The following is a 115343-nucleotide window of genomic DNA, read 5'->3' as shown; positions in this document are numbered from 1 at the left end:
ATTTCCGCCGCCCTGCTGGGCACCAGCCTGCCCGCCCTGGGCGACGGCCTGGCGCCGGCGCCCGGCCCCACCGGCTACGCCGTGCTCAGCGAGCACAATGGCGTGCCCGCACTGGATATCGTGCGCCCAGACGGCCAGGGCCTGTCCGACAACCACATGCACCAGTTCAACGTCGGCCAACAGGGCCTGGTGCTGAACAACTCGCTGGTGGCTGGCCAGGCGCAACTGGGCCCGCAGCTGGACGCCAACCCGCACCTGCAGGGCCAGGCAGCCAGCACCATCCTGATGCGCGTCGTCGGCCAGGGCGATTCGCGCATCGACGGCCCGCAGGAAATCTTCGGCCAGCGCGCCGACTACCTGCTGTCCAACCCCAACGGCATCAGCCTCAACGGCGCCAGCTTCATTAACGCCAACCGCGCCACCTTCCTGGTGGGCATTCCCGAGCTTGAAGACGGGCGCATCGTGCGCCTGGACGCCAGCCATGAACGCGGCGTGCTGCAGGTGGGCGAGCGCGGCGCCAGCAACGCCGAGGGCGCCCTGGACCTGATCACCCCACGCCTGGACACCGAGGGCCGGCTGACGGCCCGCGATGACCTCAACGTGCTGATCGGCCACAACAGCGTCGCCTACGCCGACCGCAGCGTGCTCGGCACCACCCAGCCGACAGCGGGCGCGGTGGATGCGCAGTTGCTGGGCGCGATGCACGCCGGGCGCATTCGCATCATCAGCACCACCGAGGGCGCCGGCGTGCGCATGCCAAAGGCGCAACTGGTGGGCCGCGATGGCGTCGAGGTCGACAGCCGAGGGGGCCTGCACATCAGTGGCACACCGTCACGCAACGGCGTCATCACCTCTGTCGACGGTGACGTGCGCCTGCACAGTGGCGGCGACCTGCAACTCACGGCGGTGGACGTCGAGGGGGGCAGCATCACCGCCAAGGCCGGCAAGGCCCTGCGCATGGACACCCTGACCCGCGAGCAGGTCACCAAGGCCCACGACCAGTGGAGCCGCAAGGCCTGGTTCATCCCTACCGAGGAATACTCCAAGCGCACCACCGACACCACCCGCCAGCACCTGGCCACGCGTTTCGAGGCGCGCCAGGACATCCAACTGGAGTCCGGCGCCGACATGCACCTGACCGCCGCCCAGTTAAAAGCGCCTGGCGACCTGAGCGTGCACAGCGGTGGCAACCTGACCGTCGACGCGGCCCTGGACAGCACGTCCAGCTTCCAGACTGTTCGCCACCGCAAGCACTTGTGGCGCGGCGACAGCAACACCACCGACGTGCGCGAGACTGCCCGGGGCAGCAACCTGGAAGGCGGCACCGTGCAGCTCACCAGCGCCGGTGACACCCACGTGCGCGGCAGCCGCCTGCACAGCCAGGGCCCCGGCACCCTGCGCAGCGCTGGCAACGTCACCCTCGACGGCGTCAGCGTGAAGACCAGCCACGACAAGGACGACTACCGCGGCGACCTGGTAGGCGGCGCCTTCTTCAGCAAGACCGTCAACGACGAACGCCGCAGCAGCGCACCGCACCGCACCGAGGTGCGCTCGGAGAACAACCTGCAGATCATCGCCAACGCAAAAGTAGCGCTGGTCGGCCCCAAGGTCAGCGCCGCCGGCACCACGCAGATCAAGGGCGAACAGGGCGTGGAGCTGCTGCCCGCCGTGGCCGAGCGCACCGACACCTCCACCACCCGCACCCAGGGCTTCACCGTCAAGGCCGGGGAAACCAAGGCCGCCGCCGACGACAAGGCCGGCAGCAAGCAGTACTTCGGCGAACTCGGGTACGCACGGTTAGACACTCGCAAGGCCAGCTCGGCCAAGACCCACGTCGCCGCCGAGGTGTCAGGCAACAACGTGGCCATCAGCGACAGCACCGCCATCAAGATGGTCGGCGCCAAGGTCGACAGCCAGCAGGGCACGCGGGTGCAGGCACCGGACATCGCCCTGCTGGCCGCCCTCGACGCACAGCACGACAGCGAGCAGGCCACCACCAAGGACGGCGCCCTGCGCCTGACCGGTGGCATGGACCGGGTCGGCAGCGCCTTCAGCGGCGGCGTGGCAAGCCAGGAAAAAACCACCGAGGCCCAGACCCACCAGGCCACCACCGTGCGCAGCAAAGGCACCACCGAGGTGCTGGCTAAAACACTGCACACCGAGGCCGCGAGCATCATCGGCGAAGGCGAGACCCGCATCCAGGCAGTGAACGCAACCCTGGGCGATGCCCACGACCTGCACAAGGTCACGGAGTCGAGCACCAGCACCCGCGGCCACCTGGGCGCCAGCATCGAATACACCGACCTCACCCGCCCCATCGAGAAAGTGGTCAACGGCGAAGACCAGAGCCGCTTCCAGCACCAGGCGCTGGAAGACAACCTGTTCGCCCCCAGCGTTGGCGCCGACCTGGAGGTCAACCACCAGCAGCGCAAGACCACGGCAACCAAGGAAACCGCGCGAGTCACCGAGGTCAGTGGTGCCAACGTGACAGTGAATGTCGAGCAGCAGCTGACCGACATCGGCACACGCTATGAGGCGACCGCCGGCACGCTGGCCATGAACCTGGGCAGCCACGCGCAGCGCGCCAGCCACGACCGCGAGGCCACCACCCTCGACCGCCTGGACGTGGACGTCCGCGCGCGCGTGGACACCAACACCGGCAGCGACATCAACGCCAAGGTGGTCGGCAGCGGCGGTTCGGTGAACAGCAGCAGTGGCAACACCAAGGCCGTGCCCAGCCTGAACCAGGGCCACGCCGGGGTGCAGATCCAGCTGGGCACCGATGGCCGCTATGAAGGCTCGCGCTTCGCCAGCACCGAAGGCCCTGTTGCCATGAAGGCCGGCGGCACAGTAGCCCTTGAACAGGCCAAGGATGAACAGCAGCAGGCCAGCACCAGCATTGACGGCTCCGCCTGGGCCAAGGGCGGCACCAGCCCCACCGCCGGCAAGAGCATGGGCGGCAGCGCCATCGGCAAATACGCCACTACCAGCAGCGCCGACAGCCAGGGCCGCGCCGTCGCGTTCGACACCCAGGGTGCGGTGAGCATCCACGCCGGCAAGCAGGTGAGCATGGATGGCCCACGGGTGGGCGCCATCGACCGTCCGGTCGCCAGCATCGAGGTCATTGCCGGCGACACCGCCAGCATCGGCAGCGTCACCGACACCCACCAGGCCGACGGCCGGGTATACGGCGGCGGCCTGCAGTTGAGCCTGTCGCGCAATGCACCCCAGGGTGGCAAGGGCGGCGGCATTGGCGCCAGCCTGGAACTGGGGCAGACGGACGAGCGCAGCACCGCCGCCCAGCCGGGCGAGTGGCACGTCAAGGGTAGCGCCAGCGTCGAGGCCGGCAGCAGCGCCGACACCGCCATCAACGTCGAAGGCCTGAACGTCAACGCCCAGCGCCTGGCCCTGAAAGCCGACAAAGGCGGCATCGCCGTCGGCAGCGGGCAGACCGACGAGCAGCGCAATAACAAAAGCGTGGGCATCGGCCTGGGCGTCAATGGCGCCAACAGCACCGAGGGCAGCAAGGGTTACAACGCCGTCCACGGTCGCGCCACCCTGGGCCTGGACAAGCTGGCCAGCCAGACCCACCGCAACAGCGAGATCCGCGTCGAGCAGTTGCAGATCGACAGCCGCCGCGACACCCGCCTGAGCGGCGTGCGCGTGGAGGCCGACCAGGTCAGCGGCAACGTCGGCGGTGATCTCGTCGTCGCAAGCCGCCAGGATCAGGTCAACGGCCACGCGGTGACCCTGGACGCGCGCCTCAACGCCGAGAAAAACCCCCAGGGCCTGGTGAACGGTGCCACGGCCCTGGCAGGCCCGGCAGGCAGCAAGGTCAAGGAGCAAATCGGCACTGGCCTGCAGAAGGTCGACCTGGGCTTCGCCCCTACCCTGCACCTGGACGTGAACAAGACCCAGCGCGACACCGCCAGCGCAGCCAGCGTGGTCACCGGCCGCAACGGCATTGCCCTGAACGTGGACGGCGACACCCACCTCAACGGCGCGCAGCTGAAAAGCCCGCGCGGCCAGGTGGACCTGGGTGGCAGCAACGTCAACACCACCACCTTGAGCGGCAGCGACCATTCGTTCGGGTTGGAAGGCAAGCTGTCACTGGTGCCCGAGGAGATGACCCAGAACCTGATCAACGCCTTCACCGGCACGGCGGACGGCAAGGACCGCACGTCGGACCTGGGGCTGTTGCGCACCAAGGGGCATGATCAGCAGCAAACGTTGGAGGGGGGGATCAAGCACAAGGAGGGATGATGGGGGTGGAGCGCTGACGCGGCCTTTGGCCGCTGCTACGAAAACCGTAGCAGCGGCCGCAGGCCGCGCCAGGGACGATCAGAAATCAGCCAGGCGCCACACTTCATAAGCGGGCGTCTCGTAGGGGTGGCTGGCCTTGAGGGCCGCCACCACCGGCTGGATCAGTTCATCCGCCACCACAAGCTCCACCTTCCATTCTTCCACCCGCTCAAGCAGCCCAGCCTGGCCCAGGAACGGCGTTGCGCCGTCCATGGGCCGGAACTGGCCTTGCCCCAGCACCTGCCAGGCGCAGCTGTCGTAGGCGCCGATGCGACCGCCGCCGGCGGCGAACACGGCGCTTTTCACAGCGTCCACATGGCTGGGCGGCACGAAGAAGGCGAGCTTGTACACCGCCTTAGTTCACCCAGACGCGGGCATTGCGGAACATGCGCATCCACGCCGCGTCTTCGTTCCAGTCGTCCGGGCGCCACGAGTTCTGCACGGCGCGGAACACACGCTCAGGGTGCGGCATCATGATGGTGACGCGACCGTCGCGGCTGGTCAGGCCGGTGATCCCGCGCGGCGAACCGTTCGGGTTGGCCGGGTAGGCTTCGGTGACCTTGCCGTGGTTGTCGACGAAGCGCAGTGCCACGCAACCCGACACGTCGGCTTCGATCAGCGCCTGCTCGTTGGCGAACTCCGCATGGCCTTCGCCGTGGGCGATGGCGATCGGCATGCGCGAACCGGCCATGCCCTGCAGGAACACCGAGTTCGACTTCTGCACTTCGACCATGGCCACGCGCGCCTCGAACTGCTCCGAGCGGTTGCGCACGAAGTGCGGCCAGAACTCGGTGCCCGGGATCAACTCGTGCAGGTTGGACATCATCTGGCAACCGTTGCACACGCCCAGGGTGAAGGTGTCGCTGCGCTCGAAGTACTGCTGGAACGCATCGCGGGCACGGGCGTTGAACAGCGCCGACTTGGCCCAGCCTTCACCGGCACCCAGCACGTCGCCGTAGCTGAAGCCGCCGCAGGCCACCAGGCCCTTGAACTCGTTCAGGTCGACACGGCCGGCGAGGATATCGCTCATGTGCACGTCGATGGCGTTGAAGCCGGCGCGGTCGAAGGCAGCAGCCATTTCAACCTGGCCGTTGACGCCCTGCTCGCGCAGTACGGCAACCTGAGGGCGAACACCCGTCTTGATGTAGGGCGCGCTGACGTTGTCGTTGACATCGAAGCCCAGCTTGACGCTCAGGCCCGGGTTGTCTTCTTCCAGCAGGGCGTCGAACTCCTGATCGGCACACTCGGCGTTGTCGCGCAGGCGCTGGATCTGGTAGCTGGTCTCGGCCCACTGGCGTTGCAGCAGGCGACGGTCGCCTTCGAACAGCTGCTCGCCGTTGAGGCTGATGTACACGTGGCCGTTGTTGACCGGCTGGCCGATCACGGCCACGCAGTCACCCAGGCCGGCAGCGCTGAACTGGGCAAGGATGTCGGCGGTGGCGTCCTGGCGAACCTGGATGACCGCGCCCAGCTCTTCGTTGAAGAGGATGGCGTTGATCTCTTCCTTGGCGTGGGTCAGGGTGTCCAGTTGCAGGTCCAGGCCGCAGTGGCCGGCGAAGGCCATTTCCATCACGGTGGCCAGCAGGCCGCCGTCGGAACGGTCGTGGTAGGCCAGCAGGTGGCCGTCGGCGTTCAGGCCCTGGATCACGGCGAAGAAGGCTTTCAGGTCTTCGGCGTCGTCGACGTCCGGCGCGGCCTTGGCCAGCTTGGCGTGGGCCTGGGCCAGGATCGAGGCGCCCATACGGTTCTGGCCACGGCCCAGGTCGATCAGGATCAGATCGGTCAGGCCCTTGTCCATGCGCAGTTGCGGGGTCAGGGTCTTGCGGATGTCCACTACCGGGGCGAAGCCGGTAATGATCAGCGACATCGGCGAGGTCACGGTCTTCTCGGTGCCCTCGTCGCTCCAGCGGGTCTTCATGGACATGGAGTCCTTGCCCACCGGAATGGTGATGCCCAGCTCAGGGCACAGTTCCATGCCCACGGCCTTGACCGCGTCGTACAGGCGCGCGTCTTCACCCGGGTGGCCGGCAGCGGACATCCAGTTGGCCGACAGCTTGATGTCGGACATTTTCGCGATCGACGAAGCAGCGATGTTGGTCAGGGTTTCACCCACCGCCATGCGCGCCGATGCCGGGGCATCCAGCAGCGCCAGCGGCGTGCGTTCGCCCATGGCCATGGCTTCGCCAGTGTAGACGTCGAAGCTGGTGGCGGTGACGGCAACGTCAGCCACCGGCACCTGCCACGGGCCCACCATCTGGTCACGGTTGACCAGGCCGGTGATGGTGCGGTCGCCGATGGTGATCAGGAAGCTCTTGCTGGCCACGGCCGGGTGGTGCAGTACGCGCTCGATCGAATCGGCCAAGTCCAGCTGGGCCGGGTCGAAGTCGTCGCCCAGTTCGGTTTCACGCACGGCCGAACGGTGCATGCGCGGGGCCTTGCCCAGCAGCACTTCCAGCGGCATGTCGACGGCGTTGTTGCCGAAGTGGCTGTCGGTCACGGTCAGTTGCGGCTCGGCAGTCGCCTCGCCCACTACCGCGAACGGGCAGCGCTCGCGCTCGCAGATGGCCTGGAAGCGCTCGAAGTCGGCGGCGTCGACGGCCAGCACGTAGCGTTCCTGGGACTCGTTGCTCCAGATTTCCAGCGGTGCCATGCCCGGCTCGTCGTTGGGCACGTTGCGCAGTTCGAAGCGGCCGCCGCGGCCGCCGTCGTTCACCAGCTCCGGGAAGGCGTTGGACAGGCCGCCCGCGCCCACGTCGTGGATGAAGCTGATCGGGTTCTTGTCGCCCAGCTGCCAGCAGCGGTCGATGACCTCCTGGCAGCGACGTTCCATTTCCGGGTTCTCGCGCTGTACCGAGGCGAAGTCCAGGTCAGCCGAGCTGGTGCCGGTGGCCATGGAGGAAGCGGCGCCGCCGCCCAGGCCGATGAGCATGGCCGGGCCGCCGAGCACGATCAGCTTGGAGCCGACGGTGATTTCGCCTTTCTGCACGTGCTCGGCGCGGATGTTGCCCATGCCGCCGGCCAGCATGATCGGCTTGTGGTAGCCGCGCACTTCTTCACCGTGCGGGGTGTCGATGGCCTGCTCGAAGGTACGGAAGTAGCCGGTCAGGGCCGGACGGCCGAATTCGTTGTTGAACGCGGCGCCACCCAGCGGGCCGTCGATCATGATGTCCAGCGGGGTGACGATGCGCTCGGGCTTGCCGTAGGCCTTTTCCCATGGCTGTTCGAAGCCAGGGATGTTCAGGTTCGATACGGTGAAGCCGGTCAGGCCAGCCTTGGGCTTGGCGCCGCGGCCGGTGGCGCCTTCGTCGCGGATCTCGCCGCCGGAACCTGTAGAAGCACCCGGGAACGGCGCGATGGCGGTCGGGTGGTTGTGGGTTTCCACCTTCATCAGGATGTGCACCGGCTCCTGCACCGCGCCGTACTGGCGGGTTTCAGGGTTCGGGAAGAAACGCCCGGCCACGCTGCCGACGATCACCGAGGCGTTGTCCTTGTAAGCGGACAGCACGCCTTCGTTGTGCATCTGGTAGGTGTTCTTGATCATGCCGAACAGGCTTTTTTCCTGGCTCTGGCCGTCAATGTCCCAACTGGCGTTGAAGATCTTGTGGCGGCAGTGCTCGGAGTTCGCCTGGGCGAACATCATCAGCTCGATGTCGTGGGGGTTGCGCCCCAGGCCTTCGAAGCTCTTGACCAGGTAGTCGATCTCGTCTTCGGCCAGGGCCAGGCCCAGCTCGACGTTGGCTTTTTCCAGCGCGGCGCGGCCGCCGCCCAGCACGTCGATGGCGGTCAGCGGTTTGGGCTCGGCATGGCTGAACAGGCCGGCGGCCTCTTCCAGCTTGCTCAGCACCACCTGGGTCATGCGGTCGTGCAGCAGGCCGGCGACGACTTGCGCCTCGGCTTCACTGAACTCACCGCTGACATAGAAGGCAATGCCGCGTTCCAGGCGCTGGACGTTGCCCAGGCCACAGTTGTGGGCGATATCGCTGGCCTTGCTCGACCATGGCGAAATGGTGCCGAAGCGCGGCATGACCAGGAACAGGCGGCCGTTTGGCTCCTGCACTGGCACGCTCGGGCCGTACTTGAGAAGACGAGCAAGCACTTGCTGCTCATCGGCGGTCAGCTCGCCGGTTACTTCGGCGAAGTGGGCAAATTCAGCGTACAAGCCACTTACAGCGGGGACCTTCTGGCTCAGTTGCTCGAGTAATTTACCGTGGCGAAAGGCAGAAAGGGCAGGAGCGCCGCGCAGGATCAACATCTTCGGGACAGCCTCAGAAAGGGGTGTGCTTAGAGGCCGTGCATTCTAGCGTAAACCGCCGCCGCAGGCACCCAAAACGGTAATCCTGGCGCCAGCCGGGCATCTGGCGGCATATCCTGTCTCAAGAGTCAAATAAATTTCCCCGTAGCAGTTGCCGCAGGCGGCGTCCCCGGGCGCCATCGTGGTGCGGCCGGACGCAGCCTGCGGCAGCTGCTACGGGGATTGCGCAACGCCTAGCAGAACGGCGTGATGCTGTCGAGATATGGCGCCCCTCGCGCTTTGCGTATACTGCTAGGATGCATTCAAAGACTGCCTCACGCCCGCGCTTCGCCAAATGGCTGATCGCAACCGGTCTACTCCTACTGCTCAACGGCTGCGTCGACAAACCCAGCACGCTCGAGCGAGTCAAGGAGGACGGCGTATTGCGCGTGATTACCCGCAACAGCCCCGCCACCTACTTCCAGGATCGCAACGGCGAAACCGGTTTCGAGTACGAACTGGTCAAGCGTTTCGCCGATGACCTGGGGGTGGAACTGAAGATCGAGACCGCCGACAACCTCGACGACCTGTTCAACCAGGTGGGCAAGCCCAATGGCCCGGTGCTGGCCGCCGCAGGCCTGGTGGCCGACGACCAGCGCAAGACCCAGGTGCGTTTCTCCCACCCGTACCTGGAAGTGACCCCGCAGGTCATCTACCGCAACGGCCAATCGCGCCCCACCGACGCCAGCGACCTGGTGGGCAAGAAGATCATGGTGCTCAAGGGCAGCAGCCATGCCGCGCAATTGGCCGAGCTGAAAAAGCGTTATCCCGGCATTCAATACGAAGAATCCGACGCGGTGGAGGTCGTGGACCTACTGCGGATGGTGGACGAAGGTCAGATCGATCTGACACTGGTGGACTCCAACGAGCTGGCGATGAACCAGGTCTACTTTCCCAACGTACGCGTCGCCTTCGACCTCGGCGATGCCCAGCAGCAGCGCTGGGCCGTGGCCGCCGGCGAAGACAACAGCCTGCTCAACGAGATCAACAGCTACCTGGACAAGGTGCAGAAGAACGGCACCCTGCAGCGCCTGAAAGACCGTTACTACGGCCACGTGGACGTGCTCGGCTACGTGGGCGCCTACACCTTCGCCCAGCACCTGCAGCAGCGCCTGCCGCATTTCGAGAAACACTTCCACGCCGCCGCCAAGGACGAACAGGTGGACTGGCGCCTGCTGGCTGCCATCGGCTACCAGGAGTCCATGTGGCAGGCCGACGTGACGTCCAAGACCGGCGTGCGCGGGCTGATGATGCTGACCCAGAACACCGCCCAGGCCATGGGCGTGGCCAACCGCCTGGACCCCAAGCAGAGCATCGAGGGCGGCGCCAAGTATTTCGCCCTGGTGCGTGACCAACTCGACGACAAGATCGCCGAACCGGACCGCACCTGGTTCGCCCTGGCCGCCTACAACGTGGGCAGCGGCCACCTGGACGACGCCCGCCAACTGGCCAAGAACGAAGGCCTGGACCCCAACAAGTGGCTGGACGTGAAGAAGATGCTGCCGCGCCTGTCGCAGAAGCAGTGGTACCGCAAGACCCGCTACGGCTATGCCCGCGGCGGCGAACCGGTGCACTTCGTGGCCAACATCCGCCGCTATTACGACATCCTCACCTGGGTGACCCAGCCGCAGCTCGAAGGCGGCCAGGTGGCCGACAGCAACCTGCACACGCCGGGGGTCAACAAGGCCAAGCCGGCGCAGGACAACCCCTCCCTATAACCCGTAGCAGCGGCCGCAGGCCGCGTCCCCCACACCGCGGTTATGCAGGCCAATCGCGGGACGCGGCCTGGCGGCCGCTGCTACGGGGGCATTGGTGTCAGGGTTTGGCGCGGCGGGCCTTGAAGAATTCGCTCAAGATGGCCCCGCACTCCTCCGCCAGCACCCCACCCTCGATCATCACCCGGTGGTTCAAGAAGCCCTGGCTGAAGAACTGCCCCTGGCTTTGCGCCACGCCGGCCTTGGGCTCCAGCGCGCCATAGACCACGCGGCTGACCCGCGAATGCACGATCAGCCCGGCGCACATGCTGCACGGCTCCAGGGTCACGTAGAGCGTGCTGCCGGGTAGCCGGTAGTTGCTCGCTGCCTGGGCGGCGTTGCGGATGGCGACCATCTCGGCGTGGGCGCTGGGGTCGCTGCCACTGATGGGGCAGTTGAAGCCGCGGCCGACGATTTCCCCGTTGTGCACCAGCACGGCGCCGACCGGCACTTCGCCCATGGCCGCGCCCTGGGCGGCCAGGGCCAGGGCCTCGCGCATGAAGTGCTGGTCGCGGCTGCGGTCGACGATCAGAGACTGGCGCATCTCACGCCACCTCGATCGCGGCCATCAGGCCGGTTTCCATGTGGTCCACCACATGGCAGTGGAACATCCAGGTACCCGGGTTATCCGCCACCAGTGCCACCTGGGCGCGCTCGTGCTTGCCCAGCAGGTAGGTGTCGGTGAAGTACGGCACGATGGTGCGGCGATTGGATGCGATCACCTTGAAGGTCATGCCATGCAAATGGATGGGGTGCTGGTACTGGGTCATGTTCTTCAGTTCGAAAATATAGCTGTTGCCCCGTGTCAGCCGGGCAATGGGCCGGTCGGCGCAGGTCTTGTCGGTGATGTCCCAGGCCTGGCCGTTGAACTGCCAGAAGCTGGGCGGGCGGCCATTATCCCCTTGCACGGCCGCCGAGCCTACCCATTCCACGTTGAAAACCAGCTTTTCGGCACGGGCCAGATCGGGCTCGGCCACCGGGTTGGCCGGTAGCGGTGGTGGCCACACCCCCGGCGGCATGGCGGTGGCCACCGACCGCAGGGTGCCCAGCCGCACTGGGCCGTCACGCACCGCCACTTCTTCCCCCGCCGGTGGCATGCGCACCGCCACGCAGGCGCGCATGCCCGGCCCCAGCCAGTAATCCTCGCCGAACGCGCGAGGCTCGATGGGGTTGCCGTCCAAGGCGTACAGGCGCACCTGGTCAGTGCCACGGAAATTGAGCCGGTAGGTGGCCGTGTTGTCGACGTTCAACAGGCGCAGGCGCACGACCTGCCCTGCTGGCAGGTCAATCGTCGCCTGCGGCACGCCATTGATACTCGACAGCCGCCCCAGCGTACCCACTCGCGCCGCCTCGCGGGCCACGCTGAACGGCACGAAGGCGCCCTGCTCGTCTACGTGCCAGCTTTTCAGGCTCAGGGTGGCCTCGTGGGCAAAGCCGGTGGGCGCGCGCTCCTCGACAATCAGCGGCCCCACCAGGCCGCGGCCCAGCTGCTCGGTGCTGGCCACGTGGGGGTGGTACCAGAAGGTGCCGGCATCTGGGACGCGGAAGCGGTAGTCGAAATATTCCCCCGGCAGCACCGGCAGCTGCGACACGTAGGGCACACCGTCCATTTCCAGCGGCAGGCGAATGCCGTGCCAGTGGATGGTGGTGGGTACCGGCAGGTGGTTGATGAAACGCACCCGCAGCCAGTCGCCCTGGCGTACCCGCAGCTCGGCGCCAGGGGCCGAGCCGCCAAAGGCCCAGGCTGGCGTCAAATGGCCAGGTACCAGCTGCACGTCCAGGGGCGCGGCAATCAGCTCGTAGTCATGCCCTGCCCGCCCTCCAGGGCGGCCCAGCCAATAGCGCACCGCCCCGCCGCCGCCAACCCCTACCACCGCCAGGCCAGCCAGCCCGGCGAGCATTTGTCGACGCGTGAATACCATGGGCAAGGTCACCTCAGTGCTTGAAAACCGGCACGATACACCTTGGCCGGACGCCGGTTAGGCGCTGAAACATCTTGCCAATCAATATCCTCCAGGGTTACCGCACCCACACCCCACTAGCCCAGCACACTCGCGGCTTTCCCACGCAAGGAGGCACGCCATGACCCACATCCCCACCGCCGCCGACCGCCAGGCGCTGGTCGACATTGCCAAGCGCATCGCCGACACGATGCCCGACATGCGCCAGAAGGCCCGGGACACCGCCAACCAAGTGCTGCACCGACACACTGGCAAGTATGGCGAGCCGGACCATATCTGGTGGCACCGCTGGAAAAGCGGCAACACCAGCCACCTCACGTTCACCGGCTGGGAGCACTGGGGCAAACCCGTGCAGTCCCTGACGCTGCCGCAGCTGGTGATGCACCGCTATGAAAACTGGGACCAGGACAATGCCGACCTGCTGCACCAGTGGGGCGGTTTCTACAGCCAGGGCCCCAACGAGCGTGTCTACGACGAGAAGAACGAGATCCGCCTGGAACCCCAGGATGTGCTCAATGACTTCTGGGGCCTGGACTTCGCCGGCCATTACCGCGCCGACGTCGATCGTTTCTGGGCCAGCCATGAACAGGATTTTCGAGTCATGGCCAAGGCCAACTTCCTCGCCAAGGCGCTGGAGGAGCGCGAAGCGCGACGGATCTCGGACCCGCAGTTCCAGACCCTGGTCAAGGCCGTGGCCGGCGACTTTAGCTGGCCTGTGAGCCTGGCCGCCCTGCAAACCGAGGTGCCGCCAGCGCGGGAGCTCAAGGTCTACGCCTTCGACATTGGCGGGCGCATTGCCACCGATATCCTGCGCATCGTCGACCAGGACGGCTGGCAGTACCTGTACACCCCAGGCGAGGTGAACTGCTTCCATGCCTTCGAGACCGACCAGGACCTGTACTGGTGGGTATTGTCGCAAACCAACATGGCGCAGAACCGCGCCCGCTTCATGAGCCATTGGCCGTTGTCCGACAACGACGGAGACAACGCCCTGCACCACAGCCTCGACCTGCTGTTCTATGGCTGGGGTAAGGACCACGCAAAACCCATCAACCGCTTTCGCGTTGCCCTGCAGGAAGACCCCTTTACCTTCCTCACCGACACCAGCCGCCAGCGCATGTACGACGACATGGGCATGCTGCTGCATTCCAATGGCGACCTGCGCAAGCAAATGTGGATCGGCTACCTCAAGGCGTTCGGCCAGGCCTTCGGGGGCCTGGCCGCCCTGCACTGGCCTATTGCCCTGGCCGTGGTGGGCGCGGGCATTGCCGAAATGGGCCTGCACATCGACGAGGCCGTCAACGGCCACGACACTGCGCACCGCAAGGCAGCGGTGATCGAGGCCATCACCAGTGCCGTGGACGTGCTATTCAACGCAACCTACCTGTGGTCACCCGCCGAGGAGGTGATCACCGGCGAGCTTCACCCAGCGCAAACCCACATCGGCATGCAGGACATCCACCCCCAGCTACCGGCGCCGTATGCCGCCGAGACCGCCGAGCTGCTCAAGCCGCTGGAAACCAACGAGATACTGGGCGGCGGCGTGGGCACCGAAGGCAAGCGCCGTGGCATCTACCGCCACGCCGATGGCAAGGACTACATTGAGCTGGACGGCATCGGCTACCAGGTGCGCTGGGCCAATGACTTGGACCGCTGGGCGATCGTCGATCCCGCCAACCCCTACTCGTTCTATACCAGCGTGCCGGTTCAACTGAACGCGCAGGGGGAATGGCAGGCGTTGCAGCGGCTCAACCTCAAGGGGGGTGGCAAGTTCCTTGGCAACCTGCCTTGGGGTAATCCTGTCTCACGCCCCACTGCGCCCATCACCCCGACGTTTCGCTACGACATGCCCGAAGCGTTGCGCAGCCTGTTGCAAGAAGGCGCCGAAGGCTTGGGAGACAAGAAAATCAGAGGCTACGGCGACCTCAACAACCCAACCGAGCTACAAGCCTACGGGAAATTCGTCGCTGTGCGCGACGGCCTGAACACCGATGCCATCGCCTTCTTCCAGGAATTCACTCTACCCGCACGCCCGACCATTCCCGAACTGGACACCGTGGCCACGCAACCCACTATTATCAAGGGCATCTTGGCCAACACCGATGGCCTGGTGATCGGCGAGTCCCACAGCAGCGTAGCCAGCAAGAAATTCCTGATCGACAACCTGCCCCTGCTGGCCAAGCAGGGGGTGCGCACGCTGTACATGGAGCACCTGCTCACCGATTTCCACCAGGCGCACCTCGATACCTACGCCCGCACCGGCACCATGCCCGAACCGTTAAAACACTACCTGGTGGACATGGACAAAGGCTTCTACACCGACCCCTCCGGGCGCTACACCTTCCGGGAGCTGGTCAAGGCTGCCCGGCGCAATCACATCCGCATACAAGCCATCGACTGCATGGCCAGCTACCGCCTGGCCGGCCTGGATGATCCCACTCACACGCTGCGCCAGCAAACCATGAACTACTTCGCCCACACGGTGATGGAGGCCGATCGCAACACCCTTGGCGCAGGCAAATGGGTAGCACTGATGGGCAACACCCACGCCAGCACGTTCAAGGGGGTGCCTGGCGTTGCGCAGCTGGAAGGGGCCATGGGCCTGCGCATCGAAGACGTGCCCAGCAACGCCGCCCGCGGGATTCGCGTAGACACGGGCATGCACGCCTCCAGCTCCGGCTTTGACGGCCCGGGCGGGCTGGTCAAGGCCGACCTGTATTACCCGATGGGCACCTTGCGCCCTGGCCGCGACCTGGAGCTGGAACTGTCTGCGCCCGGCATGTTCACCATCGACACGCCACAGGTGTTCAAGGAACTGATCCACCGCAGTGGCGATGGCACGCTGGTGTATACCGAACTGCAGAAGGACGGCCAGCTGATCTACATCGAACGCCCCCGCTGGCCAACGGTGCACAACCGGCGCTTCGACAACACCCGTGAACTGATCACGGCGCTGACGATGATTGGGTTGAAGTACGTGGGGTAAGGCCTGTACTCGCTGGCCGCGATCTGGATGCGCAGCCAGCGAGAAGAACGAACGCGCCGCGTCAGAAGATCAGAAGAAAATCGCCGGGCTCACCGAGAATCGCTTGCTCAGCGCATCGATGTGATCCTTCGTGAGGTTGCGACCGCGACCATTGAGAATCTTCGACACCAGCGATTTGCTGCCGATCTCAGGCAAATCAGCCACGCCGAGGTGGTGTTGTTCCATGAGCAGCTTCAAGACGTCGACACCATTCATTTGAGCGACCTTGGCATCAAAGCTTTCAAAGGCCGGCGACTCACGCTCCCAGCGCTCGATGGAATTGGACAGAATCTCGATCAAGATCCGATTGGCATCGTAGTCATCTACCAACTGGTCCATCAGCGCCAACGCCTGGCTGTAGTCAGCGTCGTCACTTATATGGCCGATGAACGATGCACCTTCAAGCAGGGCACGGGCCCGCTCCTTGATTACCGAAATATCCATTTTATTCGCGCTCCTGCCGGTAGCGATTGCACAGCTTGTCGTATTCGCCATGGGGGACGATGTGCTTTACGTACATTCGATTATCCCGAAAGGCTATGAATGAGATCATTCGAAGGGTGTTGCCGCCAATATCGATAACCCACCATTTGTCCCGGTAACGAAAATTATCCAGGGACGGGAAAGCGCATCGAAGCTGGGTGGGCGTATCGAAATCGCCAGCGCGCAGCGCTTTGTAGGTTCGCGCAATGGCATCCGCCTGATTGGGGAATGCCTTGCAGGCGTCATCGAACGGCTTCTTGGAAATCACATGCATAGTCGAGCGAGTGTCCTTACTAGGATGGCGAATAGTTGACATTTTGTCAACCGCAATGGATCACCCTCTGCCTCCCTGCAAAGCGCGTCCACCGCCAAGGATACGTTCCCCCCATCCTCGAACATCGCGTAATCGTCACGAAATATGGCGGACGCTCCGGGACATTCGGGCATTACCTGCTTCCGTAAAAAAACCGCCCGGGGCCAAAGCCCCGGGCGGTTTTCATTTACTGCCATCGGCCCTCAGGCCAACCGCATCATTCCCACTCGATCGTCGCAGGCGGCTTGCTCGACACGTCGTAAGTGACGCGCGAAATGCCTTCGATTTCGTTGATGATGCGGCCGCTGACGGTTTCCAGCAGCTCGTAAGGCAGGTGCGCCCAACGTGCGGTCATGAAGTCGATGGTTTCCACGGCGCGCAGCGCCACGACCCAGGCGTAACGACGGCCGTCGCCGACCACGCCTACCGATTTCACCGGCTGGAACACCACGAAGGCCTGGCTGACCTTGTGGTACCAGTCGGCCTTGCGCAGTTCTTCGATGAAGATGTGGTCGGCGCGACGCAGCAGGTCGGCGTATTCCTTCTTCACCTCACCCAGGATGCGCACGCCCAGGCCCGGGCCCGGGAACGGGTGACGGTAGACCATGTCGTACGGCAGGCCCAGTTCCAGGCCCAGACGGCGGACTTCGTCCTTGAACAGCTCACGCAGCGGCTCGACCAGTTTGAGGTTCATTTCCTCAGGCAGGCCACCCACGTTGTGGTGCGACTTGATCACGTGGGCCTTGCCGCTCTTGGCGCCAGCCGACTCGATCACGTCGGGGTAGATGGTGCCCTGGGCCAGGTACTTGATGTTTTCCAGCTTGCAGGACTCGGCATCGAACACGTCGATGAAGGTGCGGCCGATGATCTTGCGCTTCTTCTCCGGGTCGGCTTCGCCGGCCAGGTTGTTCAGGAACTGGTCTTCGGCGTTGGCGCGGATCACCTTGACGCCCATGTTCTCGGCGAACATGGCCATCACTTGCTCGCCTTCGTGCAGGCGCAGCAGGCCGTTGTCGACGAACACGCAAGTCAGCTGGTCGCCGATGGCCTTGTGCAGCAGGGCCGCAACCACGGACGAGTCAACACCGCCGGACAGGCCCAGCAGGACGTTGTCGGTGCCGACCTGGGCGCGGATGTTGGCGATGGCGTCTTCGGCGATCTTCGACGGGGTCCACAGGGCTTCACATTCGCAGATGTCGAGGATGAAGCGCGACAGGATGCGACCGCCTTGCTTGGTGTGGGTCACTTCCGGGTGGAACTGCACGCCGTAGTAGCCGCGGGCGTCGTCGACCATGCCGGCGATCGGGCAGCTAGGGGTGCTGGCCAGCACGTGGAAGCCTTCCGGGATCTTGGTGACCTTGTCACCGTGGCTCATCCACACGTCCAGGCCGAACACGCCGTCGGCGTCGACGTGGTCTTCGATACCGTCGAGGATACGGCTCTTGCCGACCACGTCGACACGGGCGTAGCCGAATTCACGCAGGTCGGAACCTTCGACCTTGCCGCCCAGTTGCTCGGCCATGGTCTGCATGCCGTAGCAGATGCCGAACACCGGCACACCCAGGTCCCACACCGCTTGCGGTGCACGCGGGCTGTTGGCTTCGTGCACGGATTCCGGGCCGCCGGCCAGGATGATGCCGCGCGGGGCGAATTCGCGAATCGCTTCGTCGTCCATGTCGAAGGGGTGCAGCTCGCAGTACACGCCGATTTCGCGCACGCGACGGGCGATCAGCTGGGTGTACTGGGAACCGAAGTCCAGAATCAGGATTCGGTGGGCGTGAATGTCGAGGGCCATGACTAGTTCTCGTCAGTGGTAATCGGAAACAACACGGGGCTGCAATGAACAGCCCCGCCTAAAAATTCAGCAAGCGCCCGGGGCGGTGGCCGCGGGCGCTTGAGGTCAACCTACGCGATAGTTCGGCGCTTCCTTGGTGATCTGCACGTCGTGGACGTGAGATTCGGCCATGCCGGCACCGGTGATGCGCACGAATTCAGGCTTGGTGCGCATTTCTTCGATGTTGGCGCTGCCGGTGTAACCCATGGAGGAACGCAGGCCACCCATCAGCTGGTGGATGATGGCGGTCAGGGTGCCTTTGTACGGCACGCGGCCTTCGATGCCTTCGGGTACCAGCTTCTCGGCGCCAGCGGCCGAATCCTGGAAGTAACGGTCGCTCGAGCCCTGGGCCTGGGACATGGCGCCCAGCGAACCCATGCCGCGGTAAGCCTTGTACGAACGGCCCTGGAACAGCTCGATCTCGCCCGGGGCTTCTTCGGTACCGGCGAACATCGAACCCATCATCACGCACGAGGCGCCCGCGACGATGGCCTTGGACAGGTCACCGGAGAAGCGGATGCCGCCGTCGGCGATCAGCGGCACGCCCGAACCTTCCAGGGCGGCGGCGACGTTGGCGATGGCGCTGATTTGCGGCACGCCTACACCGGCGACGATACGGGTGGTGCAGATGGAGCCAGGGCCGATACCGACCTTGACGGCGTCTGCGCCGGCTTCAACCAGGGCCTTGGCGGCAGCGCCAGTGGCGATGTTGCCACCGATGACCTGCACCTGCGGGTAGTTGTCCTTGACCCAGCGCACGCGGTCGATCACACCCTTGGAGTGACCGTGGGCGGTGTCGACCACCACCACGTCAACGCCGGCGGCTACCAGGGCAGCAACGCGCTCGCCGGTGTCCTTGCCAGTGCCGACGGCCGCGCCGACGCGCAGGCGGGCCTGGTCGTCCTTGCTGGCCAGCGGGTAGGCCTTGGCCTTCTCGATGTCCTTGACGGTCATCATGCCCTTGAGCTGGAACTTGTCGTCCACGATCAGGACTTTTTCCAGGCGATGCTTGTGCAGCAGCTCGCGCACTTCGTTCTTGTCGGCGCCTTCGCGCACGGTGACCAGGCGCTCTTTAGGCGTCATCACTTCGCGAACGGTGGCTTCCAGGCGAGTTTCGAAACGCACGTCACGGGAAGTGACGATGCCGACCAGGTCGCCGTCGTGCAGCACCGGTACGCCGGAGATGTTGTGCTGACGGGTCAGCTCGAACAGGTCACGGACGGTGGCGTCAGCCTCGATGGTGATCGGGTCCTTGACCACGCCGGCCTCGAACTTCTTGACCTTGCGCACTTCGGCAGCTTGCTGCTCGATGGTCATGTTCTTGTGGATGATGCCGATACCGCCTTCCTGGGCCATGGCAATGGCCAGACGGGCTTCGGTAACGGTGTCCATGGCGGCGGAGACCAGGGGAATATTCAGCTCGATGCCACGGGTCAAACGGGTCTTCAGGCTGACTTCATTGGGCAGTACTTCGGAATAACCGGGTACGAGGAGAATGTCGTCGAAGGTCAGTGCTTCTTGGCTGATACGCAGCATCGCGGGGGCTCCCGAGCGGGAAAAATGGAAGCGCGCCATTATACTCATACATGCCCCGATGCTCAATGTAAACATCAGGGCAATTGCGTCGCACCCTAAAGATCGACGCGTACCACGCGCACCTTGCGTTCCAGGCGCTCGCCGAACTCGAAGAGAAATTCGGGCTTGAACCGCGCGTCGGCCCAGCCGTTGAAGATGAAGCCCAGGTTGGAAAACGCGCAGGGGTCGAGGAACAGGAAGCCGTTGATGTCGTCTTCATGGCGGCATTCGGGGCACATGAAGTTGTCGGTGTGGCCGGGCATCCATTCTTCCAGGCTGTCGAACAGCGCCTCGCCGATTTCCTGGCGGCACTCGGGGCAGCCGGCCTCTTCCTTGAAATTTTTAGTGGGGGTGAAGATGCAGCGCTTGGTCACCAGCTCCAGGCCGTTGACCTGCTGGCCGTAGGGCAGCAGCTCGGGGCGCTCGACCACGTTGCGGGCGCCCGGGCCGATGGCGTAGCCCATGCCGTTGCCGGTGCGGCCGCAGGTGGTCAGCTGTTCTTCGATGATGTTTTTCTGCCACAACCAGCGCAGCACCCGCCGGGCCTTGCCTTCGCGCCCGGGAAAACTGGAAATCAACGGGACGATAATACTTTGCGAACTCATGGAGGCAGACCTGCGTGTGGCGTGAATCCGCGCAGCATAAAGCCATGGGGGCGCAGGTCAAGCGCCCAGGTAGCGACCGATCAGCGCGACGCCGCTGGCCAGCACCAGCCAGTTCACCAGGCGCACGAAGGCTTCGCGGGACAGGCCCATGGTTACCCGCCGGCCGATCCACAGCCCCAGGGCCATGGCCGGCAACAAGGCTGCGCCCAGCACCAGCAGGGCGCCGTCGGTGTAGACGCCAGCGATCACGAACAGGCTCAGGCGCACCACCGTGCTGCAACTGATCAGCGCGCTCTGGGTGGCGCGGGCCGGTTCCTTTTCAAGGCGCGCGTTCAGATAAATGGCGTATAGAAAGCCGCCGCTGCCGAACAGTGCACCGAACAGCCCACCCACCAACCCCATGGGCAACGCCCAGATGGCCCGCAAGCTGGCGGGCCGCCGCTTCACCAGCAACCCGTACAGGGCGTAGGCCGTGATGAACACGCCCATCAACAGCAGCAACAAGCGCGATTGCAGGTTGAGCAGGAACACCACGCCAACGGTACAGCCCACCGCCATACACGGCAGCAGGCGCTTCAACTCGGCGCCGGCCACCGCCTTGCGCGACGGCAGCAGGTTGCCGAACGCGGCGATGAAATCCAGCAGCACCAGCAACGGGATGATCCGCGCCAGGGGCATGAAGCAGATCAACACCGGCCCGGCCACCAGCGCGGTGCCGAAGCCGGCGATGCCGAACACGACATAGGCAACCGCGACGCCCAGCAACATGCAACCCCAGTCCAGCCCGGTAAACGGCAAGGCGCTCAGCAACTCCATCAGCTATCCCCTCTCCTTGGTGGTGCATCATCGTAGCAGCGGCCCCCAGGCCGCGTCACAGGCACCGCCGTATGCCAGGGGTATCGCGTGGGCCGGGGACGCAGCCTGCGGCAGCTGCTACGGGGGCATGGCTCCGGCGGCGTATTGGCCTTATGATGCCCGCCATGAACAAAGACCCCTTTGCCGTACTCGGCCTGGACCGCGAGGTCCTCACTGTCAGCCAGCTCAACGGCCGCGCGCGCGTGCTGCTTGAAGACGTGTTCAGCAGCATCTGGGTGGAAGGCGAGATCTCCAACCTCGCCCGCCCGGCGTCCGGCCACGTCTACTTCACCCTCAAGGACAGCGGCGCCCAGGTGCGCTGCGCGCTGTTCCGCCAGAACGCCCAGCGCGTGCGCCAGGCGCTGAAGGACGGGCTGGCGGTGAAGGTGCGCGGCAAGGTCTCGCTGTTCGAGGGCCGTGGTGACTACCAGCTGATCCTCGACACGGTGGAGCCGGCCGGCGACGGCGCCCTGCGCCTGGCGTTCGACGCGCTGAAGGAAAAACTCAGCGGCGAAGGCCTGTTCAGCAGCGAACGCAAGGTCGCCCTGCCCGCCCACCCGCAGCGCATCGGCATCGTCAGCTCGCCCACCGGCGCGGTGATCCGCGACATCATCAGCGTGTTCCGCCGCCGCGCGCCGCAGGTCGAACTGACGCTGGTCCCCACCGCCGTGCAAGGCCGCGAGGCCATCAACCAGATCGTGCGCGGTATCCGCCTGGCCGATGCCGGCGGCTTCGACGCCATTATCCTGGCCCGTGGCGGTGGCTCGCTGGAAGACCTCTGGTGCTTCAACGAAGAGGCGGTGGCCCGTGCCATCGCCGCCTGCGTCACGCCGATCGTCAGCGCCGTAGGCCATGAAACCGACGTCTCCATCAGTGACTTCGTCGCCGACGTGCGCGCGCCCACGCCGTCGGCCGCTGCCGAGCTGCTGGCACCCGACAGCAGCGACCTGCAACGCCGTCTGGAAAGCCTGCAACGCCGCCTGCTGATGCGCATCCAGAACCGCCTGGCCCACGACCGCCTGCGCCTGGACGGCCTGACCAAGCGCCTGCGCCACCCCGGCGAACGGCTGCGCCAGCAGGCCCAGCGCCTGGACGACCTGGACATGCGCCTGCGCCGCGCCTTCGAGCAGCGCCTGAACCTGCGCCGGCATCGCCTGGCGCAGCTGGAAACGCGCCTGGCCGGGCAACACCCGGGGCGCACCCTGGCCATGCTGCGCCAGCGCATCGAAGGCCTGGCCGAACGCCTGCCGCGAGCCATGCGCGACGGCCTCAAGGCCCGCCGCGTGCAGCTCAACAACCAGATGCAGACCCTGCACATCGTCAGCCCGCTGGCTACCCTCAGCCGCGGCTACAGCATTCTGCTGGACGAACGCGGCCAGGCCGTGCGCCGCGCCGACCAGACCCGTACCGGCCAGCGCCTGACCGCCAAGCTGGGCGAAGGCGAGCTGCAGGTGCGGGTCGAAGACAACCACCTGACCCCGGTCACCCTCTCGCTCCTGGACTGAACCATGCCGCGCCTGCTGACCGCCCTGCTGTTGCTGTGCCTGACCTTCACCGCCCAGGCCGACAGCTACCTGACCCGCCTGCTGAACAAGCCGGTGCCCGGCGGCGTGGCCGTGATCGACCTGGGCAGCGGCGCCCAGGCGCCCAAGGCGTTCTTCGACGGCAAGCCGGTGCTGGTGGTGCGCGAGCAGCAGAACTGGCGCGCCATCGTCGGCCTGCCGCTGACCCAGAAGCCGGGCCCGGCGCGCATCACCACCGCCGACCAGCGCAGCCTGGGCTTCGTGGTGGGCAGCAAGCACTACCCCGAGCAGCACATCACCTTGAAGAACAACCGCCAGGTCAACCCCAACCCGGCCGACCTGAAACGCTTCGAGGTGGAACTGGCCGAACAGCTCAAGGCCTACCGCAGCTTCAGCCCCGGCACGCCCAGCAACCTGCTGCTGGACAAGCCGGTGAACGGGCCGCTGTCGAGCCGCTTCGGCGTGCGCCGGTTCTTCAATGGCGAAGAGCGCAACCCCCATGCCGGGCTGGACTTCGCGGTGCCCGCCGGCACACCGATCAAGACCCCGGCCGCAGGCAAGGTCATCCTGGTGGGCAACTACTTCTTCAACGGCAACACCGTGTTCGTCGACCACGGGCAAGGGTTTATCAGCATGTTCTGCCACATGTCGAAGATCGACGTGAAGGTGGGCCAGGACCTGGCGCGCGGCGCTGTGGTCGGCCGCGTGGGCATGACCGGGCGGGCGACGGGGCCGCACATGCACTGGAACGTCAGCCTCAACGATGCCCGCGTGGACCCCGCCATCTTCATCGGCGCGTTCCAACCCTGATAGCTGTAGCGCGCTGTCGAGCCTGCCCCCCTTTGCTCCCACCGTAGCAGCTGCCGAAGGCTGCGCCCCAGGCGGCGCGGTGCGTCAGAAGCCATGCGTTGCCTGCGACGCCGCCTTCGGCAGCTGCTACAGGAGCGAGTTAGCCCGCCCTGTTGAAATACTTCGACGCTTCCCTCAACTTCGCCTGCGTTTCTTCGCTGAATGATGCCACCTCCTCCTCGGTAACCAGCCCCCTCACATAAGCCGCCTGGAGACCAATAGAGGCATGTCCTCGCGAATGGGGAAAGTTATCGAACACCCGCACCACCTCCTCGTTACCCTGATTGCAAAGGTTTCGAACAGTCTGAAAATGCTCCCGCGCCGGCACCGAGTCATCCTTGGCCGCCGCCATCATCTGGCGCCGTAGCCGCTCATACAGGCGCTCAACGGCCAATGGGCGATATCGACTCCACAGTTTCCACTCAGCTTCCGTCATGACTCAGCTCCGCATTGCTTGACCAAGCCAATATACGAGATTGCGCGCGCCGAATCACAGCAACAATTTTCAATCAAAAAAAACCGATTATCGAGCACAAAAAACCACAAAAAAGCCAGCAGAGATAAGTTATCTCAAAGTTTTACAGATGCTTGCCATCCCCTGCCGCAATGGTTAGGGTTGAAGGCATGAAAACTCTTCACACCCTCATTCTCCTTCGTCAACACCGCTGCCTAAGCCTGGTCAGTGCACGACTGCCACGCTGAATCGCGTCGCCTCGCCCTTCTCTTTCAGTTTTAGCCGGCAGGCCCTTTTCAAGGCCGCACAACAAGGATTGCCCATCATGACCATGCTCAAAGACCCGTCTTCGAAATACCGCGCCTTCGCCCAGGTCAACCTGCCTGACCGCACCTGGCCGAACCAGACCATCACCACCGCGCCTATCTGGTGCAGCTCGGACCTGCGCGACGGCAACCAGTCGCTGATCGAGCCGATGGACTCGGCGAAGAAGCTGCGCTTCTGGAAGACCCTGGTTAGCGTGGGCGTGAAAGAGATCGAGGCGTCGTTCCCCTCGGCCTCGCAAACCGATTTCGACTTCGTTCGCACCCTGATCGAAGACAATCACATCCCGGAAGACACCACCATCCAGGTGCTGACCCAGGCCCGCGAAGACCTGATCGCACGTACGTTCGAGTCGCTGAAAGGCGCCAGGAAGGCCATCGTCCACCTGTACAACGCCACCTCGCCGTCCTTCCGCAAGATCGTCTTCAACCAGGACAAGCAGGGCGTGAAGGACATCGCGGTAAACGCGGCCAAGCTGTTCGTCAAATACGCGGCCCAGCAGCCGGAAACCCAGTGGACCTTCCAGTACTCGCCGGAAACCTTCAGCGCCACCGAACTGGAATTCGCCAAGGAAGTCTGTGACGCGGTGATCGAGGTGTGGAACCCGACGCCCGAGCACAAGATCATCCTCAACCTGCCAGCCACCGTTGAAGTCAGCACCCCGAACATCTACGCCGACCAGATCGAATGGTTCGGCCGCAACGTGTCGCGCCGTGATAGCGTGATCATCAGCCTGCACACCCACAACGACCGTGGCACTGGCGTGGCCGCCACCGAGCTGGGCCTGATGGCCGGCGCCGACCGCGTCGAAGGCTGCCTGTTCGGCAACGGCGAGCGCACCGGCAACGTCGACCTGGTGACCCTGGCCCTGAACCTCTACACCCAGGGCGTGGACCCGGAATTGGACTTCTCCGACATCGACGGCGTGCGCAAGGTGGTCGAAGAGTGCAACCAGATCCCGGTGCACCCACGTCACCCGTACGTCGGCGACCTGGTTCACACCGCGTTCTCCGGCTCGCACCAGGACGCCATCCGCAAGGGGTTCGCCCAGCAGAAGGACGACGCCGTGTGGGAAGTGCCTTACCTGCCGATCGACCCGGCCGACATCGGCCGCAGCTACGAGGCGGTCATCCGCGTCAACAGCCAGTCGGGCAAGGGCGGCATCACCTACCTGCTGGAACAGGAATACGGCATCAGCCTGCCGCGCCGCATGCAGATCGAGTTCAGCCAGGTGGTACAGGGTGAAACCGACCGCCTGGGCCTGGAAATGACGGCCCAGCAGATCTACGCGCTGCTGCACAAGGAATACCTGCAAGCCAACGCCCCGTACGCGCTGGTCAGCCACCGCCTGCAGGAAGAGAACGGCAACAGCAAGGTCGACGTCGAAGTGCACAGCGACGGCGAGACCGTGCACTGGCGCGGCAAGGGCAACGGCGCCCTGGAAGCCCTGGCCTCGGCCATGCCGGTACCGGTCGAGATCATGGACTACAACGAACACGCCATCGGCGCCGGCACCAACGCCAAGGCAGCCGCCTACATCGAGCTGCGCGTGGCCGGTGGCCGTGCGGTGCACGGGGTGGGCGTGGATGAGAACATCACCACGGCCAGCTTCAAGGCCCTGTTCAGCGCGCTGAACCGCTCGTTGAGCCAGCAGGAAGCGAAGGCGGCGTAAGCCTTCCACCCATAAAAAAACCGGCCCAGGTGGCCGGTTTTTTTATGGGCGAAATCAGGACAACGTGAAGGTGTCGGCATCCAGGTGCGCCGGGAAGCGCGTGCGGTAGGCGGCCAGCTCGGCGGCGCTCAAGGACACGTGGAACACGCCATCGGCCTCCCCCGCGCTCAGCAGGCTCTCGCCCTGGAAGTCCAACACCTGGCTGTCGCCGGTGTAGGCGAAGCCCTTGCCATCGGTGCCCACGCGGTTCACCGCCGCCACGTAGCACAGGTTCTCGATGGCACGCGCCGGCAGCAGCCGGTTCCAGTGCAGGCGGCGCGCGCCAGGCCAGTTCGCGGTGTACAGCAGCAGGTCGGTGTCCTGGGCGTCGCGGCTCCACACCGGGAAACGCAGGTCGTAGCAGATCAGCGGGCGAATGCGCCAGCCGTTCAGCTCGAACTGCACCTGGCGCTCGCCGGGGGTGTAGTGCTTGTGCTCGCCGGCCATGCGGAACAGGTGGCGCTTATCGTAATGCAGCAGCTCGCCATCGGGCCGCGCCCACAGCAGGCGGTTGCGATGGCTGCCGTCAGCCGCCTGGATGATCACGCTGCCCGTCACCACCGCGTTCAAGCGCACGGCCTGGGCACGCAGCCACTTGCTGGTGGGGCCGTGCTCAGGCTCGCACAAGCTGGCCGAGTCCATGGAAAAGCCGGTGGTGAACATCTCCGGCAGAATGATCAGGTGCGCACCGCGGGCCTGCTCCAGCAGGGCCTCGAAGTGCTCGAAATTGGCTGTGCGGTCGTGCCAGGCCAGGGTGGTCTGCACCAGGGCCAGGTTCAGGTTCGCCAGCGTACTCAAATCACGCATAGTTTCTTCGCCGCTTCCCGCAGCGTCTCCTCGCGTTTGGCGAAACACAGGCGTACCAGGCGCTGTTCCGGGATGGGTGTCTGGTAGAACACCGACACCGGAATAGTCGCCACGCCGTGCTCGCGGGTCATCCACAGAGCCATGTCGACATCGTTCAAGTCGGGGCGGATCTGCGAGTAATCCACCAGCTGGAAATACGTGCCTGCCACCCGGGTGAAGCTGAACCGCGACCCTGCCAGCAGGTCGCAGAACAGGTCACGCTTGGCCTGGTAGAACCCGGGCAGTTCTTCAACATGCTCGGGGCAGGCCGCCATGTAGTCCGCCAGCGCCCATTGCAACGGGGTGACCCCGCAGAAGTTGACGTACTGGTGGACCTTGCGCAGTTCCGCGCTCAAGGCCGGCGGGGCAATCACGTAACCGGTCTTCCAGCCGGTGACGTGGTAGGTCTTGCCGAACGAGCTGACCACGAAAGCCCTGGAATAGAGCGCTTCGTTGGCCAGCACGCTGGCATGTCTGACCCCATCGTAGACCAGGTGTTCATACACTTCATCACTGATCAGGTAGATATCGCGACCTTCGATCAGTTGCGCCAGCTGGTCCAGCTCGGCGGCGCTGATCAGCGCGCCGCTGGGGTTGTGCGGGCTGTTGAGGATGATCATCCGCGTGCGCGGGCTCAGGGCATCGCTGAGCTGCTGCCAGTCGATGGAAAAATCCCTGGGGTCGAGCTGCACATGCACGCAGTGGCCGCCAGCCAACTCCACGGAGGGCTCGTAGCTGTCGTAGCAGGGGTCGAAGACGATGACCTCGTCACCGGCACGCACCACGGCCTGCACCGCGCAGAAGATCGCCTCGGTGGCACCTGGGGTGATGGTGACTTCAGTGTCGGCGCTCACGCGCGCGCCGTACTGGCGCAGCACCTTGGCCGCCACCTGCTCGCGCAGGGCCGGCAGCCCGGTCATGGGCGCGTACTGGTTGTGGCCAGCGTTGATATGCCGCACCACGGCATCACGCAGGCCCTGGGGGCCGTCGTAGTCGGGGAAACCTTGGGACAGGTTGAGCGCGCCGGTTTCGGCGGCGAGCTGGGACATGGTGGTGAAGATGGTCGTGCCGACATTCGGCAGCTTGCTGGTGATCATCGGGCCTATCCCTGACAGCTGGGGAGCCCAGCAGGATAGCCCAACGAACAGCGGGAAAACCAGTACAGATCAAAACGCCGTAGCCGCTGCCGCCAGGCTCCGCTGGCCCTTGAGTTCCCTGGAGATCTCCAGTGCAGAACAGGGCCAGCGCAGCCTGGCGGCAGCGGCTACAGGTATCGCGAAAACCGGGGAATCAGCGCTTGTCGCGGCGTTTCTTGTCGGCTTTCTTGTGGTGCGACATCAAGCGGCGCTTCTTGTTGACCTGGCGGTCGGTCAGCGTGTTCTTGTTGCCTTCGTACGGGTTGTCGCTGCCCTTGAACTCGATGCGGATCGGCGTGCCGACCAGCTTCAGGACGCGGCGGTAGGTGTTTTCCAGGTAGCGAACGTAGCTGTTCGGCACCTTCTCCACCTGGTTGCCGTGGATCACGATCAGCGGCGGGTTGGCACCACCCAGGTGGGCATAGCGCAGCTTGATGCGGCGGCTGTTGACCATTGGCGGCTGGTGCTCCTGCACCGCGTCCTCGAGGATCTGGGTCAGGCGGCTGGTCGGCCAGCGAGTGATCGCCGACTTGAACGAGGCCTGCACCGAACCGTACAGGTTGCCCACGCCAGTGCCGTGCAGCGCCGAGATGAAGTGGATGTCGGCGAAGTCGACGAAGAACAGCCGGCGCTCCAGCTCGGTCTTCACGTAGTCGCGCTCGCTCGGCTGCATGCCGTCCCACTTGTTCAGGGCGATGACGATGGCGCGGCCCGACTCCAGGGCGAAGCCCAACAGGTTCAGGTCATGGTCCACCACGCCTTCACGGGCGTCCATGACGAAGATCACGACGTTGGCATCCTTGATGGCCTGCAGCGTCTTGACCACCGAGAACTTCTCGACTTCTTCATGGATCTTGCCGCGCTTGCGCACACCGGCAGTGTCGATGAAGGTGTACTTCTCGTCGTTGCGCTCGAACGGGATGTAGATGCTGTCACGGGTGGTGCCGGGCTGATCGTAGACGATTACCCGCTCTTCGCCGAGCATGCGGTTGACCAGGGTCGACTTGCCCACGTTTGGCCGGCCGATGATGGCGATCTTGATGCCATCCTTCTCGCTCGGGCCAGGAATGCGCACCTGTTCTTCGCCTTCGGCGACGCCTTCGGCCAGGTCTTCCTCTTCCACATCACGCGGGAATTCGCCCAGGGCGGCTTCCAGCAGGGTGTTCACGCCGCGGCCCTGGGCACCGGCGACGCCGATGGCGTGGCCCATGCCCAGCGGGGCGAATTCGGCGCGGGCCATTTCCGGATCGATGTTGTCGATCTTGTTGGCCACCAGGATGGAGCGCTTGTTACGCTTGCGCAGGTGCTCGGCAATCATCTGGTCGGCGGCGGTGAAACCGGCACGGGCATCGACCAGAAACAGCACCACATCGGCTTCTTCGATGGCCAGCAGCGACTGCTCGGCCATCTTTTCGTCCATGCCGTGCTCGTCACCGGAAATACCGCCGGTGTCGATCAGGATATAGGAACGCCCTTGCCAGTGCGCCTCTCCGTATTGGCGATCACGGGTAAGACCAGACAGGTCGCCGACGATGGCGTCGCGGCTTTTGGTCAGGCGGTTGAACATGGTGGACTTGCCGACGTTCGGTCGGCCCACCAGGGCGATTACGGGAACCATTAGGCTCTCCACTGCGTTATTTCAGAAAATACAAAGGCCGCTGCAGGCAGCGGCCGGAGTTCGTGGCGGCATGCGAACATGCCGTGGCCCCTGCCTGGGGCGGGGCCGCTGGAGGCCATGACTGACCTCCAGCATAGTCAAAGCCTTACTTGATGGTGAGGGCTTCGAGCTTGCCGCTGTTGCCGAACACGTAAATCATGTTCCCGGCCACCAGCGGACGGGCGCGCAGGCCGTCACTGTCAATTTTCTCACGACCAACGAAGCGACCGTCGACCTGGCTCAGCAGGTGCAGGTAGCCTTCGAAGTCGCCTACCGCCACGTAGCTGGAGAACACCTCGGGTGCCGACAGCTGGCGGCGGGCCAGTTTGTCGTTGCTCCACAGGGCGGTGGTGGTTCGCTCGTCGACGCCTTCCACGGTGCCGGAAGCCAGCGCCACGTAGACGCTGCCGAAGCCCTGGGCCACGCCGGCGTAGCTGGAAGCGTCACGCTGCCACAGCACACGGCCGCTTTCCAGGTCCAGGCCCGCCATGCGGCCCTGGTAGCTGGCGACGTACAGGGTACCACCGGACAGCAGCAGGCCGCCGTCGATATCGACGACACGCTCAAGTTCCGAGCGGCCCTGCGGCACGGCGATGCGTTGTTCCCACACCGGCACACCGTTGCTGATGTCCAGGGCAACGACCTTGCCGGTGGACAGGCCAGCCACCGCCAGGTGGTTGGTGACCAGCGGGGCACTGGTGCCACGCAGGGTCAGTACCGCAGGCGTGCTGTCGTAGATCCAGCGCTGGGTGCCGGTGCTGGCGTCCAGGCCGACCAGGCGGTCGTCCTGGGTCTGCACCACTACCACGTCGCCGTTGTTGGCAGGCGGTGCGAGCACTTCGCTGCCGACCTTGGCGCGCCATTTGACTTCACCGTTGGTGGCGTCAAGGGCGATGACTTCACCGCTGATGGTGCCCAGCATGACCAGGCCGTAACCGACGCCGACCGCGCCCGACACCGAGGTGTTGAGGTCTTTCTTCCAGATCACGTCGCCGTTCAGGCGGTTCAGGTCCATGACCGCGCCGGTCACGTCAGCGGCGTAGATGCTGTCGTTCTCGATCGCTGGAACCAGCATGTTGTAGGTTTCGCCCTGACCGTCACCGATCGAACGACTCCACTCCTTGTGCAGGACCACTTCTTCCTTGAACTTGGTCAGCTCGGCAGGAGGCAGTTCCTTCTTGCTGTTGCTGCTGCAACCCGCGGCCAGAATGGCCAGAGCCAGCAATGCTGCATGTTTCCAACGGATCACGTCACGCATCTTTTTTCGCCAGGTCGTCGAGTTTGATTTGCAAGCCACCCACCGCTGCCTCATCGGACAGGGCTGCCTTGGCCTTCTGGTACGCCGCATACGCGTCGTCAGTACGGCCCAGCTGCACCAGCAGGTCACCCTTGAGTTCCTCGCGGCTGGCCAGGAACGCCTTGTCGGCGTCGCCGTCCAGCAGCTTCAGGGCGTCTTCGGCCTTGTTCTGCGCAGCCAGTACCTGAGCCAGGCGCTGACGGGCGATCTCGCCCAGCATGGCGTCCTTGGGCTTGTCGACCACGGCCTTGAGCTCGGTGGCGGCATCGTCCAGCTTGCCGGCGTCCACGGCCACCTTGGCCACGAACAGGCTGCCGTACTGCGCGTACTCGCTGTTGCCGTACTCGGTCTTGAGCTTGTTGGCCAGGTCCGCCACCTGCGCGGTATCAGGCTTGCCGGCAGGGTTCAGCGCGGTTTCCAGCAGTTGCTGGTACAGGCTGGACGCACCTTGCGACTGGTTGGCCTGGTACTTGTGCCAGGCCTGCCAGCCAAATACCACCACCAGGGCCAGCAGCACGCCGGTGACCAGAGGCTTGCCGTTACGCTGCCAAAAGTCCTTCAACTCGGCGAGTTGTTCATCTTCGGTACTCGACACCCCAATACTCCTATTTCGCAAATTCGGCCTGAAGCCTGCCTCAACCCTGCACGACGCAAGTCGCCAGATGCTCACCCAGAGCATCCCAGGCAATGTTTTGTTGTTCGCCCTGGCCACGCAGGGGTTTGAAACCTACCACTTGTTGCGCCAGTTCGTCGTCCCCCAGGATCAAGGCGTAGAGCGCACCGCTCTTGTCCGCCTTCTTGAACTGGCTCTTGAAGCTGCCGGCACCGGCGTTGACCTGGATGCGCAGCTGCGGCAGTGCATCGCGCAGGCGCTCGGTCAGGGCCAGGCCGGCCAGTTCGGCCTGCTCGCCAAAGGCGCACAGGTAAACGTCAACGGTACGGGCGATGGACTCGGGCACCTGCTCCAGGGTTTCCAGCAGCAGGATCAGGCGTTCGATGCCCATGGCGAAGCCAACGCCGGTGGTGGGCTTGCCGCCCATCTGCTCGACCAGGCCGTCGTAGCGGCCGCCAGCGCACACGGTGCCCTGGGCGCCGAGCTTGTCGGTGACCCACTCGAACACGGTCTTGCTGTAGTAGTCCAGGCCACGCACCAGCTTGGGGTTGATCACGTAGGGAATGCCGGCGGCGTCCAGGCGGGCCTTCAGGCCTTCGAAGTGCACGCGCGACTCTTCGTCCAGGTAATCGGCCAGCTTCGGCGCGTTCACCAGCACGGCCTGGGTCTCAGGGTGCTTGGTGTCCAGCACGCGCAGCGGGTTGGTCTTCAACCGGCGCTGGCTGTCTTCGTCGATCTGGTCCAGGTGCTCGGTGAGGAACGCCACCAGCGCCTCGCGGTAGCGACCGCGGGCCTCGGAGGTGCCCAGGCTGTTGAGCTCGAGCTTCACCGCGTCGCGGATGCCCAGGGCACCCCACAGGCGCCAGGTGAGCACGATCAGCTCGGCGTCGATGTCCGGGCCGTCGAGGTTGAACACCTCGCAGCCGATCTGGTGGAACTGGCGGTAGCGGCCTTTCTGCGGGCGCTCGTGACGGAACATGGGGCCCACGTACCAGAGCTTCTGCACCTGGCCACCGCCGGTGATGCCGTGCTCCAGCACCGCGCGCACGCACGCCGCCGTGCCTTCGGGGCGCAGGGTCAGCGAGTCGCCGTTGCGGTCCTCGAAGGTGTACATCTCTTTCTCGACGATGTCGGTGACTTCGCCGATGGAGCGCTTGAACAGGTCGGTGAACTCGACGATCGGCATGCGGATCTGCCGGTAGCCGTAGGTGTCCAGCAGCCCTGCCACGGTGCCTTCGAAGTAGCGCCACAGGGGCGTCTGGTCGGGCAGGATGTCGTTCATGCCACGGATGGCTTGCAGCGTCTTACTCACGAGAAATCCTTAGTGTTCTGTCAGCCGCGGGCGATCAGCGCCGCGTCGGCCTCGACCTTTTCGGCCGCCTTCTGGCGAATCAGCTTCTCGAGCTCTTCCACCAGGTTGTCGTTGGTCAGCTTCTGCGCAGGCTTGCCGTCGATGTAGATCAGGTTCGGCGTGCCGCCGGTAAGGCCCACGTGGGCTTCCTTGGCTTCGCCAGGGCCGTTGACCACGCAACCGATCACCGCCACGTCCAGCGGCACCAGCAGGTCTTCCAGGCGCCCTTCCAGCTCGTTCATGGTCTTCACCACATCGAAGTTCTGCCGCGAGCAGCTCGGGCAGGCGATGAAGTTGATGCCACGCGAGCGCAGGCGCAGGGACTTGAGGATGTCGTAGCCCACCTTGATCTCTTCCACCGGGTCGGCGGCCAGGGAGATGCGGATGGTGTCGCCGATGCCGTCGGCCAGCAGCATACCTAGGCCCACCGAGGATTTCACCGTGCCGGAGCGCAAACCGCCGGCCTCGGTGATGCCCAGGTGCAGCGGCTGGGAGATCTGGGTGGCGAGCAGGCGGTAGGCGGCGACGGCCATGAACACGTCGGAGGCCTTCACGCTGACCTTGAAGTCCTGGAAGTTCAGGCGCTCCAGGTGCTCAACGTGGCGCAGGGCGGACTCCACCAGTGCTTCGGGGGTGGGTTCGCCGTACTTCTTCTGCAGGTCCTTTTCCAGGGAACCGGCGTTCACGCCGATGCGGATCGGGATGCCACGGTCGCGGGCGGCATCGACCACGGCGCGCACACGGTCTTCACGACCGATGTTGCCTGGGTTGATACGCAGGCAGTCCACGCCCAGTTCGGCCACGCGCAAGGCGATCTTGTAGTCGAAGTGGATGTCGGCCACCAGGGGCACGCGCACCTGTTGCTTGATCTTGCCGAACGCCTCGGCGGCGTCCATGTCCGGCACCGAAACGCGCACGATGTCGGCGCCGGCGTCTTCCAGGCGACGGATCTGCGCCACGGTGGCCGCCACGTCGTTGGTGTCGGTGTTGGTCATGCTCTGTACCGCGATGGGGGCATCGCCACCCACCGGCACATTGCCGACCCAGATTTTACGGGATTCGCGACGCTTGATCGGGGATTCGCCATGCATGGTTTATTGCCCTACTTTCATGCGAGCAGTCTCGCCAGAGGTGAAAGGTGCAACGTCGACCGGCTGGCCGTTGAAGCTGACCTGCGCGCCACGGGCATAGCCCAGGCGCACGGCGAACGGCGGCTTGCCGTTCAGGTCGACGGTCTCGCCCTTGCGCTTGAGGGCGCTGAGCAGCACTTTGCCGTTGCCATCGGTGACCTGGGTCCAGCAGTCGGCGGTGAATTGCAGGTGCAGTTGGCCAGCGCCGGCCACCGGGGCCTGGGCTGCAGGCGCTACCGGGGCGGCGGCCACCGGGGCCACCGGGGCGGCCGGCTGGTGCACCAGGGCCGGGGTGTTCGTTGCAGCAGGTGCCGGCGCCGGCGCGGTGACGGCAGGCGCAGGTGCCACGGTAGGCGCGGCAGGCTGAACGCCGGCTGTCGCCGGGGCAGGCGCTTCGGCCGCAGCGGTTTCAGTTGCCTGGGCCTCGGTGGCAGGCTTCTGGGCCTCGGCCACGGCCTGGTCTTCCGGCTCGTCGATCGGGTGGATCTGGGTGGTGCCGTCGGCGCTTTCGACTTCGACATGCTCCATGGCAAGCCCGGCCTGGTCCTTGCCACGCTGGGCGGTCTGGTCCTGCCACCAGAAGAAGCCGCCGCCCACCACCAGCACCAACAGCAGCAGGCTCACGCCGCGCAGGATGTTGTGGGACAGGCGCACCGGTTCCTCGATGCGGCCCAGCGCATGCACTTCGCTGCCCTGGGCGTGGCTGCCGGTGGCCTGGTCGAAGGCCTGCACCAGCGGCGCCTGGTCCATGCCCAGCAGCTTGGCGTAGGCACGGATGTAACCGCGGGCAAAGGTATGCCCCGGCAGCTTGTCGAAGGCGCCGGCCTCCAGGTTGCCCAGCGAAGTGGCCGTGAGGTTGAGTTTCACGGCCACGTCGGCCAGCGACCAGCCTTTGCTCTCGCGGGCCTGGCGCAAGGTGTCACCAGGGTTCACGCGAGTCGCTGCTACAACTTCGGGATGCGCCGCTTTCATCATTGCTCCGACAGGTATTGCTGATATTCCGGCGTACCGGGATAGAGTCTTCTAAGTTGCAGGCCGAAACTGGCGGCCTTGTTCTTGTCCTGGAAAATCCGTGCCAGGCGCGTGCCCAGCAACAGGCTGCGGGCGTTCTGCTCGCTCAGCTGGCTGAAACGGTCGTAATAACCGCGCGCCGGCACATAATGCCTGTCTTCGTAAGACAACTCAGCCATTTCCAGCAATGCCTGGGGCTGATCGGCCTTCAACCGCAATGCCTTGTCAAACAATTGCACCGCCAGCGGCTTGTTGCCCATGGCCCGGGCGGTCAGGCCCAGGTTCTCGAACACCCGCGAGCGCTCAGGATACAGGGGATCGTCGGCGGCTTTCTCAAAGGTTTCGTAAGCTTCCTGATACCGCTTCTGCTCGTACAGGAAACCGCCGTAGTTGTTGAGGGTGCGGGCATCTTTCGGGCGGCTGGACAGCGCTTTCTTGAAATACTGCTCGGCCAGCTTGGGCTCAAGCTCAGCCTGGAACACCAGCCCCAGGGCGCCGTTGGCCTCGGGGTCGGAGCTGTCGATTTCCAGCGCCTGCTTGAGCGGCACCTTGGCCTGTTCGGCCTGGCCGGTCTGCAGGTAGCCGATACCCAGTTGGACCAGAGCCTTGCGCGCCTCTTCGCGTCCCTTGCTGGTTTCCATCGGGTTGACTTTACCCGTGGAAACGCAACCAACCAACAGGTTGAAGAACAATAGCAACAGCGCGGCGCGCACGGTCATGGAGATCCTCTCTCAGGGCCGGTTGTCGGCGTTCAGCGGCATATCGGCGTCGGCAGCCAGTTGGCGTACGGCGATATAGCGTTCGCTACGGCGGGTGCGGTCCATCACCTGCCCTACCAATTGACCACAGGCGGCGTCGATGTCTTCGCCGCGGGTAGTGCGCACCGTGACATTGAAACCGGCCTGGTGCAAATGATCCTGGAAACGCCGGATGGCGTTGTTGCTCGGACGCTCGTAACCGGAGTGCGGGAACGGGTTGAACGGGATCAGGTTGATCTTGCACGGTACGTTCTTGAGCAGCTCGACCATTTCCACCGCGTGCTCGAGCTTGTCGTTGACGTCCTTGAGCAGGGTGTACTCGATGGTCAGCACGCGCTTCTCGCCCAGTTGGGACATGTAGCGCTGGCACGACTCGAGCAGCATCTTGAGCGGGTATTTCTTGTTGATCGGCACCAGTTCGTTGCGCAGCGCGTCGTTCGGCGCGTGCAGCGACAGGGCCAGCGAGACGTCGATGTGATCGGCGAGCACGTCGATCATCGGCACCACGCCCGAGGTGGACAGGGTGACCCGGCGTTTGGAGATGCCATAGCCCAGGTCATCCATCATCAGCCGCATGGCGGCGATGACGTTGTCGAAGTTCAGCAGCGGCTCGCCCATGCCCATCATCACCACGTTGGTGATGGCGCGGTCGATGGTAGCCGGGACGCTGCCGAAGGATTTGTTGGCAATCCACACCTGGCCGATGACTTCGGCGGCGGTGAGGTTGCTGTTGAAGCCTTGCTTGCCGGTGGAGCAGAAACTGCAGTCCAGGGCGCAGCCCGCCTGGGACGAGACACACAAGGTGCCGCGCTTGCCCTGCGGGATGTACACGGTCTCGACGCAGCTGCCGGACGCCACGCGCACCACCCACTTGCGGGTGCCGTCGGTGGAGATGTCCTCGCTGACCACTTCGGGACCACGAATTTCGGCACAGGCCTTGAGCTTTTCGCGCAAGGCCTTGCCGACGTTCGTCATGGCGTCGAAATCATCGACACCAAAATGGTGAATCCACTTCATGACCTGACCGGCACGAAAGCGCTTCTCCCCGATCGAGTCGAAGAACTGTTCCATCTCTGGTTGGGTCAAGCCCAATAGGTTTGTCTTGCCAGTCATTACGGTCATGGTTTCACCTTCACTCGTTGGCCGTGGCTTAGCGAGTGGTTACTTCGGTAGCAGCGAAGAAGTACGAGATTTCGCGGGCAGCAGCGGCTTCGGAGTCCGAACCGTGAACAGCGTTGGCGTCGATGGAGTCAGCGAAGTCAGCACGGATGGTGCCGGCAGCAGCTTCTTTAGGGTTGGTGGCGCCCATCAGCTCACGGTTCAGAGCGATGGCGTTTTCGCCTTCCAGCACCTGTACAACGACAGGACCGGAGATCATGAAGGCAACCAGCTCGCCGAAGAAGCCACGAGCGCTGTGCTCAGCGTAGAAACCTTCAGCTTCGGCCTTGGACAGTTGCTTCAGTTTCGAGGCAACGACGCGCAGACCGGCTTTTTCGAAACGAGTGGTGATCTCGCCGATGACGTTCTTGGCAACAGCGTCAGGCTTGATGATGGAGAAAGTACGTTGAACAGCCATGGTGAAACTCCAGAAACAGTGATTGTTGCGAAAAATTAAACCCGCGAATTATACGCGGGTTCTGGGGTAATGCCTAACCTGCAAAGATGATCAGTCTATTTCGTCGGCCCAAAGGGTCTGGACCGCTTCCAGCACCTTCTCGCCTACCCGGCCAGAAGTGCTGTCGAAACCAGGCAAATCCTTGATCCATTGCTGCAGATCGACGAAATTCACCGAATACGGGTCAACGCCCGGCTTGGCTTCGGCCAATTCCTCTGCAATACGTTGTACATCATTCCAACCGTAGCTCATGACAGCTTCCCGATCAGTGCGGCGCTTCGGCCGCATGGTTAAGCGAATATTTCGGGATTTCGACCGTCAGGTCCTCGGTGCCCACCACGGCCTGGCACGCCAGGCGCGATTGCGCTTCCAGGCCCCAGGCCTTGTCCAGGTAATCTTCTTCCAGCTCGTCGGCCTCTTCCAGCGAATTGAAGCCTTCGCGGATGATGCAGTGACAGGTGGTGCAGGCGCACACGCCGCCGCAGGCGCTTTCGATCTCGATGTGATGATCGTGGGCCAGCTCAAGGATAGACGTGCCGGTGGCGGCCTCGACTACCAGGCCTTCCGGGCAAAACTTTTCGTGGGGCAGAAAAATGACCTGCGGCATCGTTATTCCTCAATCTCATTCAGGTTGCGCCCGGCCAACGCGGCTTTCACCGTCGAGTCGAGGCGGCGGGCCGCGAAGGCGTCGGTGACCTGCGACAGACGCTTGGTCTGCTGCTCAATGGCCGCGCCGTCGGTACCGCTCATCAATTCACGCAGTTCAGTCATCTGGTGCTCGATTGCCAGGCGCTCTTCGGCGTCCAGCAGGCGGTCGCCGTCGGCTTCCAGGGCGCCCTGCACCGCTTCCAGCAGGCGCTCGGCGTCTACCTGGTGCTCGCGCAGCTGGCGCGCGACCTTGTCGTCGCCGGCGTACTGGAACGAATCCTTGAGCATGCGGGCGATTTCGCCGTCGGTCAGGCCGTAGGACGGCTTGACCTGGATGCTGGCCTCAACGCCCGAGCCCAGCTCACGCGCGGAGACGCTGAGCAGGCCGTCGGCGTCGACCTGGAAGGTGACGCGGATTTTCGCCGCGCCCGCCACCATGGCCGGGATGCCACGCAATTCGAAGCGCGCCAGGGAGCGGCAGTCACTGATCAATTCACGCTCGCCTTGCAGCACGTGAATCATCATGGCCGACTGGCCGTCCTTATAGGTAGTGAAGTCCTGGCCACGGGCGACGGGAATGGTGGTATTGCGCGGAATCACCTTCTCCATCAGCCCGCCCATGGTTTCCAGGCCCAGGGACAGCGGAATCACGTCCAGCAGCAACAGCTCGGCGCCGTCACGCTTGTTGCCGGCCAGGGTGTCGGCCTGGATGGCGGCGCCAATGGCGACCACCTGGTCCGGGTCGATCTCGGTCAGCGGCTGGCGGCCGAACAGCTCGGCCACGGCCTCGCGCACGCGCGGCACACGGGTGGAACCGCCAACCATGACCACGGCGGCCACTTCGTCGATTTCCACGCCCGAGTCACGTACGGCGCGGCGGCAGGCCTTGAGGCTGCGGGCAACCATCGGCTCGATCAGGGCGTCGAACGCCTCGCGGCTCAGCTCGGCTTTCCACGCGCCATGCACCACCTCAACCGACGCGGCGTCAGTCAGGGCTTCCTTGGCGGCGCAGGCCACTTGCAGCAGCTGGCGCTGGGCGCCCGGGTCGAGGTCGGCGGACAGGCCCGCCTGCTGCACAATCCAGCTGGCGATGGCGTGGTCGAAGTCGTCGCCACCCAGGGCGCTGTCGCCACCGGTGGCCAGCACTTCGAAGACACCGCCGGTCAGGCGCAGGATGGAAATGTCGAAGGTACCGCCACCCAGGTCATAGATGGCCACCAGGCCCTCGGCATGCTGGTCCAGGCCATAGGCCACGGCGGCCGCGGTCGGCTCGTTGAGCAGGCGCAGCACGTTGAGGCCGGCCAGTTTGGCGGCGTCCTTGGTGGCCTGGCGCTGGGCGTCGTCGAAGTAGGCCGGCACGGTGATTACCGCGCCTACCAGCTCGCCACCCAGGGTGGCTTCAGCGCGCAGGCGCAGCACCTTGAGGATGTCGGCGGAGACTTCGACCGGGCTCTTGGCGCCCTGCACGGTGTCGATGAACGGCATGTGCGACTCACCACCGACGAAGCGGTACGGCAGCTGGTCGCCCAGCTGCTTGACGTCCGCCAGGCCGCGGCCCATCAGGCGCTTGACCGAAACGATGGTGTTGAGCGGGTCACTGGCGGCGGCAGCCTTGGCGCCGGCGCCCACTTCGACGCGGTCGGCGTGGTAGCGAACGGCGGACGGCAGAATGACCTGCCCCTGCGCGTCGGCCAGTGGCTCGGACAGGCCGCTGCGCAAGGCAGCGACCAGCGAATTGGTAGTGCCAAGGTCGATACCCACAGCCAGCTTGCGCTGGTGCGGTTGAGGACTCTGGCCGGGTTCGGCGATCTGCAGTAGGGCCATGCTTATCTGAATATCAGGCGTGCAGCCGTAGCAACACTGGGTTAATCGTCGAGGCGCTCTTCCAGCTGGCGCACTTCGTAGGACAGCTTGTCGAGGAACTGCATGCGCCGCATCAGGCGTTCGGCCTGTTCGCGTTGCGCTGCATCATCCCAACAGCCGGCGAAGCTTTCGTTCAACTGCTCGCTGGCAGCCTTCAGGCGCCGCTTGAACTGCGCCACACCGTCGAGGTCGGCACTGTCCTGCAGGTCTTCGAGCTCTTCGCGCCACTGCATCTGCTGCATCAGGAACTCAGGGTCGTGGACCGTGACTTCCTGGGGCACTTCGTGGCCACCGATGGCCAGCAGGTAGCGGGCACGCTTGGGCGAGCTCTTGAGCGTCTGGTAGGCCTCGTTCAGGCCCGCCGACTGCTCCAGTGCCAGGCGCTGCTCGCGCTCGCTACCATCGGCAAAGCGATCGGGGTGCACGGCGCGCGCCAACTCACGGTAGCGCGCGGCCAGCTGGTCGAGGTCCAGGCGGAAGCTCGGTTGCAGGTCAAACAAGGCGAAATGACAAGGAGTACCCACGACCGGCCTCAAACGTTGAAGCTTTCGCCGCAGCCACATTCACCGCGCACGTTGGGGTTGTTGAACTTGAAGCCTTCGTTCAAGCCTTCCTTGACGAAGTCCAGTTCGGTGCCGTCCAGGTACGCCAGGCTCTTGGGATCGATGATCACCTTTTCGCCGTGGCTTTCGAACACCTGGTCGTCTTCACCCAGCGCGTCAACGAATTCCAGCACATAGGCCAGGCCCGAGCAGCCGGTGGTACGGACGCCCAGGCGGATGCCCTCGCCCTTGCCGCGGCCGTCCAGGGAACGGCGGATATGCTTGGCAGCGGCTTCTGTCATGCTGATAGCCATCGAGACTCCTTACATCGTGCGATGCGTGCTGTTAGAGCAGACCTTTCTTCTGCTTGTAATCGTGAACGGCAGCCTTGATGGCGTCTTCGGCGAGTACGGAGCAGTGGATTTTCACCGGCGGCAGCGCCAGTTCTTCGGCCAGCTGGGTGTTGCTGATGGTGACCGCTTCGTCCAGCGACTTGCCCTTCATCCACTCGGTGGCCAGGGAGCTGGAGGCGATGGCGGAGCCACAGCCGTAGGTCTTGAACTTGGCGTCTTCGATGATGCCCTGCTCGTTGACCTTGATCTGCAGGCGCATGACGTCGCCGCAGGCTGGAGCGCCAACCATGCCGGTGCCCACGTCCGGGTCCTCGGCGTTCATCTTGCCGACGTTACGTGGGTTTTCGTAGTGGTCGATGACCTTTTCGCTGTAAGCCATGATTCTAAATCCTCACTCATCAGGGCCGCTCTGAAGGCCCTGTAGGTACGCCTGCGTTAACGCCACGTCTCTACAGGATCTGGATGGTGGCGGCTTCTTTTGTTTAGTGTGCCGCCCACTCGATCTTCGAGATGTCGACGCCGTCTTTGAACATATCCCACAGCGGCGACAGTTCGCGCAGCTTGGTCACGGCCTCGCAGACTTTCTGCGCGGCGTAGTCGATTTCTTCTTCGGTGCTGAAACGGCCGAAGGTGAAGCGGATCGAGCTGTGTGCCAGTTCGTCGTTGCGGCCCAGGGCGCGCAGCACGTAGGACGGCTCCAGGGAAGCCGAGGTGCAGGCCGAACCGGACGAGACGGCCAGGTCCTTGAGCGCCATGATCAGCGACTCGCCTTCGACGTAATTGAAGCTCAAATTCAGGTTGTGCGGCACGCGCGCAGTCAGGCTGCCGTTCACGTACAGCTCTTCCAGGTGCTCGACCTGCTTGAAGAAACGCTCGCTCAAGGCTTGCAGGCGGGCGTTCTCGCTGGCCATTTCCTGCTTGGCGATGGCGAAGGCCTCGCCCATGCCGACGATCTGGTGGGTCGCCAGGGTGCCCGAACGCATGCCGCGCTCGTGACCGCCGCCGTGCATGGTGGCTTCCAGGCGCACGCGCGGCTTGCGGCTGACGTACAGCGCGCCAATGCCCTTGGGGCCGTAGGTCTTGTGGGCCGAGAACGACATCAGGTCGACTTTCAGCTTGGTCAGGTCGATGTCGACCTTGCCGGTGGACTGGGCAGCGTCAACGTGGAACATCACGCCGCGCGAGCGGGTCAGCTCGCCAATGGCGGCGATGTCGTTGACGGTGCCGATTTCGTTGTTCACGTGCATCACCGACACCAGGATGGTGTCGTCGCGCAGCGCGGCTTCGATCATGGCCGGGGTGATCAGGCCGTCTTCCTGGGGGTCCAGGTAGGTGACTTCGAAGCCTTCACGCTCCAGCTGGCGCATGGTGTCCAGGACCGCCTTGTGCTCGATCTTGGAGGTGATCAGGTGCTTGCCCTTGGTGTGATAGAAGTGCGCGACACCCTTGATGGCCAGGTTGTCGGACTCGGTTGCACCGCTGGTCCAGACGATTTCACGCGGGTCGGCGCCGACCAGGTCAGCCACCTGGCGACGGGCGTTCTCGACCGCTTCCTCGGCTTTCCAGCCGAACACGTGGGAACGCGATGCCGGGTTGCCGAAGTTCCCCTCGTTGGTCAGGCATTCAATCATCTTTTGCGCTACACGCGGGTCGACCGGCGTGGTGGCGGAGTAATCGAGGTAAATCGGCAACTTCATTGAAATTCTCCTATCAGGCGGGCTAGCCACAGTCCCATCGTCATTCGACGAAGGACGTTTCGATCTTGTCCAGGCGCTGGCTCTTGGTGGTGTTGCAACGGCGCAGGTCCTGGCGCTGGGCGACCTCTTGCACTTCACGGCGAGTGACAAGGTCAGCCAGACTGATACCGCTCAAAAATTCATGAATCTGCTGGCTCAGGTCGCACCACAAGTGGTGCGTGAGGCACGTGTCGCCAGCATGACAATCACCCAATCCCTGGCAACGTGTTGCGTCGACCGATTCGTTGACGGCGTCGATGACCTGGGCCACCTGGATCCCCTGCATGTCACGGGACAGCTGGTAGCCACCCCCCGGCCCGCGCACGCTGGACACCAGGTTGCTGCGACGCAGCTTGGCGAACAGTTGCTCCAGGTACGACAGGGAGATGCCTTGGCGCTCGGAGATATCGGCCAATGAAACCGGCCCATGCTGCGCGTGCAATGCCAGGTCGAGCATGGCAGTGACGGCGTATCGGCCTTTAGTTGTCAGTCGCATGGCGAGTACCACGGTTACACGAAAAAGGGAGGAGCGGATGAGCTGTGAGTATGCAATTCCCGAGTATTTAAGTCAACTTTAAGACCTACCACTTTAGTCGGGAATAGCGGCAAAACGGGCGGCGTACTATAGCACGGGAATTCTGATTTGCCCGCTCCCGTGGGAGCTGGCTTGCCAGCGAGCTTTTTGCAACAACCAAAAGCTCGCTGGCAAGCCAGCTCCCACAGGCTCCCCCAAGCTTCAGCGAGCTTCGGCGGCAGGGACGTCGACTTCGCCCTTCACGCACTTGAAGTCTTCGTCGCGCAGCTCGGGCAGGTCCTTGGCGCAGTAGTCACTGCCCATGCGGGTCATCGCCCCGCACATGTCCTCCAGGCGCCCGTCGACGGCGTGCAGGTGGTCCAGCAGCTGGCCGATGGCGCGCGCCACCGGGTCGGGCATGTCCGCGGTCACGCCATAGGCCTCGAAGCCGATCTTCTCGGCCATGGCCTTGCGCTTGGCGTCCACGGCGTCATCGCCCTTGACGATGATGCGCCCCGGGATGCCCACGGCGGTGGCGCCGGCGGGCACCGGCTTGGTGACCACGGCGTTGGAGCCGATCTTGGCACCGGCCCCCACAGTGAACGGGCCCAGCACCTTGGCGCCCGCCCCTACCACCACGCCATCTTCCAGCGTGGGGTGGCGCTTGCCCTTGTTCCAGCTGGTACCACCCAGGGTCACGCCCTGGTACAGGGTGACGTCGTCGCCGATCTCGACGGTTTCGCCAATGACGATGCCCATGCCGTGGTCGATGAAGAACCGCCGGCCAATGCGTGCGCCCGGGTGAATCTCGATGCCGGTCATCCAGCGCCCGAAGTTGGAGACCATGCGCGCCAGCCACTTGAAGTCGGCCTTCCACAGCTTGTGCGCGCCACGGTGCAGCCAGATGGCGTGCATGCCGGGGTAGCTGGTCAGCACCTCGAAGGCATTGCGCGCCGCCGGGTCGCGATGGAATACGCTTTGAATGTCTTCACGCAAACGCTCGAACATGACTAATCCTTCCGCTTATGCGGCTCGCCACGGGCCACTTTCTGGGTCTCCGTGAGAATGCCGCGCAATATGTTCATTTCCGCCTTGGCAACCGAGCTGCGGCCGTACAGGCGGCGCAAACGCGCCATCAGGTGCCGGGGGCTCTGCGGGTCGAGGAAGCCGATCTCCACCAGGGTGTTCTCCAGGTGTTGGTAGAAACGCTCCATCTCGTCGCTGGTCGAGAGCTCTGCGCTCTTGACCGACGCCACTTCGACCTTCTCGGTCTTGGACGCCTGCCCTTCGGCTGCCAGCCAGGCCATACGCACTTCGTAGGCCAGGACCTGCACCGCCGCACCCAGGTTCAGCGAGCTGAAATCGGGGTTCGACGGGATATGCACGTGGAAATGACATCGCTGCAGCTCGTCGTTGGTGAGCCCGGCGTGTTCGCGACCGAACACCAGGGCCACCTCGCCACCCACCTGGGCGGCTTCTTCGACGCTTTTGCTGCCGCATTCGCGGGGGTCCAGCAACGGCCAGGGAATACGTCGCTCGCGGGCGCTGGTGCCCAGCACCATGGTGGTGCCCACCAGGGCCTCTTCCAGGGTGGCGACCACCTGGACGTTGTCCAGCACGTCATCGGCGCCCGAGGCGCGTGCGCTGGCTTCGTGGGACGGGAAATCCAGCGGGTCTACCAGCACCAGGCGCGACAGACCCATGTTCTTCATGGCGCGCGCAGCCCCGCCGATGTTGCCGGGGTGGCTGGTGTTGACCAGGACGACACGAATATTTTGCAGCAAGGCGAGCGCTCACAGACCGGGGGAAAGAAATGAAATCTTACCGAACAGATACCGCTTACGCTACGAATGCTGACTACCCTCTTCTGCAAACGTACTTTTCTGCTAGAATGTTCGGCTTTCTTTAACGACCTAGGTGAAACGTCCATGCAGCCCATGCTGAATATCGCGCTGCGCGCCGCCCGCAGCGCCAGTGAATTGATTTTCCGCTCCATCGAGCGCCTGGATACCATCAAGGTTGATGAAAAAGACGCGAAGGATTACGTCTCTGAAGTCGATCGTGCGGCCGAGCAAAAAATCATCGAAGCCCTGCGCAAGGCTTACCCGACCCACACCATCCGTGGTGAGGAAACCGGCCTGCACGCTGGCAGCGGCGAAGGCGCCGAATACGAGTGGATCATCGACCCACTGGATGGCACCACCAACTTCCTGCGCGGCATCCCGCACTTTGCCGTCAGCATTGCCTGCAAATACCGCGGCCGCCTGGAACACGCCGTGGTACTGGACCCGGTCCGCCAGGAAGAATTCACCGCCAGCCGTGGCCGTGGCGCCCAACTGAACGGCCGTCGCCTGCGCGTCAGCGGCCGCACCAGCCTGGACGGCGCCCTGCTGGGCACCGGCTTCCCGTTCCGTGACAACCAGATGGCTGACCTGGACAACTACCTGGGCATGTTCCGCGCCCTGGTCGGCCAGACCGCCGGCATCCGCCGCGCCGGCGCTGCCAGCCTGGACCTGGCCTACGTGGCCGCCGGCCGTTTCGACGCCTTCTGGGAGTCGGGCCTGAGCGATTGGGACATGGCCGCAGGCGCCCTGCTGATCCAGGAAGCTGGCGGCCTGGTGAGCGACTTCACCGGTGGTCACGACTTCCTGGAGAAGGGCCACATCGTTGCCGGCAACATCAAGTGCTTCAAGGCAGTACTGACGGCCATCCAGCCGCACCTGCCGCCTTCGATCAAGCGCTAAGCTTTTTCGCCAGGCAATAAAAAAGCACCCTTCGGGGTGCTTTTTTATTGCCTGAATAATCACCGACACCTTGTAGCCGCTGCCGCCAGGCTGCGCTGGCCCTTGTGAACACTGGAGATCTCCAGCGAGGCCCAGGGCCAGCGCAGCCTTCGGCAGCGGCTACGCATGCGGAGGCGCCTTTACTGCTGGGTCAGCACCAGCTGGCCGTCCTTGCTCACCGGGATCTTGGAGCCCGGGTCACGGTCCATCTTCACCTGGCCGACCTGGCCATTGAGCTGGTACTTCACGTTGTAGCCAACCACCTTGTTGCTGATGTCGTTGACCGTGTTGCAGCGGCTTTCGGTGGTGGTGTAGGTATCACCGTTCTGCATGTGTTCCTGCACCTTGTTGCCCGCGTAGCCACCGCCCACGGCGCCCGCCACGGTAGCCAGGGTCTTGCCCTTGCCGCCACCCACCAGGTGGCCCAGCAGGCCACCGCCCACGGCGCCGATCACGGTACCGGCCACCTGGTGCTGGTCCTGCACGGCCCGGCGATGGGTTACCGCCACGTCATGACACTCCTTGCGGGGCGTCTTGATCTCTTGATTGATAGGGTCTACAGCCAGAACTTCTGCGTACTCTGGGCCACTTTTCACGAGGCTGTAGGTCGCGACAGCACCACCGGCAGTCACACCGACAGCACCCAACACTGCACCAACCAGCAACGATTTGTTCACTTGAACCTCCTGACCTTCTTATACGGATCAAAGTCCGCGCTTCTCCCAGCCTTGGAGCACAAAAAAAGGCGCGAGTTCAAAACTCGCGCCTTTTCAGGGGATTAAGTGACGGCGATCACATTACGGGCGATCGTCGACCTTGTCCTTGGTGACCGGGGCAATCAGGTCGTCGCTGTTCAGGTTCAGCCAGATCAGCACCACGTTGGCGATGTAGATCGAGGAGTAGGTACCCGCCAGCACGCCGATGAACAGCGCGATGGAGAAGCCGAACAGGTTGTCGCCGCCGAAGAACAGCAGCGCGGCGATGGCCAGCAACGTCGAGATCGAGGTCGCCAGGGTACGCAGCAGGGTCTGGGTGGTCGAGACGTTGATGTTCTCGATCAGCGAGGCCTTGCGCAGCACGCGGAAGTTCTCGCGCACCCGGTCGAATACCACGATGGTGTCGTTCAGCGAGTAGCCGATGATGGCCAGCACCGCCGCCAGCACCGTCAGGTCGAAGGTGATCTGGAAGAACGACAGGATACCCATGGTCACGACCACGTCGTGCACCAGGGAAGCGATAGCGCCTACGGCGAATTTCCACTGGAAGCGGAACGCCAGGTAGATCAACACGCCGCCCAGGGCCATGAGCATGCCCAGGCCACCCTGGTCACGCAGCTCTTCACCCACCTGCGGGCCGACGAACTCGGTGCGGGTAACCTTGGCCGGGTTGTCGCCGCCCACCTTGGCCAGCGCCTCAGCTACCTGGGCGCCCAGCTTGGGGTCGTCGCCCGGCATGCGCACCAGCAGGTCGGTGGTGTCACCGAAGTTCTGCACGATGGCTTCGTGGTAGCCAGCGGCTACCAGTTCGCTACGCACCTGGGTCAGGTCGGCCGGCTTCTGGTAGTTCAGCTCGATCAGCGTACCGCCAGTGAAGTCCAGGCCGAAGTTGAGGCCCTTGTGGAACCAGCTGAACAGCGCCAATGCCGTGAGGAACAGTGTCAAGGCGAACGCAATATTGCGAACGCCCATGAAGTTGATGGTACGTTTCATGGCAGCCCCTTAAATCCACAACTTCTTGAAGTCACGACCGCCGTAGATCAGGTTGACCATTGCGCGGGTCACCATGATGGCTGTGAACATCGAGGTAAAGATACCCAGGGACATGGTCACGGCGAAGCCTTTCACCGGGCCGGTGCCCATGGCGAAAAGAATGCCGCCTACCAGCAACGTGGTCAGGTTGGCGTCGACGATCGCGGTGAACGCGCGGCCGAAACCTTCGTTGATCGCGCGCTGCACGGTCATCCCGGCGGCGATTTCCTCACGAATACGCGAGAAGATCAGCACGTTGGCGTCCACCGCCATACCCATGGTCAACACGATACCGGCAATACCCGGCAGCGTCAGGGTGGCACCCAGCACCGACATCAGCGCCAGCAGCACGACCATGTTCAAGGCCAGTGCCACGGTGGCGATCAGGCCGAAGAAGCGGTAGATGGCCATGATGAACAGCGACACGAACAGCATGCCCCACAGGGACGCATGGATACCCTTGGTGATGTTGTCGGCACCCAGGCTCGGGCCAATGGTGCGCTCTTCAGCGAAGTACATCGGTGCAGCCAGGCCACCGGCACGCAGCAGCAGGGCCAGTTCCGACGACTCACCCTGGCCGTTCAGGCCGGTGATGCGGAATTGGCTGCCCAGCGGCGACTGGATGGTTGCCAGGCTGATGATTTTCTTCTCTTCGGCGAAGTCCTGCACGGCCACGTCTTTCTCGACGCCGTCGACAGTCTGCTTCTCGTAGCGGGTGAACGGCTTCTGCTCGATGAAGATCACCGCCATGCTGCGGCCGACGTTGCTGCGCGTGGCGCGGCTCATCAGGTCGCCACCATGGCCATCCAGCTTGATGTTCACCTGCGGCTGGCCGTGCTCGTCGAAGCTGGCCGAGGCGTCGGTCACCTGGTCACCGGTGATGATCAGGCTGCGCTCGACTGCGGCTGGCGGACGGCTGCCATCACGGAACTCGAAAGTCTCGGTGGTGGCGCGGGAATCATCCGGGCCTGCGCCCAGGCGGAATTCCAGGCTGGCAGTCTTGCCCAGGATGCGCTTGGCTTCGGCAGTGTCCTGCACGCCTGGCAGCTCGACCACGATGCGGTTGGCACCCTGGCGCTGTACCAGCGGCTCGGCCACGCCCAGCTCGTTGACACGGTTACGCACGGTGGTCAGGTTCTGCTTGATCGAGTATTCGCGAATCTCGGCCAGCTTCGCTGGTGTCAGCGTCAGCGACAGCACCTGCAGTTCGCCACGGGTAGTGGCGGCCACGTCGAAATCGGTGTAGTTCTTGCGGATCAGGGCCTGCGCCTGGGCCAGGGAATCGGCATCGCTGAAGCCCAGCTGAATCGCACTGTTCTGCTGTGGCATGCTGCGGTAGCGGATCTTTTCCTTGCGCAGCTCGGTCTTGACGTCGCCTTCGTAGATCTTCAGGCGGGCATCAATAGCCTTGTCCATGTCCACGGCCAGCAGGAAGTGCACGCCACCGGACAAGTCCAGACCCAGCTTCATGGGGTGCGCGCCAATGTTGCGCAGCCACTGCGGCGTGGTCGCCGCCAGGTTCAGCGCAACCACGTAGTCGTCGCCCAGGGCCTTGCGGACCACGTCCTTGGCAGGCAACTGGTCATCACGCTTGGCCAGACGCAACAAACCGCCCTTGCCATTCTCGGCCAGCGTTGCCGCCTTGACCTCGATACCGGCATCGGTCAGCGCCTTGGCGCTGCGGTCCAGATCAGCCTGGGTGACTTGCAGGGCGGAACTTGCGCCCGAGACCTGGATGGCCGCGTCATCAGGATAGAGATTGGGTGCGGAATAAATAAAACCGACCGCCAGCACCGCCAGGATCAGTAGGTATTTCCACAGAGGGTATTTGTTCAGCATCACGCCGCCCGTTCAAGACGCGGGGCGCCTTGCGCGCCCCGTCGATTGGTAAAAGTCTGAAGCTTAGATCGCTTTGAGCGTGCCTTTCGGCAGGGTCGCGGCAATGGCGCCCTTCTGGATTTTCAGCTCTACGGTGTCCGAAACCTCGATTACCACGAAGTCGTCGGTCACTTTGTTGATCTTGCCGGCGATACCACCGGTGGTCACAACTTCGTCACCTTTCTGCAGGTTGCCCAGCAGGTTTTTCTGCTCTTTGGCACGCTTGGCCTGTGGGCGCCAGATCATCAGGTAGAAGATGACCAGGAAACCAACCAGGAAAATCCACTCGAAGCCGCCGCCCATAGGGCCTGCCGCTGCCGGCGCACCAGCGTCGGCCAAAGCATCAGAGATAAAAAAGCTCATTTAGCACTCCAGTTGCAAAATTGTTGACTCAAAGGGTCACGAACTCAGTCCAAAGGCGGCGTGGCAAGCCCGCGTTTGGCATAGAAGGCATCGACAAAGGCGGCCAATGTACCTTGTTGAATAGCCTCGCGCAAACCAGCCATCAGCACCTGGTAATGACGCAAATTGTGGATCGTATTCAACATGCTCCCCAGCATTTCGCCGCACTTGTCCAAATGGTGCAGGTAAGCACGGGAGAAGTTCTGGCAGGTGTAGCAGTCGCAGGTCGGGTCCAGCGGCGAATCATCATGGCGATGGAACGCGTTGCGGATCTTCAGCACGCCGGTGTCGATGAACAGATGCCCGTTGCGGGCATTGCGGGTTGGCATCACGCAATCGAACATGTCCACACCGCGGCGCACACCCTCCACCAGATCTTCCGGCTTGCCAACACCCATAAGGTAACGAGGTTTGTCAGCGGGCATCTGGCCTGGCAGGTAGTCCAGCACCTTGATCATTTCGTGCTTGGGCTCGCCCACCGACAGGCCGCCGATGGCCAGGCCGTCGAAGCCGATCTTGTCCAGGCCTTCCAGCGAGCGCATGCGCAGGTTCTGGTGCATGCCGCCCTGGACGATGCCGAACAGCGCCGCAGTGTTGTCGCCATGGGCGTTCTTCGAGCGCTGGGCCCAGCGCAGCGACAGCTCCATGGACACGCGCGCCACGTCTTCGTCGGCCGGGTACGGGGTGCATTCGTCGAAGATCATCACCACGTCGGAGCCCAGGTCGCGCTGCACCTGCATCGACTCTTCGGGGCCCATGAACACTTTGGAGCCGTCCACCGGCGAGGCGAAGGTCACGCCCTCTTCCTTGATCTTGCGCATGGCGCCCAGGCTGAACACCTGGAAACCACCCGAGTCAGTGAGGATCGGGCCCTGCCACTTCATGAAATCGTGCAGGTCGCCGTGGGCCTTGATCACTTCCATGCCCGGGCGCAGCCACAGGTGGAAGGTGTTGCCCAGGATCATGTGCGCGCCGATGGCCTCGATGTCACGCGGCAGCATGCCCTTCACCGTGCCATAGGTGCCCACCGGCATGAACGCCGGGGTTTCCACCACGCCACGGGGGAAGGTCAGGCGGCCACGACGGGCCTTGCCGTCGGTGGCCAGCAGTTCGAACGACATACGACAGGTGCGACTCATGCGTGATCCCCTGGCGCCGCTTCGCTTGGACCGCGGGGCGCCGGATTGCGGGTGATGAACATGGCATCACCGTAACTGAAGAAGCGGTAACCGTTGGCCACGGCAGCCTGGTAGGCGGCCATGGTCTCGGGATAACCGGCGAAGGCCGACACCAGCATCAACAGCGTGGATTCCGGCAAATGGAAATTGGTCACCAGGCAATCGACCACATGGAACGGCCGGCCCGGGAAAATGAAGATATCGGTGTCACCGCTGAACGGCTTCAACACACCGTCGCGCGCCGCGCTTTCCAGCGAGCGCACGCTGGTGGTGCCCACGGCCACCACACGGCCACCACGGGCCTTGCAGGCGTTTACCGCGTCCACCACCTCCTGGCTCACCTCCAGCCACTCTTTATGCATGTGGTGATCTTCGATCTTTTCCACACGCACCGGCTGGAAGGTGCCGGCGCCCACGTGCAAGGTCACGAAGGCGCTTTCCACGCCCTTGGCCTTGATCTGCGCCAGCAGCCCTTCGTCGAAGTGCAGGCCGGCAGTAGGCGCCGCCACCGCACCGGCACGCTCGGCGTACACGGTCTGGTAGCGCTCGCGGTCGGCGCCTTCGTCGGGGCGGTCTATATAAGGTGGCAGCGGCATGTGGCCGACGCGGTCCAGCAGCGGCAGCACTTCTTCGTTGAAGCGCAGCTCGAACAGCGCATCGTGGCGCGCGACCATCTCGGCCTCACCACCACCGTCGATGAGAATCATCGAGCCCGGCTTGGGCGACTTGCTGGAACGCACGTGCGCCAGCACCGAGTGCCTGTCCAGCACGCGCTCCACCAGGATCTCCAGCTTGCCGCCGGAGGCCTTCTGGCCGAACACACGGGCAGGAATGACCCGGGTGTTATTGAACACCATCAGGTCGCCGGGGCGCAGGTGCTCCAGCAAATCAGTGAACTGACGGTGGGCCAGCGCACCGCTGGGCCCGTCCAGGGTCAACAAACGACTGCCATGACGCTCGGCCAGCGGGTGGCGTGCAATCAGGGAATCGGGAAGCTCGAAGGAAAAATCGGCGACGCGCATGATGGAGTTCGGTTCGACAGGGCCGCAAAGTTTAGCCCAAAACGCACAAATTGACCACGCAGGAGAGTTGACCAACGGTCGAGGCCTCTCTATACTCCGCGGCCATTGAGCCCTGATGGCGGAATTGGTAGACGCGGCGGATTCAAAATCCGTTTTCGAAAGGAGTGGGAGTTCGAGTCTCCCTCGGGGCACCAAGATTCAAATCCCTTCTACCGGGGATTGCAGCAGAGAAACCGACCTTGAGTCGGTTTTTTTGTGCCTGGGATTTGGTTGGGCCTGACATTCCCCCGCAAATCTCGAACCGTTGGCAATTCCCCACAACCGCTTGCCGTGCACACAAGGCCGGCAACGCCGATCCCACAGGCCATGGCACGTTGCAACAAATGTAGATGCTGCCGCCAGGCTGCGTCGCGCCGCGCGGGCGGCGCTCGATCTCAAGAGCGCCAGAAAAACCAAGGCATGCGCCTTTGCGCCCTGATGCGGTTGCACGTCAGGCACATCGGGTGTTCTTCGCAGGTTCCAGCCAGAGATTGCGTCACGGCCCCCAGGTGCTAGCCGGTATTATTTTGCCGCTCTTGAGATCCAGCGCCGCCCGCGCGGCGCGACGCAGCCTTGCGGCAGCATCTACATTTGTTGCAACGTGCCATGGCCTGATGGATGGCGTCGCCAGCCTTGTTTGCCCGCTTTAGATAGATATTGTCCTTCCGCTCCCTACACGCTACCCTTCCGCCGTCGCTAACCAGCGACACGGACTTGGCGGTCCGTTCAGAACGCGCAACACCCCCAATCCTCACCCAGGCGGCTAACCCCTGCCCGGATGCAGATCTATGGCGGGTTGCGCAGGGACTTGTTCGCAAGTGCCGGTTCGTTCTGTCCGGTCCGCCAACCTTGTGCAATCCGTCACCCAAACCTGCTTGGCGGCAGGCGGTGCCGGTCTAACCTACAGAACGGATACTACCCAATGACCGATCCAACCCCGCACCAAACCCAAGGCCAAACCACCTTTGCCCCTTGCGGCCCCACCGCCACCCCACTGTTCACCGTCAACCCCGACGTCCCGCTCGTGGATGCGCTGGCCCACAGCGCCAACCTGCAACTCATCGCCAACCAACTGATGACAGACGCCGCCATGGGCGACGACGGTCCTCACCTGGCGTGGGCAGCGGCTTATTTGGGAGAGATGGCACAGGCAATCGTGCATGACCTGACGATACCGGTGGCATACAGCAACGCAGGCTGATTGCGTTGTGACGCTGGGCTGGATTAGCAGCTGGTTCGGCGTTTTTAGATCGGGTGGGTTTGGAGTTTTCTGCGTCTCCAGCACGCTGCGCTGGTTCCCACATTCCCCGCAACCTCGCGCCGAACACACAAGGCTGGCAACGCCGATCCCACAGGCCATGGCACGGTGCAGCAAATGTAGATGCTGCCGCCAGGCTGCGTCGCGCCGCGCGGGCGGCGCTCGTTCTTGAGAGCGACAGAAAAACCAAGGCATGCGCCTTCGCGCCCTGATGCGGTTGCACGTCAGGCACATCGGGCGTTCTTCGCAGGTTACGGCCAGAGATTGCGTCACGACCACCAAGTGCTAGCCGGTGCTGTTTTGCCGCTCTTGAAATCGAGCGCCGCCCGCGCGGCGCGACGCAGCCTGGCGGCAGCATCTACATTTGTTGCAACGTGCCATGGCCTGATGGAGAGGTGTTGTCAGCCTTCCTTGCCCGCTCGGAAATGATGAATAGGCGGAGCAGACACCCACTCCGTCGCATCTTTGACAAAACCTATTGACGACGCATTTGGTAACACCTTAAATGTCCCTATCAGGCATCAATCGTTCCCCCGTTTCTGCACAGTCTTGCAGGCCTGAAGCGAAGCCAATCCGGCTTCCACATTCCCTTCAAACATGTGAACACCTGCGCCTACGTCGCCCTTGGCGGTAGCGTGCCCCACCGTTTTCAACGCCAACCTGCCAATCACGGGGTCCCATGCCCCTGCGCAGCGTTTGCGACTTGCCCCACCTTCGTCAACCCGGGCCAGGCTTACGGGTTAATCGCCCACTGACATGCCTCCCCCTTCCCGGGGCGCGTGTGGTTGCTTCTATAAAGGAACTTCCCATGACAGTCATCGACGCGCCAATCCCGGCCCAGGAAAAAAGCGTGAATCGGCTTGCCTACCTCGATTCCCTCCGGGGCATTGCTGCAGTCCTGGTCGTCATCACCCACCTGTGGCTGCCTTCCCTAGGGGCGTGGTCGCTGCCTGACCACTTCCTGCTCGACATCGGCAAGATGGGGGTCATCTGGTTCTTCCTGCTCAGCGGGGTGGTCATCCCGTTCAGCCTGCACCCCGGCCCTGGCGGGGCCCGGCGCTTTATTGTGTCGCGTGGGCTGCGGCTGTACCCCACCTACTGGCTATCGATGGCGGTGTTCGTCGCCATGCTGGCGCTGACCGGCGCGGAGTTGCCGAGCGGCCGCGCCATCATGGCCAACCTGACCATGCTGCAGTCAGCTTTCGGCTACGACGACGTGGTGGGGCTGTACTGGACACTGTTCATCGAGTGGGTGTTCTACGCCCTGTGCCTGGGCCTGATGCTGATGAGCAGGCTCCACGATACGGCGTTCCGCGCCCTCTGCGCGCTGGGGCTGCTGCTGGTTGCGCTGGCCATGGGCATGGCGCGCATGCTGCTTCACCGCAAGTTGCCGGTCGCCCTGCCGCTGGGGCTTTCATTGATGCTGTTCGGCTCGATCTGGCGCGACTGGATACTGGGCCAGGCCACCGCCACCACCAAACGCTGCGCTGTTGCGCTGCTGGGCGCCTACTGCGTGCTGCTGCCGCCGACCTTCTACGCGGCCTACGGCTTCGACACCGGCTTGGGTGAGTACTGGCTGCGTTACCTGTTCACCTATGCCCTGGCCATCGGCAGCTTCCTGGTGCTGACCCAGCGCGTGCGCCTACAGCAGCCTCTGCTGCTGTGGTTGGGCACCCGCAGTTATTCACTGTACCTGCTGCACCCCAGCATGGCGTTGCTGGCGGGTTACTGGCTGGGCAGTGCCAAGCCGTCGCTTTTGCTGGCACTCGTGGCTACCGGCCTTGCGTTCCTGGCAGCCCATGTGAGCTACCACTACGTCGAGTGGCCCTTCATGCAGTTGGGCAAACGCCTCAACGGCAAAGCGCGTGCGCCCATGCCGTTCATTCCTGAGTTGCAGGTGCCTCAGGAAACCAGCAATCGATCATGATTGGAGTTGCAGCAGAGAAACCGGCCCTGAGTCGGTTTTTTTGTGCCTGGGGTTTGGCCGGAGCGCTCTACCGTCCGCGTAGCAACTGGGTCGGCGCCTTGAAGGGCTCCGCGGCACTCCAGCCTCCCGACACAATCACATACGTACTATAGCCGTACGTCGTTTGACGCCGCCCCCGACCTGCCACTACCATACAACCTGTACGTCAGTTGTACGTACCGGACGCACTTGCAGTCAAACGCCTCCGATCGTAGATGCCACCCCCCAAGGAAGGAATCACCAGGAACCCCCACCCGGGGTGTTGTTCCCGAGAAATCAGATGTAAGCACCACAGGACATGCATCAACTTATAGTCAATACCCCCGAGGAACAGCACGATGTCTTTTTCAGCAGAGACACTTAAAGGTGCAAAAACCGCCAGGCTCGATCTGAAAACCACAGAGTTTGCGAAGGAATTCATCCGCAAGGCTGCTGCGATTTCCGGTTTGGACATGACGTCTTTCATCCTGGCATCCGCTTTCGAAAAAGCCGAAGCCGTCATGGAGACCTACCAACGCATTGAGCTTTCGGAAAAAGCCTTCGCCCGCGCCCATGAGTTAAATCAACAAAGCGCAGAAGCCCCAAAGCCCCACGAGAATCTGGTAAAACTTTTCAGGAGCAGAAATGAGCGATCCGGACCTGACCTACGCCCAGGTAAATCTGAATGAGGGTTTGGACACTGTAACTCTGCCGAAAACGTTTAACTGTGGAGACTCCGTCCTCGACAAATACGTGACTTCGGGAAACCTGAAGAGGGCTATCAAGGCAGAGAACCTGCATGCTACCGGCCTATTTGACGAGTCCCAGACGCTCATCGGCTTCATGACGCTGGGTTTCGCCTTACTCGACAAAGCGCGGGTAAAAACGTTCTTAAGGTCCAATCAACCTCCACAGCTTCCCGTCGCGAAAATAATCATGATTGCCGTGGACTCACGCTATCAAGGCCGTGGGCTTGGCACCGACTTGATGCTCGAGGCATTTACCAAGGCTGTCTCAGTGCACCGGACGATTCCCTTGAAGGGTGTCTATCTGGATGCCGCGCCCGGTAAAGCAACCTTCTATTCCGAGATGTTCGGGTTCACCGCCCTGGAGGAGCCTTCCACTGCCACCAGTACCCCGATGTATATCCCTATCCAAGACATCATAGCTGCGCTATGCGAGGGCTGATTCTGATTGCCAATACCTCGACCGCTGCGCCGCCTCGTCCAACACAGGCTACGGCATGAGCGTACTGCACATTATTGAGCCCCCATCACCCCATTCGCCTCCCGAAACCCAAGCGCCTCATCAGCAAACTCAAACGTCCCGCCATCCCTCACCTCCCGCGCCGCCCGCAACAACGCCCCCAGCGCCGCCCGGGCAAACGAGCTGCCCAGGCTGACCCTGCGCACCCCTGCCCCTTCCAGCTCGCGGGCAGTGAGTTTCGACCCCGCCAGCCCCATCACCACGTTCACCGGCTTGCCCAGCGCCGCGCACACCTGGCGAATGGCCTCGAGGTTGGGCAACGACGGCGCGAACAGCACGTCGGCGCCAGCCCGTTCAAAGGCCACCAGGCGGTGGATGGTGTCGTCCAGGTCCGGGCGACCCTGGCTGAAGTTTTCCGCGCGGGCCACGAAGGTGAACGGGAACGGCAGGCTGCGTGCAGCTTCGACGCCGGCGATTACCCGTTCCAGGGCGTGGTTGAAGTCGTAGATGGGCGCGGCGGCGTTGCCGCTGGCATCTTCGATGGAGCCGCCCACCAGGCCGATGTCGCCGGCCATGCGGATGGTGGCGGCAACAGCTTCAGGGCTGTCGCCGAAGCCGTTTTCCAGGTCGGCGCTAACCGGTAGACGGGTGGCCTGGACGATGGCCTGGGCGTTGGCCAAGGTTTCGGCGCGCGACACGGCTCCTTCGCCATCGCGGCGGCCGAGGCTGAAGGCCAGGCCGGCGCTGGTGGTGGCCAGGGCCTGGTAACCCAGTGATTCGAGGATTTTCGCGCTGCCGGCGTCCCAGGCGTTAGGCAGGATGAAGAGCTTGGGCTGGGCGTGCAGGGCCTGGAAGGCCAGGGCTTTGTCGAGGGTTTGCATGAGAAGCCTCGCCAATAGTGGAGAGGTTTAAGTTGTAGCAGATCGCGAAGAGTACGACGTTTTCTGGTGTTGCCGATGGCCAGCGCAGCCTGCCGGCAGCGGCTACACCGAGAGGCCACTCACTGCGCGCGCACCGGCTCCCCACCCGCGCACGTCCAGTCCACCAGACGAATGCTGTCGCGGCCGCCGCGCTTGGACTCGTACAGCGCCGCATCGCCCAGTTCGATCAAGGCCGTCAGGCTGGCCGGCGGCTGGTCGAACAGGTTGGCGCCAATGCTCAGCGTCACCGCTTCAGGGGTGGCGAAGGCCTCTGCGGCGGCGCTGTGGAAGCGATCGCGCAGGGCACTGCCCAGCTCGACGATGGCGTCGCGCGAGGCGTTGCTCACCAGGATCACGAACTCGTCGCCGCCCAGCCGCGCGGCCAGGGCGTGCTCGGGCAGCACCGCGCGGATCATCTCGCTCAGGGCAATCAGCAAGCGGTCCCCGGCGGTGTGGCCGTGCAGGTCGTTGACCAGCTTGAAATTGTCGATGTCGATCAGCAGCAAGGCGCCAGGCCGCGCGCTGGACACGTCCTGCAGCAAGCGCGGCGCCCGCTGTTCCAGGGCGCGACGGTTGTACAGGGCGGTGAGCGGGTCGCGGGCGGCCAGGCGGGCGATGTGCTGCTCGCGGCGGTAGCGCTCGGTGCCGGTCATGGACAGGGCAATCAGCATGATCGCCATGGCGCCTTCCACCAGGGATATCTGGATGATTTCGCCGCGGAAGGCCGCCAGGTCGATCAGGGTGCCGGGGATGACCACCGACAGCGCCTTGGCAAAGTAGAACAGGCCGTGCAGCAACAGCACGTAGCGCAGCTGCACGGCGCCCACGCTGAGGGACTTGCCGTGGGGGCGCAGCAGGAAGCTGGCGCGCAGGGTGACCAGGCCGATCATGCTCGATTGCGTGGCCATCATCGCCTTTGACCACCAGGGCCCGTCGGGCAGGAACAGCATGCCCAGCCAGATGGCGATGATCAGGTACCAGGCCTTGGACAGCCGCGCCTCGGTGAAACGCGCCACGCCCAGCAGGAACAGCCAGTGGGCGGTCACCAGCAGGCCGTTGGCGAACCAGATGCCCACCACCAGCAGGCCGCTGCCGCGCAGCAGGGCCAGGGTGGAGCCAACGGTGATGATGGCGAAACCGGCGCTCCACTGCAGCAGCGACGGCGAGCGCACGCTGGCCCACTCCACCGCCAGGTACAGCGCGGCAGCGGCAGCCAGGGCGATGGTGATCGTCAACATTGTGGGTGGGTCGAGCGCCATGTTCTGACAAGGCCTGTGCGGGTCATTTGCGATGAGCGGATTGTAAGCGTTCGGGCCGGATTTTCGGAGAGCCTGGTCAAGTTTTCGGATGACGGCCTTCTGCGACACGCTGTCGCCTGTGCCATCGGCGGCGCGGGCGGAATCTTTATTGATCGGGCGGGTAATTTTCGGCGGTTGCGGGCAGGCGGTGAGCGCTGGTGGCTGGTGGCACTACCCAGGCTCGGTTAGTCAATCCAGCGCAGATAACTCGCGCAAAACCTCGGGGTGCAGGCTGGCAACGCGAAGCAACGTCTGCGCCGCCCCGGTTGGCTGACCGCGACCTTGCTCCCAATCCTGCAAGGTACGCAGGCTCACACCGAGCAGCTTGGCAAAAACGCTTTGGGAAACGCCAACCCGCGAACGGGCCTCAGCCGCACGGGACAACGCCACAGGGGTGATTCGTGCTGCGTGGCCTGCCTTCATCTGGCGAACCGAGGTCAGCAAATCACGCTGGAACTGTTCCATCTCAGCGTCCATTGGGTACCTCGTGTTTGAGTCGCTTGAGCAACGAGGCAGGCAGCCTACGCAAAGCCGTACAACCCAACAATACCCAGACTATTTCCGTATATGAACAGAAGCGCAAATCGCACCCAACAAAAAACCCGCCGAAGCGGGTTTCGTGTTTTGGCCCATTCAACTCCCTGTCGAAGTGAATCCTTTCGTGGCCTGTCATCCTGACGCCGGGCAACTCCTTTGCCTCAGCTGTTGGACGTAGATTAAGGCCACGGGCGGGTTTCCCATAGAGGCGATTGGAAGCACGGCGTGTAAGACATTGGCTATTACACTATAGGCTCCGTCGCACCCGCATGGCTGTAGTACGCTTGGGAAAACGCCAAGGACCGCTGCCCATGACCCAGAACATCTACGACAACCCGGATTTCTTCGCCAATTACGCCCAGCTGGGGCGCTCGGTGCACGGCCTGGACGGCGCCGCCGAGTGGCCGGCGCTGCAGGCCATGCTGCCGAACATGCACGGGGTGCGGGTGGTGGACCTGGGCTGCGGCTATGGCTGGTTCTGCCGCTGGGCCGCCGAACAGGGCGCGCGCAGCGTGCTGGGGCTGGACGTGTCGCAGAAGATGCTGGAGCGCGCCCGCGCCACCACCGGCGACGCACGCATCCAGTACGCCCAGGCCGACCTGGAACAGTTGGTGTTGCCCGAGTGCAGCGTGGACCTGGTCTACAGCTCGCTGACCCTGCATTACCTCAAGGACCTGCCCGGCCTGCTGGCCGCAGCGCACAAGGCGTTGGTGCCGGGCGGCCACCTGGTGTTCTCCATCGAGCACCCGATTTTCATGGCCGCGCGCCAGCCGGACTGGCTGACCACCGCGGACGGGCGCAAGACCTGGCCGGTGGACAGCTATCAACGCGAGGGCGAGCGAGTGACCAATTGGCTGGCCGACGGCGTGGTCAAACAGCACCGTACCCTGGGCACGCTGCTGAACGCGGTGATCGACGCCGGCTTTACCCTGGCGCATATCGAGGACTGGGGCCCCACCGCGCAACAGCTGGCGGCGGTGCCGGCACTGGCCGATGAGGTGGAGCGGCCGATGCTGTTGCTGGTGGGGGCGCACCGATGAGAACATTTGTACTCCTAGTGCTCGGCAGCCTGGCCACGGGCGCGTTCGCCGCCAGCGAACCCAAGCCCGACTGCGCCAACGCGTCGACCACGGTGCAGATGACCCAGTGCGCAGCGCTGGATGCGGACGCCGCCGAGGCGCAATTGAACACGGCGTACCAGCAGCTGTTGAAACGGCTGGGCCAGCCCGACACCGCCACGGACAAGTTCAGCCTGATGCGCCAGAAGCTGCAGGTGGCCCAGCGCGCGTGGATCAAGTTCCGCGACGCCGACTGCGACGCGGTGTACCAGGTGAACGCCTCGGGCACCATCCGCGGGCTGGCGGCGCTGGGCTGCAAGCGGGCCCACGCCGAACAGCGCACCAAGGAGCTGCAGGCCTACCTGGGGCCGTGACCCCCTGCGGCAGCGGCTACAGGTTTGACGCACCCGCGTATCAAACCCGTTAAGATAAGCCTCTCCCCCGCCACCGCAGGCCCCACCGTGTCATCACTCATCGTCGCCCTCGGCGCTTCCGCCGGTGGCCTGGGGCCACTGGAAGGTTTCCTGCGCCTGATGCCGGGGGATTCGGGCGCCTGCTTCCTGGTGATTCAGCACCTGGACCCCGACCACCCCAGCCTGCTGGCCGAGATTCTTGGCCGCGCCACCACCCTGGCCGTGCTGGAAGCCACTGACGGCGCGCGCCTGCTGGCTAACACGGTGTACGTGATTCCGCCCAACCACGACCTGCGCCTGGCCGGCAAGCGCCTGGTGCTGGGGCCGCGCCAGCAGCCCGCCGGCCAGCACCGGCCGATCGACACCTGCTTTACCTCCCTGGCCGAGCAACACGGTGCGCGCGCGGTGGGCATCGTGCTGTCCGGCACCGGCAGTGACGGCACCCGTGGCTGCCGGGCCATTCTCGACCACGGCGGCAGGACGCTGGTGCAATCCCCCGAGGAAGCCGCCTACAGCGGCATGCCCGACAGCGTGATCCAGGCCGGCAATGCCACCCAGGTGCTGACCGTGGTGCAGATGGCCGGAGCGCTGTTCAGCGAGCCGCTGCCGGTGGCCAATACCGCCCTGCAACACATTCTGCTGCACCTGCGGCAAAGCACGGGCCACGACTTTACCCAGTACAAGAAAAGCACCATCGCCCGGCGCATCGAACGGCGCATGCAGGTGCAGCAGGTGGCCAGCGAGGCCGACTACGTGCAACTGCTGGAAACCAGCGCCAGCGAGGCGCAATTGCTGTTCAACGAGCTGCTGATCAACGTCACCCAGTTCTTCCGCGACCCGCTGGCGTTCCAGGTGATGCAGGCGCAGGTGCTGCAGCCCATGCTGGCGGCCAAGGGCCGCGACGAGATGCTGCGCATCTGGGTGGCCGGCTGCGCCAGCGGCGAGGAGGCCTATTCACTGGCCATCCTGCTGCACGAGCTGCTGCAGGGCCGCGACCAGCCGCTGACCGTGCAATTCTTCGCCACCGACCTCGACGCCGACGCCATCGCCACCGCACGGGCCGGGCTGTACCCGCCCAGCATCGCCGAGGACGTGGGCGCGCACCGGCTGCAGCGCTATTTCACCCAGGAGGAAGCTGGCTACCGGGTGCGCAAGGAAATCCGCGAGATGATCGTGTTCGCGGTGCAGAACGTGATCAAGGACCCGCCCTTCACCCGGCTCGACCTACTGTGCTGCCGCAACCTGATGATCTACCTGGGCCACGCGCTGCAGAACCGCCTGGTGCCCAGCTTCCATTACGCACTGAAGCCGGGCGGCGTGCTGTTCCTGTCCCCCAGCGAGAGCATCGGCGGCCACGCCACGCTGTTCTCGCCGCTGCATCGCAAGTGGAAATTGTACCGGGCCATCAAGGGTACGATGCCCGCCTCCATGCCGTTGAACCGCAGCCTGTCCTGGGTGCCCGAACGGATCGCCAAACTACCGGAACACCCCGCGAAAATGACCCGTGAAAGCAACATCGCCGAACTCACCCGCCGCGCCCTGTTGCAGGACTTCGGCCCCGCGTCGGTGGTCACCGACCTGACCGGCACCATCCTCTACATCCACGGCGACACGGGCAACTACCTGCGCCCGGCGCCCGGCCAACCCAGCCTGAGCGTCATCGACATGGCCCGCGAAGGCCTGCAACTGGCCGTGCGCAACGCCGTGCAGCAAGCGGCCGACGGCAGCCTGACGCAGCCACTGACCGTCACCACCGATGGCATCAACCGCCAGGTGCAGGTCAGCGCCCGGCGCCTGGCCGACAGCGCCCAGGGCGAACGCCTGTTGCTGATTACCTTCCAGGACCTGCCCGGTGCGCCTGCCACCAGCAGCGAGTCGCTGAGCCAGCCAAGCCCCGAGAACGTCACGCGCCTGGAGCGCGACCTGGCCTACACCCGCGCCAACCTTCAGGCCACCATCGACGAGCTGCAGGACGCCAACGAAGAGCTGAGCTCGGCGAACGAGGAAATGCAATCCACCAACGAAGAGTTGCAGTCCTCCAACGAGGAACTGGAGACCTCGCGCGAGGAGCTGCAATCGGTGAACGAGGAGCTGGTGACCGTCAACGCCGAGCTGCAGGCCAAGATCGAGCAGCTGGGCGACATGCAGAACGACATGAAGAACCTGCTGGACAGTATCAACATCGGCACCATTTTCCTCGACACCCACCTGACCATCCGCCGCTTCACCCGCGACGCGGTGAAAATCTACCGGCTGATCCCCAAGGACGTCGGGCGGCCGCTGGCTGACATCACGTCGTACCTGGACAACCTCGACCTGCTGGTGCCCGCGCAACAGGTGCTCGACACCCTGATACCCCGCGAGATAGAGCTGTGCACCACCACCGGCGACTGGTTCATGGCGCGCCTGCTGCCCTACCGCACCCTGGACAACGTGATCGACGGCGTGGTCATGACCTTCCACGACATCAATGCCCGTGTGGCCAACGAACAGGCGATCCAGGCCGCCCGCGAGCTGGCCGAAGCCATGGTGGACACGGTGATCGAACCGCTTTTGCTGCTCGATCATGACCTGCGGGTGGTGACGGCCAGCCGCTCGTACTATCGTGAATTCCACACCGGGCCGGCGCAGACTGCTGGCCGTCGGCTATATGAGTTGGGCAACGGCCAATGGGATATCGTGGCACTGCGCAATCAGTTAGGTACCATTCTGCAGGACAACACCAGTTTCGATGGGTTTGTGGTGGAGCAGGTGCTGGCCGGCGGCGGCCCGCACACCATCACCCTGAACGCCCGTCGTGTCGCCGGCAGCGGCGCGCGGCCACACCTGATCCTGTTGGCCATGCAACTCCAACCGTCGAAAACCTAGAGGGTCTGCTCCATGAAGTTGCCGACACCTGCACAGGCGTTACCCCAGGATGTGCAGGCCGGCAACACGCAGCTGCTGTACGACCTGCAGATGCACCAGGTCGAGCTGCAGATGCAGAACGAGGAGCTGCGCAACGCCCACCTGGCCCTGGAGACCTCCCGCGACCTGTACCTGGACCTGTACGAGCACGCGCCGGTGGGCTACCTGACCCTGTCTACCCAAGGGGTGATCGAAGCGGTGAACCGCACAGGCGAGAGCCTGCTGGGCTGCGCGCGCGAGCGCCTGCTGCAACGCCGCTTCGCCAGCCGCGTGGCCAGCCATGACCGCGACCGCTGGCAGCAGGTGTTCGTGCGCATGTGCCGTGGCGCCCAGCCCGAGGAATGCGAGCTGACCCTGCGCCGCGCCGATGGCAGCCTGTGGCGGGCACGGCTGAACTGCGTGCAGCACCCCAGCCAGCCGCCCAGCGTGCGCGTGAGCATCACCGACCTCACCGCCCGCCAGCAGCTGGAAAGCCGCCTGAGCCTGGCCGCCAGCGTGTTTACCCATGCCCGCGAAGGCATCATGATCACCGACGCGGGCGGCACGATCGTCGAGGTCAACGACGCCTTCAGCACCATCACCGGCTACGCCCGGGCCGAAGCGCTCGGCCAGAACCCGCGCTTCCTGGCCTCGGGCCTGACCGAGCCGGGCCTGTATGCCGACCTGTGGCGCAGCCTCTGCGAAACGCACCACTGGCAAGGCGACCTGTGGAACCGCCGGCGCAACGGCGAGAATTTCGCCACCCGCCAGACCATCACCGCCATCCTCGACCCACAGGGCAGGGTACAGCACTACGTGTCGCTGTTCACCGACGTCACCGAACTGCACGAACACCAGCGCCAGCTGGAATACATCGCCCACTACGACCCGCTGACCCACCTGCCCAACCGCGTGTTGCTGGCCAGCCGCCTGCAGCAGGCCATGACCCGTGCCTTGCAGGCGGGCAGCAAACTGGCCCTGGCTTATCTCGACCTGGACGGTTTCAAGGCCATCAACGACCTGCACGGCCACGAGGCCGGCGACCGCGTGCTGACCACCGTGGCCCGGCGCATGAAACACACCCTGCGTGATGCCTGCACCCTGTCGCGCCTGGGCGGCGACGAGTTCGTGGCGTTGATCGTCGACCTCGACCATGTGTGCGACAGCGCGCTGATGCTTGAACGCCTGCTGGCCGCCGCCAGCGAAGTGGTACACATCGGTGCGCTGCCCATCGAGCTGTCCGCCAGCATCGGCGTCAGCTATTACCCGCAGGAGGGCGAAGTCAGCGCCGACCAGCTGCTGCGCCAGGCCGACCAGGCCATGTACCAGGCCAAGCTGGCCGGCAAGAACCGTTTTCACGTCTTCGATGCCCAGCACGACCTCGACCTGCGCGGCCACAACGCGCGCCTCGACCGTATCGACCGCGCCATTCGCGAACAGGAGCTGCGGCTGTACTACCAACCCAAGGTCAACCTGCGCACCGGCCTGGTGGTGGGCACCGAGGCGCTGCTGCGCTGGGAGCACCCGGAAAAAGGCCTGTTGCTGCCTGACAGTTTCCTGCCCTTGGTGGAAAGCAACGCGCTGTCGGAAGTGATCGGCGACTGGGTGCTGGACGGCGCCCTGAAGCAGATTCAGGCATGGCAGCGGCAAGGGGTGCAGGTGCCGGTCAGCGTCAACGTCGGTGCCCGCCAGCTGCAGCACCCCGACTTCGTCGCCAACCTGACCGAGCGCCTGGCCGCGCACCCGGACGTCGACCCGCGCATGCTGATGATCGAGATCCTGGAAACCAGTGCGCTGGAGGACATCGAAGGCGTGTCGCAGACGTTGCGCACCTGCGCGGCCATGGGCGTGCGCTTCGCCCTGGACGACTTCGGCACCGGCTATTCGTCGCTCAGCTACCTCAAGCGCCTGCCGGTGGCGCAGCTTAAAATCGACCAGTCATTCATCCAGGGCATGCTCGATGCCCCCCAGGATATCTCCATCCTGCAGGCCATCCTGGGCCTGGCCAGCGCCTTCGACCGCGAGATCATCGCCGAAGGCGTGGACAACGCCGCCCAGGCCAGGCGCCTGCTACAGATGGGCTGCGAGCTGGCCCAGGGCTTTGGCATCGCCCAGCCCATGGCCGCCGAAGCGGTGCTGGGCTGGATCAACGACTGGCAAGCCAGGTCGCACTGGTAGGCCGGCTCAATACACCTGCGGCACAATCAACTCTTCGGGCACCGGGCTGCGGGTGTAGTCCAGCTGGCGCTCGCGCTGGGGCAGCTCGATGGCCGGGTGCTCCACTTCCTCGTACGGCATCTGCGACAGCAGGTGGTTGATGCAGTTGAGCCGCGCCTTCTTCTTGTCGTCGGCCTGCACGATCCACCACGGCGCCTCGCTGATGTGGGTGCGCTGCAGCATCACTTCCTTGGCCTTGGTGTAGGCCTCCCAGCGGCGCCGCGACTCCAGGTCCATGGGGCTGAGCTTCCACTGCTTGAGTGGGTCGTGGATGCGGCTGAGGAAACGCAGGTGCTGCTCCTGGTCGGAGATGGAGAACCAGTACTTAATCAGCTGGATGCCGGAGCGTGCCAGCATGCGCTCGAACTCCGGCACGCTGCGGAAGAACTCCTCGTACTGCTCGTCGTTGCAGAAGCCCATCACCTTCTCGACGCCCGCGCGGTTGTACCAGCTGCGGTCGAACAGCACGATCTCGCCGGCGGCCGGCAGGTGCGACACGTAGCGCTGGAAATACCACTGGGTGCGTTCGCGGTCGTTGGGCGCCGGCAGCGCCGCCACGCGGCACACCCGCGGGTTGAGGCGCTGGGTGATGCGCTTGATGACCCCGCCCTTGCCCGCCGCGTCACGGCCTTCGAACAGGATCACCACCTTGTGGCCGGTCTTCACCACCCAGCTCTGCAACTTCACCAGCTCGCCCTGCAAGCGGAACAGCTCGGCAAAATACTGCCGGCGCGCATGCTTCTCGGGGCTTTCAGGGATGTTGTTGTCGAACAGCTCATCGAAGTCGAAGCCATCGTCCAGCAGCTCAAGTTCAAGCTCTTCGTCACCGTGGTCGACCAGCTCGCGGTGAATGCGATGCATCAGGGTATCGGCGCTGGCGTGCATGATGGACTCTCCCGTGGATGTCGGACGTTTCCGAGATGATAGGGAGAATTTGTGACCGGGTGGTTAAGCCTGGCAGCACCGGCCTATCACCCCGTAGCAGCGGCCGCCAGGCCGCGTCCAAAAGGCCCACCTGCACCATCACGAACACCGCGCCGTAGCCAGACGCCGCCTGGCGGCAGCTGCTACAGAAGGTTTATAAGCGCCTAAAACGCCATCATGAAAATTGTGACCGCCTCGTCATTTTAAGCACAACGCCATCAAAAGTACTCACGACGCTACATTTTTGACACCAAAAACCGTCAACATAATGTTACTAATAATAAGGTTATTGAGAAGCCAATCCCATTCTCATTGTTCATCTGGCTGCCGCGCTTTATGTCGGCACGCCCAAGACACGGAGGTCTTATGCGCCTATTTCGCATTCCAGGCAGCGTCGCGCTGCTCGCTGTTTCCCTCATGCCCCTGGCCCATGCCGAAGAGGCCACCCAAGAGCGCCTGTGTGGCTGGTACGAGAACCCTACCCCGCGAGTCATCAACCTCATCGACCACGAAGGCAGCTGGAAAGTCGCCACCGCCGACGGCTACAGCGCGCCAGGGCAGAAGCCGATTTTCCGTGCCAGCCAGTGGATACGCACCAACGGTGACTACGGCTATGGTTGCGCCTGCCTGTCCGGCGACATCGATGAACAGACCCACACGGTCAATGCCATTGCCACCGCCACCGCGCGCACGCTGGCAGCATGCCGCTCTGACGCCAGCCTGCGTGAACCGTCGGCGTTGAAGGGCAAGAACGTGGTGGGCGCCATTGTGATGTAGCACGCAGGATTGGCAGAATTTGTGTGATTGTTGTCATTTCCGCCAATCGTCGGTCGAGCGATGATGGTTCCACCTCTCTGCGTGGAAGCCATCATGCTCAACGACCTGATTCGCCAACGCCCGCTGGACATCAACCTGCTGCTGTACCCCGAAGTCGAGATTCTCGACTTCGCCGGCCCCTACGAGGTGTTCAGCGTCGCCAGCCGCGTGGCCCTGCGCGACGGCGTGCTGGCTCACCCGGCGTTTCGCGTGCACACCGTAGCCACCCAGGCAGGCATGGTGCGCGCCCGTTACAACCTGCGCGTGGAGGCTGACGCCAGCCTGGAAAGCGCCCTGCCCTGCGACATCCTGATAGTGCCTGGGGGCGTGGTCGACCAGCCGCTGGGGGATCCGCACACCCTCGACTGGATAGCCACGACTGCCGCCCGCACCGCGCTGGTGACGTCGGTGTGCACCGGTGCGTTCGTGCTGGCCAAGGCCGGCGTGCTGACGAACCAGCGGGTGACCACGCATTGGGATGACATTGAGCTGCTGCAGCGTGACTTCCCTGCGCTGACGGTGGTTGCAGACGTGCCCTTCGTGGACCTGGGAAGCCTGATCACCTCTGCCGGGATTTCTGCTGGCATCGACATGAGCCTGCATGTAGTCGCTCGCCTGCTGGGTGCCGATACCGCGGCGAGCACGGCCCGGCAAATGCAATACCCCTGGCAAGACCAGCCCTGAAGGAGAAATTTCCTAGATCGTTTCGGGAAGCGTCCGAGGCAATACTGGAAGCATCCGGTTACGGTGTGGTGCGAGCGTCCGGATAATGCAGCCGCTTCCATCTCAGTAACGGATAGTGACAATGCCCCGACACGCCCTGAACACGCTGCCCTTCCTGCTGCTGGCCTTGACGCCGTTCGGCGCCCTGGCCACGGAAGGCATGATCCACTTCAGCGGCGCGGTGACCACGCCCCTGTGCCCGTTGCTCCTGGCCCCAGAGCAGCCTGTGCCGGCCCGCTTCGCGGCTGAAGGCCCGGGCTGCGAGGACAGTGGCCGGGTCGCGGAGCTGCGGGTTGAGACGGTTGGCGAGCCGCAGGAAGGGCTCGCCGTGGTCACGGTGCAGGTGTTCTAGGCCTTGGCGGCCTTGCCGAAGCCATCGGCGCGGAACATCTGGCGAATACCGCGCAGCGCCTGGCGGATACGGTCCTGGTTCTCGATCAGGGCGAAGCGCACGTGGTCGTCGCCGTACTCTCCAAAGCCGATGCCCGGCGACACGCACACCTTGGCCTCGGCCAGCAGCTTCTTGGCGAATTCCAGGGAGCCCAGGTGCGCGTACTGCTCGGGGATCTTCGCCCACACGTACATCGAGGCCTTGGGGTTCTCGACCATCCAGCCCAGCTCGTGCAGGCCCTTGACCAGCACGTTGCGGCGCTGGCGGTATTGCTCGGCGATGTCCAGCACGCACTGCTGGTCGCCTTCCAGGGCCGCGATGGCCGCGACCTGCAGCGGCGTGAAGGTGCCGTAGTCGTGGTAGCTCTTGATGCGCGCCAGGGCGTTGACCAGCTCCGGGTTGCCGACCATGAAGCCGATGCGCCAGCCGGCCATGTTGTAGCTCTTGGACAGGGTGAAGAACTCCACCGCGATGTCCTTGGCGCCGGGCACCTGCATGATCGAGGGAGCTTTCCAGCCGTCGTAGACGATGTCGGCGTAGGCCAGGTCGTGCACCACCAGCACGTCGTACTGTTTGGCCAGGGCCACCACACGCTCGAAGAAGTCCAGCTCCACGCACTGGGCGGTGGGGTTGGAGGGAAAGCCGAGGATCATCATCTTCGGCTTGGGGATGGAGCCACGGATCGCCCGCTCCAGTTCCTCGAAGAAGTCCACGCCGGGCACCAGCGGTACCGAACGCACCTGGGCGCCGGCAATCACGGCACCGTAGATGTGGATCGGGTAGCTGGGGTTGGGCACCAGCACGGTGTCGCCCTGGTCCAGGGTGGCCAGCATCAAGTGCGCCAGGCCTTCCTTGGAACCGATGGTGACGATGGCTTCGTTTTCAGGGTCGATTTCAACCTGATAGCGGTCGGCGTACCAGCGCGAAATGGCGCGACGCAGACGGGGAATGCCACGCGAAGTCGAGTAGCCGTGGGTGTCTTCACGCTGGGCAACGCTGACCAGCTTTTCCACGATATGCGGCGGGGTGGCGCCGTCGGGGTTGCCCATGCTCAGGTCGATGATGTCCTCGCCACGGCGGCGGGCGGCCATCTTGAGCTCGGCGGTGATGTTGAAGACGTAAGGGGGAAGACGATCGATACGCGAAAAGCGGCGCGGCGAAGAACCGTTGTCAGCCATGTTGAAACCTCGAGACGTAAGCGCCCGGAACCGTCCGAGCGACGCGGCCAGTGTGCTGGCCAGAGACATAACAATAAGCCTGGAGAGGAAAAGCTGTCCAGCCCCCTTTCAGGGATATTTGAATTATTTACGGTGAAACCAGAAATTTCACCTTAAAACAAAACACAATTCAGTGGATTATCTTGAAGAAGTGAAAAATCCATGACGCGGTCTGTCGGCCGCTGCTACGGGAGCTCTTAAACGCGAAAACGCCCCGGACCTTGCGGTACGGGGCGTTTTCGGTGTAGCAGGACAGCGATCGAGTCGCGTACCTACACTCAGTGAGCGTAGGTCAGCAGCAGCTCCGTCGGCGCCTTGAAGTCCAGGGACATCATCACGCTCAGGGCCGTGATGGTGAAGATGGAGAACACGAACAGCTTGCGTGCCCACACCTTGTCATCAACTGCCTTGTAACCGGTCCAGGCCATGTACAGCCAGTACATGCCCATCGCTGCCGCCACTGCCAGGTAGCTCATGCCTGCGTAACCACCAAGGGTCAGCATGAGGGTCGCCAGCAGGAACGCCAGGATGTAGAGCAGGATGTGTTTCTTGGCTACAACGATGCCACGCTTGACCGGCAGCACCGGAATCGATGCGGCCAGGTAGTCGTTGAAGCGGAAGATCGCGATGGCATAGGAATGCGGCATCTGCCAGAGGCTGAACATCACCAGCAGGGTCAATGCAGCCATGTCGAAGTGACCGCTCACGGCCACGTACCCGATGACGGGCGGCATGGCTCCGGAGAGGCTGCCGACCAGGGTACCGTGTACCGACTTGCGCTTCAGGTACAGGCTGTAGAAACCCACGTAGATGATGAAGCCGATCAGGCCGCCCAAGGCCGCCAGCGGGTTGGCCATCTTGTACAGCATGGCCAGGCCCGCCACACCCAGCAGGGTGGCGTAGGCCAGGGCGACCTTCAACGAGATCAGGCCCTGGACCAGTACGCGGTTCTTGGTGCGTTCCATCTTCACGTCGATGTCGCGGTCAATGCAGTTGTTGAATGCACAACCCGACGCCACCACCAGTGAAGTGCCAATCACCGTGGCCAGGAAAAGGGCGAAATCTACATGCCCTTGCGAGGCCAGGAAAAAGCCGCCTGCCACAGAAAGCACGTTACCGAAAATGATCCCCGGTTTGGTGATTTGGATAAAGTGCTTAACGGACATGCAGTTTTCCTCAGTGCGCCATCATGACGGTATGGATGCTGACCATGATCCACAGCGCCAGGCCAACCAACAGCACGATGACGATGCCTGCGAACACGAAGGCGATGACGTTGTTGCGTTGCGCCTCACTACGGTCCAGGTGCAGGAAGTACACCAGGTGAACCAGAACCTGGATCACGGCAAATGCCAGGATCAGGAACAGCGTCGCCGACTTGGAGAACACTGGGTGCATGACCAGGGCGAACGGGATCGCAGTCAGGATGATCGACAGTACGAAACCGATCATGTACGACTTGAAGCTGCCGTGGCTGCCCGAATCGTGGGCGTGAGCGTGAGCGTTAGCCATTACAGGGTCCCCATCAGGTAAACAACGGTGAACACGCAGATCCACACCACGTCCAGGAAGTGCCAGAACAGGCTCAGGCAGCTCAGACGGGTGTTATTGGTCGGAGTCAGGCCGTGTTTCGAGACCTGGTACATCATCACCGCCATCCAGATCAGACCGCTGGTCACGTGCAGGCCGTGGGTACCGACCAGCGTGAAGAAGCCCGACAGGAAGCCGCTGCGCGACGGGCCGAAGCCCTCCGAGATCAGCTTGTGGAACTCGTTGAGCTCCATGCCGATGAAGCCCAGGCCGAACAGGAAGGTGATGAACAACCAACCCAGCACGCCACCCTTGTTACCCTTGTGCAGCGCCAGCATGGCGAAGCCGTAGGTGATGGAGCTCAGCAGCAGGCAGGCAGTCTCGCCCAATACGTACGGCAGTTCGAAGATGTCATGACCCGACGGACCACCTGCAACGTTGCCCGACAGTACGGCGTAGGCAGCGAACAGCGATGCGAACAGGATGCAGTCCGTCATCAGGTAGATCCAGAAACCAAATACGGTCATTGGACCCGCATCATGGTGTTCGTGGTCGTCGTGCCCATGGTCGTGACCATGGGCAGTTCCAGCGTTCAATACTATGTTCGACATTGTTTAAGCCTGTTCAAGCGCGTTGACGGGGGTCTTGGAGACACCAGCCACGTTTGCTTTCGCCAAGATTTGTTGACGTTCGCCTTCGATGCGAGCCACTTCTGCTGCAGGGACCATGTAGCCTTGATCATCACGCGCAGCGTGGATGATGAAGTAGCCAACACAGCCGATCAGGCCAACAGCGGCCAGCCAGAAGATGTGCCAGATCATCGCGAAACCGAACACAGTCAGGAAGGCGCTCATCACCAGGCCTGTGGCAGTGTTGTTAGGCATGTGGATATCCGTGTACTTCGTCGGGAACGTGTACGCGGTACCGTTGCGCTTGGCTTCGGTGAAGGCATCGATGTCGTTTGCGGTTGGCAGCACGGCAAAGTTGTAGAACGGCGGTGGCGAGGAAGTCATCCACTCCAGGGTGTGGCCGTTGTACGGGTCACCGGTCACGTCGCGGTTCTGATCACGGTCGCGGATCGACACGTACAGCTGGATGAACTGGCAAGCGATACCGGCCAGGATCAGCAGTGCACCACCCATGGCCACGTACAGGTACGGGGTCCAGTCCGGGTTGTCAGTGTGGTTCAGACGACGGGTCATGCCCATGAAGCCCAGTGCGTACAGCGGCATGAATGCCACGTAGAAGCCCGAGATCCAGAACCAGAACGCTGCCTTGCCCCACTTCTCGTTCAGGGTGAAACCGAACGCTTTAGGGAACCAGTAGGCGAAGCCTGCGATGTAGCCGAATACAGCACCACCGATGATCACGTTGTGGAAGTGAGCCACCACGAACAGGCTGTTGTGCAGCACGAAGTCAGCACCTGGAATGGCCAGCAGTACGCCAGTCATGCCGCCGATCGCGAAGGTGATCAGGAAGCCCAGGGTCCACATGACCGGCGCGGTGAAGCGCAGGCGACCTTGGTAGATAGTGAACAGCCAGTTGAACAGCTTCACACCCGTCGGGATGGCAATCAACATCGTTGCCAGGCCGAAGAAGGAGTTGACGCTGGCGCCCGAACCCATGGTGAAGAAGTGGTGCAGCCAAACCATGAAGCCCAGTACCGCGATGCAGCCAGAAGCCAGAATCATCGACACGTGGCCGAACAGACGCTTGCCGGAGAAGGTCGAGACCACTTCGGAGAACACGCCGAACGCTGGCAGGATCAGGATGTACACCTCAGGGTGACCCCATGCCCAGAACAGGTTGACGTACATCATCGGGTTGCCGCCCAGCTCGTTCGTGAAGATATGGAAGTCCATATAACGATCGAGGGTCAGCAGGGCCAGGGTGGCGGTCAGGATCGGGAACGAAGCCGCGATCAGGACGTTTGCCCAGGTGCAGGTCCAGGTGAAGATAGGCATGTCCATCAGTTTCATGCCTGGGGTACGCATTTTCAGCACGGTGACCAGGAAGTTCACGCCGGTCAGCGTCGTACCGATACCCGACAGCTGCAGTGCCCAGATGTAGTAGTCCACACCCACGCCCGGGCTATAGCCCAGTTCCGACAGCGGTGGATAGGCAACCCAACCGGTACGTGCGAATTCACCGACGCCCAGCGACAGGTTGATCAGTACCACACCGGATACCAGCAGCCAGAAGCTCAGGGAGTTCAGGAACGGGAACGCAACGTCACGGGCGCCGATCTGCAGTGGAACTGCAAGGTTCATCAGGCCGGTGAAGAATGGCATCGCCATGAAGATGATCATGATCACACCGTGGGCGGTGAAGATCTGGTCATAGTGTTCAGGCGGCAGGTAGCCCTCGCCGCCGTTGGCGGACAAGGCAAGCTGCGAACGCATCATCAGGGCGTCGGCAAAGCCACGCACCAACATCACCATGGCGACGACGATGTACATCACGCCAATTTTCTTGTGGTCGACCGAGGTCAGCCATTCGGTCCACAGGTAGGACCATTTCTTGAAGTAAGTGATCGCCCCGACCAGCGCCAGCCCACCCAGGATGATCATACTGATCGTGACCATCACTATCGGGACATGGAAGGGGATCGCTTCCAAAGTTAATTTACCAAACATCGTTTACTCCTCTGCCCCAGCAGCTGAATGCGAACCCATGTCCATACCTTCCATACCGGCGACTTCTTTGCCTTCGTGCGCCATGTGGCCTGGATTCATACCCTCATACTTGTCGATGATGGTCTGGAACAGGTTTGGCGTGAACGAGGAATAAAGCGCGACAGGTGCTTTCTCGCTTGGTTTGGCCAGAGCAGCGTATTCAGCCGAATCAAGCTGTTTAGGTGAATTCTTCACTTCCGCGACCCATGCATCGAAGTCCGCCTGGGTGGTGGCGACTGCCTTGAACTTCATGCCGGTGAAACCTTCGCCGCTGTAGTTGGCGGAGATACCATCGAATTCATGTGGCTGACTGGCCAGCAGGTGCAGCTGGGTCGTCATGCCGGCCATCGAGTAGATCTGGCCGCCCAGGCCCGGAATGAAGAACGAGTTCATCACCGAGTCAGATGTAATGCGGAAATTGATCGGGGTGTTGGCCGGGAACTCGATCTTGTTGACGGTGGCGATACCCAGGTCCGGGTAGATGAACAGCCACTTCCAGTCCAGCGAAACGACCTGGATGGTGATCGGCTTCACGTCGGACTCGATCGGGCGATACGGGTCAAGGGCGTGAGTGGACTTGTAGGTGATCACGCCCAGCACGATCAGCAGGCACAGGGGAATACCCCAGATGGCGGCTTCGATCTTGTTGGAGTGGCTCCAGTCCGGCGTGTATTTGGCCGAGGTGTTGGTAGCGCGGTATTTCCACGCGAACACGATGGTCATCACAATGACGGGTACCACCACCAGCAGCATCAGCAGGGTAGCGGTAATGATCAGGTTTCTCTCGTCGAGACCGATCGGCCCTTTCGGGTCAAGCAGGGTCCACTTGCATCCACCGAGAAAAAGCATGCCGAAAAAGGGCAATATGCCAAACAGTCTGGGGTAACGCTTTTTGCTCATCTCACGACCTCTAAGCAGCTTGCATCAGTGCAATTGTGTTTTGATCGCCAACACTTCGTCCTGCCAAGCGTCAGCATTTATCGAGTTGGATACGGGCATGCCTAGAGATCAGCTGCTGCTGTTTGGCAGACCTGTGTGGTACGGTAATTTCTTATTGTGCCTTTGCAGGCTAAGTGTCGGTTAGTCGGCAATAGCCTGTCTGCAGACCAAATCCATTTGGGTGCGGAAACACAAGGTGGGCTCTCAACCCCGCGCCTGACGTGGCCTGGAGCACTGGCGGGGGGCATTTCTGCCACCTGTCGAGCGTCTCGCAAAGCCTGGCCCAGCGGATTTTGCGGGGATTGTAGATACCTCAGGTTTCATTGACTATGGCTTATTTAGCAACAATAAGTTTCCGCTAGTGTAACAATGAAGCCCACTTTCAAGGGATTGCGACACGATGTCGCACCCCCTGTCACACCCCTAAAAGCCTGGTTTTGCTAGGGATAAAGCCCTTACAAAAGGTCTGTGCTTATCGGTCACGCCTTGGCGAGACGGTGAAATCGGCACGATTAATGATTTGTAACTTGACCTCGAAGGGCGCCGTTTCAGCCCTTGCGGCGGTTGCGATAGATGCCCAGCGGCACCAGGACGATCGTCAGCACGAAGGCTACCAGAGCCCATTGTGCCAAGGACAGCCCCAACACGGGTGGATAGGGCGTGGTGCAGAAACCGCTGACCTGGAACACCATGGGCCAGGCGTCGGCCAGGGGCAGGCCGTCGACGAAGGGCTGCAGCACGTCGACGCCGCAGCTGGAAGAAGGGTTGGCCAGCACGTAGACGTGATTGCCGGCCGCCACCGCGCCGCCGACGGCGCTGAGCACCACCAGCGCCTCGAACACCGTGAGGCTGCGCTTGCCGGGCATGGCGGCACCGATGAAGGCGAACAGGGCAATGAACAGCAGCGCGTAGCGTTGCAGGATGCACAGCGGACATGGCGCCTCTTGCAGCACCACCTGCATGTACAGCGCACCGCCGATCAACGCCAGGCAGATGATGCCCAGCAAGACCAGGAAACGCTTCTCGCGGTTCAGCTGCGATTTCACATCACTCATTGCTTGTCCCTTCATTGGTGTGGGTAGGCTGTCGTGCCGTTGCGCCCGCCAGTCTACACGCTCACCAAGACCTTGAAAAAACAGGAAGGTTCCGGGACTTGCGCGGGACTGTGGAGTAAACCGCAGCGAAATTAACCCTGCGTTAACCCTCCGTTAACCCACTGACCGCGTAGCAGCTGCCGAAGGCTGCGTCCGGGACAATTGCATCGCCCCTGACGCGGCCTGGCGTCCGCTGCTACGTGATTCAGATTTCGGCAGCCGGGCCGAAGAACTCATAGTGCGCCTGCCCTTCCGGCACGCCCAGCGCCTTGAGGTTGCCCTTCACCGCCTTCATGAAGCCCTTGGGCCCCAGGAAGTAGGCGTCCAGGTCACGCTCGGCCGGCAACCAGCGGTTCAACAGCGCGTTATCCAACAAGCCCACCGCATCCGCTGCCCCGCCTGCCTCGGCGTAGCAGTAGAAGCGCTTGAGCTGCGGGTGGCGCGCCGCCAGGTTGTCCACCCAGTCGCGGAAACCGTGTACCGCGGCATTGCGCGCGCAGTGGATGAAATAGATCGGCCGCTGGCTGGGCAACGCCGCTTCCAGCATCGCCAGGGTCGGGGTGATGCCCACGCCACCGCTGATCAGCACCAGCGGCTTGCTGCCGGCGTGCAGCACGAACTCGCCGGCAGGCGGGAACAGCTGCACCTGGTCGCCTACCTGCAGGCGCTCGTGGAGGAAGTTGGAGACCTTGCCCCCGGCCTCGCGCTTGACGCTGATACGGTACTGCCCGGCCTTGGCCAGGGCCGACAGGGAGTAATTGCGACGGTGCTCCTCGCCGTCGATCAGCAGCTTGATGCCGATGTACTGGCCGGCGCTGAAATCGAGAATGGCCTGGCCGTCCACGGGCTCGAAGTAGAAGGACACAATTTCGCTGCTCTCCTGCACCCGCGCTGCCAGCTTGAAGTCCCGGCCGCCGCGCCAGCCGCCTGGGGCGTCAGCCTTCTGCTGATACACCTCGGCCTCGGCGGCAATCAGGATGTCCGCCAGTTGCTGGTAGGCGTTGCCCCAGGCCGCCAGCACCTGCGGGGTGGCGATCTCGCTGCCCAGCACTTCCTCGATGGCACGCAGCAGGCAGGCGCCGACAATGGGGTAATGCTCGGCCTGGATCTGCAAGGCCACGTGCTTGTTGATGATGCGCGCCAGCAGCCCGCCCAGCTGGTCGAGCTGGTCAATATGGCGGGCATACATCAGCACGCCATTGGCCAGGGCCCGCGGTTGGTCGCCGCTGGCCTGGTTGGCCTGGTTGAACAGCGGGCGCACGCTGGGGTTCTCCTCCAGCAGGGTGCGGTAGAAATGGGTGATGAGCGCTTCGCCGCCACTTTCCAGCAGTGGGACGGTGGATTTGACGATGGCGCGATCCTGGGCACTGAGCATGGCGTAACTCCTTGAAGCGTAAGTTGAAAAGGTTGCCCAAGGTATTTCACGCTTCATGCCAACTATTTTATCCATAAAAATCAATAACTTAATAAAAGACATGGTCAAAATGACCACAACCAACTACAGTCATTATGACTACACGAGGTCATTATGACTGCAAAACCGCTGCTCACTGCCCTGCTGCCACTGGTCTCCGACCTGTCCCGCGACCTGCCCGAACGCGAGCGCTACCGCCGCCTGCTGCAAAGCCTGCGCACCCTGCTGCCCTGCGATGCCACCGCGCTGTTGCGCCTGGACGGCGATTGCCTGGTGCCACTGGCCGTGGACGGCTTGAGCACCGACACCCTGGGCCGGCGCTTCAAGGTCAGCGAACACCCGCGCTTCGAGATCCTGCTGAACAACCCCGGCCCCACCCGCTTCGACAGCGACACCACCCTGCCCGACCCCTACGACGGGCTGGTGGACGGCCTGCATGAAGACCTGCACGTGCACGACTGCCTGGGCTGCCCGCTGTTCGTGGAGGAGCGCCCCTGGGGCCTGCTGACCCTGGACGCGCTGGACCCGCAGCGCTTCGACAGCCTGGACCTGGACGCCCTGGAGGCGTTCGCCAGCATGGCCGCCGCCACCGTCACCGTGGCCGAACGCATGGACCAACTGGCCATGCGCGCCGAGGACGAGCACCAGCGGGCCGAGGTCTACCGCCAGGCCAGCGGCCAGCAGCCCCATGAAATGATCGGCCAGAGCCCGGCGCTGCAACGCCTGGGTGACGAAATCCGCCTGGTGGGCGGCAGCGACCTCACCGTGCTGATCACCGGCGAAACCGGGGTAGGCAAGGAACTGGTGGCCCAGGCCATCCACCAGGCCTCGCCGCGCGCCCGGCAGCCCCTGATCAGCCTCAACTGCGCGGCGCTGCCCGACACCCTGGTGGAAAGCGAACTGTTCGGCCACGTGCGCGGCGCCTTCACCGGCGCCACCAGCGACCGGCTCGGCAAGTTCGAGCTGGCCAACGGCGGCACCCTGTTCCTCGACGAGGTGGGCGAGCTGTCCCTGAGCGTGCAGGCCAAGCTGCTGCGGGTGCTGCAGAGTGGCCAGCTGCAACGCCTGGGCTCGGACCGCGAGCACCAGGTGGACGTGCGCCTGATCGCCGCCACCAACCGGGACCTGGCCGAGGAAGTCCGCGAGGGTCGCTACCGGGCAGACTTCTACCACCGCCTCAGCGTGTACCCGCTGCAGGTGCCGGCGCTGCGCGAGCGCGGCCATGACGTGTTGCTGCTCAGCGGTTATTTCCTGGAACAGAACCGCTCGCGCCTGGGCCTGGGCAGCCTGCGCCTGAGCGCCGACGCCCAGGCCGCGCTGCTGGCCTACCCGTGGCCGGGCAACGTGCGCGAGTTGGAACACCTGATCGGCCGCGCCGCGCTCAAGGCGTTGGGGCAACAGGGCAAGCGGCCGGACATCCTCACCCTGGCCGCCGCCGACCTGGACCTGCGTGCCGCGCCCAGCAGCGCAGCGCTGATCCCCGACGACGCCGTGGCAGCGGGCATCGACCTGCGCCAGGCCACCGACCTGTTCCAGCGCCAGCAGATCCAGGCCTGCCTGGCCCGCCACCAGCACAATTGGGCCGCCGCCGCCCGCGAGCTGGGCCTGGACCGCGCCAACCTGGCGCGCCTCGCCCGTCGCCTGGGCTTGAAGTAGCCCTGCGGGGCGCCCGGACGCGGCCTGCCGGCCGCTGCTACGCCCTCAGGGCCGCGTCCCGGCCACCACGCAGCCCCAGGATGACAAACAACCGCCCACCGGCCTAAAGCCTGCCCGCGCCGGGTCGATAAACCTGGCATCGAATTGAAACCGGTCTGACAGAGAAGGTCCCCATGTCGTCCAAGAATGCCCGCGCAGATTCACTCTCGCTCCTGCTGTTTACCTTGCGCAGCGGCAAGTTGATGGCGATCAACCTGTTGAAGGTCAGTGAAATCATCCCCTGCCCGCCCCTGACCCGCCTGCCGGAGTCGCACCCGCACGTGAAGGGCGTGGCCACCCTGCGCGGCACCTCGCTGTCGGTGATCGACCTCAGCCGTGCCATCGGCGAAATGCCGTTGCTGGACCCCAGCGGCGGCTGCCTGATCGTCACCGACATCAGCCGCTCCAAGCAGGGCCTGCACGTACAGGGCGTGAGCAAGATCGTCCACTGCCTGACCACCGACATCCGCCCGCCGCCCTACGGCGCCGGGGTCAAGTCGTTCATCACCGGGGTCACCCAGGTGGACGGCGCGCTGGTGCAGGTGCTGGATATCGAGAAGGTCATCCACGGCATCGCCCCTGCGCCCATCGAGGCCGGCCACGAGCGGCTCAGCGAAGAAGACGCGCAACTGCTGGCCCAGGCCAACATCCTGGTGGTGGACGACAGCCAGGTGGCCCTGCAGCAGTCGCTGCTGACGTTGCGCAACCTGGGCATCGACTGCCACACCGCGCGCAGCGCCCGCGAGGCCATCGACCGCCTGCTGGAGCTGCAAGGCACCGCCGAGCAGATCAACGTGCTGGTGTCGGACATCGAAATGTCGGAAATGGACGGCTACGCTTTGACCCGTACCCTGCGTGAAACCCCCGACTTCAAGGACCTCTACGTGCTGTTGCACACCTCGCTGGACAGCAAGATGAACAGCGACAAGGCCCAGGCCGCCGGCGCCAACGCCGTGCTGACTAAATTCTCGTCGCCCGAGCTGACCCAATGCCTGATCCGCGCCGCCCGCGCGGTGGCCGGCGTGCCCCACTGACACCGCCATGGCCGAGTGCATCCTGATGCGCAAGGCCCTGGGCATTGCCGAGGCCGCCGTGCGGTGGCCGCTCGGCGTGCAACTGCGGCCCTGGGAGCCTGCTGCTGCCGCAGCCGCCCACGCCTTGCTGCTGAGCGTGCAGCAACTGGAACCCACCAGCACGCCCCAGGCCTGGCTGGAACAACTGGCCAGCGACCCCGAGTTCGACCCGCGCCTGTGCCGGCTGGCCTACGGCCCCGACGGCCTGGCAGGGTTCGCCATGGGCTGGACCAGCAGTTTCATCCGCCACCTGGCCGTGCAACCCGACGCCCGCCGCCAGGGCCTGGGCCTGGCCTTGCTCAACGACCTGTTCAACGCCTACCGGCGCCGCGACGAGGGCTTCGTCGACCTGACCCTGTTGGCTGACAATGCCAACGCGCTGAGGCTTTATGCCCGCGCCGGCATGGCCAAGGTGCGCCGCTATAGTCAGTAGCTATATTCAGTAACAATGCTGGCCGCAAGCCGGCCTTGGCCCTGGGTCATACTTCGCGCTTTCGCCAACGAGGCTACCGATGACTACCACCCGCTTTTCCGCGCTTCTGCTGCTGTGCCTGTGCGCCACCGCCCAGGCCTCCAGCGATGAAGCCTGGGCTGCCCACGACCAGCAGGTGATCGACGCCTGCGTGGCGGCCAGCCAACTCAAGGACAGCCAGCCCGTGGGCCGCCCCGCCGAATTCGACGACAGCGTCGGCTACAGCGCCCTGCTGTTGCAGGGCCGCTACCCCCAGGCGCACATGAAGAACCGCCAGGGCCGCGAGCTATGCCTGTTCGACAAGCAACAGCAGCGCGCCCAGGTCAGCGAATGGGACTCGATCATGAGCGTGCGCAAGCCCTGAGCTTCACAGCCAGACAAACCGGTACACCAGGTCCAGCCAGGGCTGCAGCCTGTCGCTGCTGCCCAGTAGCGCCAGGCACAGCACGTTGGCCAACAGGCTGGCGAACAACGAAGCCTTGAACCAGGGGTTGTCCTGCAGCAGCGCCACCAGGCACACCGCCAGGCCGCCCAGGCTGGCCAGCCAGGCCTTGCTGCCTGGTGCCACCGGCAGGTAGTGCAGCACCACCAACAGCAGCGGCATCAGCACGAGCGCAACGGGGTTCAACCATTTACCCAGGTGGGGGCGATTCAAGGGCAACCTCTGCAGGTGGACAAAACGTAACCAAGTGTCTCGGTATCAAAAAGTTACCGCTATTGGGCGTTTCCCTTTTACTTGTAGGAAAAAGCCGAGATTACGAGCAAGGCCGTGGCGGACCAGCACCGCCTTCCTGACAAAACTGACAGCGACACGTCATGCTCGCGACCCGATTGCCGCTATATAAAGAGAAGCAATCCCCCTTCCCTGCCCACGACCCCGGCGTCTCACCCGCATGCGCACACCGATAACAAGAAAACTGCTGTTGGCCCTGATCATCATTGCCCTGCTGGGCGCCGCCCTCTGGTACTGGAAAAAGCCGGCGCACAAGGTCGCGGCCGCCGCGCCCATCCCGGTACGCGTGGTGCAAGTCAGCCGCCAGGACGTGCCCAAGTACCTCACCGGCATTGGCACCGTGCAGTCGCTGCAAAGCGTGACCGTGCGCCCGCAGATCGACGGCATCCTCGCCAAACTGGCGGTCAAGGAAGGGCAGTGGGTCAAGCAGGGCGACCTGCTGGCCAGCATTGACGACCGCGCCATTCGCGCCAGCCTCGACCAGGCCCGGGCGCAACTGGGCCAGAGCCAGGCGCAGTTGCAGGTGGCAGGGGTCAACCTCAAGCGCTACAAGGACCTGAGCGTCGACAATGGCGTGTCACGCCAGACCCTGGACCAGCAACAGGCGCTGGTCGACCAGCTCAAGGCCACCATCGAGGGCGACCAGGCCAGCATCGCCGCCGCCCAGGTGCAGCTGTCCTACACCCAGATCCGTTCACCGGTGACCGGCCGCGTGGGCATTCGCAGCGTCGACGAAGGCAATTTCCTGCGCGTGACCGACACCCAGGGCCTGTTCACCGTGACCCAGATCGACCCCATCGCCGTGGAATTCGCCCTGCCCCAGCAAAGCCTGCCCACCCTGCAGGCCCTGGTGCACGGCAGCGAGCCGGCCCAGGTGAAGGCCTTCGTCGATGGCGACAGCGACAACGGCACCTTGCTGGGCACCGGCCACCTGAGCCTGATCGACAACCAGGTGTCGGCCACCACCGGCACCATCCGCGCCAAGGCGCAGTTCGACAACAAGGGCCAGACCCTGTGGCCCGGCCAGTTGGTGAACGTCAGCCTGCAGAGCGAGCTGCTGCGCAACGCCTTGGTGGTACCGCCCCAGGTGGTGCAGCGCGGCGTCGACAACCACTTCGTCTACCGGGTGAAAGCCAACAGCGTCGAGTCGGTGGCGGTCAAGGTGGTTTACCAGGACAGCAGCCTGACCGTGATCGACGGCGTGGCCGCCGGCGACACTCTGGTCAGCGACGGCCAGTCGCGGCTCAAGCCCGGCAGCACCGTCGAAGTGGTCAAGCAGCCACCCCCAGCGGTTGCCGACACCACCGTGGAGCCACAGCCATGAGCGTGCGCGGCGGCATTTCAGGCTGGTGCATCGACCACCCGGTGGCCACCCTGCTGCTGACCTTCGCCCTGGTGCTGCTGGGTTGCATCGCCTTCCCGCGCCTGGCCGTGGCCCCCCTGCCCGAGGCCGAGTTCCCCACCATCCAGGTCAGCGCCGCGCTGCCCGGGGCCAGCCCGCAGACCATGGCCTCGTCGGTGGCCACGCCGCTGGAGGTGCAGTTCAGCGCCATCCCCGGCATGACCCAGATGACCTCCACCAGCGCCCTGGGCACCAGCAACCTGATCCTGCAGTTCACCCTGGGCAAGAGCATCGACACCGCTGCCCAGGAAGTGCAGGCGGCCATCAACACCGCCGCCGGCCTGCTGCCCAAGGACATGCCCACCCTGCCCACCTGGAAGAAGGTCAACCCGGCGGACAGCCCGGTGCTGATCTACAGCATCAGCTCGTCGCAAATGCCCGGCACCGAACTGAGCGACTACGCCGAGTCGCTGCTGGCCCGGCAGATCAGCCAGATCGAAGGCGTGGGCCTGGTGAACATCACTGGCCAGCAGCGCCCGGCGATTCGCGTGCAGGCTTCGGCCGACAAGCTGGCGGCCATCGGCCTGACCCTGGCCGACGTGCGCGTGGCCCTGCAGAACACCAGCCTGAACCTGGCCAAGGGCGCGCTGTACAGCGACTCCAGTGTCTCCACTTTCGCCGCCAACGACCAGCTGTTCGAGCCGGCTGACTACTCCCAGGTGATCATTTCCTACAAGGACGGCGCGCCGGTGCACCTGACCGACGTGGCGAAAGTCATCAACGGTTCGGAAAACGCCTACGTGCAGGCCTGGTCTGGCGACCAGCCGGGCCTGAACCTGGTGATCACCCGGCAGCCCGGCGCCAACATCGTCGACACCGTGGAACGGGTGCAGGCCGCCATGCCCGGGTTGCAAGCCATGATGCCGGCGTCGGTGCAGGTCACCACGCTGATCGACCGCACCCGCACCATCCGCGCCTCGCTGCACGAGGTGGAAACCACCCTGCTGATCGCCGTGCTGCTGGTGGTGGCGGTGATGGCGCTGTTCCTGCGCCAATGGTCGGCGACGCTGATCGTTTCCAGCGTGCTGGGCATGTCACTGGTGGCCAGCTTCGCGCTGATGTACGCGCTGGGCTTCAGCCTCAACAACCTTACCCTGGTGGCCATCGTCGTGGCCGTGGGCTTCGTGGTGGACGACGCCATCGTCGTGGTGGAGAACATCCACCGGCACCTGGAAGCGGGCGAAGGCATGCGCGAGGCGGCGGTGAAAGGCGCCGGCGAAATCGGCTTCACCGTGGTCTCCATCAGCTTCTCGCTGGTGGCGGCGTTCATTCCGCTGCTGTTCATGGGTGGCGTGGTGGGCCGGCTGTTCAAGGAATTCGCCCTGACCGCCACCTCCACCATCCTCATCTCGGTGGTGGTGTCGCTGACCCTGGCCCCCACGCTTGCGGCCATGTTCATGCGCGCCCCGGTGCACCACGCCGACGCCCGGCCCGGCTTCGGCGAGCGGCTGCTGGCCGGCTACGAACACTACCTGCGCAAGGCCCTGGCGCACCAGCGGCTGATGCTGGGCATCTTCGGCCTGTCAGTAGGCCTGGCCATCTGCGGCTATATCTTCATTCCCAAGGGCTTCTTCCCCATCCAGGACACCGGCTTTGTGCTCGGCACCACCGAGGCGGCAGCAGACGTTTCCTACCCGGACATGATCAAGAAGCACCTGGAACTGGCGAAGATCGTCGGTGCCGACCCGGCCGTGCAGGCCTACTCCCACTCGGTGGGGGTGACCGGCAGCAACCAGACCATCGCCAACGGCCGCTTCTGGATTGCCCTGAAAGACCGTGGCGACCGCGATGTCTCGGCCAGCGAGTTCATCGACCGCCTGCGCCCGCAGTTGGCCAAGGTGCCGGGCATCGTCCTGTACCTGCGCGCCGGCCAGGACATCAACCTCAGTTCCGGCCCCAGCCGTGCCCAGTACCAGTACGTGCTCAAGAGCAACGATGGCCCTACCCTGAACCTCTGGGCCCAGCGCCTGACCGAGAAACTGCGCTCGCTGCCGGCTTTCCGCGACCTGTCCAACGACCTGCAGCTGGGCGGCAGCATCACCCACATCAGCATCGACCGCAGCGCCGCCGCGCGCTTTGGCATCAGCGCCGCCGACATCGACCAGGCGCTGTACGACGCCTTCGGCCAACGGCAGATCAACGAGTTCCAGACCGAGACCAACCAGTACAAGGTGGTGCTCGAGCTGGACGCGGCCCAGCGCGGCAAGGCCGAGAGCCTGAACTTCTTCTACCTGCGTTCGCCGCTGACCAATGAAATGGTGCCGCTGTCGGCGCTGGCGCGGGTCGACGCGCCCAGCATCGGCCCGCTGTCCATTGCCCACGATGGCATGTTCCCGGCCGCCAACCTGTCGTTCAACCTGGCCCCTGGGGTGGCGCTGGGCGATGCGGTGCAGATCCTCAACCGCGCCCAGAGCGAGATCGGCATGCCGGCCTCCATCACCGGCAACTTCCAGGGCGCCGCCCAGGCGTTCCAGAGCTCGCTGGCCAGCCAGCCGTGGTTGATCCTGGCGGCGCTGGTGGCGGTGTACATCATCCTCGGCGTGCTGTACGAAAGCTTCGTGCACCCGCTGACCATCATCTCCACCCTGCCCTCGGCCGGCCTTGGCGCGCTGATCATGCTGTGGCTGTGCGGCCAGGACTTCTCGATCATGGCGCTGATCGGCCTGGTGCTGCTGATCGGCATCGTCAAGAAGAACGGCATCCTGATGGTCGACTTCGCCCTGGAGGCCCAGCGCCATGAAGGCCTGTCGCCCCACGACGCGATCTTCAAGGCCTGCCTCACGCGCTTCCGGCCCATCATCATGACCACCCTGGCGGCCCTGCTGGGTGCCCTACCGCTGATGTTCGGCTTCGGCGCCGGCGCCGAGCTGCGCCAGCCCCTGGGCATGGCCGTGGTTGGCGGCCTGCTGGTGAGCCAGGCACTGACACTGTTCACCACGCCAGTCATATACTTGCAGCTGGAGCGGCTGTTCCATCGGCGCCAGGCGGCCCCTGCCGCGGCGCTGCCAGCCGGCCATTGAGAGCGGACCATGCGTATCCTGATTATCGAAGACGAAGAAAAGACCGCGGACTACCTGTACCGCGGCCTCACCGAACAAGGCTTTACCGTCGACCTGGCCCCCGATGGCATCGAAGGGCTGCACCTGGCACTGGAAAGCGACTACGCGGTGATCGTCCTTGACGTGATGCTGCCCGGGCTCGACGGCTACGGCGTGCTGCGCGCCCTGCGCGCGCGCAAGCAGACCCCGGTGATCATGCTCACCGCCCGCGAGCGCGTTGAAGACCGTATCCGCGGCCTGCGCGAAGGCGCCGACGACTACCTGGGCAAGCCCTTCTCGTTCCTGGAACTGGTGGCGCGCCTGCAGGCCCTGACCCGCCGCAGTGGCGGCCATGAACCGGTGCAGATCAGCGTGGCCGACCTGTGGATCGACCTGATCAGCCGCAAGGCCAGCCGCGCCGGCCAGCGCCTGGACCTGACCGCCAAGGAGTTCTCGCTGCTCAGCGTGCTGGCCCGACGCCAGGGCGAGATCCTGTCGAAGACCGCCATTGCCGAGCTGGTGTGGGACATCAACTTCGACAGCGACGCCAACGTCGTCGAAGTGGCGATCAAGCGCCTGCGCGCCAAGCTCGACGGGCCGTTCGAGGAAAAACTGCTCCACACCATCCGCGGCATGGGCTATGTGTTGGAGAGCCGGCGTGATTACTAACTCCATCGCCGCGCGCCTCAGCGCACTGTTCACCCTGGTGGCGATGGTCATCTTCCTGTTGATCGGCTGGGCCCTGTACCGCCAGGTCGACAAGAGCCTGGGCCTGCTGCCCGAGGCCGAGCTGGACGCGCGCTACAGCGTGCTGGAATCGGTGCTGACCCGCGACGGCTCGCCCGAGCGCTGGGCGAAAATCGTCGCCAAGCTGCACCTGCTGGAAGAAGAAGACCGGCGCCTGCATTTCTGGGTGGTCAGCGGCAACCCGGCCTTCGAATACGGCCACCCCGACCCGCAGGTGCGCGACTTCGCCCTGGGCAGGCCGGGCAAGCGCGACCTGGTGCTGGCCGAGCACGCCTACCCGCTGAAAGTGCTGGTGAACGCCCTGCCGGCGGTGGACCAGCGGCCGCCGCTGCGCTTCCTGGCCGGCATCGAGACCGACACCTTCTCGCAAACCCAGCACACGCTGCTAATCGCCCTGATCAGCTTCGCCGCCCTGGGCGTGCTGCTGGCCTCGGCCCTGGGCTACTGGGTGGCGCGGGTGGGGCTGCGGCCGCTGGTGAGCCTGTCCCGCGAGGCACAGAAGCTGGCGCCACCGCGCCTGTCCGGGCGCCTGCAACTGTCGCCGCTGCCGCCGGAGCTCAACGAGTTCGTCATGGCCTTCAACTCGTCGCTGGAACGGGTGGACCAGGCCTACGGGCGTCTGGAGGCGTTCAACGCCGACGTCGCCCACGAGCTGCGCTCGCCGCTCACCAACCTGATTGGCCAGACCCAGGTGGCGCTCACCCGTGGCCGTTCGGCCGAGCATTACTTCGAGGTGCTGCAATCCAACCTCGAAGAGCTGGAGCGCCTGCGCAGCATCATCAACGACATGCTGTTCCTGGCCAGCGCCGACCAGGGCAGCAAGGCCACGCAACTGACCGCCAGCTCCCTGGCCGAGGAAGTGGCCACCACCGTCGACTACCTGGAGTTCATCCTCGAGGACGCGCAAATCAGCGTGCGCGTGAGCGGCGACGCCCAGGTGCACATCGAGCGCGCGCACCTGCGCCGTGCCCTGATCAACCTGCTCAACAACGCCGTACAGCACACCGCCGCCGGCCAGCAGATCGACGTGCGCATCACGCCCCACGGCGACCAGGTGCACATCGAAGTCAGCAACCCCGGCCCCGGCATTGCCCAGGAACACCTGCCCAAGCTGTTCGAGCGTTTCTACCGGGTGGACGCCTCGCGCAGCAACAGCGGCGCCAACCATGGCCTGGGCCTGGCCATCGTCAAGGCCATCGCGCTGATGCACGGTGGCAGCGTTTTCGTGCGCAGCGAACAGGGCGCCAACACCTTTGGCATCAGCCTTCCCGCCTGATTGCGCGCCACTGTTACAAGTTTCGTAAAGGCTCTTATCTTTATTTTCACTTGTTCCGTGGCGCCTCGCTTTATATATTTGTTGCACACCAACGAACTTGCAGACGCAAGAAGGTTTTCCAAAATGTCCAAATCATTGGGTATTGCCGGCGCTATTATCCTGTCTTCCCTGATGTTGTCCCCGCTGGCCATGGCAGAAGAATCGCCAGCCTTCGCGGCGCGGAACGCGGCTATTCAAGCCAACTTCGAACAGCATCAAGAGGCCGTGGCGCTCAAGGCCCAGCAACATCAGAATATTCAGCAGGCGCAGGCTGTAAAGCCTCAGAGCGACGCCAAGGACAGCTGAAATTGGAATTGAACCCCTTTTCCCTCGACGTTGCTTAGATGATGGTTGTCCAAGCGATTGATCTTAAAGCCGCTGCTTTCAGCGGCTTTTTTTTCGTCTTGCGAAAACACAGAGTTACGCGTGATTTTACCCACAACAAAAAACTGAGCTGATGAAAATAACAACTGCCAAAGTTAAAAAACATTTACCAAGGAGTTTAGAAACAGTGAAATCCACTTTCCGCTTCAGCCCTTTGTTCGTTGCATTGGCTGCAACGATGTCCGGTACCGCGTTCGCTGACGACGCCCCCGCGGCCAACAACCAGGACGGCTTCATCGCCGGCTCCAGCCTGACCCTGGACTTGAAGAACTACTACTTCAACCATGATCGGCACAACGGCCAGAATGACAGCAAGGAGTGGGGCCAGGGCTTCATCGGCATCTTCCAGTCGGGCTTCACCGAAGGCACCGTGGGCTTCGGTATCGACGCCAACGCCATGCTCGGCCTGAAACTGGACGGCGGTGGCGGCACCAGCGGCTCGAGTATCCTGCCGACGTCGCCGACCAACAAGGAAGGCAACCTGTACAGCGACGCCCCAGGCTCGTTCTCCTCGGCCGGTGGCGCGGTGAAAATGCGCGCGTTCAACACCATCGTCCGTGCCGGTGACCTGTTCCTCAACAACCCGGTGATCGCCGGCGGCTCCACCCGGATGCTGCCCATGACCTTCCGCGGTTTCGAGGCCACCAACACCAGCATCGACCACCTGACCCTGGACGCGGGCCAGGTCAGCTTCGACAAGCTGTTCAACCAGAGCGGCAATGGCCGCATCGGCACCTACTACGGCACCCTGCCCGATGGCAAGGAAAGCAAGCACATGGACTGGGCCGGCGGCACCTACACCGGCCTGCCGGGCGTGACCACCAGCCTGTACGCCTCGCAGCTCAAGGACATCTGGAACCAGTACTACTACGACCTGGACTACACCTGGGCGCTCAATGACCTGGTCAGCCTGAACCCCGGCTTCCACTACTACCACACCGAAGACAGCGGCCAGGCCCTGCTGGGCCCGATCGACAACAACACCTTCAGCCTGCACCTGGGCGTGACCGTGGGCCACCAGACGGTGACCGCGTCGATGCAGAAGGTCAACGGCAACACGCCGTTCGACTATATCCAGGACGGCGACAGCATCTTCCTCGACAACTCGCAGCAGTACTCGGACTTCAACGCCCCGGGCGAGAAATCCTGGAAGCTGCAATACGCCTATGACTTCGTCGGCTGGGGCCTGCCAGGCCTGACCTCGGCAGTGTCCTACACCCGCGGCACCATGGACCTGACCAAGGCTACCCAGGACGCGGACTCGGGCTACAACTACTACAACGCCGACGGCAAGGACGCCAAGCACTGGGAACGCGACGTCGATCTCAAGTACGTGGTGCAGGAAGGCCCGGCCAAGAACCTGGGCGTGCGCCTGCGCTGGGCCACCAACCGTGGCGGCGACGGCTACAAGACCGTGGACCACAACGCCGACGAATACCGCGTAATCGTCGACTACCCGATCAACATCTTCTAATCAAACGTTTGTTCATAAAAAAGCCGGCACTTGATGCCGGCTTTTTGTTTCCTGCCTAAACCTCGGAAAGGCTTGAGAAATCAGGAAAATTGTCTGACTGTTCAGTCAAACCGTTCATCTGGCAAATTGCCATCATCCTGCCGGACGGGTTGTCCGCTCTGATACACACCCCTAGAATACCGCCGCTTTGCGCGCCCCACGCCCGTGTTCGTGGCGACAAACCCGATCAGAGTTCGCCATCTTGCGCCATTCCCACCCACCCTCGCGGCCGCAACTCCGCGCCCCGCTGCGGTACCTGAACATTGGCTGCGGGCTGACGATCCTGGCCATCATTGCCATCGTCACGTTCCTGCTGGCCCGTGAACATACCAACGCCGAACGGGATGCCGCACGGGCGGCGAACAACATCGTGCAGCTGATCAACATCGACGTGCAGCGCAACGTCGAACTCTACGACCTGTCACTCAAGGGCCTGATCGAGGCCTCGCAGCATCCCGACTACCAACGCATTCCGCAGAGCCTGCGGCACCGGGTGCTGTTCGACGCCGCCATTACCGGCCCCTACCGCGGTGATATCCTGTGGCTGGGGCCACAGGGCGATATCGTCGCCGACTCGCGCGCCTACCCGCCACGCAAGGCCAACTTCAGCGACCGCCCCAACTTCCAGTACCTGCGCGACCACCCCGACGCCGGCCTGCAGATCAGCGACCCCTTCCATGATCGCATCGGCAACCTGGGCTGGTGCATCAGCTTCGCCCGGCGTATCTCCTCGCCCAGCGGCGAGTTCCTCGGGGTGGCCTCCGGCGCCCTGCGCCTGGACTACTTCGCCGAGCTGTTCAAGCGCCTGACCATCGGCCGTGACAGCAGCGTCAACCTGATCAGCGAGCAAGGGCTGTTCCTGGCCCGCGAGCCGGAAGTGCCTGGCCAGGACCTGATCGGCCAGGACTTCAGCCAGCGCCCCAACTTCAAGCGCGTGGTGCGCGAGCGCAACGGCAGCTTCGTCTCCATCTCCAGCTTCGACCACAAGGAGCGCCTGTACATCTTCGCCAAGGTGGGGCAACTGCCCATGGTGGTGATCGTCGCCCTGTCCACCGAAGAGGTCTACGCCTCGTGGCGGCGCACGGCGCTGTTCGTCGGCACCGCTACCGCAGCCCTGTGCCTGGCGCTGCTGTGGCTGTGCCTGATGATGGGCCGCGAACTGCGCCGGCGGCTCAGCGCCGAGCGCGAACTGGCCACCCTGGCCTCCACCGACAGCCTCACGGGCCTGGCCAACCGCCGCAGCCTGGACCGCGCGCTGCGCACCGAGTGGGCACGCTCACAACGCAGCGGCAAGCCCATGTCGGTGTTGATGATCGATGTCGACCACTTCAAGGCCTTCAATGAACGCCACGGCCACCCCGGTGGCGACGAGGCCCTGCGACGGGTAGCCAAGGTGATTCATGGCTGCGTGCGCCGCCCCGCGGATCTGGCGGCGCGCTACGGCGGCGAGGAGTTCATGGTGGTGCTGGCGGAAACCGACCTCAATGGCGCGCTGATCATCGCCGAGACCATCCGCAACGCCATCGAGGGCCAGGCGCCGTTCGCCGACGACGACCAGCCGGTGACCGTCAGTATTGGCGTGGGCACCCGGCGCACGCGGGCGGGCATGAAGCTGGAGGACCTGCTGGCGGCGGCAGACCTGGCGCTGTACCAGGCCAAGGCCAATGGCCGCAACCAGGTGGGCTTCTGCGAGAAGGCGGTCGCCTGAGGGGACGCGGCCTGCGGCCGCTGCTACAGGTGCAAAAAAACGCCGGCACGGGGCCGGCGTTCGGGGGCTGCTCAGGTATCAGCTGGCGCGTGCGATATTGCGCAGCGCCTTGACCTGGTCATGGTTGCGCTGCACACCGTGGAACTGACGTTCGACGATGGCATACACATTGGCCGGCAGCGGCTTGGCCAGGGCTTCCTTGTACGCCTTGATGGCGTGGTCTTCACCCCGCTCGGCTTCATTGAGCACTGCTTCTTCGTCCTTGCCAGTGAACACCGACTTCACGTCCACCCAGCGGCGGTGCAGGTCGCCGGCCACGCTGGTGGAGTCTTCGGGATCACCACCCAGCGCACGAACTTCCTGTTGCAGTTCGCCTGCGGCCTGGGCGCATTCCTGGGAACGCTTGACGAACAATGCCTTCAGCTCAGGATTCTTGATATCTTCCGCACAGGTCTTGAAACCTTCCTGGCCATCCTTGCTGGTCTGAATCAGGTCGTTGAGTACCGAGATAACTTCTTTGGTTGGATTAGACATTTTCGATTCCCTCTGGGTTGAAAGGTTACAGAGGTATATCGCAGACTTCGTGCCATCTTTTTTATTTAATTAAATCGTTTAAATTCAACGAGTTATGATTTTACAGAATTGACACCACACCGCGTTCTGCATGAAACAGCCGTTGGCCTTCATGCAGAATGCAACTCTGTTCACCGTTGTTTTGCACCCCGGTATTTACCATCCATGAACCCGGAAAAACTTGAATTATTGATTACCCGTGAAATGCCCTTCGGCAAATACAAGGGGCGCATCATCGCCGACTTGCCCGGGCCCTACCTGAACTGGTTCGCCCGCGAAGGCTTTCCCAAAGGGGAATTGGGCGGGCCTGTTGGCGCTGATGCAGGAAATTGACCACAACGGCCTGAGCGACCTGCTGGAGCCCTTGCGCAAGAAACACAACCGCCCTGCGCCGAAGCACTGATCGGGCAAAAAACGCAGGTAAAAAACGTAGGCAAAAAAAAGGGGGCGCCGACCAAGCGCCCCCCAAAGCCGTAAAACAATCAACAGCAAGCAACAAATTCAGTCGAACAGGGCCAGCGCCTCGGCGGTGCACTCCTGGATGCGTGCCCAATCGCGGTTCTTGATCCAGGCGCTTTCCAGCATCCACGAACCACCCACGCACATCACGTTGGGCTGGGCCATGTAGTTTTTCAGGTTCGCCGGGCCTACGCCGCCAGTCGGGCAGAAGCGCACCGACGGGAACGGGCCGCCGAAGGCCTTGATGGCCGCCACGCCGCCGCTGACTTCCGCCGGGAACAGCTTGAAGCGGCGGTAGCCCAGGGCGTAGCCCATCATCAGCTCCGACGGGCTGCTGATACCCGGCAGCAGCGGCAGCGGGCTTTCAACGCCGGCTTCGAGCATGTCCTGGGTCACGCCCGGGGTCACGGTGAACTGCGAACCGGCAGCTTCGGTGGCGGCCAGCATGTGGCGGTCCAGCACGGTGCCCGCGCCGACGATCAACTCGGGGCGTTCCTGGCGCAGGATCTGGATGGCCTTCAGGCCCAGCTCCGAGCGCAGGGTCACTTCCAGTGCAGTCAGGCCACCGGCCGCCAAGGCGTCCGCCAACGGCAGAATGTCTTCTTCACGGGCGATGGTAATCACCGGAAGAATCTTCGCCTTGGCGGCCAGCTTGTCGATCAGGGCGACTTTATCCGCCATGCGGTTTTGCACCAGTTGTTGTTTTTCGAGTGTCGTCATAGCGGCTGATCCTTGGCTCAGGGGCACCAGTAGATATCCAGTGGGGAGTGTAGGAACGCGCGCACCGGCATCTGGGCAACGTCGTCGCCCGCCAGCGCGTCGCGCAACGTGTTCAATTTGCCCGCCCCTTGCAGCGACAGCGCGGTGTAGCGGGCGCTGGCCAGCAGGGCACGGCTCATGGTCAGGCGCTGGTGCGGCACGGTCGGCGCCAGCATCGGCAGGCAGCGACGGCTGCCGGCAGGCTCCAGCGCCTCGGCCAGGTTCGGGCTGTTGGGGAACAGCGAGGCCGTGTGGCCGTCGTCGCCCATGCCCAGCACCAGCACGTCGATCGCCGGCAGCTCGGCCAACAGCGAGTCGGTTTCCTGCGCCGCCAGCTCCAGGTTCTGGGCCGGGTTGTACAGGCTGACGAAACGCGCCTTGGCCACCGCGCCTACCAGCAGGTAGCGCTTGAGCAGGCCGGCGTTGCTGTCGGCGTGTTCCACCGGCACCCAGCGCTCGTCAGCCAGGCTGATGACCACTTTCGACCAGTCCAGTGCCTGGCGCGCCAGGCACTGGAAGAACATCACCGGGCTGCGGCCGCCGGAGACCACCAGGGTAGCGACACCCTGGCGCTCGATGGCGCCGCGCAGTTGTTCGGCCACATGGGCTGCCAGGCCTTCGGCCAGCAGCGCTGCACTGGCGAAGTCACGTGGAACCACTTCGCTTGGCAGTTTGAGTTCAGATATCGCCATACCAGGACCTCCCATCGCGGGTAATCAGTGCGATGGAGCTCATCGGCCCCCAGGAGCCCGCCGCGTACGGCTTGGGCGCATCACCGGACTTTTTCCAGCCGGCGATCAACTGGTCGCACCATTTCCACGCATATTCGATTTCATCTTTACGGACAAACAGGTTCTGATTGCCCTGCATCACCTCCAGCAACAACCGCTCGTAGGCATCGGGGATGCGCGCGCTGCGGTAGGTGTCGGAGAAGTTCAGTTGCAACGGCCCGCTGCGCAGTTGCATGCCTTTGTCCAGGCCCTGCTCCTTGGTCATCACGCGCAAGGAAATGCCTTCGTCCGGCTGCAGGCGGATGATCAGCTTGTTGCTGATCTGCAGGCGCTGCTCGGGGGCGAAGATGTAGTGCTGCGGTTCCTTGAAGTGGATGACGATCTGCGACAGCTTCTGGGGCATGCGCTTGCCGGTACGCAGGTAGAACGGCACGCCGGCCCAGCGCCAGTTGCGGATGTCGGCACGCAGGGCGACGAACGTCTCGGTGTCGCTCTGGGTGTTGGAATTCTCTTCTTCCAGGTAGCCCGGCACGGGCTTGCCCTGGCTGTAGCCAGCGATGTATTGGCCACGCACCACCTGGGTGGTCAGGCCTTCGGCGCTGATCGGCGCCAGGGCCTTGAGCACTTTTACCTTTTCGTCGCGAATGCTGTCGGCCGACAGGTCGGCAGGCGGGTCCATGGCGATCAGGCACAGCAGCTGCAGCAGGTGGTTCTGGATCATGTCGCGCAGCTGGCCGGCCTTGTCGAAGTAGCCCCAACGGCCTTCGATGCCGACTTCCTCAGCCACGGTGATTTCCACGTGGGAAATGTAGTTCTGGTTCCACTGGGTTTCGAACAGGCTGTTGGCGAACCGCAGGGCAATCAGGTTCTGCACCGTTTCCTTGCCCAGGTAGTGGTCGATACGGTAGATGCGGTTCTCGGGGAAGAACTGCGCCACGGCGTCGTTCACCCGGCGCGACGACACCAGGTCGTGGCCAATGGGCTTTTCCAGCACCGCGCGGGCACGGTCGGCCAGGCCGACCTTGTGCAGGTTCTCGCAGATGGCGCCGTACACGGCCGCGGGGGTAGCGAAGTAGGCGATCAGCTGCTCGCTGGGCCCTACCTGTTCGGCGAGGTTGACGTAGTCAGCCTCATTCATGAAATCGACATGCACGTAGGTCACCCGGGCCAGGAAGCGGTCCAGGGTTTCTGGCTCGATCTGTGCCTTGGCAACGAACAGGCGCAGGTGTTCCTCGATATTGGCCAGGTGCTGCTGCGGCGTACCCGGCTCACGGGCAAGCGCCAGGATGCGGGTGTCAGCGTGCAGCAGTTCGGCTCGATCAAGCTGGTAGAGCGCCGGGAACAGCTTGCGCAGTGCCAGGTCGCCCAGGGCGCCGAACAAGGCAAAAGTGCAGGGTTCTACGGAAGTCGAAGGCATGATGTTTGTTCTTTTATCAAGTTAGACTAGAAATACCTTTTTTCAAGGCACCATTCAAGGGAAAATGTAGTAATAAACACAACATTTTCCCGGTAGATCAGATTCGAGTGGTGATCGCACCTAGCCCTCAGTACGATAGGCCACCCGTGAATACAGCCGCGCCAGACAGCTGTACTGGCTGCATCCTCGACCCAAGGACATAACATGGACCGCGTGCGCAATCTCCTGGAGCAGATCCAGAGCCGCCTCGAAGAGCTGAACAAGGCTGAACGCAAGGTCGCCGAAGTCATCCTGCTCAACCCCCAGCAAGCCACCCGCTTCAGCATTGCCGCGCTGGCCCAGGCCGCCTCGGTCAGCGAACCGACGGTCAACCGGTTCTGCCGTTCGTTCGGCGTCAGCGGCTACCCCGAGCTGAAATTGCAATTGGCCCAGAGCCTGGCCAGCGGCGCTGCCTATGTCAGCCGCGCCGTGGAAGCCGACGACGATCCGGCCGCGTACACCCAGAAGATTTTTGGCAGCGCCATTGCATCATTGGACAGTGCCTGCCAGCAACTGGATCCGCAGCTGATTAGCCGCGCCGTGGACATGTTGATCCAGGCCCGGCAGATCCACTTCTTTGGCCTGGGCGCCTCGGCGCCGGTGGCGCTGGACGCCCAGCACAAGTTTTTCCGTTTCAACCTGGCCGTGTCGGCCCATGCCGATGTGCTGATGCAGCGGATGCTGGCCTCGGTGGCGCACACCGGTGAACTGTTCGTGATTATTTCCTACACCGGCCGCACCCGCGAGCTGGTGGAGGTGGCCCGCGTGGCGCGGGAGAACGGCGCCTCGGTGCTGGGCCTGACCGCCAAGGACTCGCCCCTGGCCAAGGCCTGCAGCATGAGCGTGCACATTCCGCTGCCCGAAGACACCGACATCTATATGCCGATGACTTCGCGGATCATTCAGTTAACCGTACTCGATGTACTGGCCACCGGCATGACCCTTCGTCGCGGCGCGGACTTCCAGCCGCATTTGCGCAAGATCAAGGAAAGCCTGAACGCTAGCCGCTATCCCATGGATGAGTAACCGGGTGTGGGAGCTGGCTTGCCAGCGAGCTGTTGAGGCCCTAAAAGCTCGCTGGCAAGCCAGCTCCCACAAGACAGCTGCTACGTTAGTTGAGCAGGCGAGCCTGCAGGCTGATGTGGGCTTTCTCGCCGGGCGCCAGGCTGAGGTTGTCCTGGCTGCCGCTGGTGGCTTCCACGCACAGGAAACCCTGGCTTTCATTGCCCGCCACGCCCATCAGCGGCCGTGAACCGGGGTGCCACACCACGGTGTCGTCGCTGTCGGCGGTATGAATCGCCAGCTTGCGCGCCCAGGCGCGGTCCTGCAGCTGCACCTGGTTGGCGCCGCTGAACACTCGCTGGCAGGCGCCGGTCACTTCCAGTTCGCCCTTGTGGGTGGTGGTCTTGCGGCTGAGCTTGTCGTAGCTCTGCACGCCTTCCAGCCCCGCCAGGCTCACCTCGTTCACATCGCCGATGCGCCAGTAGGCCAGCAACGCGTGGCTCAGCTGGCAGGGCTCGCTGTCCTGGTGCTCAGTGCTCAGGCGCAGCTCCATCTGGTCGCCCAGGCGGGCGTGCAGGTCCACCTGCCAGTCGCACAGCAGCAGGCGCCAGTGCAGGGTCACGCCCTCCTCGTCCTCGCTGCTGGCGTGCAGCTTCCAATCCACCAGGCGCCCCCAGCCATGGGCCGGCCACATGCCTTCGCTGGGATGGCGGCCGTACCACGGCCAGCACACCGGCACGCCGCCACGAATGGCGCCGGCCTGGGGCCAGTGGGCCGAGCACCACAGCCACGGCTTCTGCCCCTGGGGGCGGAAATGCAGGAGTTGCGCACCCTGGCGGCTGAACACCGCCTGGCACTTGGGATGGTCGATGACCAGCACGTCACGTTGCTGAAAACGCTCCCATTCGAAGGTAGGCCGGGGCCGCTGCGATTTGAAGAAGCGCTGGAGCGGGTGGTCGTGCATGACAGTAGAAATCCTGGACACGGCGTGAAAGCTCACCTGGGTACGGCTGATATTGTTAGAGGTAGCGCTATCTTACCGATATACACCGAATTTTCGCCGAGCTTTTTGCCGCATGGTCTCACACGATACTCGTGGCAGCGGCCGCCGGCCGCGTCCTGGGGCAACGCGGTGGTCGTGACGCGGCCTGGTGGCCGCTGCTACGGGTGCAGCAGCGGCCACCGTTACGCGGTTAGAACTTGGTTTGCAGTTTCAGGCCAGCCACCACCGCGTTCTGCACTTCATCCACACCGCCTGGGTGCTTGATGTACTGCAGGTTCGGGCGCACGGTCAGCCAGTTGGTGACGTGGAAGCCGTAGTAGATCTCGGCGTCGTACTCGGTGCTCTGCACCGGCAGGTAGCCCGGGTTGTCGTAGTCTTCGATGCCGCTCAGCTGGTTGACCAGGCGCGCACGGGCCTGGGCGTCGTCGTTGACGTGAATGCGGCCGATGCCCACGCCGATGTCATCCTTGGGACGTGCATCGAACGGGCCTTTGTACACCAGGCCTACCTGCTGGTAGTTGTCGATGTAGTTGGTGGCCTTGTCGTGCACGGTGAAGTTGGCGAACACGTTCAGGCCGCGGCTGGCATCACCGTTGTGGGTGGTGAGTTGCTGCTGCGCCACGATCCACCAGCCGTGCTTGCCGTTGTGCTCCTTGTAGGTGCCCGAGACAGGTTGTGGCTGGCCGTCGGCGCCTTCATAGACGTCGTCGGCGTTGGCGCTGCTGTAGTAGTAACCCAGGCGGTATTCGCCTGGCAGGCCGTTGACCTGCGGGGTCCACACCAACTCCACCGGCAACAGGGTGCCCTTGGTGCCGCTGCCGTTGAGCTTGAAGCCGTTGTTGCGGTCCAGGTTCGACGGGTTCTGGTTGAACGCACCCACCTGCGCGTACCACTCGGGGGTGATGTTGTACTTGATGCGGCCGGCCCACTGGCTGACCGGCCAGTTGTACCAGATGCCACCCACCCAGTTACCCACCTGCGAGCCGCAGAAGGTCAGGTTCTGGAAGTCGCACGGGAAGCTGTTGAAGTCCTCGCCCGGGCCGAAGCGGCCGACCTTGACGTCCAACGCACCGTCGAAGAACTTCTGCTTGTACCACATCTGGGTCAGGCGCCAGGTCTGGCCCCGGCCCCACACTTCCTGGGACGAGCTGAGGGTGCCGGCGCGCGGGTCGCCGATACGGTCGTTGGAAATGTTGCGGCCGCTACGCTCGGTGACGGTCAGCTTGAACTCGGCGTCCTGCCAGCCGAGGATCTTGTTCAGGTCCATGTCCACGCCCAGCGCGAACTGGTCGCTGTAGCGCGCGGTGACGTGCTTGTCGTAGCCGCCCCCCAGGTTGCTGCCGGCTTCGCCCACGTACTCCAGGGTGAAGTCATAGCCCTTTTTCATCAGCTCCGTACGTTCGCCACCCCAGTCGCCGAGCATCCATGGCGATTCAGGGTCGAAGGCGTCGTACGCATGGGCGCTGGTGGCCAGACCCAGTGCGCTGAGCACTGAAATCTGCAACAAACGATTGCGTGCCAACTTGGTATTCATGCGCTTTTTCATCCCTTGCTTCCTCGTCTTATTGTTATTGGCTGTTGATTAAACGCGGTGTAAATCGGTGTTACCGGGCGACAGGCCGCCCGGCACGAATTCAGCGGCCCTTGAACTGGGCGACGTTGTCGCCCGCCACGGGTGCTTGTGCACGCCCCACCGCCCCCAGGCGCTCGCCGGTCTTGGCGTCGAACAACAACACCTTGGCCGGATCGAATTGCAGATTCAGTGTTTCCCCCACCTGTGGCGCCACGTCCGGGGCCAGGCGGCAGCAGACCTTGGTGCCGTTGAGCGTGACGAACACCAGGGTGTCGGGGCCGGTCGGCTCGGTGATCTGCACCTCGGCACGAATGGTCGGCAGGCCATTGGCCTCGGTGCCGGCCAGCACGATCTGCTCGGGGCGCATGCCCAGGATCACTTCGCGGTCCTCAAGGCCCGCATCGTTCATCGCCAGCGGCAGCTCGCAGCGCGCCTGGCCGCTGTCCAGCAGCGCCTGCAGGCGGCCGTCCTTGCGCTGCAGGCGCAGGGGAATGAAGTTCATCGGCGGCGAGCCGATGAAGCTGGCCACGAACAGGTTGGCCGGGTCGTTGTAGATTTCCTTGGGCGTGCCGAACTGCTGGATGATGCCGTCCTTCATCACCGCCACCTTGTCACCCAGGGTCATGGCCTCGATCTGGTCGTGGGTCACGTACACCGTGGTGGTCTTCAGGCGCTGGTGCATCAGTTTGATTTCGGTGCGCATCTCCACCCGCAGCTTGGCGTCGAGGTTGGACAGCGGCTCGTCGAACAGGTAGATCTTGGGCCGCCGCGCCAGCGCCCGGCCCATGGCCACGCGCTGCTGCTGGCCGCCGGACAGCTGGCCCGGCTTGCGGTTGAGCAGGTGCTCGATCTGCAGCAGCTTGGACACCCGCGCCACTTCCTCGTCGATGGCCTCGGCCGACATCTTGCGAATCTTCAGGCCGAAGGCGATGTTCTCGCGCACGGTCATGGTCGGGTACAGCGCGTACGACTGGAACACCATGGCGATGTCGCGGTCCTTGGGGCTCATGCCGCTGATGTCGGCGTTGTCCACCAGGATCGCGCCACCGCTGATGCTTTCAAGGCCCGCGATGCAGTTCATCAGCGTGGACTTGCCGCAACCCGACGGCCCCACCAGGATCAGGAACTCGCCGGAATCGATCTTCAGCTGGATATCTTTCAAGGTGTCCGGCAGGCCGGCGCCATACGTCTTGATTACATTGCGCAGTTCTAGCGTTGCCATGTTTCTACCCCTTGACCGCGCCGGCGGTGAGCCCACGCAGGAAATACTTGCCGGCCATGATGTACACCAGCAGTGTTGGAAGGCCGGCGATCATTGCCGCGGCCATGTCTACGTTGTATTCCTTGGCACCGGTGCTGGTGTTCACCAGGTTGTTCAGCGCCACGGTGATCGGCTGCGAGTCGCCACTGGCGAACACCACGCCGAACAGGAAGTCGTTCCAGATCTGGGTGAACTGCCAGATCAAGCAGACCATGATGATCGGGATCGACATGGGCAGCAGGATCTTGTTGAAGATGGTGAAGAACCCCGCGCCGTCCAGTCGCGCCGCCTTGACCAGCGCATCCGGCACGCTGACGTAGTAGTTACGGAAGAACAGCGTAGTAAAAGCCAGCCCATATACAACGTGGACGATCACAAGACCGGTGGTTGTGTTGGCCAGGCCGAACTTGCCCAGGGTGAACGAAGCCGGCAACAGCACGGTCTGGAACGGCAGGAAGCAGCCGAACAGCAGCAGGCCGAAGAACAGCTGCGAGCCGCGGAAACGCCACATGGACAGCACGTAGCCGTTCATGGCACCGATGAAGGTGGAGATCAGCACGGCCGGCACGGTGATCTTCACCGAGTTCCAGAAGAACCCGCCGACGATGTCCCAGGCCTTCAGCCAGCCGATGCCGGTGAACACCTCGGGCAGGCTCAGCAGGTTGCCGGTGCGGATGTCGTCAGGGGTCTTGAAGCTGGTCAGCAGCATCACCACCAGCGGCACCAGGTACACGGCGGCCGCCAGGATCAGCGTGGCGTAGATGGCCACGCGGCTGAAACTGAGCGAGGATTTGCCATAGGCATTAGTCATGGCGCTTGGTCCTCAATTCCGAATACAGGTACGGCACCAGGATCGCCAGGATCGCGCCCAGCATCAGCATGGCGCTGGCCGAGCCGATGCCCATCTGGCCACGGCTGAAGGTGAACGAATACATGAACATGGCCGGCAGGTCCGAGCTGTAGCCCGGGCCGCCCGCGGTCATGGCCGCTACCAGGTCGAAGCTCTTGATGGCGATGTGCGCCAGGATCATGAAGGCGCTGAAGAACACCGGCCGCAGGCTGGGCAACACGATCTTCAGGTAGATGGTGGGCAGGCTCGCGCCGTCCACCTGGGCAGCACGGATGATCGACTGGTCGACCCCGCGCAGACCCGCCAGGAACAGCGCCATGACAAAGCCCGAGGCCTGCCATACCGCGGCAATCACCAGGCAGTACACCACGCGGTCCTGGTCAATCAGCCAGTCCAGGCGGAAGCCTTCCCAGCCCCAGTCGCGCAGCATCTTGTCCAGGCCCAGGCCGGGGTTGAGCAGCCATTTCCAGGCGGTGCCGGTGACGATCATCGACAGCGCCATGGGGTACAGGTAGATGGTGCGCAGGAAGCCTTCGCGGCGGATGCGCTGGTCCAGCAGCACCGCCAGGAACACCCCCAGCACCAGGCTGATGGCGATGAACAAGCCACCGAACACCGCCAGGTTCTTGCTCGCCACCCACCAACGGTCGTTGTCGAGCAGGCGCGCGTATTGCTGCAGGCCGACGAAGCTGTACGTCGGCATGAAGGTGGAATTGGTGAAGGACAGCAAAAAGGTCCAGAAGATATAGCCATAGAAACCGACCAGCACGAGCAGCATGCTAGGCGCCAGCACCACTTTGGGTAACCAGCGTTGCAGCGCGTCGAACGGCGAGGCCTTGCTGAACACAGCCACAGAGCTCATCGGGAACATCCAGGGTAAAGGTCAATCGGCACCGAATCCCTGCGCCGGGGGATGGGGAGGGGGAACCCCGGCGCAGGTATCGGACGCGTTATCCGTCGGTGTTACTTGGCCGACGAGATGCCCGCATACAGTTGCTTGGCGGCCTTGGCCGGATCGGCGTTCTTGTCACTCATGAAGTTGGTGACAACGTCGAAGATCGCGCCCTGTACTGCCAGCGAGGTAGCCATGTTGTGCGCCATGCTCGGTTCCAGCTTGCCGGCCTTGTCGGCTTCGGCGAAGTCCTTGGCCGAGGCCTGGCCACAGCTGTCGAACTTGCTCATGTCCAGGTCATTGCGCACCGGGATCGAGCCTTTGTTCTGGTTGAACACGTACTGGAATTCGGGCTCCAGGGCGACCTTGGCCAGGTCGTCACGCGCAGCGTTGTTGCCGGGGGTGTCGTTCTTCTTGGCCAGCTTGAACATGGCCAGGGAGTCGATGTTGTAGGTGTAGCTGCCCTGGGTACCCGGGAACGGCACACACTCGTAGTCGCTGCCGGCTTTCTTGCCTGCCGCGCTCCACTCGCTCTTGGCCCAGTCGCCCATGATCTGCATGCCGGCCTTGCCGCTGATGACCTTGGCCGCTTCCAGGTTCCAGTCCTGACCCGCGCCGTCAGGGTCCATGTAGCCCTTGAGTTTCTTCAGCTCGGTGAACACCTTGGTCATCTGCGCGCCAGTGAGGGTGGCCTCGTCCTGGTCGATGAAGGCTTTCTTGAAGCCGTCGGCGCCCATGATGCTCAGCACCATGTCTTCGAATACGGTGCTGTCCTGCCACGGCTGGCCACCGTGGGCGATCGGGATGATGCCTGCGGCCTTGAGCTTGTCGCCGGCGGCGTAGAGTTCTTCCAGGGTGGTGGGGGCCTTGGCGATGCCGGCCTTCTTGAAGGCTTCCGGGTTCACCCACAGCCAGTTGACGCGGTGGATGTTCACCGGCACGGCCACGTAGTGGCCTTCGTATTTCATGGTGTCGGAGACAGTTTTGGACAGCAGCTTGTCCCAGTTGTTGGCCTTGGCCACGTCGTCGACGTTGGTCAGCAGGCCCAGGGAAGCCCATTCCTGAATGTCCGGGCCCTTGATCTGCGCGGCAGACGGCGGGTTGCCCGACACCGCACGGGTTTTCAGCACGGTCATGGCGGCGGCGCCACCACCACCGGCGACAGCGCTGTCTTGCCAGGTGTAGCCGTCTTTCTCGACCAGTTGTTTCAAGACACCCACAGCCTTGGCTTCACCCCCGGAGGTCCACCAGTGCACTACTTCCACGGTGCCTTTGGAATCGGCAGCGTGGGCGGCGAAAGGAAACAGGGTGGCAAGCGAAATGACAGCGGCGAGGCGATTGATCGCGTTCATCGGATTCCCTTTTTTTGTTGTTATGCATTGCAAGTCTGATGCTTGCGCTGCGATGGAGTGTAAACAGGGTAGTTAGTACGCCAGGTAACGAAGCGATGCACAATTGTCACCAGCCGGTGACAATGTGCTGCCCGCCCACTTTTGCCAGGCTGCAGGCCAGACTGGGCGCCAGCGGCAGGCGCGGCAACAGCACGGCCTGCAACGCATGGTACAGGTCGGGCTTGCCGGCCCAGACCTTGGCGCCAGGGCGGTTGTGTTCGTCCAGTTCGTGGTGCCAGCTGCCGTGCACGCGGTCCAGCAGGTGCTCGGCGGCGAACTCCCAGAAATCCCGGTACCACTGTTCAAAGCCGTGCTCGCCGGTGCGCCGCAGCAGCGCAGCCGAGGCGGCGATGGCCTCGCAGGTGACCCAGTGCATGCGCTGGCGCACCACCGGCTGGTCCTGCCAGTCCAGGGTGTACACCAGCCCCGGCGCGCCATCGACGTGCCAGGCGGTGCGGCAGGCCTGCGCGAACAGCCCGCGGGCGTCGGTCAGCAGCCAGGTGGGCGCCGGGCGCACGGCGTCCAGCAGCGCGGCTTCCAGGTGCAGCAACAGCCGCGCCCATTCGAAGGCATGCCCCGGGGTGCTGCCGTAGGGGCGGAAGGGGTCGTCGGGACGGGCGTGGTTGTACTCAAGGTCGGCTTCCCAGCCGGGGTGGAAATGCTCGATCACCCGGTACTGGTTGTGCGCCGCGTGCTGGTGAATCACCCGCTCGGCAATCCGCAGGGCGCGTTCCAGCCAGCGCGGGTCGTGGGTGGCGTCGGCCAGGGCGAGGAACGCCTCGACGCTGTGCATGTTGCTGTTGGCGCCGCGGTAGGCCTCCTCGCGGCTCCAGATGCGGTCGAAGGACTCGCGCATGGCGCCCTCCTCCTCGTGCCAGAACCGCGTGTGGATCACCTCCACGGCCTCGTCCAGCAGCGCCTGGGCGCCGGGCCTGCCTGCCGCCACCGCGCTGCTGGCGGCCAGGGCCACGAACGCGTGCAGGTAGGCGGCCTTGCCCAGGTCGCCGTCGGCGGCGTGGGCCACGGCGTACCAGCCGCCCTGGTCGGCGTCGCGCAGGCAACCGTTCAACGCGGCCAGGCCGTGGTCCACCAGCGGCGCACAGCCGGGCAGGCCTTGCAGGGCGCCCAGGGCGAAGCTGTGGGTCATGCGGGCGGTGATCAGCGTTTGCGCCGGCGCATCGGGCAGCCAGCCGCGTTCATCCAGGTGGCCGAAGCCTTCGGGCAGCCGCGAAGCGCGGGCAAAGTCCAGCAAACGCAGGCCTTCGGCGGCCAGCCAGTGGTGATGGGCGGGGGTGTTGAGCCAGCTGTTGAAGTCCAGGTGCAGCCTGTCCATGGGAGTGCCTTGGTTTTTTTATTGTGGTGGAGTGAGTCTAAACAACGGATGGCGCGGGGCGGGTAACCAAATGTCACAGGGTTATGCGGCGGCCGCACGACCCGGCCTAACGGCCGGTGCTACAGGTTTGGCGCCGGTACCTGTAGCACCGGCCGCAAGGCCGGGTCGCGCCGTGCAAACGGCGCTCGCAGACGGCGCACCGTAGCCGCTGCCGCCAGGCTGCGCTGGCCGGCGTGAACCCTGGAGATCTCCAGCGGGGCATAGGGCCAGCGCAGCCTGCGGCAGCGGCTACATGTCAGCGCTCGACGCTGGTGATCGAGGCATCAACCAACGCCCTACCCATCGGCACCAACTGCGCGGTAACCACCCCAAGGGATCGGCTCAACTGCAGGTCAGCGTCACAATTCTCGGCCGACAGGCGCTCGGCGCAGCCGAAGAACACGCTCGCCTGGGCCAGTGCCAGATGGATGGGCACACCCGGTTGCACGCTGAACAGCGGAGCGCCGTCGGCGCCTGGGCAGAAAGGGAGATGTTGGGTAAGCAGGGTTTCATCATCTTGCATGGTTTGTTCTCTGTGATTGATCAATTGATCACCCACACGGCCCGGTTACCAAGAAACCCGGCGCACGCGAAGGTGCCCCACGCGCAGCCGCCACTAAACGCGGCATGCGGTGTTTCTTAGTGATGAATCGGAGCCGTCAAACCCCATCACGGATGTGCCGTGACGGGCCAGAGGATAGGGATGGCGGTGGTGCAGGTCAACCGATTGGGTGGGCAGGCGACGTCCCGTAGCCGCTGCCGCCAGGCTGCGCTGGCCGGCGTGAACCCTGGAGATTTCCCTTGGGGCATAGGGCCAGCGCAGCCTGCGGCAGCGGCTACGGGTTAGGTGCGGGGCAGGTAGAGGGTTACCCGCAACCCCCGCTCGGGCAGGTTCTGCAGGCTCACTTCGCCGCCGTGGCTGTGCGCGATGTTGCGCGCAATGCCCAACCCCAGCCCATAGCCATGCTGGTTGCCGGACAGGCGGAAGTGCGGTTCGAACACTTTCTCCAGGCGCTGCGCCGGCACGCCCGGGCCTTCGTCGTCGACGTGGAGGATGAAGGCCCGGGCGTTGTCTTCCACGTGCAGGTGCGCCCGTTCGCCGTATTTGAGGGCGTTGTCGATCAGGTTGCCCATGCAGCGCTTCAGCGCCAGCGGCTTGCCCGGGTAGGCCTTCCACGCGCCGCCGTGCAGGGTCACGCGGCCGTTGCCTTCGGGGGCCACGAAGGGCTCGATCAGGCAGTCAAGCACATGGTTGAGGTCCACCGGTTCGATGTTCTCGTGGATGTCGGTGTCTTTCACGCACTGCAGGGCGCCTTTGACCAGCAGCTCCAGTTCGTCCAGGTCACGGGTGAACTTGGCGGCCAAGGGGTCGTCTTCCAGCAGTTCCACGCGCAGGCGCAGGCGCGTGATGGGCGTGCGCAGGTCGTGGGAGATGGCGCTGAACAGCTGGCTGCGCTCGGTCAGGTAGCGGCTGATGCGCCCGCGCATGGCGGTGAAGGCGCGGCTCACTTCGATGACTTCGCTGCCGCCGCCCTCCACTTCCGGCTCCTCGGGCTCGGCGCCCAGGGACAGCTCCCGGGCGGCGCGGGCCAGGCGCTTGAGCGGGCGGCTCTGCCAGTGCACCAGCAGGCCGATGAACAGCAGCAGGAACGAGCTGGTGAGCAAAATGAACCACCACTGCTGGGCCGGCAGGCCTTCCTCCTCAAGGCTGGTGTAGGGCTCGGGCAGCAGCGAGGCGATGTACAGCCACTCACCCTCGCCCAGGCGGATCTGCGTCACCAGCACCGGCGGGTTCACCGGTTCCAGGGTCAGGGAATAGTGCGCCCACGAGCGCGGCAGCTCGTCCAGGGCCAGGCCGCTGTTGAAGATGCGCAGGTCCTGGGGGCTGACGAACTGCACGGAAATGTCCATCTGCGAGCCCAGGCTTTCGTGCAGCACCTCATCGACGGCGTCGATGACCGCAGTCTTGCGCTGGGTGGCGGGCAGCACGCGCATGTCCAGCGGGCGGTCGTTGAGCGACACCACGAAGCGTGTGCCGCCCATGCTGCGCAGCTGGTCCAGCACCATGGGCCGGTAGGCCAGTGGCAGCGAGCGGAAATAGCTGACGCTGGCCGACATGGAATGGGCCAGGCTGCGCGCGCTGGTGACCAGGCCTTCGAGCTGGGTGGCACGCAGCTGCGAGACCCAGATCAGGCTCGACAGCCCCTGCGCCAGCAGCACCACCAGCAGGGTCAGCAGCAGCATGCGCCCCAGCAGCGAGCGCGGCACCAGGCGCTTAAGCCGTGACAACGTTGGCCGCCAGCAGGTAGCCACTGCCGCGCACGGTGCGAATCAGCCGGGGCGGTTTGTCGGTGTCGCGCAGGCGCTGGCGCAGGCGGCTCACGGCCATGTCGACGATGCGGTCCAGGGGCATCAGGTCGCGGCCACGGGTGGCGTTGCCAATGGTGTCGCGGTCGAGAATCTGCTGGGGGTTGTCGAGGAACAGCTTGAGCAGGGCGAAATCGGCGCCCGAGAGGAACACTTCCTCGCCGTCGGTGTGGAACAGCCGGTGGCTGATCATGTCCAGGCGCCAGTCGTCGAACGCTACCACTTCGCCGCCGCGCTCCTGGCCGAACTGCGCGCGGCGCAGCAGGGCCTTGATGCGCGCCTGCAGCTCGCGCGGGCTGAACGGTTTGCCCAGGTAGTCGTCGGCGCCCAGTTCCAAGCCGATGACCCGGTCGGCCTCGTCGGAGCTGGCGGTGAGCATGATGATCGGCATCTGCGCCTGACGCGGGTGCTGGCGCACCCAGCGGCACAGGCTGAAGCCGTCTTCGTCGGGGAGCATGACATCGAGGATAGCCAGGTCCGCCGGGGCCTCGTTCAAGGCCTGGCGAAATTGCTGGCCGTCACCCGTGGTGCGCACGGTGAAGCCGGCACGGGTGAGGTAGGTGTCCAACAGTTCGCGGATTTCCTGGTCGTCGTCGACCAGGAGGATCGTTTTGCCGGCAGTGGTCACGTGCTGCGTCCTTGTGTCCAGCGTCGGGTCGAGACGCCCGATCAATAAACGCAGATTAAACGCCTACCCCCGTGCTTGCTGCAAGGCCACACCGGCGCCAATCAGCCCCGAGAACTCGGCGGTCACAACCCAGACGGGAATGCCCTGGAAGTATTCGCTCATGCAACCCTTGTCGGCGAAGCTGTCGGCGAAGCCACTGGCCAGGAACAGCTCGATGAACCGCGGGATCACGCCACCGACGATGTACACGCCGCCGCGACCGCCGACGGTGAGCACGTTGTTGCCGGCCACGCGGCCCAGGAAGCGGCAGAACTGCTCGATCACCGCCAGCGCCACCGGCTCGCCGGCCAGCGCCGCCGAGGTGATGGCCGCAGGGGTGGCCAGGGTCGCTGCATGGCCGTCGACCGCGCACACCGCCTGGTACAGGCGCAGCAGGCCGCCACCACTGAGGATGGTCTCGGCGCTGACATGGCCGATCTCGTCCTGGATGTGCTGGCGCAGCTGTGCTTCGCGGGCGTTGCCCACCGGCAGGTCGACATGGCCGCCCTCGCCAGGCAGGGCCATGTAGCGCTGCTCGCCCAGGTTCAGCAGGGTGCCCACGCCCAGCCCGGTGCCCGGGCCGATGACTACGGCGGCGCGCTCAGGGTCGGGGGTGCCGGGGCACACGGTCTTGAACTCGCCGTCTTCCAGGCGGGTCATGCCCAGGGCCATGGCGGTGAAGTCGTTGATCAGCAGCAGGTGCTCAACCGCAAGCGTCTCGCAGAAGGCCTTGCGGCTCAGGCGCCAGTGGCTGTTGGTGAAGCGGAATTCGTCACCGCTGACCGGCCCGGCCACGGCCAGGCACACGGCGCCAATGGCCCCGCGCTCGTGGCCCAGGTCCTTGAGGTACACGCCGATGGCCTGCTCGGGGCTGGTGTAGTCCGCGGTAGGGAACACCCGCACCGAGTGCAGGTTGTTGTCTTCCCACAACGCAAAGCGTGCGTTGGTACCGCCAATATCGCCAACAAGGGCGAGCTTCATTTGAGAATCTCCAGGCCGGACGTGAAGGCGCTGGCGCCCTGCTCCGCCGAGCTGAAGGCCAGTCGCATGAAACCGAACAGCTCGCGACCACAGCCCACCGCGTTGGCCAGTTGGCCCACGGCGGGGGTGCGCGCGGCAAATTCGCTGGCATCCATCAGCACCTCAAGGGTGCCCTTGACGCCATCCACGCGGATGATATCACCGTCGCGCACCTTGGCCAGCGCGCCGCCGTCGAAGGCTTCCGGGCACACGTGGATGGCGGCCGGGATTTTGCCCGAGGCACCGGACATGCGCCCGTCGGTGACCAGGGCCACTTTGAAGCCGCGATCCTGCAGAACGCCGAGGAACGGGGTCATTTTGTGCAATTCGGGCATGCCATTGGAACGCGGGCCCTGGAAGCGCATCACTGCGACAAAATCACGCTCCAGCTCGCCGGCCTTGAAGGCGTCGGCCAGGTCCTGCTGGTCTTCGAACACCCGCGCCGGGGCTTCGACGATCTGGTGCTCGGGGGCCACGGCGGAGACTTTCATCACGCCACGGCCCAGGTTGCCTTCCATCACCCGCAGGCCGCCTTCGGGCGAGAACGCACGGGCCACCGGGCGCAGGATGTTCTCGTCGAGGCTGTTGGCCGGGCCTTCGCGCCATACCAGCTTGCCGTTGTCCAGGAACGGTTCCTGGGTGTAGCGGCTGAGGCCATGGCCGGCCACGGTGTTGACGTCTTCGTGCAACAGGCCGGCGGCCAGCAGCTCACGCACCAGGAACGACATGCCGCCGGCGGCCTGGAAGTGGTTGATGTCGGCCTTGCCGTTCGGGTACACGTGGGACAGGGTCGGCACCACCTCGGAGAGGTCGGCCATGTCCTGCCAGGTGAGAATGATGCCCGCCGCCATGGCGATCGCCGGCATGTGCAGGGTGTGGTTGGTGGAGCCGCCGGTGGCGTGCAGGGCAACGATGGAGTTGACCAGCGACTTCTCGTCGACGATCTCGCCAATGGGCATGAAGCTGGCGCCGCTGGCCTTGGTCATGCGCGTGACCTGGTGCGCCGCTTCCACGGTGAGGGCGTCACGCAGCGGCGTGTTGGGGTTGACGAAGGAGGCGCCCGGCAGGTGCAGGCCCATCACTTCCATCAGCAGCTGGTTGGTGTTGGCGGTGCCGTAGAAGGTGCAGGTGCCAGGGCTGTGGTAGGACTTCATCTCCGACTCCAGCAGCTCTTCGCGGCTGGCCTTGCCCTCGGCGTAACGCTGCCGCACGTCGGCTTTTTCCTTGTTGGAAATGCCCGACGGCATCGGCCCGCCCGGCACGAAGATCATCGGCAGGTGGCCAAAGCGCAGCGCGCCCATCATCAGGCCCGGGACGATCTTGTCGCAGATGCCCAGCATCAGCGCGGCGTCGAACATGTTGTGCGACAGCGCCACGGCGGTGGACATGGCGATCACTTCGCGGCTGGCAATGCCCAGCTCCATGCCCGGCTCACCCTGGGTGACGCCGTCGCACATGGCCGGCACGCCGCCGGCGAACTGGCCCACCGAGCCGATCTCGCGCAGGGCCTGCTTGAGCTGCTCGGGGTAGGTCTCGTAGGGCTGGTGCGCCGAGAGCATGTCGTTATACGACGACACGATGGCCACGTTGGCGGAGTTCATCATCCGCAGCGCGTTCTTGTCCTCGGTGCCGCACCCCGCCACGCCGTGGGCAAAGTTGGCACATTGCAGCTTGGCACGCATCGGGCCATCGCTGGCAGCCCCGCGGATCAGTTGCAGGTAACGCTCGCGCGTCGCGCGGCTGCGATCAATCAGCCGTTGGGTAACCTCTAGAACACGGGGATGCATGTGAAGAACTCCAGGCTATGGGGGCAACCGCTGCACTCCTTCCCATTATCCCATTCGCCGCCCAGGCTCGTCGCACAGGCTTGCTTTTGATCAACAGGAACAGCCGCGCCGGTCACTCGTTGTAGATAAGACAAAATATTGCCATCAAAAAGGCTTGTTTTCTATTTTTTTGCGAATAATCTTGTAATTCCAATAACAAAACAGATTCTGTGAACGTTCTGCGGCTCCTTGGCTTCACATCTATAGGGCGCCCCACACAATCTGAACGCAGGTACCGACATGACTCTTCGCATTGCCATCAACGGTTTTGGCCGCATCGGCCGCAACGTGCTTCGCGCACTGTATACCCAAGGCTACCGCCAGGACCTGCAGGTCGTCGCCATCAACGACCTGGGTGACAGCGCCATGAACGCCCACCTGCTGAAGTTCGACAGCGTGCACGGCGCCTTCGATGCCACGGTGGAATCGGACCAGGAAAGCATCACCGTCAATGGTGACCGTATTGCCGTCAGCGCCATCCGCAACCCGGCCGACCTGCCGTGGAAAGCCGAGCGCGTCGACGTGGTATTCGAATGCACCGGCCTGTTCACCGACCGCGCCAAGGCCGCCGCGCACATCAGCGCCGGCGCCCGCAAGGTGATCATCTCGGCCCCCGCCAAAGGCGTGGACGCCACCGTGGTGTACGGCGTGAACCATGACGTGCTGCGCGCCTCGCACCAGATCATCTCCAACGCCTCGTGCACCACCAACTGCCTGGCCCCGGTGGCCCAGGTGCTGCACCGCGAACTGGGCATCGAGCAAGGCCTGATGACTACCATCCACGCCTACACCAACGACCAGGTGCTGACCGACATGTACCACAGCGACCCGTTCCGGGCGCGTTCGGCCACCCAGTCGATGATCCCCAGCAAGACCGGCGCCGCCGAAGCCGTGGGCCTGGTGCTGCCAGAACTGGCCGGCAAGCTGACCGGCATGGCCGTGCGCGTGCCGGTGATCAACGTGTCGCTGGTGGACCTGACCCTGAACCTGTCCCGCGAGACTAGCGCGGACGAGGTCAATGCGTTGATGAAAGAAGCGGCCCAGCATTCGAAGATCCTGGGCTACAACACCCTGCCGCTGGTGTCCTGCGACTTCAACCACAACCCGCTTTCGTCGATCTTCGACGCCAATCACACCAAGGTTGCCGGCAAGATGCTGAAAGTCATGGCTTGGTACGATAACGAGTGGGGCTTCAGCAACCGCATGCTGGATAACTGCCTGGCGCTGTGGAACGCGCAATAACGCGCGCCCCGTAGCCGCTGCCTGGGCAGCGGCTACGGAATGTTGTTACACGGAAACACTTGACCAACGGCATAGATGATAAGCATTATCATTAACACCTTCCTGGTCCGGTACCGCCGTGAGTCAGTCACACTTCAATTCCGTCTTCCTGGCCCAGCGCCTCAGCCTGCTGCGCACCCTGCAGCGCATGGTCGACAACCCCAGCACCGCCGAAGACCTGCTGCAGGAAACCTACCTGCGGGTGACGCGCGCCTTGGGCGAGCGCGCCATCGAGCACCTTGAACCCTTTGTCTTCCAGACCGCGCGCAACCTGGCGCTGGACCACCTGCGCGCGCGCCGCGTGCAGGAACGCACCCTGCTCGAAGACGTGCCCAGCGACGTGGTGCACAACGTGGCCGCCTGCCAGAGCACCCCGGAGGAAGCCGCCCATGCCGAGCAACTGCTGATGCGCCTCAATACCAGCCTGAGCCAGCTGACGGCCCGCCAACAACGCATTTTCATCCTCAGCCGCCTGCACGGCTGCAGCTACCTGGAGATCGCCGGCGAACTGGACGTCTCCGCCAGCACGGTGCAGAAGGAACTGAAACTGATCATGGCCATCTGCGTTGGCGTGGCGCAACGCATGGACGTCTGACAGACGCGCCGTAGGACGCCTCTGAAGTGACACGACGTTCACCGCACAGGCTCCGACTCTTTGGTAAGCTTTGCCCCTTACCGCCGCCATGAACTCGCCGCCCGAGGAACCCGAGTGACCGAACCCGACGACAGCGCCATGGACCAGGCACTGGACTGGCTGATACGCCTGGACTGCGCCAGCGCCGACGAGCGCCTGGCCTTCGAGCAATGGCTGGCCGCCACGCCCGCCAACGCCCAGGCGTTCGCCCGTGCCAGCGCCGTGTGGAATGGCACGGCGGTGAACCAGGCCGCCCAACAGTTGCAGACGGCCACCGCGCGCTCGTGGCGCACGCGCCTGCGCCCATTCTTCAAGCCCATGGCTGCGGCGGCGGTGATCCTGATGGGGGTGTTCAGCTTCACCAACCTGCCGCTGCGCCTGGAGGCTGACCACCTGACCGTGGTGGGCGAACGCCAGCGCCTGCAACTCGACGACGGCTCCAAGGTGCTGCTCAACACCAACACGGCGTTCTCCTCGGACATCGACCAGCACCGCCGCGAGGCGCGCCTGTACCAGGGCGAGGCCTTCTTCCAGGTCGCCGGCAACCGCCAGCAACCCCTGCAACTGCAGGCCGGCCCGGTGCGCGCGAGCATGCGCGACACCGACTTCGCCGTGCGCCTGCTGGACGGCGTGGCCCAGGTGCAGGTGCAGCGCGGCAACGTCGACCTGCTCAGTGAGGACGACGCCCACGTGCGCCTGAGCGCCGGCGACAGCATCCGCGTAGGGCCCAAGGGCTTTGGCCAGCGCCAGCACCTGGACGCGCAGAAAGACCTGGCCTGGGTGCAGGGCCGCCTGGTGTTCGAGAACTGCCCGTTGAGCCAGGTGCTGGACGAACTGCGCCGGTATTACCCGGGGTGGATCGTCAACACCAACGAGCGCCTGGCCAAGGTGGAAGTCACCGGCAACTACCGCCTGGAAAACCCGCTGGACGTGGTGCGCTCCCTGGCGCACATCACCTCGGCGTCGGTGAGCGAATATCCCGCCCTTGTGATTCTGAACTGACCCCCCTTGTGGGAGCTGGCTTGCCAGCGAGTTGTTGAGGCCCAAAAGCTCGCTGGCAAGCCAGCTCCCACGCGCGATCCAATTTATTTTTACGCGATCACGCACCCTGCTTCGTCTCGTTATAGCCAATGCAACTGATTCGCATTTTGACTCAGTTCATAACTATAACGCCGCGCGACAGGGAGCGCCCTTCGATGTCCTCAGGTTTCAATCGTTTCAGCACCGCCAAACCCGGCCCACGCACGCTGTCCGTGCTGACCATGGCCATCATGCTGGCCGCCACCCAGGTGGCCCCGGCCATGGCCGCGGCACCGGCCGGCGGCAGCCAGGCCATGGGCAACTACAGCTTCGCCATCGGCCAGCAGTCGCTGGTGTCGGCCATCAACGCCTTCACCCAGGTGACCGGCTGGCAGGTGGGGCTGTCGGCAGACCTGGCCAAGGACGTGCAATCGCCGGGCGTGCGCGGCTCGCTCAAGCCTGAACAGGCCCTGGAGCGCCTGCTGGTGGGCACCAACCTGAGCGTGCACAAGCTGGGCCCCAACAACGTCGTGCTGGAAGCGCGCAACAACGGCGCCATCGCCCTGCAGCAGGTCACCGTCAGCGCCACGCGCAACGCCCAGGACGTCAACAGCGTGCCCGCCACCGTGACCGTGCAGGACCGCCAGACCCTGGACCGCAACAACGTCAACACCATCAAGGAACTGGTGCGCTACGAGCCCGGCGTGTCGGTAGGCGGCGCCGGCCAGCGCGCAGGCATCACCGGCTACAACATCCGCGGCATCGACGGCGACCGCGTGCTCACCCAGGTCGACGGCGTGGAAGTGCCGGCCAGCTTCTTCAATGGCCCCTACGCACAGACCAACCGCAACTATGTTGACCCGGAAATCGTCAAGCGCGTGGAGATCCTGCGCGGGCCGGCCTCGTCGCTGTACGGCAGCAGCGCCATCGGCGGCGCCGTCAGCTACTACACCCTCGACCCCGACGACATCATCAAGCCCGGCCAGGACTTCGGCGCCCGCCTGAAGACCGGCTACAGCTCGGCCGACCGCAGCTGGCTGAAGTCCGGCACCATCGCCGGCCGCGAAGGCGACTTCGACGGCCTGCTGCACCTGAGCCAGCGCGACGGCCACGAGACCCAGTCCTACGGCGACCACGGCGGCACCGGCCTGAGCCGCACCGCGGCCAACCCCGAAGACGCCAAGACCACCAACGTGCTGGCCAAGCTGGGCTGGAACTACGGCGACGATGCACGCCTGGGCCTGACCTACGAAAAGTACAAGGATGACCGCGACACCAACCAGAAAAGCGCGGTGGGCGGCCCCTTCGTCAACGGCGCCGGCTTTGGCATGTACAAGGCCCGCAGCGGCAACACCACCACCTCGCGCGAGCGCTTCGGCATCGAGAACAGCTTCGGCCTGGACAGCTACCTGGCCGACCACGTGAAGATGAGCCTCAACTACCAGATCGCCAAGACCGACGAGAGCACCGAGGAAATCTACGCGCCGTCGCGCGTGGTGTACCGCACCCGCGACACCCAGTACAAGGAACGCACCTGGATCTTCGATGCGCAGCTGGACAAGTCCTTCGCCATCGCCGACACCGACCACCACCTGACCTACGGCACCACCCTCAAGCAGCAGAAGGTCACCGGCCTGCGCACCGGCGAGGGCATCTGCATGTCGGTAGCCACCTACTGCAGCGCCA

At 64.0% G+C, this 115343-nt stretch carries 101 protein-coding genes, 1 tRNA gene and 1 pseudogene (2 of these 103 running past the window's edge); 36 read left to right on the top strand and 67 right to left on the bottom strand.

What is annotated here, in order from left to right:
- Positions 1 to 4263: the 3' portion of a hemagglutinin repeat-containing protein gene (locus RAM80_RS23195; protein ID WP_416422752.1), read on the top strand. 48 nt of this gene lie to the left of the window's left edge; only the last 4263 of its 4311 coding nucleotides appear in the window; its start codon lies beyond the left edge, outside the window; it ends in the stop codon at positions 4261 to 4263.
- A gap of 78 nt (positions 4264 to 4341) precedes the next feature.
- Here the strand turns inward: RAM80_RS23195 and RAM80_RS23190 are convergent, their stop codons facing one another.
- Positions 4342 to 4653, bottom strand: coding sequence for an NGG1p interacting factor NIF3 (locus tag RAM80_RS23190; protein ID WP_416422751.1), 312 nt, complete (start codon positions 4651 to 4653; stop codon positions 4342 to 4344).
- A 4-nt stretch (positions 4654 to 4657) separates the two neighbouring features.
- Positions 4658 to 8554: a phosphoribosylformylglycinamidine synthase gene (gene purL, locus RAM80_RS23185; protein WP_416422750.1), complete on the bottom strand. Its 3897-nt coding sequence runs from the start codon at positions 8552 to 8554 to the stop codon at positions 4658 to 4660.
- 296 nt (positions 8555 to 8850) lie between these two features.
- On the opposite strand from purL, the gene mltF reads away from it, so the two are divergent.
- Positions 8851 to 10311: a membrane-bound lytic murein transglycosylase MltF gene (gene mltF / locus RAM80_RS23180; protein WP_416422749.1), complete on the top strand. Its 1461-nt coding sequence runs from the start codon at positions 8851 to 8853 to the stop codon at positions 10309 to 10311.
- 97 nt (positions 10312 to 10408) lie between these two features.
- Here mltF and tadA read toward each other — a convergent pair whose 3' ends face one another.
- Positions 10409 to 10891 carry a tRNA adenosine(34) deaminase TadA gene (tadA, locus tag RAM80_RS23175; protein ID WP_416422748.1) on the bottom strand — a complete coding sequence of 161 codons (483 nt, stop codon included), beginning with the start codon at positions 10889 to 10891 and terminating at the stop codon, positions 10409 to 10411.
- Position 10892: 1 nt separating this feature from the next.
- Positions 10893 to 12269 carry a multicopper oxidase family protein gene (locus tag RAM80_RS23170; protein ID WP_416422747.1) on the bottom strand — a complete coding sequence of 459 codons (1377 nt, stop codon included), beginning with the start codon at positions 12267 to 12269 and terminating at the stop codon, positions 10893 to 10895.
- Positions 12270 to 12429: 160 nt separating this feature from the next.
- On the opposite strand from RAM80_RS23170, the gene RAM80_RS23165 reads away from it, so the two are divergent.
- Complete coding sequence (locus tag RAM80_RS23165; RefSeq protein ID WP_416422746.1) at positions 12430 to 15294, top strand: dermonecrotic toxin domain-containing protein; 2865 nt, start codon at positions 12430 to 12432, stop codon at positions 15292 to 15294.
- Between the two features lie 69 nt (positions 15295 to 15363).
- On the opposite strand, the gene RAM80_RS23160 is transcribed toward RAM80_RS23165, so the two are convergent.
- The 6 genes from RAM80_RS23160 to RAM80_RS23135 form a co-directional block, all read right to left on the bottom strand.
- On the bottom strand, positions 15364 to 15777 hold the full coding sequence (locus RAM80_RS23160; protein ID WP_416422745.1) for a helix-turn-helix domain-containing protein: 414 nt from the start codon (positions 15775 to 15777) through the stop codon (positions 15364 to 15366).
- Position 15778: 1 nt separating this feature from the next.
- Positions 15779 to 16090 carry a type II toxin-antitoxin system HigB family toxin gene (locus tag RAM80_RS23155; RefSeq protein ID WP_416422744.1) on the bottom strand — a complete coding sequence of 104 codons (312 nt, stop codon included), beginning with the start codon at positions 16088 to 16090 and terminating at the stop codon, positions 15779 to 15781.
- Positions 16091 to 16346: 256 nt separating this feature from the next.
- Complete coding sequence (guaA, locus tag RAM80_RS23150) at positions 16347 to 17924, bottom strand: glutamine-hydrolyzing GMP synthase (protein WP_416422743.1); 1578 nt, start codon at positions 17922 to 17924, stop codon at positions 16347 to 16349.
- Between the two features lie 105 nt (positions 17925 to 18029).
- Positions 18030 to 19499 carry an IMP dehydrogenase gene (gene guaB, locus RAM80_RS23145; RefSeq protein ID WP_027978918.1) on the bottom strand — a complete coding sequence of 490 codons (1470 nt, stop codon included), beginning with the start codon at positions 19497 to 19499 and terminating at the stop codon, positions 18030 to 18032.
- Between the two features lie 95 nt (positions 19500 to 19594).
- Positions 19595 to 20143 carry a sugar ABC transporter ATPase gene (locus RAM80_RS23140; protein WP_416422742.1) on the bottom strand — a complete coding sequence of 183 codons (549 nt, stop codon included), beginning with the start codon at positions 20141 to 20143 and terminating at the stop codon, positions 19595 to 19597.
- A gap of 57 nt (positions 20144 to 20200) precedes the next feature.
- Complete coding sequence (locus tag RAM80_RS23135; RefSeq protein WP_416422741.1) at positions 20201 to 20959, bottom strand: TSUP family transporter; 759 nt, start codon at positions 20957 to 20959, stop codon at positions 20201 to 20203.
- Positions 20960 to 21123: 164 nt separating this feature from the next.
- Here RAM80_RS23135 and xseA point away from each other — a divergent pair, with 164 nt between their 5' ends.
- Together xseA and RAM80_RS23125 are read left to right on the top strand one after the other, a co-directional pair.
- Positions 21124 to 22503 (top strand): exodeoxyribonuclease VII large subunit, encoded by a 1380-nt coding sequence (gene xseA / locus RAM80_RS23130; RefSeq protein ID WP_416422740.1) that lies wholly within the window; start codon positions 21124 to 21126, stop codon positions 22501 to 22503.
- A 3-nt stretch (positions 22504 to 22506) separates the two neighbouring features.
- Complete coding sequence (locus RAM80_RS23125; RefSeq protein WP_416422739.1) at positions 22507 to 23331, top strand: peptidoglycan DD-metalloendopeptidase family protein; 825 nt, start codon at positions 22507 to 22509, stop codon at positions 23329 to 23331.
- Between the two features lie 139 nt (positions 23332 to 23470).
- Here RAM80_RS23125 and RAM80_RS23120 read toward each other — a convergent pair whose 3' ends face one another.
- Positions 23471 to 23806: a hypothetical protein gene (locus RAM80_RS23120; protein WP_416422738.1), complete on the bottom strand. Its 336-nt coding sequence runs from the start codon at positions 23804 to 23806 to the stop codon at positions 23471 to 23473.
- Positions 23807 to 24149: 343 nt separating this feature from the next.
- On the opposite strand from RAM80_RS23120, the gene leuA reads away from it, so the two are divergent.
- Positions 24150 to 25820 carry a 2-isopropylmalate synthase gene (gene leuA, locus RAM80_RS23115; protein ID WP_416422737.1) on the top strand — a complete coding sequence of 557 codons (1671 nt, stop codon included), beginning with the start codon at positions 24150 to 24152 and terminating at the stop codon, positions 25818 to 25820.
- 54 nt (positions 25821 to 25874) lie between these two features.
- On the opposite strand, the gene RAM80_RS23110 is transcribed toward leuA, so the two are convergent.
- The 21 genes from RAM80_RS23110 to trmJ form a co-directional block, all read right to left on the bottom strand.
- On the bottom strand, positions 25875 to 26666 hold the full coding sequence (locus RAM80_RS23110; protein WP_416422736.1) for an amidohydrolase: 792 nt from the start codon (positions 26664 to 26666) through the stop codon (positions 25875 to 25877).
- Entirely contained in the window at positions 26654 to 27802 is a 1149-nt protein-coding gene (locus tag RAM80_RS23105) for a pyridoxal phosphate-dependent aminotransferase (RefSeq protein ID WP_416422735.1), read from the bottom strand. Before RAM80_RS23105 ends, RAM80_RS23110 begins: the two co-directional genes overlap by 13 nt.
- A gap of 193 nt (positions 27803 to 27995) precedes the next feature.
- On the bottom strand, positions 27996 to 29459 hold the full coding sequence (gene der, locus RAM80_RS23100; RefSeq protein WP_416422734.1) for a ribosome biogenesis GTPase Der: 1464 nt from the start codon (positions 29457 to 29459) through the stop codon (positions 27996 to 27998).
- 145 nt (positions 29460 to 29604) lie between these two features.
- The gene (gene bamB, locus RAM80_RS23095; protein ID WP_416422733.1) at positions 29605 to 30756 is read right to left on the bottom strand and encodes an outer membrane protein assembly factor BamB; all 1152 of its coding nucleotides are present in this window, start codon (positions 30754 to 30756) and stop codon (positions 29605 to 29607) included.
- Positions 30749 to 31390, bottom strand: coding sequence for a YfgM family protein (locus RAM80_RS23090; protein ID WP_416422732.1), 642 nt, complete (start codon positions 31388 to 31390; stop codon positions 30749 to 30751). The genes bamB and RAM80_RS23090 overlap by 8 nt, the downstream gene beginning before the upstream one ends.
- A gap of 40 nt (positions 31391 to 31430) precedes the next feature.
- Positions 31431 to 32720, bottom strand: coding sequence for a histidine--tRNA ligase (gene hisS, locus RAM80_RS23085; RefSeq protein ID WP_416422731.1), 1290 nt, complete (start codon positions 32718 to 32720; stop codon positions 31431 to 31433).
- A gap of 20 nt (positions 32721 to 32740) precedes the next feature.
- Positions 32741 to 33850 carry a flavodoxin-dependent (E)-4-hydroxy-3-methylbut-2-enyl-diphosphate synthase gene (ispG, locus tag RAM80_RS23080; protein ID WP_416422730.1) on the bottom strand — a complete coding sequence of 370 codons (1110 nt, stop codon included), beginning with the start codon at positions 33848 to 33850 and terminating at the stop codon, positions 32741 to 32743.
- A gap of 3 nt (positions 33851 to 33853) precedes the next feature.
- Positions 33854 to 34861, bottom strand: coding sequence for a helix-turn-helix domain-containing protein (locus RAM80_RS23075; RefSeq protein WP_416422729.1), 1008 nt, complete (start codon positions 34859 to 34861; stop codon positions 33854 to 33856).
- A complete protein-coding gene (gene pilW, locus RAM80_RS23070; RefSeq protein WP_416422728.1) occupies positions 34861 to 35619 on the bottom strand; it encodes a type IV pilus biogenesis/stability protein PilW in 759 nt (252 codons plus the stop codon). Before pilW ends, RAM80_RS23075 begins: the two co-directional genes overlap by 1 nt.
- A 12-nt stretch (positions 35620 to 35631) precedes the next feature.
- Positions 35632 to 36780 carry a 23S rRNA (adenine(2503)-C(2))-methyltransferase RlmN gene (gene rlmN / locus RAM80_RS23065; RefSeq protein WP_416422727.1) on the bottom strand — a complete coding sequence of 383 codons (1149 nt, stop codon included), beginning with the start codon at positions 36778 to 36780 and terminating at the stop codon, positions 35632 to 35634.
- A 28-nt stretch (positions 36781 to 36808) separates the two neighbouring features.
- On the bottom strand, positions 36809 to 37234 hold the full coding sequence (gene ndk, locus RAM80_RS23060; RefSeq protein WP_008366138.1) for a nucleoside-diphosphate kinase: 426 nt from the start codon (positions 37232 to 37234) through the stop codon (positions 36809 to 36811).
- Between the two features lie 90 nt (positions 37235 to 37324).
- A complete protein-coding gene (gene iscX, locus RAM80_RS23055; protein WP_416422726.1) occupies positions 37325 to 37525 on the bottom strand; it encodes a Fe-S cluster assembly protein IscX in 201 nt (66 codons plus the stop codon).
- A gap of 13 nt (positions 37526 to 37538) precedes the next feature.
- Complete coding sequence (gene fdx, locus RAM80_RS23050) at positions 37539 to 37880, bottom strand: ISC system 2Fe-2S type ferredoxin (RefSeq protein ID WP_416422725.1); 342 nt, start codon at positions 37878 to 37880, stop codon at positions 37539 to 37541.
- A gap of 2 nt (positions 37881 to 37882) precedes the next feature.
- Positions 37883 to 39745 carry a Fe-S protein assembly chaperone HscA gene (hscA, locus tag RAM80_RS23045; RefSeq protein ID WP_416422724.1) on the bottom strand — a complete coding sequence of 621 codons (1863 nt, stop codon included), beginning with the start codon at positions 39743 to 39745 and terminating at the stop codon, positions 37883 to 37885.
- Between the two features lie 41 nt (positions 39746 to 39786).
- Positions 39787 to 40308 (bottom strand): co-chaperone HscB, encoded by a 522-nt coding sequence (gene hscB, locus RAM80_RS23040; RefSeq protein ID WP_416422723.1) that lies wholly within the window; start codon positions 40306 to 40308, stop codon positions 39787 to 39789.
- An 8-nt stretch (positions 40309 to 40316) separates the two neighbouring features.
- Positions 40317 to 40640, bottom strand: coding sequence for an iron-sulfur cluster assembly protein IscA (gene iscA / locus RAM80_RS23035; RefSeq protein WP_416422722.1), 324 nt, complete (start codon positions 40638 to 40640; stop codon positions 40317 to 40319).
- A gap of 31 nt (positions 40641 to 40671) precedes the next feature.
- Positions 40672 to 41058, bottom strand: a complete 387-nt coding sequence (gene iscU, locus RAM80_RS23030) for a Fe-S cluster assembly scaffold IscU (RefSeq protein WP_027978943.1) — start codon at positions 41056 to 41058, stop codon at positions 40672 to 40674.
- A gap of 103 nt (positions 41059 to 41161) precedes the next feature.
- A complete protein-coding gene (locus RAM80_RS23025; RefSeq protein ID WP_416422721.1) occupies positions 41162 to 42376 on the bottom strand; it encodes an IscS subfamily cysteine desulfurase in 1215 nt (404 codons plus the stop codon).
- 40 nt (positions 42377 to 42416) lie between these two features.
- Complete coding sequence (iscR, locus tag RAM80_RS23020; RefSeq protein WP_416422720.1) at positions 42417 to 42911, bottom strand: Fe-S cluster assembly transcriptional regulator IscR; 495 nt, start codon at positions 42909 to 42911, stop codon at positions 42417 to 42419.
- A 240-nt stretch (positions 42912 to 43151) separates the two neighbouring features.
- Positions 43152 to 43937 carry a serine O-acetyltransferase gene (gene cysE / locus RAM80_RS23015; RefSeq protein ID WP_416422719.1) on the bottom strand — a complete coding sequence of 262 codons (786 nt, stop codon included), beginning with the start codon at positions 43935 to 43937 and terminating at the stop codon, positions 43152 to 43154.
- A 2-nt stretch (positions 43938 to 43939) separates the two neighbouring features.
- Positions 43940 to 44713, bottom strand: coding sequence for a tRNA (cytosine(32)/uridine(32)-2'-O)-methyltransferase TrmJ (gene trmJ, locus RAM80_RS23010; RefSeq protein WP_416422718.1), 774 nt, complete (start codon positions 44711 to 44713; stop codon positions 43940 to 43942).
- Positions 44714 to 44857: 144 nt separating this feature from the next.
- Between trmJ and suhB the strand changes: the two genes are divergently transcribed.
- A complete protein-coding gene (gene suhB / locus RAM80_RS23005; protein WP_416422717.1) occupies positions 44858 to 45673 on the top strand; it encodes an inositol-phosphate phosphatase in 816 nt (271 codons plus the stop codon).
- A gap of 179 nt (positions 45674 to 45852) precedes the next feature.
- On the opposite strand, the gene RAM80_RS23000 is transcribed toward suhB, so the two are convergent.
- The 6 genes from RAM80_RS23000 to queA form a co-directional block, all read right to left on the bottom strand.
- Positions 45853 to 46389, bottom strand: a complete 537-nt coding sequence (locus RAM80_RS23000; RefSeq protein WP_416422716.1) for a glycine zipper 2TM domain-containing protein — start codon at positions 46387 to 46389, stop codon at positions 45853 to 45855.
- 120 nt (positions 46390 to 46509) lie between these two features.
- Complete coding sequence (secF, locus tag RAM80_RS22995; protein WP_416422715.1) at positions 46510 to 47421, bottom strand: protein translocase subunit SecF; 912 nt, start codon at positions 47419 to 47421, stop codon at positions 46510 to 46512.
- A gap of 9 nt (positions 47422 to 47430) precedes the next feature.
- Positions 47431 to 49299 carry a protein translocase subunit SecD gene (gene secD, locus RAM80_RS22990; protein WP_416422714.1) on the bottom strand — a complete coding sequence of 623 codons (1869 nt, stop codon included), beginning with the start codon at positions 49297 to 49299 and terminating at the stop codon, positions 47431 to 47433.
- Between the two features lie 63 nt (positions 49300 to 49362).
- Entirely contained in the window at positions 49363 to 49701 is a 339-nt protein-coding gene (yajC, locus tag RAM80_RS22985) for a preprotein translocase subunit YajC (RefSeq protein WP_008366112.1), read from the bottom strand.
- Positions 49702 to 49745: 44 nt separating this feature from the next.
- On the bottom strand, positions 49746 to 50861 hold the full coding sequence (gene tgt, locus RAM80_RS22980) for a tRNA guanosine(34) transglycosylase Tgt (RefSeq protein ID WP_416427543.1): 1116 nt from the start codon (positions 50859 to 50861) through the stop codon (positions 49746 to 49748).
- A 14-nt stretch (positions 50862 to 50875) separates the two neighbouring features.
- Positions 50876 to 51940, bottom strand: a complete 1065-nt coding sequence (gene queA / locus RAM80_RS22975; RefSeq protein WP_416422713.1) for a tRNA preQ1(34) S-adenosylmethionine ribosyltransferase-isomerase QueA — start codon at positions 51938 to 51940, stop codon at positions 50876 to 50878.
- 109 nt (positions 51941 to 52049) lie between these two features.
- Here queA and RAM80_RS22970 point away from each other — a divergent pair.
- The 5 genes from RAM80_RS22970 (at position 52050) to RAM80_RS22950 (ending at position 56370) form a co-directional block, all read left to right on the top strand.
- Positions 52050 to 52134 (top strand) — tRNA-Leu (locus RAM80_RS22970).
- Positions 52135 to 52901: 767 nt separating this feature from the next.
- Positions 52902 to 53180 (top strand): DUF3077 domain-containing protein, encoded by a 279-nt coding sequence (locus RAM80_RS22965; protein ID WP_416422712.1) that lies wholly within the window; start codon positions 52902 to 52904, stop codon positions 53178 to 53180.
- Between the two features lie 865 nt (positions 53181 to 54045).
- Positions 54046 to 55164, top strand: a complete 1119-nt coding sequence (locus tag RAM80_RS22960) for an acyltransferase family protein (RefSeq protein ID WP_416422711.1) — start codon at positions 54046 to 54048, stop codon at positions 55162 to 55164.
- Between the two features lie 377 nt (positions 55165 to 55541).
- Complete coding sequence (locus RAM80_RS22955; protein ID WP_416422710.1) at positions 55542 to 55871, top strand: DUF1778 domain-containing protein; 330 nt, start codon at positions 55542 to 55544, stop codon at positions 55869 to 55871.
- A complete protein-coding gene (locus tag RAM80_RS22950) occupies positions 55828 to 56370 on the top strand; it encodes a GNAT family N-acetyltransferase (protein WP_416422709.1) in 543 nt (180 codons plus the stop codon). Before RAM80_RS22955 ends, RAM80_RS22950 begins: the two co-directional genes overlap by 44 nt.
- A 71-nt stretch (positions 56371 to 56441) precedes the next feature.
- On the opposite strand, the gene RAM80_RS22945 is transcribed toward RAM80_RS22950, so the two are convergent.
- The 3 genes from RAM80_RS22945 to RAM80_RS22935 all read right to left on the bottom strand — a co-directional run bounded on the left by RAM80_RS22945 (position 56442) and on the right by RAM80_RS22935 (position 59083).
- Positions 56442 to 57269, bottom strand: a complete 828-nt coding sequence (locus RAM80_RS22945) for an isocitrate lyase/PEP mutase family protein (RefSeq protein ID WP_416422708.1) — start codon at positions 57267 to 57269, stop codon at positions 56442 to 56444.
- Between the two features lie 119 nt (positions 57270 to 57388).
- Positions 57389 to 58567 (bottom strand): GGDEF domain-containing protein, encoded by a 1179-nt coding sequence (locus RAM80_RS22940; RefSeq protein ID WP_416422707.1) that lies wholly within the window; start codon positions 58565 to 58567, stop codon positions 57389 to 57391.
- A 228-nt stretch (positions 58568 to 58795) separates the two neighbouring features.
- Positions 58796 to 59083 (bottom strand): helix-turn-helix domain-containing protein, encoded by a 288-nt coding sequence (locus RAM80_RS22935; RefSeq protein WP_416422706.1) that lies wholly within the window; start codon positions 59081 to 59083, stop codon positions 58796 to 58798.
- Positions 59084 to 59454: 371 nt separating this feature from the next.
- Between RAM80_RS22935 and RAM80_RS22930 the strand changes: the two genes are divergently transcribed.
- The 4 genes from RAM80_RS22930 to RAM80_RS22915 all read left to right on the top strand — a co-directional run bounded on the left by RAM80_RS22930 (position 59455) and on the right by RAM80_RS22915 (position 65678).
- Positions 59455 to 60183, top strand: coding sequence for a class I SAM-dependent methyltransferase (locus RAM80_RS22930; protein WP_416422705.1), 729 nt, complete (start codon positions 59455 to 59457; stop codon positions 60181 to 60183).
- Positions 60180 to 60575, top strand: coding sequence for a lysozyme inhibitor LprI family protein (locus tag RAM80_RS22925; RefSeq protein ID WP_416422704.1), 396 nt, complete (start codon positions 60180 to 60182; stop codon positions 60573 to 60575). Before RAM80_RS22930 ends, RAM80_RS22925 begins: the two co-directional genes overlap by 4 nt.
- An 87-nt stretch (positions 60576 to 60662) precedes the next feature.
- Positions 60663 to 63482, top strand: coding sequence for a chemotaxis protein CheB (locus RAM80_RS22920; protein ID WP_416422703.1), 2820 nt, complete (start codon positions 60663 to 60665; stop codon positions 63480 to 63482).
- A gap of 12 nt (positions 63483 to 63494) precedes the next feature.
- A complete protein-coding gene (locus RAM80_RS22915; RefSeq protein WP_416422702.1) occupies positions 63495 to 65678 on the top strand; it encodes a putative bifunctional diguanylate cyclase/phosphodiesterase in 2184 nt (727 codons plus the stop codon).
- A 6-nt stretch (positions 65679 to 65684) separates the two neighbouring features.
- Here RAM80_RS22915 and ppk2 read toward each other — a convergent pair whose 3' ends face one another.
- Positions 65685 to 66602 carry a polyphosphate kinase 2 gene (gene ppk2 / locus RAM80_RS22910; RefSeq protein ID WP_416422701.1) on the bottom strand — a complete coding sequence of 306 codons (918 nt, stop codon included), beginning with the start codon at positions 66600 to 66602 and terminating at the stop codon, positions 65685 to 65687.
- 405 nt (positions 66603 to 67007) lie between these two features.
- Between ppk2 and RAM80_RS22905 the strand changes: the two genes are divergently transcribed.
- From RAM80_RS22905 to RAM80_RS22895, 3 genes are all read left to right on the top strand, one after another.
- Positions 67008 to 67418: a DUF4087 domain-containing protein gene (locus tag RAM80_RS22905; RefSeq protein ID WP_416422700.1), complete on the top strand. Its 411-nt coding sequence runs from the start codon at positions 67008 to 67010 to the stop codon at positions 67416 to 67418.
- 63 nt (positions 67419 to 67481) lie between these two features.
- Positions 67482 to 68141 (top strand): DJ-1/PfpI family protein, encoded by a 660-nt coding sequence (locus RAM80_RS22900; RefSeq protein ID WP_416422699.1) that lies wholly within the window; start codon positions 67482 to 67484, stop codon positions 68139 to 68141.
- A gap of 121 nt (positions 68142 to 68262) precedes the next feature.
- Positions 68263 to 68532 (top strand): hypothetical protein, encoded by a 270-nt coding sequence (locus RAM80_RS22895; protein WP_416422698.1) that lies wholly within the window; start codon positions 68263 to 68265, stop codon positions 68530 to 68532.
- On the opposite strand, the gene alaC is transcribed toward RAM80_RS22895, so the two are convergent.
- The 8 genes from alaC to hmpA form a co-directional block, all read right to left on the bottom strand.
- A complete protein-coding gene (gene alaC, locus RAM80_RS22890; protein WP_416422697.1) occupies positions 68529 to 69749 on the bottom strand; it encodes an alanine transaminase in 1221 nt (406 codons plus the stop codon). The two genes, RAM80_RS22895 and alaC, sit on opposite strands and share 4 nt — an antisense overlap.
- A gap of 317 nt (positions 69750 to 70066) precedes the next feature.
- The gene (gene cyoE, locus RAM80_RS22885) at positions 70067 to 70954 is read right to left on the bottom strand and encodes a heme o synthase (protein ID WP_416422696.1); all 888 of its coding nucleotides are present in this window, start codon (positions 70952 to 70954) and stop codon (positions 70067 to 70069) included.
- Positions 70955 to 70964: 10 nt separating this feature from the next.
- Positions 70965 to 71300, bottom strand: coding sequence for a cytochrome o ubiquinol oxidase subunit IV (gene cyoD / locus RAM80_RS22880; RefSeq protein WP_416422695.1), 336 nt, complete (start codon positions 71298 to 71300; stop codon positions 70965 to 70967).
- Positions 71300 to 71929 (bottom strand): cytochrome o ubiquinol oxidase subunit III, encoded by a 630-nt coding sequence (cyoC, locus tag RAM80_RS22875; protein ID WP_416422694.1) that lies wholly within the window; start codon positions 71927 to 71929, stop codon positions 71300 to 71302. The genes cyoD and cyoC overlap by 1 nt, the downstream gene beginning before the upstream one ends.
- A gap of 3 nt (positions 71930 to 71932) precedes the next feature.
- Positions 71933 to 73954 (bottom strand): cytochrome o ubiquinol oxidase subunit I, encoded by a 2022-nt coding sequence (gene cyoB / locus RAM80_RS22870; protein WP_416422693.1) that lies wholly within the window; start codon positions 73952 to 73954, stop codon positions 71933 to 71935.
- A gap of 3 nt (positions 73955 to 73957) precedes the next feature.
- Positions 73958 to 74893 carry a ubiquinol oxidase subunit II gene (gene cyoA / locus RAM80_RS22865; RefSeq protein WP_416422692.1) on the bottom strand — a complete coding sequence of 312 codons (936 nt, stop codon included), beginning with the start codon at positions 74891 to 74893 and terminating at the stop codon, positions 73958 to 73960.
- 587 nt (positions 74894 to 75480) lie between these two features.
- Positions 75481 to 75987, bottom strand: a complete 507-nt coding sequence (locus RAM80_RS22860; protein ID WP_416422691.1) for a disulfide bond formation protein B — start codon at positions 75985 to 75987, stop codon at positions 75481 to 75483.
- 244 nt (positions 75988 to 76231) lie between these two features.
- Positions 76232 to 77401, bottom strand: a complete 1170-nt coding sequence (gene hmpA / locus RAM80_RS22855; protein ID WP_416422690.1) for an NO-inducible flavohemoprotein — start codon at positions 77399 to 77401, stop codon at positions 76232 to 76234.
- Positions 77402 to 77554: 153 nt separating this feature from the next.
- Here hmpA and norR point away from each other — a divergent pair, with 153 nt between their 5' ends.
- The 4 genes from norR (at position 77555) to RAM80_RS22835 (ending at position 81044) form a co-directional block, all read left to right on the top strand.
- Positions 77555 to 79096 (top strand): nitric oxide reductase transcriptional regulator NorR, encoded by a 1542-nt coding sequence (gene norR, locus RAM80_RS22850; protein WP_416422689.1) that lies wholly within the window; start codon positions 77555 to 77557, stop codon positions 79094 to 79096.
- Between the two features lie 173 nt (positions 79097 to 79269).
- Positions 79270 to 80169 (top strand): chemotaxis protein, encoded by a 900-nt coding sequence (locus RAM80_RS22845; RefSeq protein WP_416422688.1) that lies wholly within the window; start codon positions 79270 to 79272, stop codon positions 80167 to 80169.
- A gap of 7 nt (positions 80170 to 80176) precedes the next feature.
- The gene (locus tag RAM80_RS22840) at positions 80177 to 80641 is read left to right on the top strand and encodes a GNAT family N-acetyltransferase (protein WP_416422687.1); all 465 of its coding nucleotides are present in this window, start codon (positions 80177 to 80179) and stop codon (positions 80639 to 80641) included.
- A gap of 79 nt (positions 80642 to 80720) precedes the next feature.
- Positions 80721 to 81044 (top strand): hypothetical protein, encoded by a 324-nt coding sequence (locus RAM80_RS22835; RefSeq protein WP_416422686.1) that lies wholly within the window; start codon positions 80721 to 80723, stop codon positions 81042 to 81044.
- A gap of 3 nt (positions 81045 to 81047) precedes the next feature.
- Here RAM80_RS22835 and RAM80_RS22830 read toward each other — a convergent pair whose 3' ends face one another.
- Positions 81048 to 81335 (bottom strand): hypothetical protein, encoded by a 288-nt coding sequence (locus RAM80_RS22830; RefSeq protein ID WP_416422685.1) that lies wholly within the window; start codon positions 81333 to 81335, stop codon positions 81048 to 81050.
- Positions 81336 to 81573: 238 nt separating this feature from the next.
- Here RAM80_RS22830 and RAM80_RS22825 point away from each other — a divergent pair, with 238 nt between their 5' ends.
- The 7 genes from RAM80_RS22825 (at position 81574) to RAM80_RS22795 (ending at position 91520) form a co-directional block, all read left to right on the top strand.
- Complete coding sequence (locus RAM80_RS22825; RefSeq protein WP_416422684.1) at positions 81574 to 82737, top strand: efflux RND transporter periplasmic adaptor subunit; 1164 nt, start codon at positions 81574 to 81576, stop codon at positions 82735 to 82737.
- Complete coding sequence (locus RAM80_RS22820) at positions 82734 to 85835, top strand: multidrug efflux RND transporter permease subunit (protein WP_416422683.1); 3102 nt, start codon at positions 82734 to 82736, stop codon at positions 85833 to 85835. Before RAM80_RS22825 ends, RAM80_RS22820 begins: the two co-directional genes overlap by 4 nt.
- A 9-nt stretch (positions 85836 to 85844) precedes the next feature.
- Positions 85845 to 86522: a heavy metal response regulator transcription factor gene (locus RAM80_RS22815; protein ID WP_416422682.1), complete on the top strand. Its 678-nt coding sequence runs from the start codon at positions 85845 to 85847 to the stop codon at positions 86520 to 86522.
- A complete protein-coding gene (locus RAM80_RS22810; RefSeq protein ID WP_416422681.1) occupies positions 86512 to 87876 on the top strand; it encodes a heavy metal sensor histidine kinase in 1365 nt (454 codons plus the stop codon). The genes RAM80_RS22815 and RAM80_RS22810 overlap by 11 nt, the downstream gene beginning before the upstream one ends.
- A gap of 123 nt (positions 87877 to 87999) precedes the next feature.
- On the top strand, positions 88000 to 88221 hold the full coding sequence (locus RAM80_RS22805) for a hypothetical protein (RefSeq protein ID WP_416422680.1): 222 nt from the start codon (positions 88000 to 88002) through the stop codon (positions 88219 to 88221).
- 205 nt (positions 88222 to 88426) lie between these two features.
- Positions 88427 to 89773, top strand: a complete 1347-nt coding sequence (locus RAM80_RS22800; protein ID WP_416422679.1) for an OprD family porin — start codon at positions 88427 to 88429, stop codon at positions 89771 to 89773.
- A gap of 241 nt (positions 89774 to 90014) precedes the next feature.
- Positions 90015 to 91520 carry a diguanylate cyclase gene (locus tag RAM80_RS22795; RefSeq protein ID WP_416422678.1) on the top strand — a complete coding sequence of 502 codons (1506 nt, stop codon included), beginning with the start codon at positions 90015 to 90017 and terminating at the stop codon, positions 91518 to 91520.
- Positions 91521 to 91598: 78 nt separating this feature from the next.
- On the opposite strand, the gene RAM80_RS22790 is transcribed toward RAM80_RS22795, so the two are convergent.
- Positions 91599 to 92054 (bottom strand): ferritin-like domain-containing protein, encoded by a 456-nt coding sequence (locus RAM80_RS22790; RefSeq protein WP_416422677.1) that lies wholly within the window; start codon positions 92052 to 92054, stop codon positions 91599 to 91601.
- Positions 92055 to 92258: 204 nt separating this feature from the next.
- On the opposite strand from RAM80_RS22790, the pseudogene RAM80_RS22785 reads away from it, so the two are divergent.
- Positions 92259 to 92496, top strand: a pseudogene (locus RAM80_RS22785) (DUF3820 family protein).
- A 98-nt stretch (positions 92497 to 92594) separates the two neighbouring features.
- Here the strand turns inward: RAM80_RS22785 and RAM80_RS22780 are convergent.
- From RAM80_RS22780 to zwf, 3 genes are read right to left on the bottom strand one after another with little or no spacing between them, the layout of a single operon-like run.
- Positions 92595 to 93272, bottom strand: a complete 678-nt coding sequence (locus tag RAM80_RS22780; protein WP_416422676.1) for a bifunctional 4-hydroxy-2-oxoglutarate aldolase/2-dehydro-3-deoxy-phosphogluconate aldolase — start codon at positions 93270 to 93272, stop codon at positions 92595 to 92597.
- A gap of 17 nt (positions 93273 to 93289) precedes the next feature.
- On the bottom strand, positions 93290 to 94003 hold the full coding sequence (gene pgl, locus RAM80_RS22775) for a 6-phosphogluconolactonase (protein ID WP_416422675.1): 714 nt from the start codon (positions 94001 to 94003) through the stop codon (positions 93290 to 93292).
- Positions 93990 to 95459, bottom strand: coding sequence for a glucose-6-phosphate dehydrogenase (gene zwf / locus RAM80_RS22770; protein WP_416422674.1), 1470 nt, complete (start codon positions 95457 to 95459; stop codon positions 93990 to 93992). The genes pgl and zwf overlap by 14 nt, the downstream gene beginning before the upstream one ends.
- Before the next feature lie 213 nt (positions 95460 to 95672).
- On the opposite strand from zwf, the gene RAM80_RS22765 reads away from it, so the two are divergent.
- Positions 95673 to 96524, top strand: coding sequence for a MurR/RpiR family transcriptional regulator (locus tag RAM80_RS22765; RefSeq protein ID WP_416427542.1), 852 nt, complete (start codon positions 95673 to 95675; stop codon positions 96522 to 96524).
- Between the two features lie 85 nt (positions 96525 to 96609).
- On the opposite strand, the gene RAM80_RS22760 is transcribed toward RAM80_RS22765, so the two are convergent.
- The 12 genes from RAM80_RS22760 to edd all read right to left on the bottom strand — a co-directional run bounded on the left by RAM80_RS22760 (position 96610) and on the right by edd (position 110683).
- Positions 96610 to 97464, bottom strand: coding sequence for a D-hexose-6-phosphate mutarotase (locus RAM80_RS22760; protein ID WP_416422673.1), 855 nt, complete (start codon positions 97462 to 97464; stop codon positions 96610 to 96612).
- Between the two features lie 229 nt (positions 97465 to 97693).
- A complete protein-coding gene (locus tag RAM80_RS22755; RefSeq protein ID WP_416422672.1) occupies positions 97694 to 99037 on the bottom strand; it encodes a carbohydrate porin in 1344 nt (447 codons plus the stop codon).
- A gap of 100 nt (positions 99038 to 99137) precedes the next feature.
- A complete protein-coding gene (locus RAM80_RS22750; RefSeq protein ID WP_416422671.1) occupies positions 99138 to 100298 on the bottom strand; it encodes an ABC transporter ATP-binding protein in 1161 nt (386 codons plus the stop codon).
- Positions 100299 to 100302: 4 nt separating this feature from the next.
- On the bottom strand, positions 100303 to 101148 hold the full coding sequence (locus RAM80_RS22745) for a carbohydrate ABC transporter permease (protein WP_416422670.1): 846 nt from the start codon (positions 101146 to 101148) through the stop codon (positions 100303 to 100305).
- Positions 101141 to 102049, bottom strand: a complete 909-nt coding sequence (locus tag RAM80_RS22740) for a carbohydrate ABC transporter permease (RefSeq protein ID WP_416422669.1) — start codon at positions 102047 to 102049, stop codon at positions 101141 to 101143. The genes RAM80_RS22745 and RAM80_RS22740 overlap by 8 nt, the downstream gene beginning before the upstream one ends.
- Before the next feature lie 101 nt (positions 102050 to 102150).
- Positions 102151 to 103431: an ABC transporter substrate-binding protein gene (locus RAM80_RS22735; protein WP_416422668.1), complete on the bottom strand. Its 1281-nt coding sequence runs from the start codon at positions 103429 to 103431 to the stop codon at positions 102151 to 102153.
- Positions 103432 to 103537: 106 nt separating this feature from the next.
- Positions 103538 to 104803, bottom strand: coding sequence for an AGE family epimerase/isomerase (locus RAM80_RS22730; protein WP_416422667.1), 1266 nt, complete (start codon positions 104801 to 104803; stop codon positions 103538 to 103540).
- A 295-nt stretch (positions 104804 to 105098) separates the two neighbouring features.
- Positions 105099 to 105365, bottom strand: coding sequence for a DUF3077 domain-containing protein (locus tag RAM80_RS22725; RefSeq protein ID WP_416422666.1), 267 nt, complete (start codon positions 105363 to 105365; stop codon positions 105099 to 105101).
- Positions 105366 to 105685: 320 nt separating this feature from the next.
- Positions 105686 to 107086, bottom strand: a complete 1401-nt coding sequence (locus tag RAM80_RS22720; protein WP_416427541.1) for a sensor histidine kinase — start codon at positions 107084 to 107086, stop codon at positions 105686 to 105688.
- Between the two features lie 31 nt (positions 107087 to 107117).
- Complete coding sequence (locus tag RAM80_RS22715) at positions 107118 to 107837, bottom strand: response regulator (protein ID WP_416422665.1); 720 nt, start codon at positions 107835 to 107837, stop codon at positions 107118 to 107120.
- Between the two features lie 63 nt (positions 107838 to 107900).
- Positions 107901 to 108857, bottom strand: coding sequence for a glucokinase (locus tag RAM80_RS22710; RefSeq protein WP_416422664.1), 957 nt, complete (start codon positions 108855 to 108857; stop codon positions 107901 to 107903).
- Positions 108854 to 110683, bottom strand: coding sequence for a phosphogluconate dehydratase (gene edd / locus RAM80_RS22705; protein WP_416422663.1), 1830 nt, complete (start codon positions 110681 to 110683; stop codon positions 108854 to 108856). The genes RAM80_RS22710 and edd overlap by 4 nt, the downstream gene beginning before the upstream one ends.
- 279 nt (positions 110684 to 110962) lie before the next feature.
- Between edd and gap the strand changes: the two genes are divergently transcribed.
- From gap to RAM80_RS22685, 4 genes are all read left to right on the top strand, one after another.
- Entirely contained in the window at positions 110963 to 111964 is a 1002-nt protein-coding gene (gene gap / locus RAM80_RS22700) for a type I glyceraldehyde-3-phosphate dehydrogenase (RefSeq protein WP_416422662.1), read from the top strand.
- 118 nt (positions 111965 to 112082) lie between these two features.
- Positions 112083 to 112598, top strand: a complete 516-nt coding sequence (locus RAM80_RS22695) for an RNA polymerase sigma factor (protein ID WP_416422661.1) — start codon at positions 112083 to 112085, stop codon at positions 112596 to 112598.
- A 138-nt stretch (positions 112599 to 112736) separates the two neighbouring features.
- Positions 112737 to 113639: a FecR family protein gene (locus RAM80_RS22690; RefSeq protein WP_416427540.1), complete on the top strand. Its 903-nt coding sequence runs from the start codon at positions 112737 to 112739 to the stop codon at positions 113637 to 113639.
- Positions 113640 to 113833: 194 nt separating this feature from the next.
- Positions 113834 to 115343, top strand: the 5' portion of a protein-coding gene (locus RAM80_RS22685) for a TonB-dependent receptor (protein ID WP_416422660.1). The gene runs 1064 nt beyond the window's last position; only the first 1510 of its 2574 coding nucleotides appear in the window; its start codon is at positions 113834 to 113836; the stop codon falls past the right edge of the window.

The organism is Pseudomonas sp. App30 (assembly GCF_047947025.1).
Taxonomy (GTDB): domain Bacteria; phylum Pseudomonadota; class Gammaproteobacteria; order Pseudomonadales; family Pseudomonadaceae; genus Aquipseudomonas.
The sequence above is the reverse complement of the archived record's forward strand: the minus strand, read 5'-3'. Positions and strand labels throughout refer to the sequence as shown.

Excerpts from the sequence above, each read along its gene's own strand:
- RAM80_RS23135 (WP_416422741.1), bottom strand. The coding sequence starts at position 20,959 with ATGGAGTTGCTGAGCGCCTTGCCGTTTACCGGGCTGGACTGGGGTTGC.
- pilW (WP_416422728.1), bottom strand. The coding sequence starts at position 35,619 with ATGACCGTGCGCGCCGCGCTGTTGCTATTGTTCTTCAACCTGTTGGTT.
- RAM80_RS22900 (WP_416422699.1), top strand. The coding sequence starts at position 67,482 with ATGGTTCCACCTCTCTGCGTGGAAGCCATCATGCTCAACGACCTGATT.
- queA (WP_416422713.1), bottom strand. The coding sequence starts at position 51,940 with ATGCGCGTCGCCGATTTTTCCTTCGAGCTTCCCGATTCCCTGATTGCA.
- RAM80_RS22895 (WP_416422698.1), top strand. The coding sequence starts at position 68,263 with ATGCCCCGACACGCCCTGAACACGCTGCCCTTCCTGCTGCTGGCCTTG.
- RAM80_RS23140 (WP_416422742.1), bottom strand. The coding sequence starts at position 20,143 with ATGAGTTCGCAAAGTATTATCGTCCCGTTGATTTCCAGTTTTCCCGGG.
- RAM80_RS22745 (WP_416422670.1), bottom strand. The coding sequence starts at position 101,148 with ATGACTAATGCCTATGGCAAATCCTCGCTCAGTTTCAGCCGCGTGGCC.
- hscA (WP_416422724.1), bottom strand. The coding sequence starts at position 39,745 with ATGGCCCTACTGCAGATCGCCGAACCCGGCCAGAGTCCTCAACCGCAC.
- guaA (WP_416422743.1), bottom strand. The coding sequence starts at position 17,924 with ATGGCCCTCGACATTCACGCCCACCGAATCCTGATTCTGGACTTCGGT.
- iscA (WP_416422722.1), bottom strand. The coding sequence starts at position 40,640 with ATGGCTATCAGCATGACAGAAGCCGCTGCCAAGCATATCCGCCGTTCC.
- bamB (WP_416422733.1), bottom strand. The coding sequence starts at position 30,756 with ATGCGTGACGTGATCCGTTGGAAACATGCAGCATTGCTGGCTCTGGCC.
- RAM80_RS22930 (WP_416422705.1), top strand. The coding sequence starts at position 59,455 with ATGACCCAGAACATCTACGACAACCCGGATTTCTTCGCCAATTACGCC.
- RAM80_RS22725 (WP_416422666.1), bottom strand. The coding sequence starts at position 105,365 with ATGCAAGATGATGAAACCCTGCTTACCCAACATCTCCCTTTCTGCCCA.
- alaC (WP_416422697.1), bottom strand. The coding sequence starts at position 69,749 with ATGGCTGACAACGGTTCTTCGCCGCGCCGCTTTTCGCGTATCGATCGT.
- tadA (WP_416422748.1), bottom strand. The coding sequence starts at position 10,891 with ATGCGCCAGTCTCTGATCGTCGACCGCAGCCGCGACCAGCACTTCATG.
- RAM80_RS22860 (WP_416422691.1), bottom strand. The coding sequence starts at position 75,987 with ATGAGTGATGTGAAATCGCAGCTGAACCGCGAGAAGCGTTTCCTGGTC.
- RAM80_RS23125 (WP_416422739.1), top strand. The coding sequence starts at position 22,507 with ATGCCGCGCCTGCTGACCGCCCTGCTGTTGCTGTGCCTGACCTTCACC.
- RAM80_RS22840 (WP_416422687.1), top strand. The coding sequence starts at position 80,177 with ATGGCCGAGTGCATCCTGATGCGCAAGGCCCTGGGCATTGCCGAGGCC.
- RAM80_RS22935 (WP_416422706.1), bottom strand. The coding sequence starts at position 59,083 with ATGGACGCTGAGATGGAACAGTTCCAGCGTGATTTGCTGACCTCGGTT.
- RAM80_RS22925 (WP_416422704.1), top strand. The coding sequence starts at position 60,180 with ATGAGAACATTTGTACTCCTAGTGCTCGGCAGCCTGGCCACGGGCGCG.
- suhB (WP_416422717.1), top strand. The coding sequence starts at position 44,858 with ATGCAGCCCATGCTGAATATCGCGCTGCGCGCCGCCCGCAGCGCCAGT.
- RAM80_RS23075 (WP_416422729.1), bottom strand. The coding sequence starts at position 34,861 with ATGAAAGCGGCGCATCCCGAAGTTGTAGCAGCGACTCGCGTGAACCCT.
- RAM80_RS22965 (WP_416422712.1), top strand. The coding sequence starts at position 52,902 with ATGACCGATCCAACCCCGCACCAAACCCAAGGCCAAACCACCTTTGCC.
- hmpA (WP_416422690.1), bottom strand. The coding sequence starts at position 77,401 with ATGCTCAGTGCCCAGGATCGCGCCATCGTCAAATCCACCGTCCCACTG.
- iscX (WP_416422726.1), bottom strand. The coding sequence starts at position 37,525 with ATGAGCTACGGTTGGAATGATGTACAACGTATTGCAGAGGAATTGGCC.
- RAM80_RS22835 (WP_416422686.1), top strand. The coding sequence starts at position 80,721 with ATGACTACCACCCGCTTTTCCGCGCTTCTGCTGCTGTGCCTGTGCGCC.
- RAM80_RS22950 (WP_416422709.1), top strand. The coding sequence starts at position 55,828 with ATGAGCGATCCGGACCTGACCTACGCCCAGGTAAATCTGAATGAGGGT.
- cyoD (WP_416422695.1), bottom strand. The coding sequence starts at position 71,300 with ATGGCTAACGCTCACGCTCACGCCCACGATTCGGGCAGCCACGGCAGC.
- mltF (WP_416422749.1), top strand. The coding sequence starts at position 8,851 with ATGCATTCAAAGACTGCCTCACGCCCGCGCTTCGCCAAATGGCTGATC.
- secF (WP_416422715.1), bottom strand. The coding sequence starts at position 47,421 with ATGAAACGTACCATCAACTTCATGGGCGTTCGCAATATTGCGTTCGCC.
- pgl (WP_416422675.1), bottom strand. The coding sequence starts at position 94,003 with ATGGCGATATCTGAACTCAAACTGCCAAGCGAAGTGGTTCCACGTGAC.
- RAM80_RS22805 (WP_416422680.1), top strand. The coding sequence starts at position 88,000 with ATGTCCAAATCATTGGGTATTGCCGGCGCTATTATCCTGTCTTCCCTG.
- ndk (WP_008366138.1), bottom strand. The coding sequence starts at position 37,234 with ATGGCTGTTCAACGTACTTTCTCCATCATCAAGCCTGACGCTGTTGCC.
- RAM80_RS22915 (WP_416422702.1), top strand. The coding sequence starts at position 63,495 with ATGAAGTTGCCGACACCTGCACAGGCGTTACCCCAGGATGTGCAGGCC.
- RAM80_RS22790 (WP_416422677.1), bottom strand. The coding sequence starts at position 92,054 with ATGTCTAATCCAACCAAAGAAGTTATCTCGGTACTCAACGACCTGATT.
- RAM80_RS22690 (WP_416427540.1), top strand. The coding sequence starts at position 112,737 with ATGGACCAGGCACTGGACTGGCTGATACGCCTGGACTGCGCCAGCGCC.
- RAM80_RS22750 (WP_416422671.1), bottom strand. The coding sequence starts at position 100,298 with ATGGCAACGCTAGAACTGCGCAATGTAATCAAGACGTATGGCGCCGGC.
- rlmN (WP_416422727.1), bottom strand. The coding sequence starts at position 36,780 with ATGACCGTAATGACTGGCAAGACAAACCTATTGGGCTTGACCCAACCA.
- secD (WP_416422714.1), bottom strand. The coding sequence starts at position 49,299 with ATGCTGAACAAATACCCTCTGTGGAAATACCTACTGATCCTGGCGGTG.
- RAM80_RS22845 (WP_416422688.1), top strand. The coding sequence starts at position 79,270 with ATGTCGTCCAAGAATGCCCGCGCAGATTCACTCTCGCTCCTGCTGTTT.
- RAM80_RS22735 (WP_416422668.1), bottom strand. The coding sequence starts at position 103,431 with ATGAACGCGATCAATCGCCTCGCCGCTGTCATTTCGCTTGCCACCCTG.
- RAM80_RS22740 (WP_416422669.1), bottom strand. The coding sequence starts at position 102,049 with ATGAGCTCTGTGGCTGTGTTCAGCAAGGCCTCGCCGTTCGACGCGCTG.
- RAM80_RS22960 (WP_416422711.1), top strand. The coding sequence starts at position 54,046 with ATGACAGTCATCGACGCGCCAATCCCGGCCCAGGAAAAAAGCGTGAAT.
- leuA (WP_416422737.1), top strand. The coding sequence starts at position 24,150 with ATGACCATGCTCAAAGACCCGTCTTCGAAATACCGCGCCTTCGCCCAG.
- ppk2 (WP_416422701.1), bottom strand. The coding sequence starts at position 66,602 with ATGCACGCCAGCGCCGATACCCTGATGCATCGCATTCACCGCGAGCTG.
- RAM80_RS22825 (WP_416422684.1), top strand. The coding sequence starts at position 81,574 with ATGCGCACACCGATAACAAGAAAACTGCTGTTGGCCCTGATCATCATT.
- xseA (WP_416422740.1), top strand. The coding sequence starts at position 21,124 with ATGAACAAAGACCCCTTTGCCGTACTCGGCCTGGACCGCGAGGTCCTC.
- RAM80_RS23105 (WP_416422735.1), bottom strand. The coding sequence starts at position 27,802 with ATGATCACCAGCAAGCTGCCGAATGTCGGCACGACCATCTTCACCACC.
- RAM80_RS22815 (WP_416422682.1), top strand. The coding sequence starts at position 85,845 with ATGCGTATCCTGATTATCGAAGACGAAGAAAAGACCGCGGACTACCTG.
- tgt (WP_416427543.1), bottom strand. The coding sequence starts at position 50,861 with ATGTCGTTCGAACTGCTGGCCACCGACGGCAAGGCCCGTCGTGGCCGC.
- RAM80_RS22760 (WP_416422673.1), bottom strand. The coding sequence starts at position 97,464 with ATGCACGACCACCCGCTCCAGCGCTTCTTCAAATCGCAGCGGCCCCGG.
- zwf (WP_416422674.1), bottom strand. The coding sequence starts at position 95,459 with ATGCCTTCGACTTCCGTAGAACCCTGCACTTTTGCCTTGTTCGGCGCC.
- iscR (WP_416422720.1), bottom strand. The coding sequence starts at position 42,911 with ATGCGACTGACAACTAAAGGCCGATACGCCGTCACTGCCATGCTCGAC.
- RAM80_RS22955 (WP_416422710.1), top strand. The coding sequence starts at position 55,542 with ATGTCTTTTTCAGCAGAGACACTTAAAGGTGCAAAAACCGCCAGGCTC.
- yajC (WP_008366112.1), bottom strand. The coding sequence starts at position 49,701 with ATGAGCTTTTTTATCTCTGATGCTTTGGCCGACGCTGGTGCGCCGGCA.
- der (WP_416422734.1), bottom strand. The coding sequence starts at position 29,459 with ATGGTTCCCGTAATCGCCCTGGTGGGCCGACCGAACGTCGGCAAGTCC.
- iscU (WP_027978943.1), bottom strand. The coding sequence starts at position 41,058 with ATGGCTTACAGCGAAAAGGTCATCGACCACTACGAAAACCCACGTAAC.
- RAM80_RS22905 (WP_416422700.1), top strand. The coding sequence starts at position 67,008 with ATGCGCCTATTTCGCATTCCAGGCAGCGTCGCGCTGCTCGCTGTTTCC.
- RAM80_RS22720 (WP_416427541.1), bottom strand. The coding sequence starts at position 107,086 with ATGCTGCTGCTGACCCTGCTGGTGGTGCTGCTGGCGCAGGGGCTGTCG.
- guaB (WP_027978918.1), bottom strand. The coding sequence starts at position 19,499 with ATGCTGCGTATCAGCCAAGAAGCACTGACCTTCGACGACATTCTCCTC.
- RAM80_RS22780 (WP_416422676.1), bottom strand. The coding sequence starts at position 93,272 with ATGACGACACTCGAAAAACAACAACTGGTGCAAAACCGCATGGCGGAT.
- RAM80_RS23120 (WP_416422738.1), bottom strand. The coding sequence starts at position 23,806 with ATGACGGAAGCTGAGTGGAAACTGTGGAGTCGATATCGCCCATTGGCC.
- gap (WP_416422662.1), top strand. The coding sequence starts at position 110,963 with ATGACTCTTCGCATTGCCATCAACGGTTTTGGCCGCATCGGCCGCAAC.
- norR (WP_416422689.1), top strand. The coding sequence starts at position 77,555 with ATGACTGCAAAACCGCTGCTCACTGCCCTGCTGCCACTGGTCTCCGAC.
- purL (WP_416422750.1), bottom strand. The coding sequence starts at position 8,554 with ATGTTGATCCTGCGCGGCGCTCCTGCCCTTTCTGCCTTTCGCCACGGT.
- RAM80_RS22940 (WP_416422707.1), bottom strand. The coding sequence starts at position 58,567 with ATGGCGCTCGACCCACCCACAATGTTGACGATCACCATCGCCCTGGCT.
- RAM80_RS22710 (WP_416422664.1), bottom strand. The coding sequence starts at position 108,857 with ATGAAGCTCGCCCTTGTTGGCGATATTGGCGGTACCAACGCACGCTTT.
- RAM80_RS23160 (WP_416422745.1), bottom strand. The coding sequence starts at position 15,777 with ATGGATATTTCGGTAATCAAGGAGCGGGCCCGTGCCCTGCTTGAAGGT.
- RAM80_RS23170 (WP_416422747.1), bottom strand. The coding sequence starts at position 12,269 with ATGGTATTCACGCGTCGACAAATGCTCGCCGGGCTGGCTGGCCTGGCG.
- RAM80_RS23110 (WP_416422736.1), bottom strand. The coding sequence starts at position 26,666 with ATGCGTGATTTGAGTACGCTGGCGAACCTGAACCTGGCCCTGGTGCAG.
- RAM80_RS23165 (WP_416422746.1), top strand. The coding sequence starts at position 12,430 with ATGACCCACATCCCCACCGCCGCCGACCGCCAGGCGCTGGTCGACATT.
- cysE (WP_416422719.1), bottom strand. The coding sequence starts at position 43,937 with ATGTTCGAGCGTTTGCGTGAAGACATTCAAAGCGTATTCCATCGCGAC.
- RAM80_RS23025 (WP_416422721.1), bottom strand. The coding sequence starts at position 42,376 with ATGAAGTTGCCGATTTACCTCGATTACTCCGCCACCACGCCGGTCGAC.
- cyoA (WP_416422692.1), bottom strand. The coding sequence starts at position 74,893 with ATGAGCAAAAAGCGTTACCCCAGACTGTTTGGCATATTGCCCTTTTTC.
- cyoE (WP_416422696.1), bottom strand. The coding sequence starts at position 70,954 with ATGTCCGTTAAGCACTTTATCCAAATCACCAAACCGGGGATCATTTTC.
- RAM80_RS22945 (WP_416422708.1), bottom strand. The coding sequence starts at position 57,269 with ATGCAAACCCTCGACAAAGCCCTGGCCTTCCAGGCCCTGCACGCCCAG.
- RAM80_RS23155 (WP_416422744.1), bottom strand. The coding sequence starts at position 16,090 with ATGCATGTGATTTCCAAGAAGCCGTTCGATGACGCCTGCAAGGCATTC.
- RAM80_RS22820 (WP_416422683.1), top strand. The coding sequence starts at position 82,734 with ATGAGCGTGCGCGGCGGCATTTCAGGCTGGTGCATCGACCACCCGGTG.
- edd (WP_416422663.1), bottom strand. The coding sequence starts at position 110,683 with ATGCATCCCCGTGTTCTAGAGGTTACCCAACGGCTGATTGATCGCAGC.
- RAM80_RS22730 (WP_416422667.1), bottom strand. The coding sequence starts at position 104,803 with ATGGACAGGCTGCACCTGGACTTCAACAGCTGGCTCAACACCCCCGCC.
- fdx (WP_416422725.1), bottom strand. The coding sequence starts at position 37,880 with ATGCCGCAGGTCATTTTTCTGCCCCACGAAAAGTTTTGCCCGGAAGGC.
- RAM80_RS22755 (WP_416422672.1), bottom strand. The coding sequence starts at position 99,037 with ATGAATACCAAGTTGGCACGCAATCGTTTGTTGCAGATTTCAGTGCTC.
- cyoB (WP_416422693.1), bottom strand. The coding sequence starts at position 73,954 with ATGTTTGGTAAATTAACTTTGGAAGCGATCCCCTTCCATGTCCCGATA.
- cyoC (WP_416422694.1), bottom strand. The coding sequence starts at position 71,929 with ATGTCGAACATAGTATTGAACGCTGGAACTGCCCATGGTCACGACCAT.
- ispG (WP_416422730.1), bottom strand. The coding sequence starts at position 33,850 with ATGCATGGCGAATCCCCGATCAAGCGTCGCGAATCCCGTAAAATCTGG.